At 67.9% G+C, this 84,293-nt stretch carries 77 protein-coding genes, 1 pseudogene and 1 riboswitch (1 of these 79 cut by a window edge); of the genes and pseudogenes, 43 read left to right on the forward strand and 35 right to left on the reverse strand.

What is annotated here, in order from left to right; all coding sequences use genetic code 11:
- Positions 1 to 7, forward strand: partial view of an NAD(P)/FAD-dependent oxidoreductase gene (locus QKY98_RS20290; protein WP_284671471.1) — the 3' portion only. The gene continues 1,151 nt to the left of window position 1, outside the view; 7 of the gene's 1,158 nt are visible here — the last part of the coding sequence; the start codon falls outside the window, past its left edge; its stop codon occupies positions 5 to 7.
- Positions 4 to 1,155 (forward strand): acetylornithine deacetylase, encoded by a 1,152-nt coding sequence (gene argE / locus QKY98_RS20295; RefSeq protein ID WP_284671472.1) that lies wholly within the window; start codon positions 4 to 6, stop codon positions 1,153 to 1,155. Before QKY98_RS20290 ends, argE (QKY98_RS20295) begins: the two co-directional genes overlap by 4 nt.
- Before the next feature lie 15 nt (positions 1,156 to 1,170).
- On the opposite strand, the gene QKY98_RS20300 is transcribed toward argE (QKY98_RS20295), so the two are convergent.
- Entirely contained in the window at positions 1,171 to 2,097 is a 927-nt protein-coding gene (locus tag QKY98_RS20300; protein WP_144945076.1) for a 2-hydroxyacid dehydrogenase, read from the reverse strand.
- A gap of 231 nt (positions 2,098 to 2,328) precedes the next feature.
- On the opposite strand from QKY98_RS20300, the gene QKY98_RS20305 reads away from it, so the two are divergent.
- Positions 2,329 to 3,042, forward strand: coding sequence for a cupin domain-containing protein (locus QKY98_RS20305; protein ID WP_284671473.1), 714 nt, complete (start codon positions 2,329 to 2,331; stop codon positions 3,040 to 3,042).
- A gap of 52 nt (positions 3,043 to 3,094) precedes the next feature.
- On the opposite strand, the gene QKY98_RS20310 is transcribed toward QKY98_RS20305, so the two are convergent.
- The 5 genes from QKY98_RS20310 to QKY98_RS20330 all read right to left on the reverse strand — a co-directional run bounded on the left by QKY98_RS20310 (position 3,095) and on the right by QKY98_RS20330 (position 8,452).
- On the reverse strand, positions 3,095 to 3,586 hold the full coding sequence (locus QKY98_RS20310) for an Lrp/AsnC family transcriptional regulator (RefSeq protein ID WP_007161776.1): 492 nt from the start codon (positions 3,584 to 3,586) through the stop codon (positions 3,095 to 3,097).
- Between the two features lie 29 nt (positions 3,587 to 3,615).
- Positions 3,616 to 4,305, reverse strand: coding sequence for an HAD family hydrolase (locus QKY98_RS20315; RefSeq protein WP_027599290.1), 690 nt, complete (start codon positions 4,303 to 4,305; stop codon positions 3,616 to 3,618).
- 198 nt (positions 4,306 to 4,503) lie between these two features.
- Positions 4,504 to 5,793 (reverse strand): 4-aminobutyrate--2-oxoglutarate transaminase, encoded by a 1,290-nt coding sequence (gabT, locus tag QKY98_RS20320; protein WP_284671474.1) that lies wholly within the window; start codon positions 5,791 to 5,793, stop codon positions 4,504 to 4,506.
- 143 nt (positions 5,794 to 5,936) lie between these two features.
- Positions 5,937 to 7,400 (reverse strand): NAD-dependent succinate-semialdehyde dehydrogenase, encoded by a 1,464-nt coding sequence (locus tag QKY98_RS20325; protein WP_108581774.1) that lies wholly within the window; start codon positions 7,398 to 7,400, stop codon positions 5,937 to 5,939.
- Positions 7,401 to 7,543: 143 nt separating this feature from the next.
- Positions 7,544 to 8,452: a LysR family transcriptional regulator gene (locus QKY98_RS20330; RefSeq protein ID WP_115945735.1), complete on the reverse strand. Its 909-nt coding sequence runs from the start codon at positions 8,450 to 8,452 to the stop codon at positions 7,544 to 7,546.
- Positions 8,453 to 8,547: 95 nt separating this feature from the next.
- On the opposite strand from QKY98_RS20330, the gene QKY98_RS20335 reads away from it, so the two are divergent.
- The 3 genes from QKY98_RS20335 to QKY98_RS20345 are packed head-to-tail and all read left to right on the forward strand — an operon-like array spanning position 8,548 to position 11,550.
- Positions 8,548 to 9,684 carry a DSD1 family PLP-dependent enzyme gene (locus QKY98_RS20335; RefSeq protein ID WP_284671475.1) on the forward strand — a complete coding sequence of 379 codons (1,137 nt, stop codon included), beginning with the start codon at positions 8,548 to 8,550 and terminating at the stop codon, positions 9,682 to 9,684.
- Positions 9,674 to 10,063, forward strand: coding sequence for a RidA family protein (locus QKY98_RS20340; RefSeq protein ID WP_077172856.1), 390 nt, complete (start codon positions 9,674 to 9,676; stop codon positions 10,061 to 10,063). Before QKY98_RS20335 ends, QKY98_RS20340 begins: the two co-directional genes overlap by 11 nt.
- A 29-nt stretch (positions 10,064 to 10,092) precedes the next feature.
- Positions 10,093 to 11,550: an aldehyde dehydrogenase family protein gene (locus QKY98_RS20345; protein WP_502945095.1), complete on the forward strand. Its 1,458-nt coding sequence runs from the start codon at positions 10,093 to 10,095 to the stop codon at positions 11,548 to 11,550.
- A 5-nt stretch (positions 11,551 to 11,555) separates the two neighbouring features.
- On the opposite strand, the gene QKY98_RS20350 is transcribed toward QKY98_RS20345, so the two are convergent.
- From QKY98_RS20350 to QKY98_RS20400, 11 genes are all read right to left on the reverse strand, one after another.
- On the reverse strand, positions 11,556 to 12,446 hold the full coding sequence (locus tag QKY98_RS20350; protein ID WP_284671477.1) for a LysR family transcriptional regulator: 891 nt from the start codon (positions 12,444 to 12,446) through the stop codon (positions 11,556 to 11,558).
- A gap of 61 nt (positions 12,447 to 12,507) precedes the next feature.
- The gene (locus QKY98_RS20355) at positions 12,508 to 14,559 is read right to left on the reverse strand and encodes a 2Fe-2S iron-sulfur cluster-binding protein (protein ID WP_284671478.1); all 2,052 of its coding nucleotides are present in this window, start codon (positions 14,557 to 14,559) and stop codon (positions 12,508 to 12,510) included.
- Positions 14,560 to 14,604: 45 nt separating this feature from the next.
- A complete protein-coding gene (locus QKY98_RS20360; protein WP_284671479.1) occupies positions 14,605 to 15,216 on the reverse strand; it encodes a glutathione S-transferase family protein in 612 nt (203 codons plus the stop codon).
- A 316-nt stretch (positions 15,217 to 15,532) separates the two neighbouring features.
- On the reverse strand, positions 15,533 to 16,684 hold the full coding sequence (gene argE / locus QKY98_RS20365; RefSeq protein ID WP_284671480.1) for an acetylornithine deacetylase: 1,152 nt from the start codon (positions 16,682 to 16,684) through the stop codon (positions 15,533 to 15,535).
- A complete protein-coding gene (locus tag QKY98_RS20370) occupies positions 16,681 to 17,358 on the reverse strand; it encodes a DUF1028 domain-containing protein (protein WP_044341835.1) in 678 nt (225 codons plus the stop codon). Before QKY98_RS20370 ends, argE (QKY98_RS20365) begins: the two co-directional genes overlap by 4 nt.
- A gap of 9 nt (positions 17,359 to 17,367) precedes the next feature.
- Positions 17,368 to 17,784, reverse strand: a complete 417-nt coding sequence (locus QKY98_RS20375) for a RidA family protein (RefSeq protein ID WP_027599302.1) — start codon at positions 17,782 to 17,784, stop codon at positions 17,368 to 17,370.
- A gap of 30 nt (positions 17,785 to 17,814) precedes the next feature.
- Positions 17,815 to 19,107, reverse strand: a complete 1,293-nt coding sequence (locus QKY98_RS20380) for a flavin-containing monooxygenase (protein ID WP_284671481.1) — start codon at positions 19,105 to 19,107, stop codon at positions 17,815 to 17,817.
- 80 nt (positions 19,108 to 19,187) lie between these two features.
- Positions 19,188 to 19,919, reverse strand: a complete 732-nt coding sequence (locus tag QKY98_RS20385) for a class II aldolase and adducin N-terminal domain-containing protein (RefSeq protein WP_108581767.1) — start codon at positions 19,917 to 19,919, stop codon at positions 19,188 to 19,190.
- Positions 19,920 to 19,938: 19 nt separating this feature from the next.
- Positions 19,939 to 20,778 (reverse strand): ABC transporter substrate-binding protein, encoded by an 840-nt coding sequence (locus QKY98_RS20390; RefSeq protein WP_284671482.1) that lies wholly within the window; start codon positions 20,776 to 20,778, stop codon positions 19,939 to 19,941.
- Positions 20,779 to 20,806: 28 nt separating this feature from the next.
- Positions 20,807 to 21,679, reverse strand: coding sequence for a phytanoyl-CoA dioxygenase family protein (locus QKY98_RS20395; RefSeq protein WP_044341839.1), 873 nt, complete (start codon positions 21,677 to 21,679; stop codon positions 20,807 to 20,809).
- Between the two features lie 29 nt (positions 21,680 to 21,708).
- Positions 21,709 to 23,229: an amino acid ABC transporter permease/ATP-binding protein gene (locus tag QKY98_RS20400; protein WP_027602347.1), complete on the reverse strand. Its 1,521-nt coding sequence runs from the start codon at positions 23,227 to 23,229 to the stop codon at positions 21,709 to 21,711.
- Between the two features lie 394 nt (positions 23,230 to 23,623).
- Here QKY98_RS20400 and QKY98_RS20405 point away from each other — a divergent pair, with 394 nt between their 5' ends.
- From QKY98_RS20405 to QKY98_RS20485, 17 genes are all read left to right on the forward strand, one after another.
- A complete protein-coding gene (locus QKY98_RS20405; protein ID WP_074583661.1) occupies positions 23,624 to 24,553 on the forward strand; it encodes a LysR family transcriptional regulator in 930 nt (309 codons plus the stop codon).
- 130 nt (positions 24,554 to 24,683) lie between these two features.
- Positions 24,684 to 25,196: a sigma-70 family RNA polymerase sigma factor gene (locus QKY98_RS20410; protein ID WP_027599308.1), complete on the forward strand. Its 513-nt coding sequence runs from the start codon at positions 24,684 to 24,686 to the stop codon at positions 25,194 to 25,196.
- A complete protein-coding gene (locus QKY98_RS20415; protein ID WP_074583663.1) occupies positions 25,190 to 26,134 on the forward strand; it encodes a FecR domain-containing protein in 945 nt (314 codons plus the stop codon). The genes QKY98_RS20410 and QKY98_RS20415 overlap by 7 nt, the downstream gene beginning before the upstream one ends.
- A gap of 71 nt (positions 26,135 to 26,205) precedes the next feature.
- Positions 26,206 to 28,602, forward strand: a complete 2,397-nt coding sequence (locus QKY98_RS20420; protein WP_284671483.1) for a TonB-dependent receptor — start codon at positions 26,206 to 26,208, stop codon at positions 28,600 to 28,602.
- Between the two features lie 328 nt (positions 28,603 to 28,930).
- Positions 28,931 to 30,304: a diaminobutyrate--2-oxoglutarate transaminase gene (locus QKY98_RS20425; RefSeq protein WP_284671484.1), complete on the forward strand. Its 1,374-nt coding sequence runs from the start codon at positions 28,931 to 28,933 to the stop codon at positions 30,302 to 30,304.
- A 70-nt stretch (positions 30,305 to 30,374) separates the two neighbouring features.
- Positions 30,375 to 32,147 (forward strand): IucA/IucC family protein, encoded by a 1,773-nt coding sequence (locus tag QKY98_RS20430; protein ID WP_284671485.1) that lies wholly within the window; start codon positions 30,375 to 30,377, stop codon positions 32,145 to 32,147.
- Positions 32,140 to 33,348 carry a type III PLP-dependent enzyme gene (locus tag QKY98_RS20435; RefSeq protein ID WP_284671486.1) on the forward strand — a complete coding sequence of 403 codons (1,209 nt, stop codon included), beginning with the start codon at positions 32,140 to 32,142 and terminating at the stop codon, positions 33,346 to 33,348. The genes QKY98_RS20430 and QKY98_RS20435 overlap by 8 nt, the downstream gene beginning before the upstream one ends.
- Entirely contained in the window at positions 33,345 to 34,751 is a 1,407-nt protein-coding gene (locus QKY98_RS20440; RefSeq protein WP_284671487.1) for a DHA2 family efflux MFS transporter permease subunit, read from the forward strand. Before QKY98_RS20435 ends, QKY98_RS20440 begins: the two co-directional genes overlap by 4 nt.
- Positions 34,748 to 36,589, forward strand: a complete 1,842-nt coding sequence (locus tag QKY98_RS20445) for an IucA/IucC family protein (RefSeq protein WP_284671488.1) — start codon at positions 34,748 to 34,750, stop codon at positions 36,587 to 36,589. Before QKY98_RS20440 ends, QKY98_RS20445 begins: the two co-directional genes overlap by 4 nt.
- Positions 36,583 to 37,359 carry an HpcH/HpaI aldolase family protein gene (locus QKY98_RS20450; protein WP_284671489.1) on the forward strand — a complete coding sequence of 259 codons (777 nt, stop codon included), beginning with the start codon at positions 36,583 to 36,585 and terminating at the stop codon, positions 37,357 to 37,359. Before QKY98_RS20445 ends, QKY98_RS20450 begins: the two co-directional genes overlap by 7 nt.
- Positions 37,356 to 39,206 carry an IucA/IucC family protein gene (locus QKY98_RS20455; protein WP_284671490.1) on the forward strand — a complete coding sequence of 617 codons (1,851 nt, stop codon included), beginning with the start codon at positions 37,356 to 37,358 and terminating at the stop codon, positions 39,204 to 39,206. Before QKY98_RS20450 ends, QKY98_RS20455 begins: the two co-directional genes overlap by 4 nt.
- Positions 39,196 to 40,113 (forward strand): ABC transporter substrate-binding protein, encoded by a 918-nt coding sequence (locus tag QKY98_RS20460; protein WP_284671491.1) that lies wholly within the window; start codon positions 39,196 to 39,198, stop codon positions 40,111 to 40,113. The genes QKY98_RS20455 and QKY98_RS20460 overlap by 11 nt, the downstream gene beginning before the upstream one ends.
- The gene (locus tag QKY98_RS20465; RefSeq protein ID WP_284671492.1) at positions 40,110 to 41,111 is read left to right on the forward strand and encodes a FecCD family ABC transporter permease; all 1,002 of its coding nucleotides are present in this window, start codon (positions 40,110 to 40,112) and stop codon (positions 41,109 to 41,111) included. Before QKY98_RS20460 ends, QKY98_RS20465 begins: the two co-directional genes overlap by 4 nt.
- Positions 41,101 to 42,132 carry a FecCD family ABC transporter permease gene (locus QKY98_RS20470; protein ID WP_027599320.1) on the forward strand — a complete coding sequence of 344 codons (1,032 nt, stop codon included), beginning with the start codon at positions 41,101 to 41,103 and terminating at the stop codon, positions 42,130 to 42,132. Before QKY98_RS20465 ends, QKY98_RS20470 begins: the two co-directional genes overlap by 11 nt.
- A gap of 10 nt (positions 42,133 to 42,142) precedes the next feature.
- Positions 42,143 to 42,940: an ABC transporter ATP-binding protein gene (locus tag QKY98_RS20475; protein WP_074583674.1), complete on the forward strand. Its 798-nt coding sequence runs from the start codon at positions 42,143 to 42,145 to the stop codon at positions 42,938 to 42,940.
- Complete coding sequence (locus QKY98_RS20480) at positions 42,931 to 43,716, forward strand: IucA/IucC family C-terminal-domain containing protein (protein WP_074583675.1); 786 nt, start codon at positions 42,931 to 42,933, stop codon at positions 43,714 to 43,716. Before QKY98_RS20475 ends, QKY98_RS20480 begins: the two co-directional genes overlap by 10 nt.
- Positions 43,701 to 44,312 (forward strand): RraA family protein, encoded by a 612-nt coding sequence (locus QKY98_RS20485; RefSeq protein ID WP_074583676.1) that lies wholly within the window; start codon positions 43,701 to 43,703, stop codon positions 44,310 to 44,312. The genes QKY98_RS20480 and QKY98_RS20485 overlap by 16 nt, the downstream gene beginning before the upstream one ends.
- A gap of 5 nt (positions 44,313 to 44,317) precedes the next feature.
- On the opposite strand, the gene QKY98_RS20490 is transcribed toward QKY98_RS20485, so the two are convergent.
- Positions 44,318 to 45,214 carry a LysR family transcriptional regulator gene (locus QKY98_RS20490; RefSeq protein ID WP_027599324.1) on the reverse strand — a complete coding sequence of 299 codons (897 nt, stop codon included), beginning with the start codon at positions 45,212 to 45,214 and terminating at the stop codon, positions 44,318 to 44,320.
- An 85-nt stretch (positions 45,215 to 45,299) separates the two neighbouring features.
- Between QKY98_RS20490 and QKY98_RS20495 the strand changes: the two genes are divergently transcribed.
- Genes QKY98_RS20495 through QKY98_RS20510 form a run of 4 tightly spaced genes read left to right on the forward strand, consistent with a single transcriptional unit; the run spans position 45,300 to position 49,638 of the window.
- Positions 45,300 to 46,076: an SDR family NAD(P)-dependent oxidoreductase gene (locus QKY98_RS20495; RefSeq protein WP_115945709.1), complete on the forward strand. Its 777-nt coding sequence runs from the start codon at positions 45,300 to 45,302 to the stop codon at positions 46,074 to 46,076.
- 1 nt (position 46,077) lies between these two features.
- Entirely contained in the window at positions 46,078 to 46,833 is a 756-nt protein-coding gene (locus tag QKY98_RS20500) for an SDR family NAD(P)-dependent oxidoreductase (RefSeq protein WP_284671493.1), read from the forward strand.
- 40 nt (positions 46,834 to 46,873) lie between these two features.
- Positions 46,874 to 48,274: an aspartate aminotransferase family protein gene (locus tag QKY98_RS20505; RefSeq protein ID WP_284671494.1), complete on the forward strand. Its 1,401-nt coding sequence runs from the start codon at positions 46,874 to 46,876 to the stop codon at positions 48,272 to 48,274.
- Positions 48,271 to 49,638 (forward strand): glutamine synthetase family protein, encoded by a 1,368-nt coding sequence (locus QKY98_RS20510; protein WP_284671495.1) that lies wholly within the window; start codon positions 48,271 to 48,273, stop codon positions 49,636 to 49,638. Before QKY98_RS20505 ends, QKY98_RS20510 begins: the two co-directional genes overlap by 4 nt.
- 6 nt (positions 49,639 to 49,644) lie before the next feature.
- Here QKY98_RS20510 and QKY98_RS20515 read toward each other — a convergent pair whose 3' ends face one another.
- The 11 genes from QKY98_RS20515 to QKY98_RS20565 all read right to left on the reverse strand — a co-directional run bounded on the left by QKY98_RS20515 (position 49,645) and on the right by QKY98_RS20565 (position 63,280).
- A complete protein-coding gene (locus QKY98_RS20515; protein WP_284671496.1) occupies positions 49,645 to 50,352 on the reverse strand; it encodes an RES family NAD+ phosphorylase in 708 nt (235 codons plus the stop codon).
- Positions 50,346 to 50,753, reverse strand: a complete 408-nt coding sequence (locus QKY98_RS20520) for an antitoxin Xre-like helix-turn-helix domain-containing protein (RefSeq protein ID WP_077172832.1) — start codon at positions 50,751 to 50,753, stop codon at positions 50,346 to 50,348. Before QKY98_RS20520 ends, QKY98_RS20515 begins: the two co-directional genes overlap by 7 nt.
- A 76-nt stretch (positions 50,754 to 50,829) precedes the next feature.
- The gene (locus tag QKY98_RS20525; RefSeq protein WP_284671497.1) at positions 50,830 to 52,170 is read right to left on the reverse strand and encodes a tetratricopeptide repeat protein; all 1,341 of its coding nucleotides are present in this window, start codon (positions 52,168 to 52,170) and stop codon (positions 50,830 to 50,832) included.
- 239 nt (positions 52,171 to 52,409) lie between these two features.
- Positions 52,410 to 54,212, reverse strand: coding sequence for an allophanate hydrolase (gene atzF / locus QKY98_RS20530; RefSeq protein ID WP_284671498.1), 1,803 nt, complete (start codon positions 54,210 to 54,212; stop codon positions 52,410 to 52,412).
- Positions 54,213 to 54,223: 11 nt separating this feature from the next.
- The gene (gene uca / locus QKY98_RS20535; protein ID WP_284671499.1) at positions 54,224 to 57,829 is read right to left on the reverse strand and encodes an urea carboxylase; all 3,606 of its coding nucleotides are present in this window, start codon (positions 57,827 to 57,829) and stop codon (positions 54,224 to 54,226) included.
- A gap of 191 nt (positions 57,830 to 58,020) precedes the next feature.
- Positions 58,021 to 58,656, reverse strand: a complete 636-nt coding sequence (locus QKY98_RS20540; protein ID WP_027599332.1) for an urea amidolyase associated protein UAAP2 — start codon at positions 58,654 to 58,656, stop codon at positions 58,021 to 58,023.
- Between the two features lie 9 nt (positions 58,657 to 58,665).
- On the reverse strand, positions 58,666 to 59,376 hold the full coding sequence (locus QKY98_RS20545) for an urea amidolyase associated protein UAAP1 (RefSeq protein ID WP_115945699.1): 711 nt from the start codon (positions 59,374 to 59,376) through the stop codon (positions 58,666 to 58,668).
- A gap of 11 nt (positions 59,377 to 59,387) precedes the next feature.
- A complete protein-coding gene (locus tag QKY98_RS20550; protein WP_027602321.1) occupies positions 59,388 to 60,146 on the reverse strand; it encodes an ABC transporter ATP-binding protein in 759 nt (252 codons plus the stop codon).
- The gene (locus QKY98_RS20555; RefSeq protein ID WP_027599335.1) at positions 60,146 to 60,958 is read right to left on the reverse strand and encodes an ABC transporter permease; all 813 of its coding nucleotides are present in this window, start codon (positions 60,956 to 60,958) and stop codon (positions 60,146 to 60,148) included. The genes QKY98_RS20550 and QKY98_RS20555 overlap by 1 nt, the downstream gene beginning before the upstream one ends.
- A 23-nt stretch (positions 60,959 to 60,981) precedes the next feature.
- Positions 60,982 to 62,046, reverse strand: a complete 1,065-nt coding sequence (locus tag QKY98_RS20560) for a putative urea ABC transporter substrate-binding protein (protein WP_042134133.1) — start codon at positions 62,044 to 62,046, stop codon at positions 60,982 to 60,984.
- A gap of 51 nt (positions 62,047 to 62,097) precedes the next feature.
- A riboswitch (guanidine-I (ykkC/yxkD leader) is annotated at positions 62,098 to 62,197 on the reverse strand.
- Positions 62,198 to 62,374: 177 nt separating this feature from the next.
- Positions 62,375 to 63,280 carry a LysR family transcriptional regulator gene (locus QKY98_RS20565; protein ID WP_044341864.1) on the reverse strand — a complete coding sequence of 302 codons (906 nt, stop codon included), beginning with the start codon at positions 63,278 to 63,280 and terminating at the stop codon, positions 62,375 to 62,377.
- Positions 63,281 to 63,451: 171 nt separating this feature from the next.
- Between QKY98_RS20565 and QKY98_RS20570 the strand changes: the two genes are divergently transcribed.
- The 7 genes from QKY98_RS20570 to QKY98_RS20600 are packed head-to-tail and all read left to right on the forward strand — an operon-like array spanning position 63,452 to position 71,381.
- The gene (locus tag QKY98_RS20570) at positions 63,452 to 64,972 is read left to right on the forward strand and encodes an ABC transporter substrate-binding protein (protein WP_027602319.1); all 1,521 of its coding nucleotides are present in this window, start codon (positions 63,452 to 63,454) and stop codon (positions 64,970 to 64,972) included.
- Between the two features lie 48 nt (positions 64,973 to 65,020).
- On the forward strand, positions 65,021 to 65,938 hold the full coding sequence (locus QKY98_RS20575; protein ID WP_007161747.1) for an ABC transporter permease: 918 nt from the start codon (positions 65,021 to 65,023) through the stop codon (positions 65,936 to 65,938).
- An 8-nt stretch (positions 65,939 to 65,946) separates the two neighbouring features.
- Positions 65,947 to 66,849 carry an ABC transporter permease gene (locus QKY98_RS20580; RefSeq protein ID WP_284671500.1) on the forward strand — a complete coding sequence of 301 codons (903 nt, stop codon included), beginning with the start codon at positions 65,947 to 65,949 and terminating at the stop codon, positions 66,847 to 66,849.
- A gap of 14 nt (positions 66,850 to 66,863) precedes the next feature.
- A complete protein-coding gene (locus QKY98_RS20585) occupies positions 66,864 to 67,859 on the forward strand; it encodes an ABC transporter ATP-binding protein (protein ID WP_284671501.1) in 996 nt (331 codons plus the stop codon).
- Positions 67,856 to 68,818 carry an ABC transporter ATP-binding protein gene (locus tag QKY98_RS20590; protein WP_027602317.1) on the forward strand — a complete coding sequence of 321 codons (963 nt, stop codon included), beginning with the start codon at positions 67,856 to 67,858 and terminating at the stop codon, positions 68,816 to 68,818. Before QKY98_RS20585 ends, QKY98_RS20590 begins: the two co-directional genes overlap by 4 nt.
- A 14-nt stretch (positions 68,819 to 68,832) precedes the next feature.
- A complete protein-coding gene (locus QKY98_RS20595) occupies positions 68,833 to 70,227 on the forward strand; it encodes a M20 family metallopeptidase (protein ID WP_284671502.1) in 1,395 nt (464 codons plus the stop codon).
- Entirely contained in the window at positions 70,227 to 71,381 is a 1,155-nt protein-coding gene (locus QKY98_RS20600; RefSeq protein ID WP_284671503.1) for a M20 family metallopeptidase, read from the forward strand. The genes QKY98_RS20595 and QKY98_RS20600 overlap by 1 nt, the downstream gene beginning before the upstream one ends.
- 40 nt (positions 71,382 to 71,421) lie before the next feature.
- Here the strand turns inward: QKY98_RS20600 and QKY98_RS20605 are convergent.
- Both QKY98_RS20605 and QKY98_RS20610 read right to left on the reverse strand, forming a co-directional pair.
- Positions 71,422 to 71,589 (reverse strand): annotated as a pseudogene (locus tag QKY98_RS20605) (MFS transporter); the annotation flags it as partial.
- A gap of 92 nt (positions 71,590 to 71,681) precedes the next feature.
- A complete protein-coding gene (locus tag QKY98_RS20610) occupies positions 71,682 to 72,734 on the reverse strand; it encodes a Gfo/Idh/MocA family protein (RefSeq protein ID WP_197851616.1) in 1,053 nt (350 codons plus the stop codon).
- 110 nt (positions 72,735 to 72,844) lie between these two features.
- Between QKY98_RS20610 and QKY98_RS20615 the strand changes: the two genes are divergently transcribed.
- Positions 72,845 to 73,849, forward strand: coding sequence for a LysR family transcriptional regulator (locus QKY98_RS20615; RefSeq protein WP_284671509.1), 1,005 nt, complete (start codon positions 72,845 to 72,847; stop codon positions 73,847 to 73,849).
- A gap of 47 nt (positions 73,850 to 73,896) precedes the next feature.
- On the opposite strand, the gene QKY98_RS20620 is transcribed toward QKY98_RS20615, so the two are convergent.
- Entirely contained in the window at positions 73,897 to 74,367 is a 471-nt protein-coding gene (locus tag QKY98_RS20620; protein ID WP_007161739.1) for an Lrp/AsnC family transcriptional regulator, read from the reverse strand.
- Positions 74,368 to 74,526: 159 nt separating this feature from the next.
- Between QKY98_RS20620 and QKY98_RS20625 the strand changes: the two genes are divergently transcribed.
- Entirely contained in the window at positions 74,527 to 75,540 is a 1,014-nt protein-coding gene (locus tag QKY98_RS20625) for a 1-aminocyclopropane-1-carboxylate deaminase (RefSeq protein ID WP_074583695.1), read from the forward strand.
- Between the two features lie 34 nt (positions 75,541 to 75,574).
- Positions 75,575 to 75,973, forward strand: a complete 399-nt coding sequence (locus QKY98_RS20630; protein WP_284671504.1) for a hypothetical protein — start codon at positions 75,575 to 75,577, stop codon at positions 75,971 to 75,973.
- A 9-nt stretch (positions 75,974 to 75,982) separates the two neighbouring features.
- Here QKY98_RS20630 and QKY98_RS20635 read toward each other — a convergent pair whose 3' ends face one another.
- From QKY98_RS20635 to QKY98_RS20645, 3 genes are all read right to left on the reverse strand, one after another.
- A complete protein-coding gene (locus QKY98_RS20635) occupies positions 75,983 to 77,269 on the reverse strand; it encodes a HipA domain-containing protein (protein WP_278388150.1) in 1,287 nt (428 codons plus the stop codon).
- The gene (locus tag QKY98_RS20640; RefSeq protein ID WP_007161735.1) at positions 77,266 to 77,517 is read right to left on the reverse strand and encodes a helix-turn-helix domain-containing protein; all 252 of its coding nucleotides are present in this window, start codon (positions 77,515 to 77,517) and stop codon (positions 77,266 to 77,268) included. The genes QKY98_RS20635 and QKY98_RS20640 overlap by 4 nt, the downstream gene beginning before the upstream one ends.
- Positions 77,518 to 77,654: 137 nt before the next feature.
- Positions 77,655 to 78,572 (reverse strand): LysR family transcriptional regulator, encoded by a 918-nt coding sequence (locus QKY98_RS20645; RefSeq protein WP_027602295.1) that lies wholly within the window; start codon positions 78,570 to 78,572, stop codon positions 77,655 to 77,657.
- A 118-nt stretch (positions 78,573 to 78,690) separates the two neighbouring features.
- On the opposite strand from QKY98_RS20645, the gene QKY98_RS20650 reads away from it, so the two are divergent.
- The 6 genes from QKY98_RS20650 to QKY98_RS20675 form a co-directional block, all read left to right on the forward strand.
- Positions 78,691 to 79,455 (forward strand): 5-oxoprolinase subunit PxpA, encoded by a 765-nt coding sequence (locus QKY98_RS20650; RefSeq protein WP_027599348.1) that lies wholly within the window; start codon positions 78,691 to 78,693, stop codon positions 79,453 to 79,455.
- Positions 79,456 to 79,548: 93 nt separating this feature from the next.
- Positions 79,549 to 79,800: an acetyl-CoA carboxylase gene (locus QKY98_RS20655; RefSeq protein WP_027599349.1), complete on the forward strand. Its 252-nt coding sequence runs from the start codon at positions 79,549 to 79,551 to the stop codon at positions 79,798 to 79,800.
- Complete coding sequence (locus QKY98_RS20660; protein WP_284671505.1) at positions 79,797 to 81,170, forward strand: acetyl-CoA carboxylase biotin carboxylase subunit; 1,374 nt, start codon at positions 79,797 to 79,799, stop codon at positions 81,168 to 81,170. Before QKY98_RS20655 ends, QKY98_RS20660 begins: the two co-directional genes overlap by 4 nt.
- Positions 81,167 to 82,039 carry a 5-oxoprolinase subunit B family protein gene (locus QKY98_RS20665; RefSeq protein WP_027602292.1) on the forward strand — a complete coding sequence of 291 codons (873 nt, stop codon included), beginning with the start codon at positions 81,167 to 81,169 and terminating at the stop codon, positions 82,037 to 82,039. Before QKY98_RS20660 ends, QKY98_RS20665 begins: the two co-directional genes overlap by 4 nt.
- Positions 82,036 to 83,010: a 5-oxoprolinase subunit C family protein gene (locus QKY98_RS20670; RefSeq protein ID WP_284671506.1), complete on the forward strand. Its 975-nt coding sequence runs from the start codon at positions 82,036 to 82,038 to the stop codon at positions 83,008 to 83,010. The genes QKY98_RS20665 and QKY98_RS20670 overlap by 4 nt, the downstream gene beginning before the upstream one ends.
- 348 nt (positions 83,011 to 83,358) lie before the next feature.
- The coding region (locus QKY98_RS20675) for an ISNCY family transposase (RefSeq protein WP_284671507.1) at positions 83,359 to 84,293 on the forward strand (935 nt) is incomplete at its 3' end.

Genomic DNA, 84,293 nt, shown 5'->3' on the forward strand with positions numbered 1-84,293 from the left:
CGGATGAACAGCCAGGACCTGCTGCGCACCCTGATCGGCTTTCCCACCGTTTCCGCCGACTCCAACCTGGCGCTGATCCGACATGTGCAGGGTCTGCTGGAGGCCGCCGGCATCGCCTGCCGCCTGGTGCTCGACGAGAGCGGGCGCAAGGCCAATCTCTTCGCCAGCGTCGGCCCGAGCGACGTGCCCGGCGTGCTGCTCTCCGGGCATACCGACGTGGTGCCCGTGGCCGGCCAGGCCTGGACCCTGCCACCGTTCGAGGGGACCCTGAAGGACGGCCGGATCTATGGGCGCGGTGCCTGCGACATGAAGGGCTTCGTCGCCTGCGCCGTGGTGGCCCTGCTGGCCGCCGCCCGGGGTGAGCCCCTGAAGCGACCGCTGCAACTGGCCCTGTCCCACGACGAAGAGATCGGCTGCGTCGGGGTGCGCCGCCTGCTGGATGTGCTGGAACTGGCGCCGGTGCGCCCCTTCCTCTGCATCGTCGGCGAACCCACGGACCTGCAGGTCGCCCTCGGCCACAAGGGCAAGGCCGCGCTGCGCGCCCACTGCCATGGCCAGGAGGGCCATTCCTCCCTGGCGCCGCTGCACGTCAACGCCATCCACCTGGCCAGCGACCTGGTCGGCGCCCTGCGCGCCAGCCAGCGGCGCCTGGCGGAAGAGGGCGCCCACGACGCGGCCTACGACATTCCCTACACCACCCTGCATGTCGGGCGGATCGATGGCGGCAAGGCGCTGAACATCGTGCCCAACCTCTGCACCCTGGACTTCGAGATCCGTCACCTGCCGGCGGACGATCCCGCCATCCTGGTCGCCGCGCTGCAGGAAACGGCGGACAGCCTGGTCCGGGAGGCACGGCAAACCTCGGACAAGGCCGCCATCGAGATCGAGACGGTCAACGCCTATCCGGGCCTGGATACCCATCCCAGCGTCGAAGCCGTGCGCTTCCTGCAGACCCTGGTCGAACCGGGCACCACCCAGCTCAAGGTGGCTTTCGGCACCGAGGGTGGCCTTTTCGCCAGCCGGCTGGACACCCCGGTGGTGGTCTGCGGCCCCGGCAGCATCAAGCAGGCGCACAAGCCGGACGAGTATGTCGAACTGAGCCAGCTCGCCGCCTGTGACGCCTTGCTTGGGCGGTTGCGGGTGGCCCTGGGTTGAGGCCACCCGGTCTCTTCAGTAGCCCCGCTGGCGATCCACCAGACCCTGCATGGGCTCACCGCGCTGATGGCGCCGGATATTGTCCAGCAACACGGTGAACGCCGTTTCCGGCACCGTCATGGCGCCCACGTGGGGCGTCAGCCAGATCCGCGGATGCTGCCAGAAGGGATGGTCGGCTGCCGGCGGTTCCGGCTCCACCACATCCAGCACCGCCTGGCTCAGCTGACCGCTGTCCAGCGCCGCCACCAGATCGGCTTCCACCAGCTGGGCGCCACGGCCGAGGTTGATCAGGCTGGCGCCGCGGGGCAGGGCGGCGAACAGGCGGGCGTCGAGGATGCCGCGGGTCTCCCCGGTCAGCGGCAGCAGGCAGATGAGGATCTCGCAATCGGCCAGGAACGCCGGCAGCTGCTCGGCGCCGGCATGGCAGCGCACCCCCGGCAGCTCATGGGGCGAGCGCGACCAGCCCGAGAGCTGGAAGCCGAAGGTGGCGAGCCGCTCCAGCACCGCCTGGCCGATCTGGCCCAGACCTAGCACGCCGACGCGTCTGTTGTTCGCCGTCACCAGGGCATGTTCCTGCCAGCGTCCCGCGGCCTGCTGGTCGAGATAGAGGGGCAACTGGCGATGCAGCGCCAGCACCATGAGGGTGGCGTACTCCACCATGCCGGCGACGATGCCGGGATCCAGCATCCGCACCACGGGCAGCGCTGGCGGCAACAGGTTCAGGTCGAACTGGTCGACGCCGGCCGAGGTGGCGAACAGCACCTCCAGGTTGGGAAAGCGGTTGGCCAGGTCTTCCGGCGGTTGCCAGCAGGCCAGGTAGCGGACTTCTTCGGGATTGCCCACGTCCGGCCACTGGCGGAAGGCGATATCGGGCGCGCGTTCCTGGAACAGGCGTCGCCAGGCCTGACCACGTTCGGGATCGGCCTTGTAGAGCAGCGTCATGGGGAGGTCTCCGGCAAAGCTCAAGGATGGCGCAAGCGGGCGGTAGTTTGTCCCGAATTCCCTGCTGCCGCCGCCATGATCGGTGGTGCGGTGGAAACTGCGCCGCATCTGGTAAAAACGGCAGCTTCTGTGCCGGCCCAGGGCGCAAACGCCATAACCCCGGTGCCTTGCGAGTCGATACTGGCCGGGTCCGCGGCGCCCCTGCCGCGCCGCTCGACGTGAGGATCCGCCATGCCCTTGCTGCACTATTGTCTGCCGCCCGGTGACCGCCAGCTGCCCCGGGCGCTCCAGCCGCTGCACGATGATCCCCTGGCCGCCGGCCGCGAATTGCACCTGCACGATGGCCGCCTGGGCTATGTGATGGGCAGCGCCGTCGCCCATTCCGCCGATTGCCGGCTGGACGACTACCCCTGGGTGGAAGTCAGCCTCATCGAGGCCGGGGAGTTGCAACTGGAATGGGAGGGGAATGCCCTGCACCTCAAGGCCGGCGATGCCTTCATCCTGCCGCGTGGCCTGAGCTGCCGCTGGCGTCACAGCGGCGAATTGCGGCGTCTGTTCATGGCCTTTCCCGGCCGGGCCAGCGAAGGCCCGATGCCCCAGGCACCCGTGCTGCTGGATCCCTCGGCGCCGCGCGAACCCTCACCGCCGCCGGCGGCCAGCGTACTGCTCAGTCCCGAGCCCACGGCCACCGGCTGCGACCTGTTCGAAAGCGGTGGCGGGGCCCTGCGGGTCGGGATGTGGGAGTGCACGGCCTATACGCGCAAGGCGGTGAGCAATCCCCACTGCGAGCTGATGCTGCTCTATGCCGGCGCCGTGACCCTCGCGGTCGAGGGCGAAGCGCCCTGCACGGTCAACGCGGGCGAGGCGGTGCTGGTACCGGCGGAAACGGCCATGGCCTGGGACAGCCGGGAGCGGGTGCGCAAGCTGTATTGCATCCTGCGCTGAGAAGAGGGCGCTCCGGCAGCGGGATGCTGGCGGAGCGCCGCGGCGAGGGAGGTCAGCCGGCCTTGATCAGGCTGCGCAGCGGCAGGGCGTTCTTGACCACCGGCGACTTGATGACGATGTAGCTGAAGTACTTCTCGATGCCGACGTTGCGGTCGAGGATGGATTCCATCAGCTCCTGGTAGTGGCCGATGCTGCTGCACATGAAGCGCAGCAGGTAGTCGTAGCCGCCGCTGATGAGGTGGCATTCGAGGATCTCGTCGACCCCGCGGATGAAGGACTCGAACTTCACGAAATCGGCGCGCTTGTGGTCGGAAAGGGTGACCTCGGTGAAGACCGTCACCGAGTTGGCGATCTTGGCGAGGTTGACGTGGGCTTCGTAGCCGCTGATGTAGCCGGCCGCCTCCAGGCGCTTGACGCGCTGCAGGCAGGGGCTGGGGGAGAGGCCCACGGCTTCGGCGAGACTGACATTGGTCATCCGGCCATCCTTCTGCAGTTGCACCAGGATGTTGATGTCGATGCGGTCCAGTTTTGTTGCGGCGTCCATCGTCGTTCCTCGCAGTCGTGAACGTCAGGCTAGGCACGCAGGGCGGTCTGATGCGCATGCACCAGATCGGCGAGACTCGCGTACTCGCACCGCGTGCCATCCAGGGCCTGCCGTGAAAGGTTCCAGGGCCGCGAGCGATCGCGGCGCAAGGTACACAGCGGAAAATCCACCAGGGGGTTCCAGGGGTCGTCCGGTTCGCTGCCTCTTACCGGCAGCAGATCCCCACGCGCCAGGCCAAGCTCCTCCAGGGTGTTGTCCAGCGCCAGGCGCAGATCACCGCCGCGGTTGGGGATCACGGCGGCGAACACCTCGGGCAGCCGCGCCGTGACCGCTGCGGCGTCGCCGTCATCGGGCGAGGCCAGCAACACCAATCGATAGAACTTGCTCAGGTACTGCAGCGCGCCCGGCGCATCCTCGAACACCGGCCAGCACGACGTGGCGTTTCCAAAGGCCACGCTGGCATCCAGGTCGGCTTCCTGCTGCAACTCTTGCGCCAGACGCTGGTGGATACGCAGGTGCAGGCTGGTCTGGCTGGCGTTGGGCGTGGCCTGGCGCAACTCGCGGGCGAGGCGGTGATAGCTGCCGAGGAGCCAGTCGGGATGGGTGCTGAGGCCCGCCTGCGCCACAAGGGGGCGCAGGGCTTCGAGGATGCCCCCTTCGCGGTCGACGAGGGTGCCGTAGCAGGAAAAGCCTATGGCCTGGTAACGCGTGATTCTCATGGTCGGTTTCCCCTTGGCGCCGCTCTGCCGATGCCAGGCGGCGTTACGTTCAACCTCAGAAGCCGCCCACGATCTGCTGCGCGTCGGTCGAACTGCGTTGAAAACGCCTTCAAAATGCTCATTTACCGCCTGTAAACTGCGCTTTCTCAGGCGTTTTCGCCTTGTTTGGCTCGAGCTCGCGAGATCGTGAGCAGCTTCTCAGGCACCGGCCTGGGCGAGGGCTTGGCCGAACATGTGCAAGGCCTCGGCCAGTTGTGCCTCGGTGGTCACCAGCGGTGCCAGGAAGCGGATGACGTTGCGTTCGACACCGCACTTGATCACCAGCAGGCCCGCCTGGCGGGCGCCGTCGATGACCTGCTGGGCGAGGGCAGCGTCCGGGCTGTGGCCATCGGCGCCGACCATCTCCACCGCCAGCATGAAGCCGCGGCCGCGCACCTCGCCGATGCGTGGATGCCGCTGCTGCAGCGCGAGCAGACCGCTGCGCAGCTGCTCGCCGAGGGCGACGCCACGGGCGACCAGGTCCTCATCCTCGAACACGTCCAGCACCGCCAGGGCCGCGGCGCAGGCCAGGGCGTTGCCGCCATAGGTGCCGCCGAGACCGCCGGGCAGGGGCGCGTCCATGATGGCGGCGCGCCCGACCACTCCGGAGAGCGGCAGGCCCCCGGCCAGGCTCTTGGCCACCGTCACCAGATCGGGCTGGACGCCGGTCTGCTGGAAGGCGAACAGGCTGCCGGTGCGACCGAAGCCGGTCTGGATCTCGTCGGCGATGAGCACGATGCCGTGCTGGTCGCAGAGGGCACGCAGCGCCTGGAGGAATTCCACCGGCGCCGGGCGGAAGCCGCCATCGCCCTGCACCGGTTCGATCAGAATCGCGGCCACCTGGTCGGGCGCAACCTGGGTGGCGAAGACCTCGCGCAAGCCGGCCAGGGCCTGCTGGCTACCCACTCCGCGGAAGGCATCGGGGTAGGGCGCGTGGTAGATGTCACCGGGGAAGGGGCCGAAGTTCTGCTTGTAGGGCTGGGCGAAGCCGGTGAGGGTTACGCCGAGCAGGGTGCGACCGTGGAAGCCGCCGCGAAAGGCGATCACCCCGGGCCTTTTGGTGTGGGCGCGGGCGATCTTGATGGCATTTTCCACGGCTTCGGCGCCGGAGGTCAGCAGCAGCGTCTTGTAGGCTTCGCCGTTGCCGATGAGGGTGTTGAGACGATTGGCCAGCTCCAGGTAGGGCTCGTAGGCCATTACCTGGAAGCTGGCGTGGGAGATCTCCCCGACCTGACGGCGCACGGCCTCCACCACCCGTGGGTGGTTGTGACCGACATTGAGCACGCCGATGCCGCCGACGAAGTCGAGGTAGCGGCGACCGTCCACGTCCCAGACTTCGCTGCCCTGGGCGCGGGCCACCACGACGGGATGGGCGGTGATGATGCCGCGGGGAACGCCTTGTTCGCGAAGGCCCAGCAGGCGGTCGGTGGCTTTGGCAGCGGAATTCATGCAGCGATACTCCAGGCAGGGGCGAGAGTTCCAGCCTACGCAGGCCGCAGGGTCGGTAACGCTGAAGTTGCCGGCCCCGGCATCGTGATCGGCTGTTTTGCTTGGGAGTGGCGGCATTTTCGGTTGCCTGCCGCCGGTGGCTTTCAGTCGAGGCCGCCGAGGTGCCAGGCCTTCACTTCCAGGTACTCGTCCAGCCCCAGGTGCGAGCCTTCGCGGCCCAGGCCGGATTGCTTCACTCCCCCGAAGGGCGCGACCTCCATCGACAGGGTGCCGGTGTTGAGCGCCACCATGCCGAATTCCAGCTGCTCGCCGACACGCCAGGCGCGGCGCAGGTCCTGGGTGTAGTAGTAGGCGCCCAGGCCATAGGGCGTGGCATTGGCCAGCGCCAGCGCCTCGGCTTCGTCGCGGAAGCGGAACAGCGGCGCCACCGGGCCGAAGGTCTCCTCGCGGGCCAGCAGCATGTCCGCCGTGGCGCCGGTGAGCACCGTGGGGGCGACGAACTGGTCGCGACCGCTGGGCAAGCCGCCGAACAGGGCCTTGGCGCCCAGGGTCAGGGCGTCGTCGACATGACGCGCGACCTTGTCCACCGCCAGGCGATTGATCAGCGGACCGAGGGTCACGCCGGCCTCCAGGCCGTTGCCCACCTTGAACTTGGCCACTTCGGCAGCGAGCCGCTCGGCGAAACGGTCGTGGATGCCGTCCTGCACCAGGATGCGGTTGGCGCAGACGCAGGTCTGGCCGGCGTTGCGGAATTTGCTCTGCAGTACCCCGGCGATGGCGAGGTCCAGGTCGGCGTCATCGAAGACGATGAAGGGCGCATTGCCGCCCAGTTCCATGCTGGTGCGCTTCACCGTGGCCGCACACTGCGCCAGCAGCAGCTGGCCGATGCGCGTGGAGCCGGTAAAGGACAGCTTGCGCACCGCCGGATTGCCGGTCAGTTCACCGCCGATGCCGGCGGGCATCCCGGTGACCACGTTGAATACGCCGGGCGGAAAGCCGGCGCGATCGGCCAGCTCGGCTAGCGCCAGGGCCGACAGCGGGGTGAGATCCGAGGGCTTGATCACCACCGGGCAGCCGGCGGCGAGCGCCGGGGCGGCCTTGCGGGTGATCATGGCGTTGGGGAAATTCCACGGGGTGATGGCGGCAGCGACCCCCACCGGTTGCCGCAGCACCAGCACCCGGCGATCCCGGGCCGGTGCGGGCAGGATATCGCCAAAGCTGCGTCGGGCTTCCTCGGCGAACCATTTGACGAAGCTGGCGCCATAGGCGATCTCGCCACGGGCCTCGGCCAGTGGCTTGCCCTGTTCCAGGGTCATCAGCAGGGCAAGGTCGTCCTGGTGCTCCAGCATCAGCGCGTGCCAGCGCTCCAGCAGGGCCGCGCGCTCGGCGGCCGGACGCTCGCGCCAGGCCGGCCAGGCGGCCTCCGCCGCGGCGATGGCGCGGGCGGTTTCCACCGCCTCCAGGGCGGCCACCTCGGCGAGGGTCTCGCCGGTGGCGGGGTTGTCCACGGCAAAGGTGGCGCCGTTGTCGGCGGCGATCCAGTGGCCGTCGACATAGGCGGAAGCTTTGAACAGGCGGGGATCCCGCAGATCGAGGTGCAGCGGCATGGTGGCGCTCCCAGTGGCAGGTCAGGCCCTGAGTCTAGGGAGGGGTGGCGGTGGCGAATGCCGAAATCGACCGCTGTGAACCGGTGCCGAACGCGTTCGCGGCGACGTTGCCGCACTTTGTGCGGTGGCTTCCTGGCCGGCCGCTAGTGAGGGTCCGCGCCCGCGTCCAGCCCCTTCACCGCCAGGTCGAGGAAGTTGGCCAGCGCCTGGAGGCGGGCACTGCGCTGTTTGCGGGCGGGGACCAGGAGGGTGATGGGCGCGCTGTCGAAGCGCCACGCCGGCAGCAGCCGGACCAGGGCGCCGCGCGCGATGGCATCGGCGACGTCCCACTGGGAACGCAGCACGATGCCCAGACCCTGTTCGGCCCAGCGTCGGGCCACGCTGCCATCGTTGGTGAGCAGCGCCGGTTCGATGCGCAGCGTCTGGCGCTCCTGGTCGTTGCGCAGTTGCCAGAGGGTCACGTCCTCGTCGTTCTCGCGGATGCAGATGCAGCGGTGCTGCAGCAGCGCCCTGGGCCCCTGCGGCAGGCCGTGCTGCTCCAGGTAGGTCGGACTGGCGCACAGCCAGCGTTCGTTGTGGGCCAGGGTCTTGGCGATCCAGGAGCTGTCGTCGATGGCGCCGATATGAATGACCGCATCGCTGTCGTGCCGGTCGGGCCAGGGGGTCTCGCGCAGGTCCAGTTGCAGGCGCAGCTGCGGATGCAACACGGCGAAGCGCGCCAGCAGCGGGGCGATGCGCTGGCGGCCGTAGCCGAAGGGCGCGGCGAGGCGCAGGGTGCCCACCAGCTGCCGATCCTGGCGGGCGAAGGTGTCGGGCAAGGCCTCCAGGCGTTCGAGCAGTTCGCTGCATTGCTGGGCGAAGCGCTCGCCGTCGGGGGTCAGGCTCAGCCGCCGGGCATCGCGATTGGCCAGGGCCACCCCCAGCCGTGCCTCCAGTTTGCGCAGGCGGGTGGAGAGCGCGGGCGGCGAGACGTTGAGGGCGCGCGCCGCCGCGCTGAGGGAATCACAGCGGGCCAGGAGTACCACCAGGCGCAGGTCTTCGATGGCGATCATTAATCTGGACTAAAGGAATGCATCAGCAGGATTGAATCACAGGTTAACGAAGGGCGGCTACAGTTCGCCCATCGCCCACCGGTCGAGTCCTTGCCATGACCCTCTCCCTGCTCACCCTCGATACCCCTGCCGCGCTCATCGACGAAGCCCGGATGATGCGCAACATCCACCTCATGCAGGCGCGCATGAACGCCCTCGGCGTCCGCCTGCGGCCCCATGTGAAGACCAGCAAGAGCGAGGCGGTCATCCGCCGGCAACTGGCGGCGGGCGCCCAGGGCGTGACCGTCTCCACCCTCCAGGAGGCCGAGGCCTGTTTCGCCCTGGGCATCACCGACGTGCTCTACGCCGTGACCATTGCCCCGGCGCGGCTGGAACAGGTCAGCACGCTGCGGCGGCAGGGTTGTCGGCTAGGCATCCTGACCGACAGCCTGGCCGGGGCCCAGGCCATCGTCGCGGCCGGCCAGCGCTACGACGAAGCCTTCGAGGTCTGGCTGGAGATCGACTGCGATGGACATCGCGCGGGCCTGCAACCGGACGATCCCCGGCTGGTGCAGATCGTTGAGCTGCTGAGCGCGGGTGGCATGCGCCTGGCGGGGGTGCTCACCCATGCCGGCTCCAGCTACGAGCTGGACGACCCCCAGGCGCTGCAGGCCCTGGCCGAGCAGGAGCGCGCCTGTTGCGTGGCGGCGGCCGAGCGGCTGCGTGCCCAGGGCCTGGCCTGTCCGCAGGTCAGTATCGGCTCGACGCCCACGGCGCTGTCGGCCCTGGATCTGACCGGGGTTACCGAAGTCCGCGCCGGGGTCTACGTCTTCCAGGACCTGGTGATGCATAACGTCGGCATCTGCCAGGCCGAGGATCTGGCGCTGAGCGTCCTGACCACGGTGATTGGCCATCAGGTGGAGAAAGGCTGGGTGCTGGTGGACGCCGGCTGGATGGCCCTCAGTCGCGACCGGGGCACCCAGCGGCAGCGGCGTGACTTCGGCTATGGCCAGGTCTGCACCCTGGACGGCCGCTGGCTCGAAGGGGCCCTGCTGACCGGTGCCAACCAGGAGCATGGCATCGTCAGCTTCGCCGGGGGCTGCCCAGATGATCTGGAGCAGCGCTTCCCGGTGGGCAGCCGCCTGCGCATCCTGCCCAACCATGCCTGCGCCACCGGCGGCCAGTTCGAGCGCTATCACGCCGTGGACGCCAGCGGCGCGGTCACCCCCTGGAGTCGCCTGCATGGCCGCTGATACGCGCTTCATCCAGACCGCGGCCGCGGCGCTACCGGGCGGCCACTATTCCCAGGCGGTGGCCTACCAGGGGCTGCTCCATGTATCCGGGCAACTGCCGGTACGACCCGACGGCAGCCATGCGGTCGCGGCGAGTTTCGCTGAGCAGGCCCAGATCGCCCTGGACAACCTCTGCGCCATCCTGGCCGCGGCCGGGCGGGGGCCGCAGGATCTGCTCAAGGTGACCGTCTATGTCGTCGGCATCGAGCACTGGCCTACCTTCGACCGCCTCTATGCCGGATTCCTGGGCGAACACCGGCCGGCGCGGGCGGTGGTGCCGGTGCCGCAGTTGCACCATGGTTATCTCGTCGAGATCGAGGCGCTGGCGCGCGCCGACTGATCGCCCGTCGCCATCTGGGAGCTCCCCTCATGCTGCTGGACCCTTCGTTGCAAACGTTGATCGATCCCCAAGTGACCCGCTGCTGTTATCTCGCCGGCCGCTGGGTGCCGGTGCCTGGCGCCGCCCGGGCCACGGTGACGGATCCCGCGACCGAACGCGCGCTCGCCGAGGTGGCCCTTGGCGGCGCCGCGGAAGTCGACCAGGCGGTGCAGGCCGCCCGCGGCGCCTTCGACGCCTGGTCCGGGCAGACGCCGGCCGCTCGCGCCCAACGGCTGGAGCGCCTGCAGACCCTGCTGGCACAGCGTGCCGACACCTTCACCCAGGTGATTTCACGGGAGATGGGTGCGCCCCTCGCCGCGGCCCGGGCCCTGCAGGTGCCCCTGGCCCTGGAACACCTGCGCGTGGCACGCGAGGTGGTGAGCGACTACGCCTTCGAGCGCGCCGACGGTGCCTTGCGTCTCAGGCGTGAGCCCATCGGCGTCTGCGCGCTCATCACGCCCTGGAACTGGCCGCTCTACCAGATCACCGCCAAGGTCGCGCCGGCGCTGGCCGCCGGCTGCACGGTGGTGCTCAAGCCCAGTGAACTGGCCCCGCTGAGCGCCCTGCTGTTCGCCCAGGCGGTTCATGACGCGGGGATCCCGGCGGGGGTGTTCAACCTGGTCAACGGCGACGGGCCAACGGTCGGCGCGGCGCTGGCCGAGCATCCCGATGTCGACATGATTTCCATCACCGGCTCCAATCGCGCCGGGGTCCAGGTGGCCCAGGCCGCCGCCCTTACGGTCAAGCGCGTGACCCAGGAACTGGGCGGCAAGTCGCCCAACCTGCTGCTGCCCGATGCCGATCTGCCGGAGGCGGTGGCCAAGGGCGTGCTGGCGGCCTTCCGCAACAGCGGCCAATCCTGCAGCGCGCCGACGCGGATGCTGGTGCCTCAGGCCCAGTTGACCGAGGTGGAGCGCCTGGCGGCAGCCACCGTGGCGGGCCTCGTGGTCGGTGACCCCCAGGCGCCCGCGACGACCCTCGGCCCGCTGGCCAATGGCGCCCAGTTCGCCCGGGTGCAGGCGCTGATCGAGAGCGGTCTGGCAGAGGGCGCCAGGCTGGTCTGCGGCGGACCGGGTCGCCCGGATGGCTGCACCACCGGCTTCTATGCGCGCCCCACGGTGTTTTCGGCGGTTACCTCGGGGATGCGCATCGCCCAGGAGGAAATCTTCGGGCCGGTGCTCTGCCTGCTGCCCTACAGCTCGCTCGACCAGGCCATCGCCATCGCCAACGACAGCCGCTATGGCCTCAGCGCCCACGTCCAGGGTCGGGACCCTGACCAGGTCGCCGCGGTAGCGGCCCGTCTGCGCGCCGGGCAGGTCCATCTCAACTATCCGGCCTGGAACCCCTGGGCACCCTTCGGCGGCTACAAGCGTTCCGGCAACGGGCGCGAATATGGCGTCCACGGCCTGGAGGAGTACCTGGAGACCAAAGCGATCCTCGGCCACTGAGGGTGTCAGGCGAACAGCGGATTGTCCCTGAGCGCCGCCACCGCCAGGTCGATGAAGGCCCTTACCTTGGCCGGTGCCTGGCGGCCTTCGGGGTAAATGAGGTGGATCGGCAGCGGCGCTTCCTCGTGCTCGGCGAGGACAATCTGCAGCGCGCCTTCGGCCAGGGCCGGCGCGATCTGGTAGTGCAGGACCCGGGTGAGGCCGCGACCGGCCCTGGCCGCGCTGATGGCGGCCTCGTTGGTGTTGCAGTGCAGCAGCGGATCGACGCTCACCCGTTGCCCACCGGCAAAGCGCCATTCCGGTGATGACCAGGCGCTGTGGGACACCAGGATGCGGTGCTCACGCAGCGCGGCAGGGGTAGCGGGGATGCCCTGGGCCTGCAGATAGTCGGGGGCGGCGCAGACCACCCGGCGCACGCGCCCGACCTGGATGGCGGTGAAGCCCGAATCGGGCAGGTGACCGATGCGCAGGGCGACGTCCATCCCTTCCTCGACGATGTTCACCGGCCGGTCGACGAAGAAGGTGCGGGCGCGCATCTGCGGATAGCGTTCGAGATAGTCCAGCAGCAGCGGCAGCACGTGCAGCTGCCCGAACAGCAGCGGGGCGGTGATGGTCAGGGTGCCGACCGGCTTGGCGTAGTGGCCGGCCGCGGCCAGCTCCGCCTCGGCGATGTCGGCGAGGATGCGCCGGCAATCCTGCAGGTAGCGGGCGCCGGCTTCGGTGGGCCTGACCGAACGGGTGGTGCGCACCAGCAGGCGCGCGCCGACCAGCTCCTCCAGCGCCGCCACCAGGCGGGTCACCGCCGGTGCGCTCAGGTGCAGCTCCCGGGCGGTACGGGCGAAACTCTCGGATTCCGCCACCTTCACGAACACGCGCATCGCCTGCCAACGATCCATCTGCCTCGCCGTCCTGTCTTGTCGACCAGGCTCCATGGTAGTCAACTTTAGGCGGCACGGATCACAGATCGAGCTCCAGGCGGTCGGTGCCAGCCGCCGGCACCGCGCAGCACAGCAACGCCTCGCCGTCGGCGACCCGCGCCACCGGCTCCCGCGCATAGGTGACGGCGCCGCCGAGCAGCCGTGTCCGGCAGCTGCCGCAATGGCCTTCGCGGCAGCTGAAGGCGGGGTCGAGGCCTCGGGCTTCGGCCAGCTCCAGCAGCGAGCCTGCCGCGGGTGTCCAGCGCGCTTCCTTGAGCGAGGCGGTGAAGACCACCGGCACACTGTCCGTGGCCGCGGCTGGACGCACAGGAGCCGCCGCTTCCAGGGGCTGACTGCGGCGCAGCGCCGCCGGACCGAAGGCTTCGGCATGGATACGCGTGTCCTCGATGCCGTAACCACGCAGGCCGTCGTACAGTGCCTGGGTGAAGGCCGCAGGGCCGCAGAGGTAGAAGGTGTGATCGCCGAAGGGCAGGAAGCGGCCCAGCACGCCCAGGTCGATCCGTCCGGCCACCTCGTAGTCGGTATCCGCCACGGCCCCGCGGGTATCGCTCAGCGCCCGCACCAGGCGCAGCGAGCCTCCGGCGGTGGCCACCAATTCGGCCAGTTCCGCATCGAAGGCGCGCTCGGCCTTCGACCGGGCGCCGTAGAAGAGGGTGATCGGGCGCTGGCGCTGGGTCCGGCGTCCTTCGTGGACCAGGTGCCTGAGCATCGCCAGCAGCGGGGTGATGCCGATGCCGGCCGCCAGCAGAACCAGGGACTGGTCGGCGGCGGTCAGGGTGAAGTCCCCCGCCGGCGGACGCGTGTCGAGCAGATCGCCCTCGCGCAGCTGATCGTGCAGCCAGGTGGACACCAGCCCCTCGCGCTTGACGCTGATGCGGTAGTGCCCGTCGGCCGGCGCGCTGGAGAGGCTATAGCTACGCAGCGCCGGGGCCTGGCCGGCGACCGGAGTGAGGCGTACCGGCAGGAACTGGCCGGCCTGGGCGGGCGGCAAGGCGGTGCCGTCTGCCGCGGCGAGATGGAAGGAGCGGATGGTGGCGCTCTCCTCGACGATGCGGATGACGCGCAAGGGTCGCCAGCGGTTGCCGAGTTCACGGCTCAGCAGGCGCTCGCGCGCCTGCGCCCAGCTGCCGGTCAGCTGGTTGCTGTTCGACTCGCCCCCGGCCCGCGCCCGCCAGCGCAGGGTCAGGGTGCCGCGGCGACGGACGATACGTTGCGGGCGAAAGGTCCAGAGGCGTTCGGCGCCCTCGAAGGCGGCGATCTCCGGCGAGTCGAACAGCACCTCGGCGGTGCCGCTCAACTGCAGCAGGTCGCCGCGCTCGTCGTCGACGAACAGCAGTCCGGCCTGACCGTTGACAGCGATGTTGCCCAGGGTGTTGAAGAACAGGTTGCCATTGAAGTCGGGAATGGTCAGCACGCCCTCGGCATCCACCCGGACGAAGCCCGGCTTGCCGCCACGGTGGGAGACGTCCACCCGGCGCCGGCCCTCCTGCTCGGCATAGGAGGCGACGAAGAAGGTATCGGTCCCTTCGATCAGCTGGCGTGCCGCCTCATCCAGCGTCTCGAGGGGTTCGACGGCCGGAGCGGGCGTCTGATCCGGTGGTTGGTTGGGTTGCAGGTCGCGCAGCTGGATGTAGCGCGGGCAGTTGCCGAAGCTCTGGTCCACGGTCACCCGCAGGCCCCGGGGCGTCAGCTCGACCTCGCCGTTGACGCGGTTACGGCGCCGGGTGTGCAGCTCGATACCCAGCAGTCCCACGGCGGCGCCATCCGCCAGGCCGGTGCCGGCCGGATCACCTGCCGCTAGGCTGGCCGAGATATCCAGCCGCGTTGGCGTCGGTGCGCTGACGAAGCCCGGCGCGCCTTCCAGGATCGTCGCCCAGGCCGCGCCGGTCGCGTCCACGCTACCCAGCACCAGGAAGGGCAGTTGCTGGTAGAAGGCGCGATGCTGGTCGGGCATGAAGCTGCGGATCACCCGCGGGCCGACCTCGGCCATCCGCTGGCGGACGCCGACGCGCTCCTGCAGGGCGGTTTCGCCGGGGTGCCAGGTGGGCAGGGCGTTCAGGGGCGTGCTCATCGAGGTGGCTCCTCGCGATGGGGGAAGGCGGATGATCCAGCTGCTTCAGGCGCGCAGACCGGCAGCCGTCTGCGGGAAGGGCACGAAGCCCGGCAGGGCTTCCAGCCGCTGCAGAAAGGCCCGCACAGCGGTATAGGGCGCCAGGTCCACGTTGCCTTCCGGCGCTCCGGCCAGGTAGCTGTAGAGGGCGACGTCGGCGATGGTCGGGTGATCGGCGGCCAGCCAGTCGCGGTTCGCTAGATGAGCCTCCATCCGCTCCAGAAGGACGTGGGCGCGGGCGATGACTTCCTCGGGATTCAGACGGGCACCGAACACCGTGATCAACCGCGCCGCTGCCGGGCCATAGGCCAGTTCGCCCGCGGCCACCGACAGCCAGCGCTGGACGGCGGCGGTCCCGGCCGGGTCTTCCGGCAGCCAGTCGGTGCGGCCCAGTTTCTTCGCCAGGTAGACGAGGATGGCGTTGGAGTCGGCGACGATCACGCCATCGTCCTCCAGCACCGGCACCTGGCCGAAGGGGTTGAGGGCGAGGAACGCCGGGGTGCGGTGCTCGCCGGCCGCGAGATCGACCTCGACCAGTTCGGGCGCGAGGCCCAGCAACGAGGCGAACAGCACGGCGCGATGGGCATGACCGGATAACGGCAGGTGGTAGAGCTTCATGATCCAACTCCTGGCAGGCATCGGGCCGAGGGTGGTCCCGATTCGTGCTACCAGCTTGGGATCAGATGGCTTTCGTGGGAATCGGCCTTCTCGTCAGTTCAGCATTCCGCAAAATGGAATGATCAGGTTAGGTTCTGTACGAAAAGTCGCCGAGCGAAGGTCAGGCGAGGCCTAGGCGGCCCCACGAAAAAGGCTGAGGAAGCGGACCGGGCTCGCGCTCGAGTTCACGACCGGTAAATGAGCATTGCGACCGGGCTGGCGATCCAGGCCTTTTTCAACGAAGCATTACCGAGCGCAGGCACATTTCGTACAGGACCTAGCGGCAGGCGAAGGCCAGCACCCGCCCCAACATGGCATCGCAGCCGTCCAGTTGCGCCTGGGTGACGAATTCGTCGGGCTTGTGCCCCTGGGCCATGCTGCCGGGGCCGCAGACCACGGTGGGCATACCGGCCGCGGCGAACAGACCGCCTTCGGTGCCGAAGGCCACCGTGCCGAAGTCGCGGGAGCCACAGAATTGCGCGACCCATTCGGCCGCCTCGCTTTCGACGGCGGTATCCAGGCCGGGATAGCTGGACAGCTCGGTAAAGCGGATGGCGCTCTGACCGCTGATGGCGCGCATGGCCGGTAGCAGGATCGCTTCGGCATGGGCCTGGAGCTGGTGGATCACCTGATAGGGATCCTGGGCGGGCAGGGCGCGGATCTCGAAATCGAAGGTGCAGTCCTCTGGCACAATGTTCAGGGCCTGGCCGCCGGTGATCAGGCCGGTCTGCACCGTGGAGAAGGGCGGGTCGAAGCGTGGATCCTGGTCTTGCGGGGCCTTGAGCGCCTCCCCAAGCCGGCCCAGTTCGACGACCAGGCGCGCGGCGTATTCGACAGCGTTGACGCCCTCGGGCGCATAGGCCGAATGACAGGCCGCGCCGTGCACCTGGCAGCGCATGGCCACCTTGCCCTTGTGGCCGAGCACGGGCTTGAGCTCGGTGGGTTCGCCGATCAGGCACAGCAGCGGCTTGACCGGGCGCTGGGCCAACTGGTCGAGCAGGCTACGCACGCCCAGGCAGCCGACTTCCTCGTCATAGGACAGCGCCAGGTGCAGCGGGCGGCGCATGGCCGCGCGGCTGGCCGCGGGCACCAGCGCCAGCAGGCAGGCCAGAAAGCCCTTCATGTCGGCAGTGCCGCGGCCATAGAGCCTGCCTTCTTCTTCACTGAGTTCGAAGGCGGGGCGGGTCCAGGCCTGGCCGTCCACCGGCACCACGTCGGTATGCCCCGAGAGCACGATGCCCGGCACGTCGGCCGGTCCCAGGGTGGCGAACAGATTGGCCTTGGTGCCCTCGGCGTTATGGATCAGCTCATAGGGTACGCCGAAACCATCCAGGTAGCCGGCGACGAAGTCGATCAGTGCCAGGTTGGATTCGCGACTGGTGGTGTCGAAGGCCACCAGCTGCGCCAGCAACTTCTGGCTGGCGCTCATCGGTCGTCTCCCGGCACGCCGTAGCCGGGGGCGAGATCCGGACGCACCGCGCGGTCGAGATAGTCCTGCAACTGGGGTTCATAGGCGCGCCACAGGGCCGCCAGCTCGCCAATGGGGTCGGTCTCGGCCCAGTCGACGCGCAGATTGACGATGGGCCAGCTGGGCTCGCCCACCACCAGCAGCGCCGCCGAGTGCACCGGACCGGCCTCGCCACCGGCGGCCATCGCCGCCTGCATGGCCAGCAGCAGGCGCTCGGCGAGGGTGCCCTGGGTGGCTTCGAAGCTCGCCACCAGCGCCTCCACCACCGCGGGGCTGGCCAGCATGTTGCCGGCGCCCACGCAGTTCAGGCCGCTCAAGGCCTGGTGCACGCCCAGGGTATGGGCCCCGCTGTGATGGGCACTGCGGCCCTGGGCGTCGATGACCGTCACCTGGCGATATTCGGCGTAGCCATCGCCGGCCAGGCTCTCGGCCAGGGCCGCGGCGGGTGTCAGACCTTGCGCCAGGCGCTCCAGGGTGCGCGGCCCCAGGGCGGGCAGGGTGATGTTCTGCGAGCTGACCGCGCCGACACCGGGCTGCAGCCAGGGGCAGCGGGCGCCCACGGCGATGCTCGACGAACTGATGGCGATGCCGAATTGACCGGTGGCGGCGCAGCGGGCGGTAAGGGAAAAGGTCATGGCGGCGCCTCAGTCGGGGATCACGGCGATGACGTCGATCTCCATCAGCCACTGGGGCTGCCCCAGGGCGGATACCACCAGACCAGTGGAGATGGGGAAGACGCCCTTGAGCCACTTGCCGACCTCCTGGTACACCGGCTCGCGATAGCGCGGATCGGTCAGGTAGGTGGTGGTCTTGACGATATGGCTGAGGTCGCTGCCGGCTTCTTCCAGCAGTTGCTTGACGTTCTTCATCGCCTGCTCGGCCTGGGCGCGGGGATCGCCCAGGCCGACCAGCTTGCCGTCGAAGTCGGTACCCACCTGACCGCGCACATAGACGGTGTTGCCGGCACGCACGGCCTGGCAGAGGTCGTTGTCCAGGCTCTGGTTGGGGTAGGTGTCCTTGGTATTGAACATGCGGATGCGGGTATGGGTCGGGGTGGCCATGCGGGGTGTCTCCGGATCTCGATAAGGGCGTCAGGCGCTACGCGACTGCTGGGTGTGGACGGTCGTCTCGACGCTCGGGCGGTAGTCCTGGTAGCGGCGCTGGATGGCGATCTGGTCGGCCACATGGCGGGCGTCGTGCCAGCAGCCCCAGATGAAGGCCGAGCCGCGGCGGCTGAGCCAGGGCAGACCGACGAAGTAGATGCCCGGCTCGGCACCGACCCCGCGTTGATGTTTGGGCTTGCCGTTGTCGCCAAAGGTATCCACCTGCAGCCAGCTGAAATCGGTGGCGTAGCCGGTGGCCCAGATCACCGAGCTGACGCCCGCGGCCTGGAGGTCCAGTTCCCTGAGCGGTTCGCGGATGCAGGCGGCGTCCGCCACCCGTTCGCGGGCTGAGGGCTCTTCGGGCAGGTCCAGGCCATGGCGGGCGGCATAGGCGTCCGCGGCGTCGAGCAGGGACAGGTAGTTGGCGTCGCCGGCGTCGAGGTTCTGCTTGAGGTCCGGGCGGAAGCGCACGACACCGTCGGTGAAGGTGTCGGTGAGGCCCACCAGGGTCATGCCGGCCTGGGCCAGGCGGCGGAAGTCCACGGTATGGCCGCCGCGGGCGCCACTCACGGCGATGGTCACGTGTTCGCGACCCGGCTGCATGGTCTCGGTATCCCACAGGCCGAGCACGCCCAGCCACCAGCAGAAGTCACGACCGCGATAGGCCCGCGGCGGCCGGTCGTGGGGGCCGACGGAGAGATAGACGCGCTTGCCGGCGCGCAGCAATTCCTCGGCGATCTGTACCCCGGAGGAGCCGGCGCCCACCACCAGCACTGCGCCGTCGGGCAGTTGCTGGGGATTGAAGTAATGGGCGGAGTGGATCTGGTAGAGCCGCTCGTCCGTTGGTGCGATGGCTGGGATCACCGGCTTCTGGAAGGGGCCGGTGGCCACCACCACCCGCTGGGCATTCAGGCTGCCCGCCGAGGTTTCCACCAGAAAGCCCGCCTGCCCGGCCTGGCGAGTCACCCGGGTGACAGCGACGCCGGTGCGGATGGGCGCGCCGATCTGCCGGGCATAGGTCTCGAAGTAGGCGGCGATCTCGTCCTTGCCGGGAAAGCCATCCGGCGGCGTCTGGAATTCCAGCCCGGGGAAGCGGTCATGCCAGGCCGGACCGTTGGCCACCAGGGAATCCCAGCGACCGGTGCGCCAGGCTTCGGCGATGCGGTTCTTTTCCAGCACCAGGTGCTCGATGCCGAGGCGCCCCAGATGCTCGCTCATGGCGACGCCGGCTTGGCCAGCGCCTATCACCAGGGTGTCGATCGTGGTCGGTAATGTGGACATGAGGGTACCCTTCGGCCGCTCCGCAGGGCGCGGCCGTCATCTAAGCAGTAGGAAGGCGGAGCTCAGAGGCTCCGCGGCGATCAATCCAGCACGGAGGAGTCCTGCTGGATCATCAGTTCTTTCATCTCGGCGAAGTGCTGCTCGGAGAAGTCGGTAATGCCTTCCCAGGCGCGGGCGGTCTTTTCGGCGACCTCGGCGGACAGCACCTTGAGCGGCTGGCCGGTGGACCAGGCGGTGACCAGGATCTGGCAGGCCCGCTCCAGGGTCCAGATGTCGTCGAAGGCCTGGCCGATGGTGGGGGCGATCACCATGACGCCGTGATTGCCCATCAGCAGCCGCTGCTTGCCATCCAGCAACCCGGCCAGGCGCGCGCCCTCGGCCTCGGTGTCGGCCATGCCGCCGTAGAGTTCGTCCACCGCGATACGGTTGAAGTAGCGCGCGGTGTTCTGGTCGATGGGCGGCACCTCGGGCCTGGCCAGGCAGGCCACCGCCGTGGTGTAGACCGGGTGCAGGTGCAGCACCACCCGGGCCTCCGGCAGCAGGCGATGGATCTGCCCGTGGATCGACCAGGCCGTCCGATCCACGTCCGGCCGCTCGGCGCCCTGCGGATCCTCCGCATCGAGCAGCAGCAGGTCACTGGCGCGGATGCGCGAGAAGTGCTTCCACTTCGGATTGATCAGGAAGCGCTTGCCGTCGGCGGAGACGGCGGCGCTGAAGTGGTTGGCGACGGCTTCGTGCATGCCGAGGTGGGCGATGACGCGAAAGGTCGCCGCCAGATCGATGCGCAGCCGTTCCTCGTGAGAAAGTGCCATGGTCGTGACTCCGTAAGGCTCAGGGCTTGGGCATCAGGGCGGCGATGTCCGCCTCGGTGGGCGCCTGGAAGTTGTATTTCTTCAGCAGCGCGGCGTACTCCGGGGTGGCGCTGTATTGCTTGAGCGCATCCACCAGGGCGGTCTTGACCGCGTCGTTGCCCTTTTTCACGCCAAAGCCGTTGAGCACCGGATAGATCAGGGTGTCCGAGGAGATCACCACGCGATTGCCGAGCTTTTCCACCAGGCCACGGGCCACGGCGGCGTCGGTGATCTGCGCCTCCACGGCCTTGGACAGCAGTGCCTGGGTGGTCTGGGGATCGGTGCCGTATTCGCTCACGGCGATGGGCTTGAGGCCGTTCTTCACGCAGTACTCGTCGGACAGCTTGTGCAGCTGCTGCAGCCAGGAGGTGGCGCCCATGGAGCCGATCTTGTGGCCGCAGAAGTCTTCCGGCTTCTTGGGCTGATAGCTGCTGCTCTTGAGCGCGATGATCGACTCGCCGCTCTTCAGGTAGGGGATCATGTCGATCACCTTGAGGCGGTCCGCGGTGATGTACATCGAGGAGTTGGTGATGTCGAAGCGGCCACCCTGCAGCCCGGTGATGAGGTTGGGGAAGCGGGTGTCGATCGTCTCCACGGAGCGGCCCATGAACTTCGCCAGGCCGTCGACGAATTCGATGTCGAAGCCGGCCGGCTTGTTGTCCTGCACGTATTCGTAGGGGAAGAAGGTCAGGTCGGAACCGGCGACCAACTTGCCCGGCTGCAGGAAGTCAGCCGAGGCCAGGCTGGAGACCAGCGCCAGGCCGGCGCCCAGTACGGCGGTGGAGAGGATGCGAAGCGAGGCGCTGCTGAATCTTTGCATGGCGAAACTCCTTGAGCGGTAGGAAAGATCAAACGGCAGCCTGGTCGAGCCCGGCCTGCTGGACGAAGAAGGACGCGCCGCGCGGTTTCTGCGGCAGCCGCACGCTGTTGGCCACGCTGCGCACCAGTCCGCTTTCCTGGCCGGCCACCAGCACCCCGGCGTGCTCGCTGGGCAGCGGATTCTCGCCAAAGGGCAGGGCGTCCTCGGCGGCGTAGACGCTGATGAACAGGGTGCGCGGCAGTTCGGTCTGGTTGGGGCTGGAGGCGTGCAGCAGGCGGGTGTGCATGAAGCACACCGAGCCGGCCGGGCCAAAGCAGGCCACGGGCTCGCCGCAATGCTCGGCCACCACGTTGTCGTCGACCGCGCCGGTGAAACGACCGTCCTGCCAGTGCGACCAGAGCGGACCCCGGTGGCTGCCGGGGATGACGGTGAGGGGACCGTTCTCCGGGGTCACCTCGCTCACCATCAGCAGCGCGGTGACCACGTCATCATTGCTGTGGGGCGTGAACAGGAAATCCTGGTGCCACTTCACCTGGGTGGCGGTGTGCGGCAGCTTCGAATTGATCTTGCTGTGGTGGAATCTCGTGCCGCTGCCGCCGATCAACTGGGCGGCCACCTGGGCCATCCGCGAGGACAGTGCGACCTCGCAATAGGCCGCGGAGATTTCGGTGGGCGAGCTGACCCGGCGCAGGGAAGGGTGGTCGGGCCGGTGGTCCAGCTCGACGTCGAAGCGGGCGCGGCCATCCTGGGTTTCGCCCCAGGCTTCGGCGTGGCTGCGGCTCTCTGCCACCCAGCCGTCGAAATCGGCCTGCAGGGTGGCGATCTCGTCGGCGGTCAGCAGGTTCTCGACCACCAGGTAGCCGTCTCGGTGGAAGCTGTCTATTTGCGCTTGCTCGATCATCTCTGTTCTCCAGAAGCCAAGGGTGGGGGTCAAGCCAGGGACACGTCCTTGAGGAAGGCCTCGACGCGCGGATGCTGGCCGTTACGCAGTACCGCGGGCGCGTCGTCGCAGACCACGCGGCCCTTTTCCATGAACACGATGCGGTCCGAGACCTTGAAGGCGAAGTTCATCTCGTGGGTGACGATCACCATGGTGATGCCCTCCTGGGCCAGGGCCTCGATCACCTGCAGCACCTCGTTGACCTTTTCCGGATCCAGCGCCGAGGTGGGCTCGTCGAACAGCATGATCTGCGGTCGCATCATCAGCGCCCGGGCGATGGCCACGCGCTGCTGCTGGCCGCCGGACAGCTGGTGCGGATACTTCCAGGCGTGGTCGAGCATCCCGACCTTGTGCAGCAGGGCATAGGCCTGCTGCTTGAGCGCCGCGGGAGTATCCAGGCGGTGATAGCGCGGCGCGAGCAGCAGGTTGTCCAGCACCGTGAGGTGGGGAAAGAGGTTGAAGCTCTGGAACACCATGCCGATGTCCAGGCGATGCTCGCTGTGCTCGACGAAGCGGGGCTTCTGGGCGCCGTCCTTGCGCAGGTGGATGAAGGGCTGGCCGTTGATGCGGATCTCGCCGTTGTCCAGTTGCTCCAGGCCGTTGAGCAGGCGGATCAGGGTGGTCTTGCCCGAGCCCGATGGGCCGATCACCGAGACCACCTCGCCGGGCTGGATGCGCAGGTTGACCGAACCCAGCACCTCGACGTCGTTGTAGGCCTTGTGCAGCCGCGCCGCCTGCAGCGCCGGGGTGCCGGCATCCCACTGCGGCCTGGTGCTGGCGGTCGAGGCCTGGTTGGCCAGGGCCAGCACCTGGGCATCGGGGGTCCGCACCACCTTGCGCTGGGTGACGTCGAGAAAGCGCTCCAGGCGTTTGAGCAGGAAGTCGAACAGGGTGACGATCAGCACGTAGTAGAAGGCCACCGCCACCATGGTCTCCATGACCAGGAAGTTCTGCGAATAGAGCCGCTGGCCGACCATCAGGATCTCGGTGAGGGAGATCACCGAGACCAGCGAGCTGAGCTTGACGATGGAGATGTATTCGTTGGCCAGCGACGGCAGGGCCACGCGCAGGGCCTGGGGGATGACGATGCGCCACTGGGTGCCGAGAAAGCGCAGGCCCAGCGCCCGGGCCGCCTCGCCCTGGCCCTTGGGAATCGACAGCAGGCCGCCGCGGTGGATCTCGGCGACATAGGCCGTTTCGCTGATGACCAGGCCGATCAGGCCGGCCCAGAAGGGATCCGCGAGCACCACCGAGGTCGCCGGCAGCGCCTGGGGCAGGTTGTAGATGAAGATCAGCAGCACCAGCAGCGGCACGCTGCGAAAGAACCAGATGTAACCGCGAGCAGGCAGGCTGAGCGCCGGATACCGTGACTGTTTCGCCAGGGCGATGAAGAAGCCCAGGGCGATGCTGATGATCCAGGTGAGGGTGCTGAGTTTGATGACCGTCCAGGTTGCCAGCCAGAATTGAGTGTCGCCAATGAGGCTGAACATGTAGTTCCAGTCGAAAGTCATGGTGAGCCAACCCGTCGCCATTTCAAAGAAAGTGCGAACCTTCCTGAAGCGTTCGCACTGTTGCCAGAAACAGAATTGGCGTCCGCCAGACTCATCGTCAATTAACAAATTACAGGTCGTTGCATAGCCTTTTCCTAAGTAGTGTAAGGCGGCATCTTGTTCTGCGCGCTATACGCCCCAAGGCAGGGCAAGATGCAATCATAAGCACTCGAAGTGCAGTCTTTTGGTGCGTTTTAACCCGTGCGGCAGGGACTTTCGTCGGCACGCCACCGCGCGTGCAGTACCGCTAAGCACAGGCCGCGCGGTGACATTCAGGCGGATGGCATGGCTTTCGCTTCAGCAGATTGCGCTATGCAGATATGCGTTCTGCAAAGTTTTATCCTATGGATGAGCCATGACGCGTTTTACCCTGAGGCAACTTCGCTATTTCGTGGCGGTGGTCGAGGAAGACAGCATCGTCGAGGCCGCGCGACAACTGCATATATCCCAGCCGTCGATCTCCGTCGCCATCAAGAACCTCGAGGAAAGTTTCGAGCAGAAGTTGTTTATTCGCCATCACGCCCAGGGCGTTTCGCTCACCGCCAGTGGCCGTCGGCTGTATGAAAAGGCCAAGGAACTGTTGCGGCTGTCCCAGGAACTGGAACAGAACGCCAAGGCGGAAAACGAGCTGGTTTCGGGCACCGTGGCCATCGGCTGCTTCGAATCCGCGGCCCCGCTCTATCTGCCCAAGCTGGTCGCCGGTTTCAAGCGGCTCTATCCCGAGATCACCATCCAGCTGCACGATGGCGAGCAGCACGAATTGATGCACGGGGTGCACCGCGGACGCTTCGACCTGGTGTTTCTCTACGACCTGGAGCTGGGTGATTCCATCACCAAGGAAAAGCTCAATGCACCGCACAAGCCCTATGCGCTGTTGCCCATCGCCCATCCCCTGGCCGGCAAGAAGGCGGTGACCCTCAAGGAGCTGAGTCGCGAGCCCATGATCCTGCTGGACGTGGTGCCCAGCCGTAACTACTTCATCGACATCTTCAGGGAGAAGGGCTACCACCCCAACGTGGCCTACAGCTCGCCCTCCATCGAGATGGTGCGCTGCATGGTGGGGCAGGGCCTGGGCTTTTCCGTGCTGGTCACCCGGCCCACCACCGACCTGACCTACGACGGCAAGCGCCTGGCCCAGGTCAACATCCACGACGACATGCCGGCCTCCACCTTCATCATGGCCTACCTGCGCAACAACGAACCGACCAAGGCGACGCGGCTGTTCATGGACTATTGCCGGAGCGTCGATCTCTCGCCTGCGCCCGCGGAAAGCCTGGTGGGCTGAGGCCCATGCTGGCCATTGCCCAGCTTTCGGGCGAAAGCGCAGGGAATAGACGGCTCCGGACTGGTCCTGGATGATCCATGTAAAGTAGAATCAATATCATCTAAGCATCGACGAGCAGGTAGCACCCGTCATGAGTGATATGGCTCTCGCGTCCACGCGCCACCTTCATCGGCTCTATCTCGACCACAGCGGGTGGCTGCAGGCCTGGTTGCGCCGGCGGCTGGGCAGCGAATGGGATGCGGCCGATCTCAGCCAGGAAGCCTTTCTGCGGCTGTTGCGCAATCCCGAAGTGCTCGGTGAACTGCAGGAGCCGCGGGCCTATCTGGTGACCATTGGCAAACGCCTGCTGATCAATTTCCAGCGGCGCAAAAGCCTCGAGCAGGCCTACCTCGATGCCCTGATGGCATTGCCCGAAGCCTGCGTGCCGTCGCCCGAGCAGCGTTGGCTGCTGCTGGAAACCCTGCAGGCGCTGGACGAGTTGCTCGATGGCCTGCCCGCCGCGGTGCGGCGGGCCTTCCTGCTCAGCCAGCTCGAGGACCTCACCTACCGCGAGATCGCCGAACGCCTGCACGTCTCCGAGCGCACCATCAAGAGATACATGGCGCAGGCCTACGAGCATTGCCTGCTGGCGGAGTTGTGCTGAGCGGTCAGGACCGGCGGCGGCGGGCGATCCGCGAGGCCGCGGAATGGCTGGCGCTGCTGGAGTCCGGCGCAGCCGGCGAGCGCGAGCGGCAGCAGCTGCAGGCGTGGCGCCAGGCCCATCCCGAGCACGAGCGCGCCTGGCAGGCGGCCCTGCAGCTGCAACAGCGCTTCGCCGCGGTGCCGTCGCGGCTGGCCATGGCCAGTCTGCAGCCGGCCGAGCGCACTCGGCGTACCGCCCTGCGCCAGTTGCTGGGCCTGGCGGTGGTGGTACCGACCGGCTGGTGGCTGAGCCGGGAATTGCCGCTGGACGCCTGGACCGCCGATCTCAGCACCGCCACGGGCGAACGCCGCAGCCTGACCCTGGCGGATGGCAGCCTGCTGCAACTCAATACCGCGACCGCCGTGGACCTGGATCAGACCCGGCGGCGCCTGACCCTGGTGCGCGGCGAGCTCTCGCTGCGCGTACCCGGTACCCAGGCGCTGACGCTGGATACCCGCTTCGGCACCCTGACGGTGGAACAGGCCGAGGTCTGCGTGCAGCAGGACGATGAAGGCTGCGACGTGCGCGTGGTCAGCGGCAGCGTCGAGGTGCGGCCGCTGATGGGCCTCGGGCTGGCGTTGGGCAAGGGCCAGCAGTTGCGCCTGAGTACCCTGGGCATCGGCGCCATCGAGCCGTTTTCGCCGACCCTGCTGAGCTGGCGCCAGGGCGTGCTGATCGCCCAGGACCAGCCCCTGGGCGAATTCCTGCAGCAATTCAGTCGCTATCGTCCTGGCCTGCTGCGCTGGGATCCCGCGGTGGCCAATCTCAGGGTCACCGGCAGCTTTCAGCTGGCCGATACCGACCGGGTACTGACGCTGCTGGCCGCGACGCTACCGGTGGAACTGCAGTGGCGTACCCGCTTCTGGGTGACCCTGATACCCCGTTCGGTCGCCGTCTGAAAAAAGTCTGTCCCCTTTTTCGTACCTGTCGGTCATTAACGGCATAGGACAACCAAAAGGAGGGGGATTCGATGGTGACGTTGGTATTGCGTCCGTTGCTGCGCACGGGCTTGCTGGTGGCGTTGAGCGGTACTCCCTGGTGGGCCGCTTCGGCCCTGGCCCAGGAGGCGGCCCGCCGGCATTACGAGATTCCCGCGGGCAGTCTCGCCCAGGCACTGACGCGCTTCGCCGCCGAGTCCGGCGTCAACCTGGCGGTGGATCCGGGACTGGTGGGCAAGCGCACCAGCGCTGGCCTCAATGGCGACTTTGGCGTGGAGGAGGGCTTCAGCCGGCTGCTGGCCGGCTCAGGGCTGCGGCTGCAGCCGCTGGGTGAGCGTGACTTCACCCTGGCGCCGGCCCCCCAGGACAGCGGCGTCCAGGAGCTGGCCAGTACCTCCATCGTCGCCTCCAGCCTGCAGGCGGACGACGCCCCCTACGCCGGTGGCCAGGTCGCGCGGCAAGGCTCCCAGGGGTTGCTGGGCAATCGCGACTTCATGGACACGCCCTTCAGCCAGACGTCCTACACCGCCCAGACCGTGCAGAATCTCCAGGCCCGCACCCTGACCGACCTGATCGCCAGCGACCCCTCGGTGCGCTCCACCAATCCGTCGGGTGGTCGCTTCGAGCAATTCACCATCCGCGGTTTCAGCCTGTTCAACAGCGATGTGGCCTACAACGGTCTCTATGGCGTGCTGCCGACCTATTCCATCGACATGGAGATGGCCGAGCGGGTCGATATCCTCAAGGGGCCGAGCCAGCTGCTCAACGGCATCTCGCCCCGCGGCAGCGTCGGCGGGGGTATCAACGTGGTGCCCAAGCGCGCCACCGACCAGCCCATCACCGAAATCACCGGCAGCTATGCATCCGACAGCCAGGTGGGCGGGGCCGTGGACATCGGGCGTCGCTTCGGCGAGGACAATCGCTTCGGCCTGCGCTTCAACGGTGTCAAGCAAGCGGGCGACACCACCTGGGATCACCAGCACGTCGATCGCCAGATGGGCGTGCTCGGCCTGGACTATCGCGTGGAGCGCCTGCGCCTGGGTCTCGATCTGGGCCACACCGAACGCGACACCGACGCGCCCCAGGAGCGGGTGCTGGTGGGGGCCAACGCCCGGGTACCCGATGCCGACGACGTGCGCCACAACTATGCCCAGCGCTGGACCCGCGCCCAGACCAAGGACACCTTCGGCGCCCTGCGTGGCGAATTCGATGTCGACGACTCGCTGATGGTCTATGGCGCCGTGGGCGCGCGCCGCAGCGATCACGATTTTCTCCGCCACAACGTTTCCATTACCAACAACGCCGGCGATTTCAGCGTCCAGCCGCGCGACTTCACCCGCGACGAGAACGTGCGCACCGCCAACCTGGGCGCGCGCAAATGGCTGCAGACCGGACCAATCAGCCACGAACTCAACGTCAGCGCCGACTACTTCTACATGGACTTCGAGAACGGCGGCGGGCGCTACGCCAGTGGGACGAGCAACCTGTACAACCCCAGTAACCTGCCCGCGCCGAGCGTCCAGACCCGCTCCGACGGCAAGGACTACACCGAGAATCGCTTCAGTGGCGTGGCCCTGGCCGACACCCTGGGCTTCTTCGACGATCGCCTGCTGGTCACCCTCGGCGCCCGCTGGCAGCGGGTCAAGGTGGACGACTGGTCCGACGGCGTGAAGCAACCCACCGCCTACGACGAGGAAAAGGTCTCGCCCTCGGCGGGCGTGCTGTTCAAGGCCACCGAGCGGCTGTCGCTCTATGCCAACTACATGGAAGGCCTCAGCCAGGGCAAGATCGCGCCGTCCACCGCGCTGAACGAGGACGAGATCTTCCCGCCCTTCATCAGCCGCCAGGCGGAAGTGGGGGCCAAGTACGACTTCGGCGCGGTGGCCGTGACCGCCAGCGCCTTCCGCATCAAGCAGCCGGCCTACGAGACCAATGCCACCAGCCGCGTCTTCGGTCCCAACGGCAAGCGCGTCAACGACGGGGTGGAGCTGAGCGTGTTCGGCGAGCCGCTGGCCGGCTTCCGCGTGCTCGGCGGCCTGATGTACATCGACAGCGAACTCAAGGACACCGTCGGCGGCTCCTTCGATGGCAACCGCGCCCCGGCCACGCCCAGGCTCAATGCCAACCTCGGCGCCGAACTGGACATCCCGGCGGTGCCGGGCCTGACCCTGACCGGACGGGGGATCTACACCAGCTCCCAGTACCTGGACCAGGCCAACAGCAAGGAAATCGACGCCTGGCATCGCTTCGACGTGGGGGCGCGCTACGCCTTCAAGGTCGACGCCACCCGCGTGACCTTGCGTGCCTCGGTGGAAAACGTGATGAACGAGCGCTACTGGGCCTCCGCCGGCGCCTCGGACGACAGCGAACCGGGCCTGACCATCTCCACGCCGCGGACCCTGGTCTTTTCCACCACCCTGGCGTTCTGAGCAGGCGTTATCCGTCCTTGCGCAAGGCGTGTCGCCGCCCGGCGCAGGGGCGACTTTCGCGCATCGCCAACGGGGGCAGAACGGTGGCCCCTCAGGCGTCATTCATCGGCAGGAGTGAGCGGCCTACAGAGCGGGAACAGCTGCCTATCAGGCGTTTTGGCACGTGATTTCAAGGGCGGACCCGCCGGGCGTTCGGGCCCTTTATCGCCCGCATTTTGGTGAAAGTGGCGCGACTTCAAAGACTCGATCTTTTTCGGGAATCGCGGTTGAAGGATGAGAATGAAACTGATTATCGTTTACGAAGATAAACGTCCAGAGGTCTGACGCCATGCTTCAACCATCCCTCAATCGTGATACCGCAACAGCCGACAACGCCTTCTTTCTCGCTCGCCAGGCACGCTTCGAATCCAGGGTCCGCAGCTACCCGCGCAAGCTGCCGCTGGCCATCGCCAAGGCCGCCGGGGTCTGGGTGACCGATGTCGAAGGCAAGACCTACCTGGATTGCCTGGCCGGAGCCGGCACCCTGGCCCTGGGGCACAACCATCCGGCCGTCATCGAGGCCATCAGCGACTTTCTCGGCAGCGGCCTGCCCATGCACAGCCTGGATCTCACCACGCCGCTCAAGGACGCCTTCAGCGAGCGCCTGCTGGGCCTGCTGCCGGGCCGCGCGGAAGACTACTGCCTGCAATTCTGCGGTCCGTCCGGTGCCGATGCGGTGGAGGCGGCGCTGAAGCTGGCCAAGAAGGTCACCGGACGCAGCAATGTGGTCGCCTTTTCCGGGGGCTACCACGGCATGACCCACGGTGCCCTGGCGGTGACCGGCAATCTCTCGCCCAAGCAGGGGGTGGCCGGGCTGATGCCCGGGGTGCAATTTTTGCCCTATCCCCACGAGTACCGCTGCCCGCTGGGGCTGGGCGGCGAGCTGGGCGCCGCGGCCTTGGCGCGCTATCTGGAAAGATTCTTCGGCGACGTGGAAAGCGGCGTCTGCCGGCCGGCAGCGGTGATCGTCGAGGCGGTGCAGGGGGAGGGCGGCGTCAATCCGGCACCGGTGGCCTGGCTGCGGACCCTGCGCCAGGTCACCCGGGAGCACGGCATCCTGCTCATCGTCGACGAGGTCCAGACCGGTTTCGGCCGCACCGGCGCGCTGTTCGCCTGCCAGCATGCCGGCATCGAGCCGGACGTCCTGGTGCTGTCCAAGGCCGTGGGCGGTGGCCTGCCGCTGGCCCTGCTGGCGATTCGCCGTGAATTCGACGCCTGGGAGCCCGGTGGCCATACCGGCACCTTCCGCGGCAACCAGCTGGCCATGGCCACGGGGCTCGCCACCCTGGAGGTCATCGAGCGCGACGGCCTGGTCAGCCATGCGGCCCAGCTCGGGGGCTGGCTCAGGCGCCATCTGGAGCGGCTGCGCGAGCGCTTCCCCGCCATCGGCAATGTCCGCGGGCTGGGGCTGATGCTGGGCCTGGAAATCGTCGAGGCGGGTGGCGCGGCGGATGCGCTCGGCAGCCTGCCGGCCGATCCCGCCCTGGCGGCGGCCATCCAGCGCCACTGTTTCGCCCAGGGGCTGCTGCTCGAACGCGGCGGCCGGGACGGTAACGTGGTGCGGCTGCTGCCGCCGCTGATCCTCCAGGAAAGCCATTGCCTGGTGCTGCTCGAACGCCTGGAGGCGGCCCTCGTGGCGGCCCTGGCCGAGCCCCGTGGCTGAGCACAAGGCACCACCCGAGTGCCGTGACACCGGATCGCCCGCAGGGACGCGCAACCTCTTGGACACTGCCATGACTTCTCTAGAATCCACGCTGCTTTCCCGCATCGTCAGCGAGCTGGCGTCTTCCCACGCCCTGATGAATTGCCTCATCAAGGAATTCGCCCTGCCGGAACGATGCCTGTCTTATGCCTGGCCGGAAGACCGGCGCGGTATCGCTCCGGCCAACTATCTCGGCTGGTTGCAAGACGGCGGCGTGCCCCTGCTGATCGCCTTTCCCGGCGATCGCCAGTTCTTCCTCGTCGTCGATCGGCAGGATGAACTCGGCAGCCAGCGTTATCTCTCCGATATCTATGTCCGGCGCGGGGACCAGGCCTGGCATTGCCCGGACTTCGCCGCCTTCATCGATTTTCTGCTGGAGGCCTGCGAAGAACTCGCCGGCGCCCACAATGGCGAATTGCTGCAGCAGGTCCTGCAGAGCCAGCACCTGACCGCGGCCATCGTCGATCACGTGCAGGTCTCGCGCCATCCCGCGCCGCTCAGCGACTACCTGGCCAGCGAGCAGGGCCTGTGGTTCGGCCATCCCAATCACCCGGCACCCAAGGCACGCCGCTGGCCGGAGCCCCTGCCGGCCGAGGCCTATGCCCCGGAGTTGCACACCAGCACCCCCATGCACGTGCTGGAAGTGCCCCGCGCCGGGTTGCAGGTGGCCGGCAACGGCCTGAGCGACGCCCAGGTGCTGCAGGGTTTCGTGGACCAGGCGCAGGCCGCCCCGGAGCGGGCGCGCATCGTGCTGCACCCGGTCCAGGCGCAGCTGTTCCTCGGCGATCCCCGGGTCCGGGCGCTGGTCAGCCAGGGGGTGATCCGCGACCTCGGCGCCAGCGGCGCCCTGGCCAGTCCCACCGCCTCCATGCGCACCTGGTACCGCCCAGGCCATGCCTTCTTCATAAAGGGCTCGCTCAACGTGCGCATCACCAACTGCGTGCGCAAGAACGCCTGGTACGAACTGCAGAGCACCCTGATCGTCGATCGGCTCATGCAGCGCCTGCAAGGGCGGGTGGCGGGGCTGGACATGGTGCGCGAGCCGGGTGCCCTGAGCTGGGCTCCGCCGGCCGCCAGTGCCGAGGACGAGCGCTGGTTCCGCGAGCAGACCGGCGCCATCCTGCGCGAGAATTTCTGCCTGGAGCATGGCGCCGACTGCTGCCTGCTGGCCGGCACCTTGTTCGCCCGCGACACCCGCCTGCAGCCGTTGCTGCAGGACTTCCTCAGCCGCTGCGGTGGCCAGCCGGTCAGCGACGAAACCCGGCTGGCCTGGTTCCAGGACTACCAGCGACTGCTGCTGGGGCCGGTGCTGCGGTTGTTCTTCGAGCACGGCGTGGTGCTGGAGCCGCACCTGCAGAATTGCGTGCTGGTGCATGACAACGGCCGGCCCGTCCGGCTGCTGCTGCGCGACTTCGAAGGCATCAAGCTGACCGATACCCTCGGCGCCGAGGCGCTGGACGCCCACGTCCAGCCCCGGGTGCGCCAGTCGTTGCTCTACAGTCGCGACCAGGGCTGGCGGCGCATCGCCTATTGCCTGTTCGTCAACAACCTCGCCGAGGCGGTGCTGGCGCTGAGCTGGGAGCGTCCGCACCTGGCGCCGCGCCTGTGGCGGCAGGTGGAAGCCGAGCTGATCGCCATCCGCCGGGACCTGCAACGCGCCGCGCCCGAGCTGGATGCGCTGATCGCCGGCCAGCCGATTCCCTGCAAGACCAATCTCAAGGTGCGCCTCGCCGCCCAGGCCGATCGCCACGCCGGCTACGTGCAGTTGCCTTGCCCCTGGGGCGCGGAGGTGCGTCATGCCTGAGCTACCTGCCGCGGTCCGCGCCGCCCTGGTGGAGGCCCAGGCGCAGTCCGGCGATCCCCTGGCGGCCTTCGTCTACGACCTCGACGCCCTGCGACGGCACGTCGCCGCGCTGATGGCCGAATTACCCCCGGGCGTGGAGCTGTACTACGCCATCAAGGCCAACAGCGAGGCGCCGATCCTGGCGGCCCTGGCGCCGCTGGTGCATGGCTTCGAGATCTCCTCCGGTGGCGAGATCGATCGCCTCGCCGCCTGCCCGCAGCGCAAGCCGTTCATCTTCTCCGGTCCGGGCAAGCTGGATTCCGATCTGCGCACCGCCCTGAGCGCGGGCGTCGAAGCCATCCACCTGGAGAGCCTCGGCGAGATCCAGCGCCTGCAACGCCTGGCGCTTTCCCTGGGACGGCTGCAGCCGGTGTACATCCGCATCAATCCGCAATTGCCGGCCGGGCTGACCAGCACCCTGGCCATGGCCGGCACGGCGACGCCCTTCGGCTTCGACGAAGCCGATCTGCACGCCGCGGTGGCGGAGGTAGAGGCGGCCAGCCACCTGCAGCTGCAGGGCTTCCATGTGCATGCCCTGTCGCACCAGCACTCGGTGGAGCGCCATCTGCAACTGCTGGACTTCTATCTGCAGCGCTGGCCGCACTGGCGCGGCCTGGCCCGGCGCCCGGAAAGCGTGGTGCGGCTCAACGTCGGTGGTGGCATTGGGGTGGACTATCGCGAAGGCCGGCGATTCGACTGGGCGCGGCTATGCGCGCACCTGCGCGCCCGCCTAGCCGAACAGGCGCAGCCGCCGCTGATCCGCTTCGAACCGGGACGTTTCCTCGCGGCCTTCTGCGGCTACTACGCCATGGAGGTGCTGGATACCAAGACCAGCCACGGCCAGCACTTCCTGGTCTGTCGCGGCGGGACCCACCAGTTCCGCCTGCCGGTGGCCCAGGGGCACGATCATCCGGTGCTGCACCTGCCCCGCGAGGGGCGGGCGACCGCGACTGGAGGCAAGGCCTGGACAGTGGTGGGGCAGCTCTGTACCCCCAAGGACATCCTCAGCCGCGGCCAGCCGCTGGGTGAGGTACGGGTCGGCGACCTGCTGGTGCTGCCCCTGGCCGGCGCCTATGGCTACAACATCTCCCACGCGGATTTCCTCTGCCATCCGCGCCCGCGGCACCTGTTCCTCGCCGGCAACGGGAGTGTCTCGGCGTGAGCGTTGGGATCCCGCGGGTCTGGGTGGCGGTGAACGTGCTGCTGGGCACGGTCACCGTCAGCCTGGCCAATACCGCGCTCAATCCGGCGCTGCCGGCCTTCATCGCCGCCTTCGACCTGGGGCCGCTGCTGGCCAGCTGGATCGTCGCCGGCTTCATGGTGGCCATGGGTATCACCATGCCGCTGACCGGCTTTCTCGCCGGGCGCATCGGTCGGCGGCGACTCTATCGCCTCGGGCTGCTGGCCTTCATCGCCGGCTCGGCGCTGGGCGCCCTGGCCGATTCCATCGCCGGCGTGCTGCTGGCGCGCATGGTCCAGGGGGTGGCCAGCGGCCTGATGATTCCCCTGGCACTGGGCATCATCTTTTCCGTCTATCCCAAGGAGGAGCGTGGCCGGGTGACCGGCTGGTGGGGTGGGGCGGTGATGCTGGCGCCGGCGGTGGGGCCGCTGTGCGGCAGCCTGCTGCTGGAGGTGTTCGACTGGCGCGCCCTGTTCCTGCTCAACGTCCCGGTGGGCCTGCTGGCCCTGGCCATGGGGCAGGTGGTGCTGCCCGCGGATGGCCCCCGCGAACGCAAGCCCTTCGACCTGGCCGGCTACCTGCTGATCGCCAGTGGCCTGGGGCTGCTGCTGGTAACCCTCGGCCGGCTGCGCGAGCTGGCGGCGCTGGCCGACCCCCTCAATCTGCTCGCGCTGGCCGCCGGCGTCCTGTGCCTGCTGGTCTTCGTCCGGTTGCAACTGCAGCGCAGCCAGCCGCTGCTGCCGCTGCGCCTGTTCGCCCTGCGCGGCTACCGGGCCAGCGTCATCATCGCCGTGGTCCAGGCGGTGGGCATGTTCGAATGCCTGGTGCTGCTGCCACTGCTGGTCCAGCTGGTGCTGGGCCACAGCGCCCTCTGGACCGGCTTGGCGCTGCTCTGCACCGCCCTGGCGGCGGCGCTGTTCGGCCAGGTCGGCGGTCGCCTGCTCGACCGCCGCGGACCCCGCGGGGTGATCGCCACCGGCCTGGCGCTCAGCGGCCTGGCCACCCTGGCCCTCGGTGTGGTCGGCAGCCATGCCGGGCTGGCCTGGATCTGCGCGCTCATGGTCCTGCGCGGCGTCGGCCTGGGGCTGTCCTACATGCCGGCCACCACCGCCGGCCTCAACAGCCTGCCGGATGCCCAGGTCACCCAGGGCGCGGCCATGAACAACATCGCCCGGCGCCTGGTGTCCTCGGTGGCCGTGGTGGCCGCCTCCCTGTGGCTGGAACTGCGCCTGGGCGGCGCGGCCGGCTGGGGCCCGCGCCAGGCCGCCACCGGCGTCGCCATCCAGGACGCCTTCATCGCCACCGGCCTGTTCATCCTGCTGGCACTGCCCTGGGCCTGGCGCTTTCCCGCCGCTCAACCCCTTTCCGTTCGGAGGTACTCATGACCGCTCAGCTTTCACTTGCCGCGCAGCCCTGGCCGTCGCCCGCCGATGCCGCCCTCTATCGCCAGGTCGAGCAGCGCGTGGTGGCGCAGCTGCTGCAGACGCTGATCTACGAAGAGGTGCTCAAGGCCGAGGTCCAGCCGCTGGCCGAGGGGCTGGCAGCGTATCGCCTGGCCGGTACCGCCGCCGATGGCACACCCGTGCAGTACCTGGGCTATGCGCCCGCCGCTGCCAGCTTCGGCCTGATCCGCCTGGATCCGCAGCGCCTGGTGCGCCAGGACGCCCAGGGGAGCCGCGCGCCGACGCTGCACGAGACCCTGGCCGAATTGCTCGGCGAGCAGAGCGATTCGCCGCTGTGGCCGCGCTTCGTCCAGGAGCTGGAGCAGACGCTGCTCAAGGACCTGCAGTCCCGCCGCCAGGACTACCGTCCCGCGCGCCCGGCCCACGAGCTGGACGTGGACGCCCTGGAGCGCCACTTCATGGACGCCCATGGCTATCATCCCTGCTACAAGTCGCGCATCGGCTTTTCCCTGGCGGAGAATCGCCGCTACGGACCGGAATTCGGCGAGTCGATCCAGCTGGTCTGGCTGGCCCTGGCACGCGAGCGGGCCTCGGTGGGGCACTCCCGCCGCCTGGACTTCCCGGCCTTCATCGCCGCGGAGTTCGGGGTGGAGCGCTGGACGGCCCTGGCCGCCGAGTGGCGCGAACAGGGGCGGGCGTTGGACGACTACCAGCTGATCCCGGTGCATCCCTGGCAGTGGGAGCAGCACCTGGCCGCGCTGTTCCAGCCCGAACTGGTGAGCGGCGAGCTGCTTTACCTGGGCAGCTCCCGCGACCAGTACGCGGCCCAGCAGTCCATCCGCACCCTGGCCAATCGCAGCGCGCCCGAGCGGCCCTACGTCAAGCTGGCGATGTGCCTGACCAATACCTCCAGCACCCGCATCCTGGCGCGCCACACGGTGCTCAACGGCCCGCTCATCACCGACTGGCTGCAGCGGCTGATCGCAACCGATGCCACGGCCCGCGACCTGGACTTCGTGGTGCTCGGCGAGGTCGCCGGCGTCGCCTATGACAGTCGCGCGCTGCCGGTCAGCCGCGCGGGGCAGGTCTACGGCACCCTTGGCGCCGTCTGGCGCGAGAGCATCCATGCCTATCTGCGCGCGGATGAACAGGCGGTACCCTTCAACGGCCTGACCCAGGTGGAGAATCGCTACGGCCAGGGCGCGCCATGGCCCTTCGTCACCGCCTGGATCGAGCGCCACGGCCTCGACGCCTGGCTGCAGCAGTTGCTCAAGGTCACGGTGACGCCCCTCATGCACATGCTCCACGCCGAAGGCATCGGCATGGAGTCCCACGGCCAGAACATCGTGCTGATCCACCGCGACGGCTGGCCGCTGCGCATCGCCCTCAAGGATTTCCACGACGGCGTGCGCTACGCCGAGCGCCACCTGGCGCGCCCGGAATTGCGCCCGACCCTGGAGCCCTTGCCGGCGAGCCATGCGCGGATCAACCGCAACTCCTTCATCCTCACCGAGGACGTGGCGGCGGTCCGCGACTTCACCTGCGATGCCTTCTTCTTCATCGCCCTGGGCGAGCTGGCGGTGTTCCTGCGTCAGCACTTCGCCCTGGCCGAGGCCGCCTTCTGGCAGGCGACCGCCACGGTCATCCTCGACTACCAGCGCGCCCATCCCCAGCACCGGGAGCGCTACGAGCTGTTCGACGTCTTCGCCCCCACCTTCGAGGTGGAGGAGCTGACCAAGCGGCGCCTGCTGGGCGATGGCGAGCGGCGCTTCAAGGCGGTGGCCAACCCCCTGCATCCCTATCGGTCCGCCGCATGCTGAGGCGCAATCGACTCAAGGCCGCCCTGGCGGCCGGCACGCCCAGCCACGGCCTGTTCGCCTCGCTGCCCACGCCCGCCAGCATCGAGCTGATCGCCGAAGCCGGCTACGACTTCGTGATCATCGACATGGAGCACGTGCTGATCAATCCGGAAACCCTGGAGAACATGATCCGCACCGCTGAGAGCTACGACCTCACGCCGCTGGTGCGGGTGCCGGACGCCGAGCCCAAGCGGCTGCTGCGCCTGCTCGATGCCGGGGCCCAGGGGATCGTGCTGCCCTGCGTGGAGGACCCGGCGGTGCTGGCCGCCGCGGTGCGCGCCTGCAAATACCACCCGGAGGGCGAGCGCAGCCTCAATGCCGGTCGCCCGGGCTCCTTCGGCAAGACCAGCCTGGCCGACTACGTGAACCGCGCCAATGCGCAGATCCTGGTGGTCGCCATGATCGAAAGTGCCACCGGCGTCGCCCGGGCGGCGGAAATCGCCGCGGTGCCGGGGGTGGACCTGCTGCTCGAAGGGGCGGCGGACCTGTCGCAATCCCTCGGCCGCCCCTGGCACCTCGCCGATCCCGAGGTGCAGGAAGCCCTGCGCCAGACCTGGGCCGCCGCCCAGCGCCAGGGCACCCCCTACTGCGCCATCCCCCGGCAGCCGGAGGACCTTGACCTCTGGCGCGCCCGGGGCGTCACCACCTTCGTGCTCGGCGACGAGCGCGGCATCGCCTTTCGGGCCCTGCAGGCCCGCCTGACCGCCCATTCCTGCGGAGAATCCCCATGAACGCCCAGACCCTCGCCACCGACCTGATCCTGCAGGACCTGTTCGACTGCCTGCTGGCCGAAGACGTCTTCGCCCCCATGGCCGTGACCCTGACGGCCGCGACCGCGGAACATCCCGCCACCCTGCAGCCGGCCGCCCCGGAGGAGCGCCTCTGGGAGTGCTGCTGCGATTCCCGCGAGCAGCGTTTCATCGCCGCGCGGGTGCGCCCGGGCATTACCCAGGCCTGGGTGAAGGTGCCCGGTACGCCGATCTTGGCGCGCCAGGGCGACGCCTGGAGCACCCTCACGCCGGATGCCTTCGTCTCCCTGGTGTTCGCCGAGGCGGCCGCCGATCCCGAGCAGGCGCGGGGCATCGCGCTGTTGCGCGAGACCCTGGCCACCAGTCTGCGGCAGACCCGGCTGTCCCTGGAACAATCCCTGGTCCCCGGTCCGTTGCTGGAGGGCGACGGTAAGGCCGCCTTCCTGCAACTGGAACGCTGGGCGGCCCTGCGGGATCGACCCTATCACCCCCTGGCCAAGGCCAAGCTGGGGCTGAGCGACGCCGACTACCAGGCCTACCAGGCCGAATTCGGCCAACCCGTGCGCCTGGCCTGGGTCGCGGTGCGCCGCGATCAGCTGCTGTGCGGAGAGAGTGTGGCGGCCGATTCCCAGGGACCGGCGGCCGACTTGCTGACCCCGGCGGCGCTGGCCGAGTTGCAGGCCGAATTGCAGCGGCGCGGCCTGGCGGCGAGTCATGTGGCGCTGCCGGTACACCCCTGGCAACTCGCCAGGGGATTGCCGGGTCGGCTGGACGAGGCCTTCGCCAGTGGCGTCTGCCAGCAGCTGGACTTTGCCGGCGCTCGCTGCCACGCGACCTCATCGCTGAGATCCATGCTGATGGAGGAGGGCGCGGGCGTGGCCCAGCTGAAGTTGCCCATGGCGGTGCATTCCCTGGGCGCCTCGCGCTACCTGCCGGCGGTGAAGATGATCAACGGCTCGCGCAGCGAGGCGCTGCTGCGCCAGGCGCGGGCCCTGGACCCGGTGCTCGCCGAGAGCCTGCACCTGTGCGACGAGTCTCGCTGGTGGGCCTTCATGCCGCCGGCGGCGACCCTGTTCGACGAGGCGCCGCGGCATCTCTCGGCCATGGTGCGCGGCTATCCCGCGGCGCTGCTGGCCGATCCGGACTGCCGCCTGCTGCCCATGGCCGCGCTCGGTACGCCGCTGCCGGGCAGTCGTCGGCATTTCTTCGACGACTGGCTGGCGGCCCGGGCGCTGGCGCCGACCCCGGCCAATGTCCTGCTGTTGCTGGGTGAGCTGTGCCACAGCTTCATCGACCTCAACCTGCGGCTGTTCCGCCTCGGCCTGCTCGGCGAGGTGCACGGGCAGAACGCCGTGCTGGTCTGGCGCGCCGGACGTATCCAGGGTCTGCTGCTACGCGACCACGACTCCCTGCGCCTGTACGTGCCCTGGCTGGAGCGCCAGGGGCTGGCCGATCCGCAGTACCGGATCAAGCCCGGTCATGCCCAGACGCTCTATCACGAGCACCCGCGCGACCTGCTGTTCTGGTTCCAGACCCTGGGCATCCAGGTCAACCTCAGGGCCATCTTCGAGACCGTTGCGAGCTGCTACGCTGTCCCGCTGACCGCCGCCTGGACGCTGCTGCGCGAGGTGCTGGAGGAGCGCATCGCAGCCCTGGACTTCGACGCCGAGGCCCGGGCACTGCTCCGTGAGACGCTGTTCGAGGCACCGGACTGGCCACAGAAGTGGCTGCTGCGCCCGATGATCGAGCGGGCCGGTGGGCCTGGCAGCATGCCGTTCGGCAAGGGCAGGGTGGTCAATCCCTTTCATCAGGTGAGCCATGCCCCCTAGTGTTTCCTCTGTAATAACCCGCCGCCGCCTGCTCGGGCTCGGCGGCGTGCTCGCCACCGGCCTGGCGCTGCAGCCGGGCGTGGCCCGCGCGCAGCCAACCCGGGTGGCCACGCTGTTCCAGGGCGCCACCGACAGCGCCGTGGCCCTGGGGCTCAGGCCTTGCGGGGTTGTGGAGTCCTGGAGCGAGAAGCCCGTCTATCGCTACCTGCGCCCGGCGCTGGCAGGGGTGCCCTCGCTGGGCCTGGAAACCCAGCCGAGTCTGGAGGACCTGGCGCTGCTGGCGCCGGACCTGATCGTCGCCTCGCGCTTTCGCCATGGCCGGATCGCACCCTTGCTGCAGCAGTTGTGCCCGGTGGTGATGCTGGAGGAGGTCTTCGAATTCAAGCAGACCCTGCTGGCCCTGGGCACCGCCGCGGGGCGTGAAGCGGACGCCACGGACCTGCTGCAGGCCTGGCAGGCGCGCATCGCTCGTCTGCGCGAGGCGCTGCAACGCCACTACGGCGCCCAGTGGCCGCCGACAGTGGCGGTGCTGGACGTGCGCGCCGATCACCTGCGCAGCTATCTGCCCGACAGCTTCGCCGGGCGGGTACTCAGCGAGCTGGGCTTCGCCTGGCCGGCGGCCAGCCAGGGCAGCACCGCGCCCTCGATCAAGCTGACTTCCCGGGAAAGCCTGCCGGTGGTGGAGGCCGACGTCTTCTTCATCTTCCTGCGCGCCGACCAGGCCGCGGTGCAGCGCAACTACGAGCGTCTGGTGGAGCATCCGCTTTGGCAGCGCCTGAGCGCACCCCGGCGCGGTCAGGTCTGGCGGGTCGATGGGGTAGCCTGGAGCCTGGGCGGCGGCTTGCTCGCGGCGAATCGGCTGCTGGACGACATCGAGCGCGTCCTGGTCGAACAGGGGGCCGCATGAGCGCACCCCTCAGACTGCTGCTGCTCGCCCTGGCCCTGGCGCTGATCGCCGTGCTGAGTCTCTCGGTCGGCGCGCGCTGGATCGCGCCCGGTACCGTGGTGGCGGCCCTGATGCAGGACCCCTCGCTTGCGTTGGACGCCACCCTGGTCAATACCACTCGGCTGACGCGCCTGCTGGTCGCCCTGGTGGTGGGCGCCAATCTGGCGGTGGCCGGCGCCCTGATGCAGGCCATGACGCGCAATCCCCTGGCTTCGCCGGGGCTGTTCGGCATCAACGCCGGCGCCACCTTCGCCCTGGTGCTGGGCATCACCATGCTGGGGTTGTCCAGCACGGAAGGCTGGGTGCTCTGCGCGCTGCTGGGCGCGGCGGTGGCCGGCACCCTTGTCTGGACCCTGGGCAACCGGGGCCAGGCGCGCCTGACACCGCTGCGCATCGTGCTGGCCGGCGCCGCCCTGGCGGCCCTGTTCACCGCCTTCAGCCAGGCGCTGTTGGTGATCAACCAGGAGGGGCTGGACAGCGTGCTGTTCTGGCTGGCCGGTTCGGTGGGGGAGCGCAACCTGGCCACGGCTGCGCCCCTGCTGGTGTTCAGCCTGCTGGCCCTGGCCGCCGCCGGGGTCCTGGCCGGGCAGCTCGATGTGCTGGTCGCCGGTGACGACCTGGCCCGTGGCCTGGGCCAGCCCATCGGCCTGATCCGGCTGCTGGCCGGGGTGCTGGTGATCTGCCTGGCCGGCAGCGCCGTGGCCCTGGCCGGCAACATCGGCTTCATCGGCCTGATGGTGCCGCACCTGGTGCGCGGACTGTTGGCCCGCGCGCGACACGAGCATCGCTGGCTGGTCCCCGGCTGCGCCCTGGGCGGGGCCCTGCTGCTGGTGCTGGCCGACAGCCTGGCGCGGGTGGTGATCCTGCCCCAGGAGGTGCCCGTGGGCATCATGACCGCGCTGTTCGGCGGGCCCTTCTTCATCCATCTGGCGCGCCGGGGAGGCCGTCATGGCCGCTGAGATCGTCTGGCGGCTCGGCCGTTTCTCCCGCCGCCTGGCCCCGGCCACCCTGGGGCGGCTGGCCGTCGCCGCGCTGGTGGCCCTGGCGGCCTTGCTGCTGTGCCTCTGCCTGGGCAAGGTCTGGTTGACGCCCACCCAGGTGTTCGCCGCGCTGGTCGAACGGCAGGGCGGTGGCCTGGGTTTCATCGTCACCCAGCTGCGCCTGCCGCGGGCGTTGCTGGCGGCCCTGGTCGGCAGCGCCCTGGCGGTGTCCGGCCTGCTGCTGCAGGGCCAGGTGCGCAATCCCCTGGCCTCGCCGGACCTGCTGGGCATCACCAGTGGCGCCAGCGCCGGGGCGGTCTTCTATCTGGCGGTCCTGGCCGGCAGCCTCGGACCGCATGGCCTGCCGTTGGCCGCGATGCTCGGCGCGGGCCTGGCGGCGCTGCTGGTCTATGGCCTGGCCTGGAATCATGGCGCCTCGCCGCTACGCCTGGTGCTGGTGGGGGTAGGGGTGTCGGCCATGCTCGCCGCGGCCACCACCTTCCTGCTGGTGTTCAGTCCGCTGACCACCACGCTGTCCGCCTACGTCTGGCTGACCGGCAGCGTCTATGGCGCCAGCTGGCCGGAGGTGCGCGCCCTGGGGCTGTGGTGGCTGGTCCTGTTGCTGCCGCTGGCGGCCCTGGCGCGCCACGCCGTGCTGGCGCAACTCGACGACGACCTGGCCCGCGGCCTCGGGGTGCGCCTGCAGCGGCAGCGCGCGGCTTTGCTGGCGCTGGCCGTGGCCCTGGCCGGGGTGGCCATCGCCTGGGGGGGCGCCATCGCCTTCGTCGGGCTCATCGCGCCCCATATCGCCCGCCGCCTGCTGCCCGCGGGTTTCGCCGCTCAGGCGCTGATGGCGGCCCTGGCGGGGGCGTTGCTGGTGATGCTCGCCGACCTCCTGGGTCGTACCCTGTTCCTGCCCCTGGATCTGCCGGCCGGCATCTTCGTCGCCGCCCTGGGGGCGCCCTTTTTCCTCTACCTGCTGATCCGGCAGCGTCCCTGAAGGAGTCTTCATGGCAACCCTGGCCAGCCGCGGCCTGACCCTCGGCTACGGCACCCAGACCATCATCGAGGCCCTCGACCTCGAACTACCGCCGGGTCGCGTCTCGGTCCTCATCGGCAGCAACGGCTCCGGCAAGAGCACCCTGCTCAAGGCCTGCGCCCGGCTGCTGGAACCGCGCCAGGGCCAGGTGCTGCTCGACGGCCAGGACATCCACCGGCAGTCCACCGCCGCCCTGGCCCGGCAACTGGCGGTCCTGCCGCAGACCCCGGTGGCGCCCGAGGGCATCAGCGTGCGGCAACTGGTGAGCCTGGGCCGCTATCCCTACCAGAACTGGATGCGCCAATGGTCGGCGGACGATGCCGCGGCGGTGGACAAGGCGCTGCGCCTCACCGACCTGCTGGCGTTGGCGGAGCGACCGGTGGACGATCTCTCCGGTGGTCAGCGCCAGCGCGCCTGGATCGCCCTGACCCTGGCCCAGGACACCCATTGCCTGCTGCTGGACGAGCCCACCACCTACCTGGACCTGGCGCACCAGATCGAGGTGCTGGACCTGCTGCGCCAGCTGAACCGGGAGGAGGGCAAGACCATCGTCATGGTGCTGCACGATCTCAATCTCGCCTGCCGCTACGCCGATCACCTGGTCGCCGTCCATCAGCGTCGTGCCTTCGCCCAGGGCGCACCCGCAGAGGTATTGACGGAAGCCCTGGTACGCGAGGTGTTCGCCCTGGAATGCCGGATCATCGCCGATCCCTATTTCGGCACGCCGCTGTGCATTCCCTTCGGTCGCGAGGTACCGCCATGTGCCTGAGGCCGGCCCTCGACAGCGCCCAGCGGGACGAGCTACGCACCACCTTCGGTCTGCGCGAAGCCAGTGAGCGCGACGGGCAGCACAGCCAGCCGGTGGCCGCCTGGCTGGACGCCGCACGCTGCGCCGAGTTGCTCGACGACCTGGCGGAGCGGATGGCAGCGCCTACCCGGCGGGTCGCGGCGTCGCTGTTGACCAAACGGTTGGGCTTTCTCACCACCGGGGTGGCCTTCCAGGCCCTGTCGGCCTATGACCGGCGTCTGGACCTGACGCCAGGCAATGTCTGGATCGAGGATGGCCACGTCCAGGGGCGCTGGCGATCGGCCCTGCCGTTGAGCGATACCCGGCCGCTGCCCGCCGTAGAGGATCACACCACGGCCCGAGCACTGCTGGCCCGCACCCTGTTCGGCGAGCTGCTGCGGCCGCTCTGGGAGACCCTGGCGCGGGTTGGCCGCGTCTCGCCCCGCATCCTCTGGGAGAACGTCGCGGTGCGGCTCTATTCGCTGTACGACCGGCGCCTCGCCGAACTGGAGGATCCGGCCATTCGCGCCCGCTGCGCCGAGGATTTCGCCTGGCTGCTGGCGGCCACGCCGGCGGAGCTGGGGCTGGAGACCAATCCGCTGGCGCAGTTCCGCCGGCCTGCGACGGCCAATACCCTTGGGCGCCCCGTTCGCTTCCGGCGCACCTGCTGCTTCTACTACCAGGCCACGGCGCCTGCCGAATACTGCAGCAACTGCCCGCTGATCCGCCCCCGGGAGGCCGCATGCCCGGCCCCCTGAGCGAGCTGCCGGCCGAACTGATCGCCGGGTACGCCGAGGTAGCTGCCTCGACCCTGGGCCATCTCGGGCGCACGGGCTATCTGCCCGAACTCAAGCCGGTGGTGGCCAATACGCGTCTGCTGGGCCGGGTGGTGACGGCGCGCATTCCCTTACCCCATGGCGCCCTGTTGCGCGAGGCTCTGATCGCCAGTCGCCCGGGCGACGTCCTGGTGATCGAGGCCGTGGGCGATCCCCACTGCGCCTGCTGGGGCGAATTGCGCACCCTGGCCGCCTTGATCAAGGGCCTGGCCGGCGTGGTGGTGAATGGCGCCATCACCGACGTCCAGGCGCTTCGTCAACTCGGCCTGCCGGTCTTCCACCGCCGTATCAGCGCCGTCACCACCCAGGGTGGCGAGGCGCTGGGCGAATTGAATGTCGAACTCCAGCTCGGCGAGACCCGCGTTTGCCCCGGTGACCTGGCCCTCGGAGACGACGATGGCCTGTTCGTCCTGTCGCCCGCGCGGGCCGCAGCCTTGCTGCCCGGTGCGCTGGCCAAGGAGGCCGCGGACCAGGCACGGCGCGCGCAGCTGCTACAGCGGCTGACCGAAGGGCGCTGAAGCCGCTATTCCGGCTTGGTGCCGATCTGCTCGCGCAACAACTCTAGGTAGCGGCGCGCGCCCAAGCCCAGGGGGCGATTCTTGATCCAGATGACGTCGATCCAGCGGCGGATCTGGCTGGCCATGTTGTCGAATTGCACCTGCTCGAGCAGGCCGGCGGCGATCAGCGGCCGCACCAGCGGGTGGGGCAGATAGGCCCAGCCCAGCCCGGCCTGCACCAGGTCCAGCGTCGCCAGGTAGCTGTCGGTCAGCCAGACCCGTTGCGACAGCACGATCTGCGGGTCCGAGGCATTACGGTCGCCCCCGGCCACCACGATCTGGCGGGTATCGGCCATCAGCGTTTCGCCCAGTGGCCGATCCTGGCGGGAGGCGGGATAGCCGGGCGCGGCCACCGCCGTGAGCAACTGGCTCCCAGCCTCGGCGAAACCTTCCAGCGCGTTGATGCCCGGGCGCTCGAAGATCAGCGCCATGTCCACGCTGCCCTCGTGCAGCAGGCGGATCGCCTCGGCGCGGGCGGCCGAGCGGATCTCGATTTCCAAGGCCGGAAATTCCTCGGCCAGGGTCATCAGCGGGCGGCTCCAGGCGCCGGTCTGCAACTCCGGCGCCATCACCAGCACGAAGCGCCGTTCCAGCCCCGCATGCAATTGCAGGGCATGGGCGTCGAGCAGCGTGAGCTGGCTGGCCACCTGCCGCGCCTGGGGTTCGAGGGCGCGCGCGGCGGGGGTCGGCAAGGCCTTGCGGGTGGCGCGATCGAACAGCACCAAGTCCAGCTCGGCCTCCAGTTGGGAGATCGCCATGTTCACTGCGGAGGGCACCCGCCCCAGCACACGAGCCGCGGCGGAAAAGGAGCCCTCGTCGATCACGGCGAGAAAGACCCGGAGCGCTTCGCTGGTAAAGGCCATGGTTGTCAATTTCGTTGATAACGATCGTCTTTTTGTATCAGCCAGACCGGCTTAGAGTCCAGCAGACCACAACGGAGACAGCCACATGAGCGAGTCAATGGCGGGCCAGGTGGCCCTGATCAGCGGTGCCGGCAGCGAAGCCGGTATCGGCATGGCGATCGCCCGGCGCCTAGGCGCGGCGGGGGCGCGGTTGATCGTCACCGCCAGCAGCGCCCGGATCGCGGAGCGGGTGGCGGAGTTGCGCGCCGCCGGCTTCACCGCCGAAGGCCGGGCGCTGGATCTCACCGAGGAGACGGCCGTTGGCGAGTTCTGCCAGTGGGCCGAGGCGCGCTGGGGCCGTATCGACATCCTGGTCAACAATGCCGGCATGGCCATGCAGGGCAATCCCGAGCCCCTGGTCGAGGTGGCGCGGATGACCCTGGCCGACTGGAATCTGACCCTGGCGCGCAACCTGACCACGGCCTTCTTGCTGACCCGCGCCGTGTTGCCCGGCATGCAGGCGCGCGGCTATGGCCGCATCGTCCATGTCAGTTCCGCCACCGGCACCCGGGCGGGCATTCCGCAGGCCGCGGCCTACAGCGCGGCCAAGGCGGCCATGGTCGGCATGAACATGAGTCTGGCGCTGGAGGTGGCCGGGCAGGGCATCACGGTCAACGCCGTGGCGCCCGGCTGGATCGAGACCGCCTCCAGCCTGCCGGAAGAATTGCAGGCCGCGACCCGGGTGCCCGTGGGCCGCGCCGGTCGTCCCGCCGAGGTCGCCGCAGCGGTGGCCTTCCTGGCTTCGCCCGAGGCCAGCTACATCACCGGGGAATACCTAGTGGTGGACGGTGGCAACAGCCGCATCGAAAACAAGGGGGCCTGACATGCAGCCAGTCGTGCTGATCAGCGGGGTTTTGGGGGGCATCGGCCAGGCGGTGCGTGCGCACTTTCTGCAGGCCGGCTGGCGGGTCTTCGGTACCGATCTCGATGGCGCGGCCCTGGCGGCGCTCGAGGCCGAAGGTGGCCTTGCCGGCCAGCACGCCGCCGACCTGCGCCAGGCCAGCGCCAGCCGGGAGGTGGTCGCCAGCGCCCTCAACCGCCTTGGTCGGCTCGACGCCTTGGTCAATTGCGCCGGTGTCTGGCGCGAAGGCCCAGCCGAGACCTTCAGCGAGGAAGACTTCGACCTGGTGCTGGACGTCAATCTGAAGGCCAGCTTCTTTCTCTGCGCCGCGGCCATTCCCGCGCTGCGGGACACCCGGGGCGCCATCGTCAACCTGAGCAGCGATGCCGGTTGCCAGGGCAATCGCAATGCCGCCGTCTACTGCGCCAGCAAGGGGGCGGTGACCCTGATGACCAAGGCCCTGGCCCTGGATCTGGCGCCCAGCGGGGTGCGCTGCAACAGCATCTCCCCCGGCGATGTGGCGACGCCCATGCTGAGCTTTCAGGCCGAGCGCTATGGCGACGGCAATCCCGCCGCCTACCTGCAGGACCTGTTGGCCAAGTATCCGCAAGGTGAAGCGGCGCGCTTCATCCAGCCCGAGGAGGTCGCCGAGCTGGCCTTTTTCCTGTGCCAACCCGCCGCCCGCTCCATCACCGGCGCGGACCTGGCCATCGATTGCGGCGTCTCGGCCGGGCACTGAGCCCGAGCCGATTCGCCCTCCACCCCAAGAGGAGTCCGAAATGACCACCAGTGGTATCAGCGAAGCCGCCGTGCAGAGCTTCGTCGCGGCCGAACGCGAGCGCTTCCTGGCGCGCAATCCCAAGTCCCTGGCCCTGGCCGAGCGCGCCCGGCACTCGCTGTTCGGCGGTGTGCCCATGCACTGGATGAACGACTGGTCGATGCCCAGTGCGCTGTTCGTCAGCCATGCCCAGGGCTCGCGCTTCCATGACGTCGATGGCCACGAATACATCGACTTCTGCCTGGGCGACACCGGCAGCATGTTCGGCCATTCACCGGCGCCCATCGCCCGGGCCCTGGCCGAGCAGGGCGCCCGCGGACTCACCACCATGCTGCCCGGCGAGGATGCCGTGGTCGCCGGGGAACTGCTCGCCGAGCGCTTCGGCCTGCCATTTTGGCAGGTAGCGACCACCGCCACCGATGCCAACCGCTATGTCATCCGCTGGGCGCGCGCCATCACCAATCGCAAGATGCTGCTGGTGTTCGACGGCTGCTATCACGGCACCGTCGACGATGTCATGGTGCGCCATCAGGAGGGGCGTACCGTGCACCGCGGCGGCCTGATCGGCCAGGCCCACAACCTGGCCGAGACCAGCCGGGCGGTGCCCTTCAATGACCTCGCGGCGCTGGAGGCGGCACTGGCGAAAGGCGACGTCGCCGCGCTGATCTGCGAGCCGGCCATGACCAACATCGGCATGGTGCTGCCCGCCCCGGGGTTCATGGAGCAGGTCCGCGCCCTGACCCGGCAGTACGGCACCCTGCTGATCATCGACGAGACCCATACCCTGTCCACCGGTCCCGGCGGCTGCACCCGTGCCTGGAATCTCCAGCCGGACTTCATCACCTTCGGCAAGCCCATCGCCGGGGGCGTGCCCTGTTCGGCCTATGGCTGCAGCCACGAGATGGCCCAGGCCATGCGCCTGGCGCAGCAGCATGCCAGCGAGACCAGCCACGGCCATGGGCACAGCGGCATGGGCACCACGCTGTCGGCCAATGCCCTGGCCATGCGCTGCCTGCGCGTCAGCTTGGAAGGGGTCATGACCCCGGCCGCCTATGCACGGATGCTGCCGCTGGCGGCGCGACTGGCCGCCGGCCTGCGCGAGGTGATCGCCCGCCATGGCCTGGCCTGGTCGGTGACGGAGCTGGGCGCCCGCTGCGAATTCCAATTCTGCGCCACGCCGCCCACCACCGGCGCCGAGGCGGAAGCCGCCTTCCACGACAGCCTGCAGCAGGCGCTGCACCTCTACCTGATCAACCGGGGCATCCTCATCACCCCCTTCCACAACATGACCCTGTGCTGCCCGGATCTCGAAGCGGCGGACGTCGACCGCCTGCTGGCCACCCTCGACCAGGCTCTTGGCGAGCTCCTGGCGTTGCCCAGCGCCCGGGAGTGTCAGCCATGAACTTCGCCGACGCCCAGGAAGCCCGTGACTTCCTCGCCGCCCACCCCGAGGTGCGCAGCATCGAACTCATGCTGATCGACGCCAATGGCGTGCCGCGCGGCAAGCTGCTGCACCGTGACGAATTGCTGGCCATCTACGAGGAGGGCCGGCCGCTGCCCAGCTCCATCCTGGCGCTGACCCTGCAGGGGGAGGACGTCGAGGCCACCGGCCTGGTCTGGGAGGTCGCCGATGTCGACTGCTGGACCTATCCGCTGCCCGGCAGCCTGACCCTGCAACCCTGGCGCAGCACCCCGACCGGCCAGGTGCAGGTGAGCATGCACCCGACCCAGGGCCTGCCGGCCACCCCCGCCGATCCCCGGCATGCCCTGGTACGGGTGATCGAGCGGCTGCAGGCCGACGGCTTCCAGCCGGTGATGGCGGTGGAGCTGGAGTTCTATCTGCTCGACCGCACCCGCGACGCCCAGGGCCGGCCGCAACCGGCGCTGCAGATGAATGGCGTACGACCCGGCTCGCCGCAGGTCTATGGGGTCTACGAACTGGAGCAGCTGCAGCCCTTTCTCGACGACCTCTACGCCGCCTGCGAGGTACAGGGCCTGCCGGTGCGCACGGCCATCTCCGAATACGCCCCCGGCCAGCTAGAACTGACCCTGCTGCACCGCGTCGATGCCATTCAGGCCATCGACGAGGGCATTCGCTACAAGCGCCTGGTCAAGGGGGTCGCCAACCGTCATGGCCTGCAGGCCTGCTTCATGGCCAAGCCGTTCGGCGACCAGGCCGGCAGTGGCCTGCACCTGCACGTCAGCCTGGCGGATGCCGCGGGCAACAACCTCTATGCCAGCGAGGATCCGCAGGGCACGCCACTGCTGCGCCACTCCATCGGTGGCATGCAGCACCGGATGCTGGATGCCCTGGCGATCTTCTGTCCCAACGCCAACTCCTACCGCCGCTTCCAGGCCAACAGCTATGCGCCGCTGGCCAAGAGCTGGGGGGTCAACAACCGCAGCGTGTCCCTGCGCGTACCCGGCGGTCCGGCCAGCAGTCGCCACATCGAGCACCGCATCTGTGGCGCCGATGCCAATCCCTATCTGGCGGCCGCGGCCATCCTCGCCGCCATCCATGAAGGCATCCGTGACGAACGCGATCCGGGGCCGGCCACTGTCGGCAATGGCTACGAGCAGGCCACCGACTTCCTGCCCACCGACTGGCTGACCGCGCTACAGGCGCTGGAGCGCTCCAGCTGGATCCGGGAGGCACTGGGGGAGCGCTTCATCGAGGTGTACCTCGCCATCAAGCGCTCGGAGTACCGGCAATTCATGGCCGAGGTGGGCGAGCAGGACTGGCGCTGGTATCTGACCCACGCGTGAGGGCGGTCAGCCAGCCTCGCCCGGCACGGCGGTGATGCGGTTGATGGCGATGATGCCGCCGTTCCAGATCATCTCGACCGGCGCCGCCTGGATGACAGCGGTGACCAGCCGGGGAGTCAGTAGCGCCCAGCAATGACCCGCGGCACGGCGTACCGAGCGATAGCGCAGCCCCGGGCAGCCAGTGCGTTTGGCGGCGGCGCCCAGGCTGCGCGCCGCACCATAGTCGTCGGGCTCATAGATGGGATCGGCGGCGTCCAGCACCAGGGCGTCGCGCAGTCCCTGGTCGGAAAAGCTCACCGTCAGATTGTGGAAGACGAAGCGCTCGTACTTCAGCGTCGGCACCTTCGACCAATAGGCTTCCTGGTGATGGCGAACCTCGGCCAGCGCCGTATCGGCGTGATCGGCAAGATAAAGAACGCCGAAGCTGCCATCGCTGAAGCGTGAACCTGCAGGGTTGACGTGGGTGAAGGGGGCCGTTGCATAGGAACAGCCAGGAATGCCGAAGGGAATCTGGTCACGCGGGATCAGCTCCAGACGTCCCAGCTCGTTCTGCAGACGCGGGTTGGTCAGCGCCTGGAGTTGGTAGAGCGTTTCGAAATCTTCGGTATCGGCTACGTCATCGAATAGAGCGATGGGTGGAAACTTGGAGTTGACCAGCCGGCGTCCCTGCAGAGGCGCGCCCTTGAGCAGCGGCAGATCCTCCAGCTTTACCACCCTGCACCTCGCAGCACGTCGATACGCCGGAAGGTTTCGTACAGGGCGATCATATCGCCCTGGGCCATGATCTCCAGGGGCGACCGGCCATTGAAGAAGTCGTTGTGGTTGCCCATGGCGACGAAGCCATAGACGTTTTCCGGATTGTCGAAGACCACGCGCAAGGCGGAATGAATGTTCAGAACCAGGCTGATACGTTGCAATTGATCGGTATCCAGGCTGACCGACCACGCCGGATCCTTCTGCAGTGCGCGCGCATAGGTGCTGCGTGAGATACGCAGGATGCGGCAGCTTTGTTCGCTGGAGGCCTGCCACCTGTCGAGGATGTTGAGCGCTGTCCTGAGGCCAACGGTACCTTGGCTCTTCGAAAAGTCAGCTGTCGCGATGGCCGCCTGTAGCATGGCAATGCTCCTCAATCTGCAGATTTAAATACATCAATATTGTGTCTGCAGATAAAGTCCGTCGGTCTCGTCTTCTCTAGCGGTCGCGCTTGCGACTCTCCAATGCCGTCCGCCATTGCTCATCCCGCCGCGAGGACCGTCGATGCAGACGCTCGTCCAGCAGGGCGAGCGCCTTGGCGTGCTCCCCGGCGCGCATGAGCGCAACCAGCAGGGTGTCTTCGATGACCTCGCGCTGGGCGCCACTGCCGCCGATGCGGGCGACGTCCCCGCGCAGCGGTTCCAGCAGCCGGGCGCAACCTGGGTAGTCCTCCTCGGCAAAAGCCAGCAGGGCGCGGCAAAGCAGAGGGACTACCGGTCCGGCGGCCAGGCCGCCGTCGCGCAGGCGGCTTTCCAGTCCAGCGATACGGGCTTCCACCGCCAGACGATCCCTGATCGCTGCGGCGATCAGCGCCATATGGACGTCGGCGAAGGCCAGTCCCGGTTGCTGGAACAGCCCCTCCGCACTGGCGGCGGTGGCCTGCCAGAGCTCGGCGGGCACCTCATGGCCATAGAGTCCCAGGCGCCAGAGAAAGGAGGCGTTGTCGCTGACCCGATTGAGCGGGCCGGCGGTGGACGCCGCTGGCGCCACGAAGCGCTGATAGAGGTCCAGCGCGCCCTGGCTGTCACCCTGTTCCAGGGCCACCAGAGCGCCGTGCCAGGCGATATGTCCATGCAGGGTGCCATGGCGCGGATACTCGGGCAGCCAGCCGGCGATCAGGGCCTGCGCGGCCTGACTGTCGCCGGATTCGTGCAGGACATGGGTCAGGGCATGGGCCGCATTGACGTTGTGACGGCGCAGCTCGAGCGCCCGCTCGGTGAGCACTCGACCGCGGACCACATCGCCGTTCTCGCCATGGGACCAGCCGCGGTAGGTCAGGAACCACCAGTCGTCCGCGGCGAAATGGCGGGCATGGCGTTCGCAGAGGTCGACCCGCGCCTGGTCATGATCGGCCCGCCCGGAAAACGCCAGCAAGCCAAAGGCCCCCAGAGGCAGGCCAAGGATCAGGATGTCGCGTGGCCAGCGCTCGGCATGTTCCAGCGCGCCCTGCAGCGCCCGCGCGCCTTCCCCGCCGATCAGTCGCCGCAAGACCTCGACATGGCTGCGCTCGCGCTCCGTGCCAAGCCGCTCGACCAGCCGCTGCGCCCGCGCGATGGTCTCCCGGGCCGCGCCGGCCTGGTTGTCGATCAGCTGCAGCCGCGCCCGTGCTGCCAGCGCCAGGGCGAAATCAGGATCGGCCGCGATCGCCTCGTCGAGCGCCTCGGCTGCCCCGGGCCAGAGCGACAGCAGCAGGTCGACACCGGCCTGGTAGCGCTCGGCGGCGTGGGCGGAAGGGGTGGACAGGGGATGGTCGTAGCGGTCGGTGCAGGAGAGAGGCATGAGGGTGTTTCGATCTTCAAGCGAGGAGGCGCCACTGCCCAGCAACGGTCAGCGGCTTCGAACACCCTAGATAGCAGGCGGCCACGGGTACGGCTAGCGCCCGCGGCTCATGGCGGCTTGAGAGAAGCTCATGAACGGCAGACGGGTGCGTCCGTCCACCGCTTGCACAGCGGCGGCTAGTAGCGGCGCGCTGCGCGTCCTGGGATACGGTGGCTTCGCCGCCTGGCCCGTCGCCCGACCTAAACGGCGCTGCGACTTGCCAACCACGCCCGCCACCCACCATGGTCGGTAATGTCCTCGGCGCCGGCCAGGCCGTAGGGCTCGCAGATGAAGCCGGTTTCCCAGCTGCCATCGGCCAATTCCACCTTGCCCAGGCCGAGCGGGGCGGGGATGCCGGTGAGAAAGCTGCCCAGTTCGCTGCTGGGCAGCTCCCAGACTTCCACCTCGATGGCGGCGCCGTCTTCGGCGACCCGAACCATGCCCGGACGGAGCGGCGGGCCGCCGGCCAGGGCGTGGAGGCGATAGTGCGGCGCGCTCCGGGTCAGGGCGAGGCGTCGGCCGCCACGGGCGAGCAACTGGCCGTTGAGCGGCAGTCCCTGCAGGTGGGCACCGCAGACCACCAGGCGGGCGCGGTCATGGCGGGCAGGGCGTGCCGGCAGGCTGGCGTCTTGGAGGGCGCCGCCAACCAGGGGCAGGCCCTGGGCGTCCTGCAGGGCCGCGGCCAGGCTCAGCAGGTACTGGTCGGTGAAGACCCGGCCGAACAGCGTCACGCCCCAGGGCAGTCCATTGGTCATGACACCGGCTGGCACGGCCACGGCGGCGTAGTCCAGCAGGTTCATGAAGTTGGTGTAGTAGCCCAGGTCGGCGTTGCGGGCGACCGGCTCGGCGGCCAGTTCGGCCAGGGTCACCGGCCGCGGATAGGTGGGGGTGAGCACGCAATCCAGCTCGGCCAGCAGGGCATCGCACTGGGCTTTCAATGCCTGCAGGCGATAGCCGGCGCGAAAAGCGTCCACTGCCGTGGTGCCGGGCGCCTTTTCCAGCACGGCGCGGATCACCGGCAGCACCGCGTCCGGTTCGGCCTCGATCAGGTCGCCGGCCACGCTGTAGCGCTCGGCCACCCAGGGACCCTCATAGAGCAGGCGCGCGGCTTCCAGGAAGGGCGCAAGATCCAGCGGCACGGCTTCGCCACCCAGGGCTTCCAATTGCGCCTTGGCGGCCGCGAACAGCGCCGGGCTTTCCGGGCAGCCGAGGAATTCCAGCTGGGTCGGGACGCCGAAGCGAAAGGGCCGCGGTCGGCCGAAGGCACTGGCGTCGTTCCACTGCGCATTGGCGCGGCTGTAGGGGTCGCGCGGATCGAGGCGGGCGGTGAGCGCCAGCAGGGTGCTGGCTTCGGCGGCGGTGGCGGTAAAGAAGGTCACGCAATCCAGGGTCTGGCAGGCGGGCACCACGCCGGCGGTGGACAGCAATCCCTTGCTGCCCTTGAGGCCCACCAGGTTGTTCAGCCCCGCGGGTACGCGCCCCGACCCGGCGGTGTCGGTGCCCAGGGCGAAGCTGGCGACGCCCAGGGCCACGGCCAGGGCCGAGCCGGCACTGGAGCCGCCGGAAGGATAGGCCGGGTGGACGCTGTTGCGGCAGGCGCCATAGGGCGAACGGGTGCCGTTGAGGCCGGTGGCGAACTGGTCGAGATTGCACTTGCCGAGGGGCACGGCGCCCAGGGCGACCAGCTGCTCCACCAGGGTCGCCGAGCGCTCGGGCACATAGGCATAGGCCGGGCAGGCCGCCGTGGTGGGGATGCCGGCGAGGTCGATGTTGTCCTTGATGGCGAAGGGGATGCCATAGAGCGGCAGCTCGGCGGGATCGCGGTCGTCCAGGGCGGCGAGATAGGGCTCCAGCTCGGCCGGGGTCAGCAGGTGTATGAACAGCCGGTACTCGGGATTGAGCTGGGCGGCTCTTTCCAGCAGTTCAGCGATGAGGACTCGTGGTGTCTGGGTACCGGCGGCATAGGCGGCGCTCAGAGTGTCGAGGCGCAGATCGAATGTCATGGTGGCTTCCTTCACGTCTTGTCGATGACCAGCAGGCGCTGGCCGGCGCGGATCGGCGAGCCGGGCTGGACCTGCAGGTCGTGGATCCGGCCGCTGCAGGGGGCGAGCAGCGGGATTTCCATCTTCATGGACTCCAGGATCAGCAGCGGCTGGCCGGCTTCCACCTGATCGCCCGGCTGCACCTGGGCCTGCCAGAGATTGCCGGCCACCGGGCTTTCCAGGGCCAACTGGTGGCTGGCGAGGGGGGCGTCTTCGGTGGCTTCGACGGCGGCTTCCTGGCTGTCGAAATGCGCCTGGCCGGAGTCGATCCAGCGTTGCCGCTCCGCGGCGAAGGCGCTCTGCTGGCGCCCGCGAAAGGTGGCGATGCCCTCGGCTTCGCGGGCCAGAAAGGCCTGGTAGTCGGCCAGGGACAGTTCGCTCTCTTCGATGCGCAGAGGTACCCGACCCAGGGGGAAGTCGGCGCGGATGCGCAGCAATTCCTCCGCCGAGACTTCATGAAAGCGGATCTGATCGAAGAAGCGCAGCAGATAGGGTTGGCCGTGGAAGGCCTCGACTTCGCGATAGCGATTCCACATCTGCAGGGTGCGCCCGACGAACTGGTAGCCGCCGGGGCCTTCCATGCCATAGACGCACAGATAGGCGCCGCCAATGCCCACCGAATTTTCCGCGGTCCAGGTGCGCGCCGGGTTGTACTTGGTGGTGACCAGCCGATGGCGCGGATCCAGGGGGGTGGCCACCGGTGCACCCAGATAGACATCGCCCAGGCCCATCACCAGGTAGCTGGCGTCGAAGACGATGCGCTTGACCGCCTCCAGCGACTCCAGGTCATTCACCCGGCGGATGAACTCCAGGTTGCTCGGGCACCAGGGGGCGTCCTTGCGTACCGTTGTGGTGTATTTCTCGATGGCCAGGCGGCAGGCCGGATCGTCCCAGGACAGCGGCAGATGGACGATGCGCGAGGGTACCCGCAGGTCCTGGGCATCGCCCAGCGCCTGCCAGCAGCGACTGACCGCCGCCAGCAACTCGGCCAGGGGCAGGGCCTCGGGCTGGTAGTGCACCTGCAGCGAGCGGATGCCGGGGGTGAGCTCGCACAGCCCGGGCAGCGCCAGGGCGGCCAGCGCCTGCATCAGGCCGTGGCCGCGAAAGCGCAGGGCGAGGTCCAGCTCCGGTGGGCCGATCTCCAGCAGCAGATGGGTATCCCCGGAAAGCCGCGCCACCAGGCGCTCGGCGCCCTGGCCCAGGTCCAGGTCCAGGACCACGGGATCGCCACGCTCGGGCGAGATGGCGATCTCCGCCTGCGGCTGCAAGCCGCTTTCCTCGGCCAGACGTGCCAGCTGCAGACGCCGCGCGGTGGCCAGGTCCACCGGCAGGAAGCGCACACGGTCACCGGCCTTGAGCTGGCCCAGTTGCCAGAGATCGGCCTCGATCACCGTGACCGGGCAGACGAAGCCGCCCAGGCTGGGGCCGTCCGGGCCAAGGATGACCGGCATGTCGCCGGTGAAGTCCACGGCGCCGACCGCATAGGGATTGTCGTGGATGTTGGAGGGGTGCAGACCGGCTTCGCCGCCGTCTTCGCGGGTCCATTCCGGCTTGGGCCCGATCAGGCGCACACCGGTACGACTGGAATTGAAGTGCACCTCCCAGTCGGTGGCGAGAAAGAGTTCCAGATAGGCCGGGCTGAAATAGTCCGGCGCGCCATGGGGGCCATAGATGACGCGCAGGGTGCGGGTCTCGGCGAGCTGGGTGGTCAGGGCGGCGGGTAGCCGGGCCTCCGTGTGCGCGTCGGTCAGCGGGTGCAGGTGCAGCACGTCACCGGCGCGCAGGGCGCGGCCACCGTGGCCGCCGAACTGGCCAAGGGTGAAGGTGCTGCGGCTGCCCAGGTATTCGGGCAGGTCCAGACCGCCTTTCAGGCAGAGATAGCTGCGGGCGCCGGCGCCGGTGATGGCGCCCAGTTGCAGAATGGCACCCGCGGGTACGCGAAAGACGCTGTCCATGGCCTGGGGCTGGTCATCCAGCAGGATCGGCAGCGCCGCGCCGGTGACCGCCACCACGGCCTCGGTGTTGAATCTGAGGGTCGGGCCGGCCAGGGTGATTTCCAGGGCGGCCGCGCGGCCGTCGTTACCGAGCAGGCGATTTCCCAGGCGCAGGGCGCGGTCGTCCATGGGGCCGGAAGGGGGAATGCCCACCGACCAGTAGCCGAGGCGCCCGGGGGCGTCCTGCACCGTGGTCTGGGTGCCGGCGCTGAGCACCTCCAGGGTGGTGGCCTGGTAGGTCAGGCCTTCCAGGCAGCGGGTCCAGGGCTGGCCGCTGGCGAAGGGCGGGGCGGCGAGGATCTGCCGCAGGTAGTCGCCGTTGGTTTCCACGCCATAGAGCCGGCTTGCGGCCAGGGCCTGGTCGAGACGCTGCCGAGCCGAGTCCCGGTCCGGGGCCCAGGCGATGACCTTGGCCACCAGCGGATCGAAATAGGGCGGGATCTCGCAGCCGGCCTCGACCCAGGTGTCCAGGCGCAGCGCCCGGCCATCCGCCGGTGGAAAGTCGACCTGGGTCAGCAGGCCCGGGCTGGGCTGGAAGTCGCGACCCGGGTCTTCGGCATAGAGTCGCGCCTGGATGGCATGGCCCTGGGGCCGCAGCCCCGCGGCGAGGGTTGCCAGCGGCGGCAGGTCGCCGGCGGCCAGTTCGATCATCCAGCGCACCAGGTCCACGCCCCAGACCTGCTCGGTGACGCCGTGCTCGACCTGCAGCCGGGTGTTCACCTCGAGGAAGTAGAAACGGTCGGCGGCGCTGTCGTAGACGAACTCCACGGTACCGGCGCTGCGATAGCGCACCGCGCGCGCCAGCTCCAGCGCGGCGGCGCAGAGCGCCTCGGCCATGCCGGCCGGCAGGTTGGGCGCCGGGGTTTCCTCCAGCACCTTCTGGTTGCGGCGCTGTACCGAGCAATCGCGCACGCCCAGCGCCAGGACCTCGCCCTGACCATCGCCGAACACCTGCACCTCCAGGTGCCGCGCCCGCTCGATGTATTTCTCCAGGAAGACGCCGGCGTCGCTGAAGTTGTTCTGGCCCAGCCGGCGCACGGCGTCGAAGGCCTCGGCGAGTTCAGTGTCCGTGCGGCACACGCGCATGCCGATGCCGCCACCGCCGGCAGTGCTCTTGAGCATCACCGGATAACCGATCGCACGCGCGGCCGCCAGGGCCGCCTCCAGGGTCTCCAGCAGCTCGGTGCCCTCCAGCAGCGGTACGCCCTGGCCGCGCGCCAGGGCTCGCGCCGTGTGCTTGAGTCCAAAGGTGCGCAGTTGCTCGGGGGTGGGACCGACGAAGGCGATGCCGGCGGCTTCGCAGGCTTCGGCGAAGGCGGCGTTCTCGGAGAGGAAGCCATAGCCGGGGTGGATGGCCTGGGCACCGCTCTGGCGCGCGACCTCGAGCAGCTTGGCGGTGTCCAGGTAGGTGGCCGCGGCGGCGCCTTCGCCCAGGCTGAAGGCCTGGTCGGCCTCGCTGACATGGCGGCTGGCGCGATCGGCTTCGCTGTAGACGGCGACCGCGGCGACGCCCAGGTCGCGCAGGGTGCGCTGGATGCGGCAGCTGATGGCGCCACGGTTGGCGATGAGCAGGGTGGTGAACATTCGAGGCGTCCTCGAAGGCGGCGGGCCGTCCCGCCAGATAAAAGCTCTCGGGGTCGTCCCCAAGAGGCCGCGCGAGGGCGGTGGGTCAGTCGGCGTCTAGCGCTTGCCGCGGTAGCCGTAGCGTCCGGCGCGGACTTCACACAGCCGATAGAGGTGCGGCCGCAGCCACTGCCAGAGCTGGCGTACGCGGGTCAGTCCCATAGCAGCACCTCGGCCGGGGTGGGATTCCAGCCGTTGCAGGGATTGTTCAACTGCGGGCAGTTGGAGATCAGCAGGATGACGTCGGTCTCGGCGCGCAATTCCACGTACTTGCCGGCGCCGGAGATGCCATCGGCGAAGGTCAGGCCGCCATCCGCGGTCACCGGCACGTTCATGAAGAAGTTGATGTTGGCGCCGATGTCGCGCTTGCCCAGGCGCCCGTCATGGCCACCGGCGCAGAGGAAGTTGTCGCGGCAGCTGTGCATCTGCCGGCGGTCGAGGGCGTAGCGCACCGTGTTGCTCTCCTGGGAACAGGCGCCGCCCAGGGTGTCGTGGCGGCCACAGGTGTCGGCGACGATGGTCAGCAGCGGATTGCCCAGGTTGGAATAGAGCACGCTGCCGGTCGACAGATAGACCCGGCCCTGGCGTCTCAGGGTGCGCTGGGGATCGTAGCGTTCCTGAGGATTGGCGGCGGCGTAGAAGAGGGTGTCCACCGCCTGGTTGCCTTCCAGGTCATGGATGCGCAGGGTCTGGCCGGCCTTGACCTCCTTGAGATAGGGCGCTCCGGCCGGCAGGACGGCGCGGTAGCTGGCATCTTCCGGGCGTTTGGTGCTGGCGATCAGATTCATGGCGGGGCCTCAGAGGAAGTAGCGGGCGGTGTTCTGGAAGGCGCGCTCGTTTTCCGGGCGCGAGGTGCGGCAGCGATCGGCCGCCTCAGGCGCGGCGCGCAACTGGGCGAGATCGACCGGGCGTGGTGCATAGACCGGATCCGGGTCCAGCGGATGCTGCAGGGCGGTCAGCACCACCAGGGTGTTCATGGGCGCATACAGCTCGACCAGATCGCCGGCGCGGGAGTTGCCGGGCACGAAGGCAAAGGCGCCCTCGGCATCCACGTCCACCCGGCTGAACAGATTCAGGGTCATCAGCAGGTCTTCCAGCCCCAGGCCCCACTTGGCCAGCTCCACCAGCAGGTTGTCGGTGCCGTTACGGTGGAAGCCGTTGCGCAATTCTTGGTAACGCCCCGCGCCGTATTTTTCGGCCACCTCGGCGGCATTGGCCACGCCGCCGAAGCTGTCGTGCCAGCCGCAGGTGTCGCGCACCACGGCCGCCAGCACCCGTCCCATGTCGGAATAGAGGCAGTGTCCGGCGGTGAGACGGGCGGTGTGCTGGCCCTTGAGGGTATCCGGCAGATTCAGCCGCTCGCTGCGGTCATCGGCATTGAACAGCAGCAGGCTGACATTGGCGCCGCCTTCCACGTCGGTCAGGCGCAGGGTCTGGCCGCGGCGCAGGATGAAGGAGGCGGTACCGCCGCCGGGGACGCGTTCCTGGTAGAGCAGTTCTTCAGTCATGGGCAACCTCGTCAGATAAGGGCCGGCCGCGTCCCGGCCGCATGTACGGGCGGGGTCTTGGCGGTCAGGGGCAGGTCGTAGGTGATGCGGGCGCCATAGGCGCCGGGGGCTTGCGGGTCCTGGCGGACCTTGTCGAACACCAGCACCCGGGTGGCCAGGCTGAAGCCCTCGTGCAGGTCATGGGTGACCATGAACACCGTGAGCGGGCGCTCGTGCCAGAGCTCCAGCAGCAGGGCGTGCATGTCCTTGCGGATGCCGGGGTCGAGGGCGCCGAAGGGCTCGTCCAGGAGCAGGATGCGCGGCCGGACGATCAGCGCCTGGGCGATGGCGAGGCGCTGCTGCATGCCGCCGGACAGCTGCCCCGGGTACTTGCCCAGGGCCTGGCCCAGGCCGACGCGCTCGAGCAGGGCGGCGGCCTGTTCCCGGGCCTGGCGCTTGGCCGTACCCAGCAGCCGGCCGAGCAGCGGGGACCTGGGCAATTCCAGGCCCAGGGCGACGTTGTCCAGCACGCTCAGGTGGGGAAAGACCGAATAGCGCTGAAAGACCACGCCCCGCTCGGGATCCGGTTCCGCCGACAGCGGCTGACCATCGATGCGGATCTCGCCCCGGCTGGGGCGCTCCTGACCGAGTAGCAGACGCAGGAAGGTGGACTTGCCGCAGCCGGAGGCACCGACCAGGGCGCAGAATTCGCCTTCACGCACCTGCAGGTTGAGGCCTTCGAGCACCACCTGCTCGCCGTAGCGTTGCCAGAGATTGCGGACCTCGATCATCAGCGACCCTCCCCGTACCAGGGAAAGGCGCGTCGCGTCAGCAGGCGCAGACCGGCGTCCAGCAGCCAGGCCAGCAGGGTGATCCAGGCCACATAGGGCAGGATCACGTCCATGGCCAGGTAGCGCCGCACCAGAAAGATGCGATAGCCCAGGCCGTCGGTGGCGGCGATAGCCTCGGCCGCGATGAGAAACAGCCAGGCGGCGCCCAGCTGCAGCCGCAGGGCGATGAGCAGGCGCGGCAGCAGTTGCGGCAGTACCAGGCGCAGGATCACCGTCCAGCTGTTGGCGCCCAGGGTCTGGGCCTTGATCAGCAGCTCGCGGGGCAACTCCCGGGCGCGCTGGTCGAGCTCACGGATCAGCACCGGGGTGACGCCCACCACGATCAGCATCACCTTGGCCAATTCGCCCAGGCCGAAGACGATGAAGAGAATCGGCAGGATCGCCAGGGGCGGGATCATCGAGAGCACCGTCACCAGTGGCGACAGCGGCGCGCCGACCAGGGGCAGGCTGCCCGCGGCGATGCCCACCACCAGGGCGATCAGCGCGGCGATCCCCAGGCCCAGTCCCAGGCGTTGCAGGCTGGCCAGGGTGTCCTGCCAGAACGGATAACCCCCGGTGCGCACGTCGGCGGTAAAGGCCAGGCGCTGCACCGCATCGGCCATCTGCGCCACGCTGGGCAGCAGCTTGTCGTTGGGGTTCTCCGCCAGCCGGGTGGCCGAGCCCACCAGATAGAGCAGGGCGAGCAGGGCGAAGGGCAGCAGGACCAGCAGGAGCCGGCCACCCCGATCGGGATGCCGATTGATGAAGCGCATGGGCGTCGTCCTCGCGGCGGGGCTCAGAGCTTGCCGTCGGCGGCCAGCTGTACGAAGGTCGGATCGAAGCGCAGCTTGAGATTGCCCGCGTCCCCGCTGGTCTTGCCGCCCGGATAGGCGATGCCGATGGCCTCGGCGCTGGGCGCGCCCTGGCCCAGCAGGCCGTGTTCGAAGGAGAAGTGGGCGATGCGCTGCATGGTGGTGGGCAGCGCGGGGTCCTTGACGAAGGCCAGGGCCTCGGCGGGCGTGGCGAACAGCCGGGTCTTGTCCAGCTGCGCCTGGAAGCCGGCGAGATCGGTGCCCGAGGCCTTGGCCATGGCTTCCAGGGCCGCCTTGCCCTTGGCATCGTGGGCCTGCATCAGTGCCATCATCTCGAACCAGGCACCGGTCAGCGCCTTGCCCAGGGCGGGGTTATCCTTGAGCGTGGCGGTGTTCACCACCAGCATGTCGAGGATCTCGCCGGGAATCTTGCTGGAATCGAACACCTCGGTGGTGTCGGGCTGGGCCTTGACCTCGGCCAGCAGCGGATTCCAGGTCACCACGTTGCGCACGTCAGGCGTCTGGAAGGCGGCCACCATGTCGGCATCCGAGGTGTTGACGGTGGTCAGGTCCCTTTCGCTCAGCCCCACGCTCTGCAGCGCCCGCGCCAGCAGGTAGTGGGAGACGGAGAATTGCACCAGGTTGACCTGCTGGCCCTTGAGGTCGGCCAGGGTCTTGCCCTTGCCCTTCATCACCACGCCGTCGTTGCCGTTGGAGTAGTCGCTGACGATCAGCGCCGTGCTGTCCACGCCGCCCGCGGCCGGAATGGTCAGGGCGTCCATGTTGGTCATGGCGCAACCATCGAACTGGCCGGTGGTGTATTGGTTGATGGATTCGACGTAGTCGTTGAGCTGCACGACCTCGACGTGGATGCCGTATTTCTTGGCCCACTTGTCGATGATGCCCTGGGCCTGGGCTTCGCCCCAGGGCATCCAGCCGGCATAGATCGTCCAGCACACCTTGAAGTCGTCGCGCGGCGCCGCCTGAGCGGTGGCACCAAGCAGCAGGGAACAACCGAGAACGAGCGAGGCGAGCAGGGGATGGCGCATGGGACCTCCAATAGGATGGACGACGGGACAGGAGCACGCGACTGGCGCTGTGTCTCCCGGGCTTTTGTCCCGCCGTGTAACCCCATCAGAGGTCGACGACTCTCGGACCAGACACCCGCACGAGCGAGTCGGAACCCTAGTCATCCATTGCAGATTGTGGTGCATCAAACCGGCTGACCGGTGCTCCTGCACGCTATGGTCTTTGCCAGATGCGTGCCAGTTGCCTCCAGGCCCCGTGCCATGCTGGTTCTTTGCCATGACGGCGCTGCGCTACCGGCCGCGCCGCCCCGTTGCAGTGCATCGTAGTGGCTTGATGCACTGCTTTGACTCAGCGTCCCAGCGCCGCGATCAGCGCGTGGCGGAAGGCATTGACCGCCGGTGGCAATTCGCGACCCGCCATGCTCTGCAACTCGATCCGCCGCGCCGCCAGGCCCTCGTCCAGCAACGGCAGGGCCACCAACTGGCCCTCGCGCAGCCGGCTGCGCAGGCTCAACTCGCTGAACAGGCCGACCCCGGCGCCCAGCGCGGCGAAGCGATAGAGCGCCTGCATGTTGTTGCTCACCAGCACCGGCTCGAAGGACAGGCCCTGGACGCCACAGCAGATGTCGAATAGCTGGCGGATCGTCGTGTCCGGCGTCGGCAGCGCCAGGGGATAGGGCTGCAGATCGACCAGGGCCAGATCGGTGCGGCTGGCGAGCGGGTGGTCGGGAACGACGATCGCCTTGATGGCGCCACTCAGGGTGGCCTCGACGCGGATATCCGGCTCGGGCCTCAGGCTGAAGGTCAGCCCCAGGTCGGCATCGCCTTCCTGGACGCGGCGGGTCACCACGGCGGGGGCGCAGACCTCCAGAGAAAAGTGGATGCCGGCGTAGCCCTGGCGAAAGGCGGCGATCACCTCGGGCAGGAAGTCCAGCGAAAAGCCTTCGGTGGTGGCCAGGCGCACCTGACCGCGGCGCAGGTCGGCCAGGCCGCGCAGTTCGGCCGCGACCTGTTCGCTGGCCAGCTGCGCCTTGCGCGCATGCACCGCCAGACGCTCGCCGGCGGCGCTTGGCACCACCCCGCGAGCACGGCGTTCGAGCAGCGGCGTCTCCAGTTCGCGTTCCAGCTTGGCGATCTGGCGACTCACGGCACTGGCCGCGACATTGAGCCGTTGGGAGGCTTCGCTGATGGAGCCGCAACGCACCACCTCGAGGAAATAGCGCAGGGCGGTGGACTGGATTCCGTAGGGCTGCATGGAGCCTCCTTTGCCGAAAAGGCATGGCTTGCATCTAAATATTCTGCTTGTGGCATGGGATGGCAAGACCTAGAGTCGGGTCAAGAGACCAATAACAGGCTTCAGCAAGAACTCCTTCCCCGCGCTTCGCGGACCTGCCTTTGACCAACCACCGCCCCGGAGACAGACGGCATGGGACTCAAAGGTTTCGCTTGTGGCATCGCGTTTTCTCTCTTCCTGGCCCAGGGCCAGGCCTTCGCCGGCAAGGCCAACGACACCCTGGTCTACGCCTCCGACACCGAACCCGAAAACGTCAGCCCCTATCACAACGATGCCCGTGAAGGCGTCATCCTCGCCCACCTGGCCTGGGACACCCTGATCTACCGCGACCCCCAGACCGGCGAATACAAGCCGATGCTGGCCACCCACTGGCAGCAGGTCGATCCGCTGACCCTCGACTTCGATCTGCGCCAGGGCGTGACCTTCCACAACGGCGATCCCTTCACCGCCGATGACGTGGTCTTCACCTTCAACTATGTGGCCTCGCCCGAGGGCAAGGTGGTCACCCAGCAGAACGTCAACTGGATCAAGAGCGCCGAGAAGCTGGGCGAATACAAGGTCCGCCTGCACCTCAAGCAGCCGTTTCCAGCCGCGCTGGAATACCTGGCCAATCCCTTGCCCATCTATCCCGGCAAGTATTTCCAGAAAGTAGGCCTGGCGGGCTTCGCTCAGAAGCCGGTGGGAACCGGGCCCTATCGCATCGTCGCGGTCACCAGCGGCCAGGGCGTCACGCTGGAACGCAATCCCGACTACTTCAAGGACAGCCCCCAGGGGCAGCCACGCATCGGCCATATCCAGTTCCGCGTCATTCCCGACGCCGAAACCCGACTCGCCGAACTCATGACCGGCGGCATCGACTGGGCCTGGCGCGTGGCGCCGGACCAGGCCGAGCAACTCAAGGCCGCGCCCAATCTCACCGTGGAGAGCGGGGCCAGCATGAGGATCGGCTTCCTCAGCATGGATGCCCAGGGCGCCTCCAGCCCGGATTCGCCCTTTGCCAAGGCCGAGGTGCGCCAGGCGGTCAACTACGCGATCAACCGCAAAGCCATCGCCAGTCAGCTCATGGGGGGCGGCAGCCAGCCGCTGCAGGTGGCCTGCTATCCGGAGCAATTCGGTTGCGACGCCAAGGCGGTGCCGGGGTACCCCTACGACCCGGCCAAGGCCAAGGCGCTGCTCAAGGCCGCCGGCTACCCCAACGGTTTCAGCACCGAGATCTTCGCCTACCGCGACCGCGACGTGGTCGAGGCGCTGATCGGCGACCTGCGCGCGGTGGGCATCGACGCCAAGCTGCGCTATCTGAAATACGCCGCGCTGCGTGACCAGCAGCGCGCCGGCAAGGTGCCCATGGCCTTTCTCGCCTGGGGCTCCTTCTCCATCGCCGATGCCTCGGCGGCCACCGGCGTCTATTTCAAGGGCAATGCCGACGACGTGGCCAAGGATCCCCAGGTGATCGACTGGCTCAAGGTGGCCGACACCGCCATGGACCCGGCCGTGCGCAAAGAGAACTACCGCAAGGCGCTGCAGCGGATCGCCGAGCAGGCCTACTGGGCGCCGGTGTTCAACTATTCCATCAACTATGCCTTCACCTCGGACCTGGCCTTCCAGCCCTATCCGGACGAGTTGCCGCGATTCGCCCTGGCCCACTGGAACTGATCCGTCCCGGCGCCCCGCACGGGGGCGTCTCTCGCCGAGGAGCCGAGCATGTCCGCATACCTCCTGCGCCGCCTGGGTATCGCCCTGGCCGTGGCCTTTACCGTTTCCCTCATCAGCTTCTTCCTGCTGCACCTGTCCGGCGATCTGGCCACCGCCATCGCCGGCCCCGAGGCCACCGCCGAACAGATCGAGGTGGTGCGTCATCAGCATGGACTCGATAAACCCCTGGCGACGCAGTACGTCGAGTGGGTCGGGCAGTTGCTGCGGCTGGACCTGGGGCAGTCGTTTTTCTTCCAGGAGTCGGTGCGGGATCTCATCGCCAGCCGCCTGCCCATCACCCTGACCCTGGGCGCCATCGCGTTGCTGGTGGCACTGCTCATCGCCATCCCGCTCGGGGTGCTGGCCGCGGTCAAGCGCGACACCTGGATCGACCGCCTGGCGCTGACTCTGGCGACCTTTGGCCAGGCGATGCCCAGCTTCTGGTTCGCCCTGGTGCTGATCGTCGTCTTCGCCGTGACCCTCAAGTGGCTGCCGGTGTCCGGCAATACCAGCTGGCAGCACTTCATCCTGCCGGCGATCGCCCTGGGCTACTACGCCACCCCCTCGCTGATGCGCCTGACCCGCGCCGGGATGCTCGACGTGCTGGGCGCCGACTACATCCGCACCGCCCGGGCCAAGGGCCTGAGTCCGGCACGGGTGCTGTTCAAGCACGCCCTGCGCAATGCGCTGATCCCGGTGGTGGCCCTGGCCGCCGTGGAGTTCGGCTTCATGCTGGGCGGCTCGGTGGTGATCGAGGCGGTGTTCTCCCTGCAGGGCATTGGCCAGCTGGCCTGGGACGCCATCGCCCGCAACGACTTCCCGGTGGTGCAGGCCATCGTTCTCTTGATCGCGTTGATCTACATCGTGCTGACGCTGCTGGCCGATCTGCTCAACGCCTTGCTCGACCCGCGCATTCGCGTGCGCTAGGAGGCCCCATGACCGTCGCCAATCCCTTCGTGCTCGACGACTATCTGCCCCCACGGCCGACCCTGGGTCGCCAGCTGCGCCGCTGGTTCGGCCACCGCGGCTTCGCCCTCGGCGCCGTACTGCTCGTCATCATCGTGTTCGCCGCCCTGGCCGCACCCTGGCTGGCGCCCCACGATCCCTATGCCCAGGACGTGATGCAGCGGATGAAACCACCGGTATGGATGGCCAAGGGCACCTGGGCCCATCCGCTGGGCACCGACAAGCTCGGCCGCGACTACCTGTCCCGCCTGCTCTATGGCGCACGCATCTCGCTGTTCATCGGCCTGGCCGCGGCGCTCATTTCCGGCGCCATCGGTACCCTACTTGGGGTGCTCGCCGGCTATTACGGTGGCAAGGTCGATGCCCTGGTGAGCTACCTGGTGACCACTCGCCTGGCCCTGCCGGTGGTGATGGTGGCCCTGGCCGCCGCCTCCCTGGTGGGCGGCTCGCTGAAGGTCGTGGTGATCCTGCTCGGCTGCCTGCTGTGGGATCGCTTCGCCGTGGTGGTGCGCGCCGCGGTGCAGCAGATCCGCGACGCCGAATACGTCGCCGCCGCCCAGGCCCTGGGCTGTTCATACTGGCGGGTAATCGTCGGCGAGATCCTGCCCAACCTGCTGGGGGCGCTGATCGTGGTGATCACCCTGGAGATGGCCCACGCCATCCTGCTGGAGGCGACCCTGTCCTTTCTCGGCGTGGGCGTGCAGCCGCCGTTGCCGTCCTGGGGGCTGATGATCGCCGAAGGCAAGCCCTACATGTTCTTTTCGCCCTGGGTGATCGCCATCCCCGGGATCGCCCTGATGCTGCTGGTGCTGGCCATCAACCTGGTCGGCGACGGCATCCGGGATCTGGCCGCGCCCAGCGGGCGCAACTAAGCGGAGGACTGACCATGGCACTGCTCGACGTTAAAGACCTGCGCATCGACATTCCTCTGGGGGACGACACCCTGCACGCCGTGCGCGGCCTGGACCTGCAGGTGGAGCGGGGCGAGATGCTCTGCCTGGTGGGCGAATCCGGCTGCGGCAAGTCGCTCACCTCCCTGGCGCTGATGGACCTCCTGCCGCGCCAGGCCCGGCGCCAGGCGGCGCGCCTGACGCTGGGCGAGCACGACCTGCTGACCCTGGGTGAAAGGGGCATGCGCGACCTGCGCGGCAATCGCCTGGCGATGATCTTCCAGGAGCCCATGACCGCCCTCAATCCGGCCTACAGCATCGGCGACCAGCTCACCGAGGTGCTGCGGCGCCACCGTAGGCTGGACCGCAAGGCCGCCTGGGCCCGCGCCGAGGCCATGCTGGAAAAGGTCGGCATCAGCAACGCCGGCGAGCGCCTGCGCCAGTATCCACACCAGCTCAGCGGCGGATTGCGCCAGCGGGTGGTCATCGCCATGGCGCTGCTCTGCGAGCCGGACCTCATTATCGCCGACGAACCCACCACCGCGCTGGACGTCACCATCCAGGCGCAGATCCTGCACCTGCTGCGCGACCTGCAGCGGGAATTCGGCACGGCCATCGTCTTCATCACCCACGACCTAGGGCTGGTGGCGCGCATCGCCGACCGGGTGGCGGTGATGTATGCCGGCCAGATCGTCGAGCAGGCGCCGGCCGCCGAACTCTTCGCCACGCCGCGACACCCCTATACCCGTGGCCTGCTGGCGAGCATCCCGGTACCGGGTCGGACCCGTCCCGGGCAGCCGCTGGACGCCATTCCCGGCCTGGTACCCAGTCTGGTCGGCGAGCAGCACGGCTGCGCCTTTCGCAACAGATGCCCGCAGGCGGTGGCGGCCTGCGCCGACAGCGTGCCCTTGCTGGAGGAGGGCGCGCACCTGGCGCGTTGTCATTTCGCCCTGCCCAGCGAACCCCTGCGCCGGGTCGGAGGTGTGCGATGAGCCGCGAGATCGCCCTGGAGCTGTGCGACATCCGCCGCGAATTCACCCTGGGTCGCGGCCTGTTCCGTCCGCCTGCCACCCTCAAGGCGGTGGATGGCATCTCGCTGCGGCTCTATCGCGGCGAGACCCTGGGGCTAGTGGGGGAATCGGGGTGCGGCAAGAGCACCCTGGCCAAGCTGCTGCTGGGGCTGCTGGCGCCCACCAGCGGCGACATCCTGGTGGGTGGCGAGCACCTGCGTGGGGTGGACCGCAAGCGCATGGCCCGGCACATCCAGCCGATCTTCCAGGATCCTTATTCGTCGCTCAATCCGCGCAAGACGGTGCGCCAGATCGTGGCGCTGCCGCTCCAGGTGCATGGCCTGGGCACGCCCGCCGAGCAGCAACGCCGGGTCGCGGAGATGCTCGACGTGGTGGGCTTGCCGCGCCGCGCGGCCGACAGCCACCCCGGTCAGCTCAGTGGCGGCCAGCGCCAGCGGGTGGCCATCGCCCGCGCCCTGGTGATGCGCCCGGACGTGCTGATCTGCGACGAACCCACCTCGGCGCTGGACGTCTCGGTGCAGGCGCAGATCCTCAATCTGCTGCTGGAACTCAAGCGAGAATTCGGCCTGACCTATCTGCTCATCAGCCACAACCTGGCGGTGGTGGAACACCTGGCCGACCGGGTGGCGGTGATGTACCTCGGCAAGATCGTCGAGGAGCGGGAGCGGGCGGCGCTGTTCGCCCAGCCGGCGCATCCCTATACCCGGGCGCTGCTGGACGCGGTGCTGACCCCTGATCCAGCGCTGGGGCTCCCGGCGCTGGGCCTGGGCGGCAGCTTTCCCAATCCCATCTCGCCGCCCAGCGGCTGCGCCTTCCATCCCCGCTGCCCGCGCTGCTTCGGCCCCTGCGCCGAGCGCTATCCGGAACGCGAAACCATCCCTGGCGGCAGCAAGCGCTGCCACCTGCCCGAACCCGCCTGACCCCGGAGTCCGCCATGACCAGCCGTACCCATGCCCTTGAGCTTGCCGCCGCGCACTTCGACAGCGGCGCCTTCCGTGCCCGGCTCGCCACCGCCGTGGCCCATCCCACCGAAAGCCAGGAACCCGAGCGCCAGGCGGAGCTGGGCCGCTACCTGGATGACTTCATCGCCCCCTACGTGGCCAGTCTCGGCTTCACCAGTCGCCGGCTGGACAACCCGGTCGCCGGCAAGGGGCCCTTGCTGATCGCCGAGCGGATCGAGGACCCGACGCTGCCGACCCTGCTCAGCTATGGCCACGGCGACGTGGTGCGCGGCGATGCCAGCCGCTGGCGCGAAGGCATCGCGCCCTGGACGCTGGTGGAGCAGGGCGAGCGCTGGTACGGCCGCGGTACCGCCGACAACAAGGGCCAACACCTGCTCAACCTGGCGGCGCTGGAGCAGGTGATCGCCGCGCGCGGCGGACGCCTGGGCTACAACGTCAAGTTGCTGCTGGAAATGGGTGAGGAGATCGGCTCGGTCGGCCTGCGCACCTTTTGCCAGGAGCAGCGCCAGGCCCTGGCCGCCGACCTGTTCATCGCCTCCGACGGTCCGCGGGTCTCGGCATCCCGGCCCACGCTGTTCCTGGGTGCCCGGGGCACCTTCAACTTCGACCTGCACCTGGACCTGCGCGAAGGCGGCCATCACTCCGGCAACTGGGGCGGGCTGCTGGCCAACCCCGGCATCATCCTCGCCCATGCCCTGGCCAGCCTGGTGGATGCCCAGGGCCAGATCCAGGTCGCGGGGCTCAAGCCCACCGAGCTGCCCGCACCGGTGCGCCGTGCCCTGGCCGACATCGAGGTGGGCGGCGCGCCGGGCGATCCGGCCATCGATCCCCACTGGGGCGAGCCCGGGCTGACCCCGGCCGAACGCGTCTACGGCTGGAACACCTTCGAACTGCTGGCCTTCACCACCGGCAATCCCGAGGCACCGGTCAATGCCATTCCTGGCACTGCCCGTGCCCACTGCCAGATCCGCTTCGTCGCCGGCTGCGACTGTACGACCTTCATTCCGCTGATCGAGGCGCACCTGGCCGAGCGGGGTTTCGCCGCCGTGCGGGTCACCCGGGCCAAGGACGAGATCCTCCACGCCTCGCGGCTGGACCCGGAGAATCCCTGGGTGGACTGGGCCCTGACGTCCCTGACCCACACCCTGGGCGAAAAGCCCGCCTTGCTGCCCAATTTCGGCGGTGGCTTGCCCAATGACATCTTTGCCGACATCCTCGAACTGCCCACCCTGTGGGTACCCCATTCCTATCCCGCCTGCTCCCAGCATGCGCCCAACGAGCATCTCCTGGCCCCGGTCGTGCGGCAGGGGCTGCAACTCATGGCCGGGCTGTTCTGGGACCTGGGCGATCGCTGGAGCCGCAGCTGATGTCCCTTGCCAAGACTACCGCCCTGGAGTGGCTCGCCACCCAGCGCGAGCCGATGACCCGCCTGCTGCAACGCCTGGTCGATACCGATTCCAACAGCTACGACAAGGCTGGCGTGGATGCAGTCGGCGCCGTGCTCACCGCTGCCCTGGCCGAGGATGGCATCGAGGTCGTCCGGACGCCGGTGACCGACTTCGGTGACGTCCTCGTCGCACAGGTGGGGCCTGCCACGGGCGCCGCGGTGCTGCTGCTGGGCCATCGCGACACCGTCTTTCCGCCGGGCACCGTGGCCAGCCGCGGCTTCACCCAGGATGCCCGCCAGGCCTACGGCCCCGGTGTCGCGGACATGAAGGGTGGCCTGGTGGCGAGTTGCTTCGCCTTGCGCGCGCTCAAGCGTGCCGGCGAGCTGCCATTCCCGGTACGGGTGCTCTACACCGGTGACGAGGAGATCGGCTCCGGCACGGCGCGTCCTCATCTGGAAGCCGCGGCGCGCGCGGCCCGGGCGGTACTGAACTGCGAGCCCGGACGGGTCAGCGGCAACGTGGTCAAGGCGCGCAAGGGGGGCGCCAGCCTCACCATTAAGGTCAGCGGGCGGGCGGCTCATTCCGGGGTCAACCACGCCGAAGGCGCCAGCGCTATCCAGGCCCTGGCGCTCAAGGTGATCAAGTTGCATGCCCTGACCGACTACGGGCGCGGCATCACCACCAACGTCGGCCTCATCGAGGGCGGCACCTCCAGCAATACCGTCGCGCCCGGTGCCACCGCGCGCCTGGACGTGCGCTTCGTCGCCCTGGCCGACTGGCCCGAACTGCAGGCGCGCATCGAGGCCATCGTCGCCGAAGAAGAGCTGCCGGGAACCCGGGCCAGCGTCACCATCACCGGCCTGTTCCTGCCCATGGAAGAGCACCTGAGCCGTGACTTGCTGGCGCTCTACCAGCGCGAGGCGCAGGCACTTGGCTTCAGCGTGGAGGGGGAGTTCACCGGTGGTTGCGCCGATTCCGGCTTTACCGCAAGCCTGGGTGTGCCCACCCTCTGTGGCCTGGGCCCGGTCGGTGGCAAGGTGCATACCGATGCCGAATTCCTGGTGCTCGACACCCTGGTTCCGCGCACCCAGGCGCTGGTCGCCACCATCCTCGCCCTGGCCGTAAAGGTCTGATGACGAGCCGCTTCAGTTCTTGGCAATGTTTAGGGCTGCTCGGATCAGGCGAAGGGAAAAAGAGCTGGGGAAAGATCAATGCTGCTGCTTGGGCATAAATGAAAAGGTCGTAGCATTCCAAAGCGGAGCCAATCCAACCACTCGCGGTGGCCTTCCTGGCCTGCTTGGTAGGGTGCTGTTCTGTCTCGGTTGCCGTGGTTAACTGAATGCTCCAGTTATTGTTTTTATAGATCTGGCAGGGCGGCGAAAACAGCCGTGGTACCCGTAAGGCAGCGCATGACTAGACGCTATGCCAAAGACTCAGATAGGGCCGATTTCCATGATCGAGCCGCTCTTCGCGGCTGCTGAGATAGCCTCGGTGATGATGAGATTCCGCAGGCCGTCGCGCACAGAAACCAGTGGCGATTCCGTGCCTCGTATGACGTTGCAGAAGTGCTCAAGCTGGATCTCAAGCGGGTCGTGGCGCTCAACACCAGCAACGCCTGTTTGGAAGGGCTTCCACCAGGATCGGTCTTCGACCCTTTCGTAGTATTTGAGACGCATAGTGGGCACTGACAACGAGCCGTTTTTCCCACTGATGACGTAGCAGTCCTCATCTTCGTAGGATGGATAGCTCGCGTTTTCCTGCGATGTTTGTTCCCAGCTGCGGGCGCATCCAGAGCTGTCGGAAAGCAGGAAGGAACCGAGCGCTCCACTCTCAAAGCGCAGGCCGATACACACGGTATCTTCGACGGGAAACCCGCGCGCTGCGCTGGACTGCATCGCCTGAACGGCAACAATCTCGCCGCACAGCGAACGCAAGTTGCCTATTTCATGGATCATGTTGATCAGAATGGGGCCGCCGCCTTCCTGGCGCCGCCAGATGGCAGCGTCGAAGTAGTCATCTGGTTTGTAGAATAAAGCGCTGCCTTGGACAGCAACGATGTCTCCCAGGATGTCGTCGCGTATGACCTCTCGCGCCTTGGCAAGGATGGGGCTATGCGCCCGATGATGACCTACGAGCAGCCTGGCACCCGTTGCGTCGGCGACCGCGAGTAACCGCTTACCTTCCGCAACGCTATGCGCCACCGGCTTCTCGATCAGCGCGGCAACACCCGCTTCAATGCATTGCAGGGTCTGTTCGACGTGTAGAGCGTTAGGTGTGGCAAGAATTACGCCGTCAGGCTTGTCTTCTGCGAAGCAGGCAGAAAGATCTGCATAGTGCGTGACGCCTAGTGAATCCAGGTATTGGGCATCGATTTCAAGCGGATCGACAACCGCTGCCAGTTCACAAGAAGGACTCGCCTTGATGAGTTCGATATGGCGGCGCCCGATGAGGCCGGCACCGGCTACCGCAATTCTGATTTTAGACATGCTTTGATCTTCGTGAGCATTATTGTTGTAAATCGCGACGCAATTGGGGGCGCGATTCGATCTGCTAGGATCAAGGCTACTATCAACCCCAGATGCTATAATTGTCCTTCATGGAAAATCAGAATTCTCCACTAGTGAACAATGATCCCTTCCTGAGGGATCTGCTCCTGTTCTCCGTGATCGCCAAACGCGGCAGTTTTAGCGCCGCAGGTACAGAGCTTGGGATCTCTCCCGCTCACGTCAGCAAACGTGTTCTGGCGCTGGAGGAGACGCTGAGCTGCAAGCTTTTCAACCGGACAACCAGGCGGGTTTCGATCACCAAGGATGGCGAGACGATGCTTGTCTGGGCACAAACGATCATGGACAACGTCAATGGAATGCTTGAAACGTCGCTGGGTGACCGCGTCGAACCCAGAGGCACGCTGCGTATCAGCACGAGCCAACGGATGGGGCGCTTTCACATCGCACCTGTTCTGGCGCTGCTCAGGAAACGCTACCCCAAGTTGGAGGTTTGGCTTGAGCTGGTTGACCGTCGAACTGACTTGGTTGCAGAGCAATTCGACATCGACATCCGAGTGGGTGAAGTCAACGAGCAGAACCTGATTGTTCACAAGATTGCAGATAGCAAACGGATTCTCTGTGCCGCTCCGAGCTATCTGGAAGAACGAGGCTGCCCAACCGCGCTAAGCGACCTTCAACGCCACGACTGTCTATTGTTCCGTGGCAGGGATCAGAGTTTCGGTGTATGGCGGCTGGAGGGGCCAAATGGCCTTGAGTCGGTAAAGGTGACAGGGCCAATGGCATCCAATCACAGTGATGTCGTTCGGGAGTGGGCCCATGAAGGATTCGGCATCATCATGGCATCGACCTGGGACGTGGCGCCGAGCATCAGAAATGGCACGCTTGTCCGTGTCCTACGTGAACATTACCAGCCAGCTGACGTATCCGCCGTCACCACGATTCGGGCTTCCGGGTCGATGAAGATCAGGGTCTGCCTGGAGTTCTTGAGTGATCACCTGAGTTCCGGCCCGTACGCACTCTTGGCTGAGACCACGGCCAACGGGTTGTCAGGGCCCGACGCTGATACCAACAGCACGCAGGCAACTGTGTACTGAACGGGCGCCGCTCGGTACCCGTCCCTCCCTAGGCGCCACCCGCCGAATCAGATGGGCAACAACCCATCGGTCTTGATCTCGTTCAGCACGAAAAAGGTGCGCACCTGGCGCACGCCGGGTAGGGCGATCAGCCGCTCGCTGTGCAGGCGATTGAAAGCCGCGATGTCCTTGACCCTGAGCTTGATGAAGTAGTCCACGTCGCCGGCCACCAGGTAGCACTCCAGCACCGGGGGCAGGGCGCGTGCGGCCGCCTCGAAGGCCTGGAAGGATTCGGGGGTCGACCTGTCCAGCACCACGCCCACCAGCACCGCGGTCTCCCGTTGCACCGCCTTGGGGTCCACATGGGCCCTGACACCGGTGATGACCCCGCTCTCGAACAGCTTGCGCGTGTGGTTCCAGCAGGCGCTCGGGCTCAGGGAAACCTGGCGCGCCAGCTCGGCATTGCTGAGCCGTCCGTCCTGTTGCAGAGCGCGCAGGATCTTGCGTTCGACCGAGGTGAGTTCCGCAGCTTCGCTCATCGAAAGATTCTCCTTGAAAAGTGGTTTCTGGAAGAACGTCTATAGGAGGAAATCGAGGTAGCCAAAAGGAAAGCAGATTTCGTACCGCTCATTCGAAAGCACCTTTTTCAGCGTTTTCCCTAGCATTGAAGGCGTTCTCTCACCACTGGAGTCGCTGCTATGTCCCTGGATCTCGAAAAACGTTTTCCCCGCGTCAAGCTCGGTTATTTCCCGTCGCCCCTGCACAAGCTGGAGCGCATGTCGAAGGACCTCGGTATCGAACTCTGGGCCAAGCGTGACGACGTCTCCTCCGGTCTCGCCTATGGCGGCAACAAGGTGCGCAAGCTGGAATGGCTGGCCGCCGATGCCCTGGCGCAGGGCTGCGATACCCTGGTGTCCATCGGCAACATCCAGTCGAACCACACGCGCCAGGTCGCCGCCGTCGCCGCGGTGCTGGGCATGAAGTGCCGGCTGGTCCAGGAGGAATGGACCAAGTGGGAAGACCCGGTCTACGACAAGGTCGGCAACATCCTGCTGTCGCGGCTGATGGGCGCCCAGACGCTGTTGGAAGGCGAGGGCTATTCCACCGCGGTGAAAGCCACCTGGGAGCGCGCCCTGGACGAGGTGCGGCGTGAGGGCGGCAAGCCCTACGCCATTCCCGCCGGCGCCTCGGACCATCCCCTGGGGGGCCTCGGCTATGCCCATTTCGCCGACGAGCTGGCGGCGCAGGAACGCGACCAGGGCCTCTTCTTCGATACCGTGGTCACGGCCACCTGCACCGGTTCGACCCAGGGCGGCATGGTGGTGGGCTTTCGCGCCCAGGAGCGCGAGCGTCGCCTGATCGGTATCGACACGGCGGCGGACGCCGCAATGACCCGCGCCGCGGTGACCAAAATCGCGCGCAACACCGCCGAGATGATTGGCCTGGACAAGGAGATCCGCGACGAGGACGTCATCATCGAGCCGCGTTTCTGCGGCCCCGACTACGGCTTGCCGGATGGCCCCACCGTCGAGGCCATCCGCTACACCGCGCAGATGGAGGGGATGCTCACCGACCCGGTCTACGAGGGCAAATCCATGGCCGGGCTGATCGCCATGGCGCGCAGTGGCGAGATCGCCAAGGGCAGCCGGGTGCTCTATGTTCACCTCGGGGGCGCACCGGCGCTCAACGCCTATCACAACGCCTTCGCCTGAGCCCAGGCTTCGACCGGTCACGAGGAGGTCCAGCATGACGAGCCAACCCTGGACAGCGGTAGACGACCTCCGACCGGCCGTGGCGCTGGTCATCCTGCATGGCGATCTCGACCCCGCGGTGACGGCTGAATTGCGCAGCGGCTTGCCCGGTTGCAGCGACCTCCCGGTGCTGCAGCTGGAGGACGCCGTCGGGTTGCACGAGGAGTGGCTGGCGCAGGGGCCACGCAGCCGGATCGTGGGGTTGTTGTCCCGGCTGGGCGGTGACTGCCTGCTGTTGGCGGTCGAGCCGGAAGGCGTTAACGAGCTGGAATGGCTGGGATCAGTCGCCGGGCAACGCCTGCAACGGTTCACCAGCGGCACCCCCACGCGCGAGCTGGTCGCCCGCCTACAGCAGCTCAGACGCGAGCGCCTGCTGGCGGTGTTGCCGCTTTAAGGGTGGCCGTCAGGCCAGCCGCTCGACCTGTTCGGCGATCAGCGCCCTGATCGCCCGCAGGCAGCGCAGCTCGCCGGCGAAGACTGCCCGCAACTCCGGTCGCGTGGCGGCCAGAACCTGATTCTCCCGCTCGGTCTGTTCCAGCAACTGCTGAGCCTGGGAGGGCAGGCGCTGGCGCAGGCGTTGCAACTGGGCGGCGGCCGGCGAGCGCTTGATACCCAGCACCTCGGCGGCATCCAGCAATCGCTCGCGGTCGACGGCCGCCAGCCGGTTTTCACCGAGGATCGGCCAGGCGAGGGTGGTTGCGTCCGGCCAGCGCTGCTGGTCGAAGGCGCGACTTTCGTATACGGCCGTACAGAGCAGGTCATAGCAGGGCGCCAGGGCGAGTCCCCGCGGTGAGACCAGAAAGCCCAGATTCTTCAGATGGGCATCGGTATTGCCCACCAGCACGTTGAACGCCAGCCAATTGAACAGCCGCGTCCGGGTCACGGCGGGCGCTTCGCATAGCCGTGCCAGCTCGGCCAACCGCTCCACGCTGCCTGCCTGGTACTTGAAATGACGATCCAGCCCCAGCACCTGGCAGGCGTCGATGCCATGGCGTCGCTGCCAGCCGCCCGGGGTGCGGACGCGGTCGAAGCGCTCGATCAGATAGACCGGCTCGGGCACGTAGCGGCGCTCGACGGCAGGAACGATCAGCCCGGCCATACCCGCCAGGCGCATGGTGAACCACTCGTTGATTACCGAATGGGCGAAGGCTTCGTGGGGATGGTCCGGCTTGAGGATATGGGTCGAGGGCAGGGCGCCCACGGGTTCCTGCAGCCCCTGCTCATCAAGGATCACCGCCAGCTTGTGCTGGGCGCCGGCCAGCGACATGCGCTTGTGCGCCTCGTGGGTCAGTGGCAGCTGCGGCATGGCCTTGATCCGTCGGGAGAGGTCGGCGTCGCTCAGGGGGCGGCGATCCCCCGGTGGCAGGCGCTGGCCTTCGGCGAGCAGGGTAAGGGAGCCGGCGGACTCGGCGCCGTACCAGCTGAGCAGGGCGAAGGCATCGGCGGCCTCCAGACGCGCATCCTGGGCGAGCAGTTGCCGCTGGCCTTCCTCGGGTAGCAGGTTGTCGAAGTACCACTGCACCGGTCGCTGCGAACTGCCATCGATCAGCGGCTCTGGCTGCAAGGGCAATTGCGGACAGAGTCCGAAGGCCTGCCAACCGGATTCGTACTGGAATGACCAGATACCGTTCTCGTCAGCCAGCCGACCCACCAGCTGGTCGTCGATCCAGGCCAGGAGTTCACGCCTCATGGTGTCCGGGTATCCGGCTGGGCTTCCACCTCGGGGGGCAGATCCACGATCAGGCGCACGCCCAGGCCTTCCAGTACCTGAAACAGCTTGCCCCACTGAACGGTTTCGCCGCCGCGCTCGACCTTGCCGAGAAAGTTTTCACTGACGCCGAGGCTACCGGCGGCGTCGTCCTGGCGCAGGGCCTGGGCCTTGCGCGCCTGGCGGACGAGGGCGCCGAGGTCGGCGGCATTCTTGAGTAGCACCTGCATGATTGATCCTCACGAGCGTGAGGATCAGGCTAACGCCAAAGGGATAGCCGGTGCAATCCTCAAGATCGTGAGGATTTTAGCTATCCAGGCTGTTATGCAGATCGATTCCTTACGTTCGTGAGGATTTATCCCTGCAGTCACCGTCGCGCGCCCAGCTGCTGGGGCGCCAGGAAGGCGCTGTGGAAGTAGCTGCGAAAGGCCTGCATGGCCGGCGTCAGCGGATGCTCCCTATGCCAGGCCAGCCCCACGCTCATGGGCGTAATGGGCTCCACCAGGGTGCGGGTCTCCAGCCGTTTGCCCTCCAGCGACCAGGGCCGATAGACCAGATCGGAAAGAATGGCGACACCGCTGCCGTTGGCCACCATGCTGCGCACGGCCTCCACCGAGCTGGTACGCAACCGCACCTGGGGCTCATGACCGGCCTGGCGCCAATAGCGCATGGCGCTCTGTTCGGCCTCGTCGACGGTGAGCAGGACATAGGGCTCGCGGGCGACATCGGCCAGGCTGACGTTGGGTCGATCGCGCAAGGGATGGCCACTGGGCAGCCAGAGCCGGCGTTCGGAATTGAAGAGCGTCTCGGAGACGATGTCCTCGTGGGTCAGGTTGGCGGTCAGCACCACCGCCATGTCGATGCGCCTGTCCAGCAGCGCCTCTTCGATGGCCTGGCGCTCCTGCTCGTGTACCGCCACCGTCACCTCGGGATAGAGCTGTGCCAGGCGTTGCAGGTGGTGGGGGAGGAAGTAGCCGATCACCGTATAGCTGGCGGCAATGCGCAACTCGCCGCTGGCGCGGTGATCGGGCAGGGCGCTGCTGAGGGCGTCGTCGACGCCGCGCAGAATACCGTAGGCATGGTTGAGGAAATGCCGACCGGCATCGGTCAGCGCCATCCCTTGCGCCGAACGGACGAACAGACTGGTGCTCAGCAGGCCCTCCAGTTCCTGGATGGCGCTGGTCACCGCCGACTGGGAAATGTTCAGGTGGATGGCCGCCTGGGAGATCTGCCCCAGTTCTGCCGTCGCGGTGAAATAACGGAGTTGGCGCAGGGTGAGGGCCATGGCGACTGTCCTGAGGTATCGATTTTTCCGAACACTGGGCTTTGGATAATAAATCTTCCCAAGGGGGCAGGGCAGTCCTAAGGTCGAGGACAACGCACCGCTGCCAGGGGATACCGCAATGATCGAGGTAGATTTCAATTCCGACATGGGCGAGGGCTTTGGCGCCTGGACGCTGGGTGACGGCGTGGACGACCAGCTGCTCGACCTGGTCAGCTCGGCCAATATCGCCACCGGCTTCCATGCCGGCGATCCAGGCCTCATGCAGCGCACCGTGCAGCAGGCCAAGGCCCGCAACGTGGCCATCGGCGCCCATCCGGGCTATCGCGACCTGGTGGGGTTCGGCCGTCGGCCCCTGCAGATGCCCGCCGACGAACTGGTGGCCGATATCGTCTATCAGCTCGGCGCCCTGCGTGAATTCGCCCGGCTGCACGGCCTGCGGCTGCAGCATCTCAAGCCCCATGGTGCGCTGTTCATGCACCTGGCCCGGGACGAGGCGGCGGCCCGGCTGCTGGTGGAGACGCTGCAACGCCTCGAACCCGGGCTGCTGCTCTATTGCCTGCCCGATTCGGCCACCTGGCGCATCGGTCGCGAGCTGGGCCAGCCCCTGGTGCGTGAGTTCTATGCCGACCGGGACTATGACGCCAGCGGCTCCATCGTCCTGGTCCGGCGCATGGGCGCGCTGGATCCTCAGGCGGTGGCCGACCGGGTGCTCAAAGCCTGCCAGCAGGGACGGGTCGCCACGGTGGAGGGGGGCGAGGTCGAGGTGGCCTTCGAATCCATCTGCCTGCACAGCGACACCCCCGGGGCGCTGGGCCTGGCCCAGGCCATCCGCCAGCGCCTGGAGGCCGCCGGCATCGCCATCCGCGCCCCGGGCGCCGGCTAGTTTTCCATGCGGACACCGGCGCCAAGATGCCGGGTCCTCCTGCCCTTAGCTACGCCTGCCTTTCCGACAACATTGCCCAGAAGAGGAATCGTCATGGCCGAACATTCGGTGCTCTCGCCCCTGCCCGGAACGTTCTATCGCAAACCCACGCCCGATGCGGCGCCCTATGTGGATGTCGGGGAAACCGTCACCGCCGGCACCGTGATCGGCCTGGTCGAGGTGATGAAGCAATTCTCCGAGGTTCACGCCGAGGTCGCCGGGACCCTGACGGCCTTTGCCGTCGAGGACGGGGATCCGGTCGAGCCGGGTCAGTTGCTGGCTACCCTGAACGGGGCCGCCTCGTGAATACGACAGGGGGCGGCATCCGCCGTCTGCTGGTGGCCAATCGCGGCGAGATCGCCGTCCGTATCCTGCGTGCCGCCAAGGCGCTGGACATCGAGACGGTACTGGCCTGCAGCGAGGCTGACCGGGATTCGCTGGCGGCGCGCCAGGCCGATGCCGTGGTGGTGATCGGCCCGGCGCGGGCGGATCGCAGCTACCTCAATACAGAGGCTCTGCTCACGGCCTTGCGAGACAGCGGCGCCGATGCGGTGCATCCCGGCTATGGCTTCCTGGCCGAGAACGCCGCCTTTGCCGATGCGGTGGAGGAGGCCGGTGCCATCTTTGTCGGCCCTTCGGGTGACATCATCCGCCGCATGGGCGACAAGGCCGAGGCGCGGCGCACCGCGCTGGCGGCTGGCGTGCCGGTGGTACCGGGCTCTGCCGGCGAACCGGCCGATATAGAGGCCGCCATAGCGGCAGCCGCGACGGTGGGATATCCGCTGCTGATCAAGGCATCGGCCGGAGGAGGAGGCCGGGGCATCCGCCTGGCGCGCGACGCCGCCGAGCTGGCGCGGGAGTTTCCCATCGCCCAGCGTGAAGCCCAGACCGCCTTTGGCAGCGGCGCCCTCTATCTGGAGCGCTTCATCGAGCGCGCTCGGCATATAGAGGTGCAGATCCTTGGCGATGGCCAGCGCGCCGTGCATCTGTTCGAGCGCGAATGCTCGCTGCAGCGGCGCCGGCAGAAGCTCCTGGAAGAGGCGCCATCGCCGGTCCTGAGCGCCGCCCAGCGCGAGACCCTTTGCGCCAGCGCGGTACGCCTGGCCGAAAGCCTCGGCTATCGTGGCGCCGGCACCCTGGAATACCTGTTCGACGAAGCCCGTGGCGAGTTCTTCTTCATCGAGATGAACACCCGCATCCAGGTGGAGCATCCGGTCTCCGAGATGGTCACCGGCATCGATCTGGTCCAGGCCATGTTGCGCATCGCCGGAGGTGAACCCCTGGGGCTGCGCCAGGAAGACATCCATTTGCAGGGCGCCGCCATCGAGCTGAGACTCAACGCCGAAGATCCGGCGCGCAATTTCTTTCCCAGCCCCGGGACCGTCGAGCAGCTCGCCTGGCCGCAGGGTCCGGGCATCCGCGTCGACAGTCATCTCTATGCAGGCTACCGAGTGCCGCCTTATTACGACTCGCTGCTGGCCAAGCTCATCGCCCATGGCGCCGATCGCGGCGAGGCCCTGGCCCGTGCTCGCCAGGCGCTGGACCAGTTGCGTCTGACCGGCATGGCTACTACCGCCAGTCTGCATCGCCGCCTGCTGGACGAACCTTGGGTGATCGAAGCCCGCTTCGACACCGGTACCCTGGAACACTGGTTGGCCGAGGAGATTCCCGCATGACGACCGCGATCCGCTATAGCTTCGGCGGCGACGAGCACCTGTTCGTCGAATTGTCCGAAAGCATGTCCCTGGAGGCGTTTTTCCGTGGCCTGGCCATGACCCGCGCGGTGCAGGCGCTGCAACTGCCCGGCATCCACGACATCTGCCTGGCCAATGCCTCCTTCCAGATCCGCTTCGATCCCGATGTCCTGCCGCCCGACCGGCTGCTGGCCGCCGTCCAGGGCGTGGAAGACCAGGCGGTGGCCGAGCGCCAACTGGCCACGCGTCTGATCGAGATCCCGGTGCTCTACAACGATCCCTGGACCCACGAGACGCTGATGCGCTTTCGCGATCGCCACCAGGATCCGACCGCTACCGATCTGGAATACGCCGCGCGCATCAACGGCCTGGCCGATGTCGAGGCCTTCATCGAGGCCCACAGCGGCGCGCCCTGGTTCGTCTCCATGGTGGGCTTCGTCGCCGGATTGCCGTTCATGTTCCAGATGGTCGAGGCCGAGCGGCAGCTGCAGGTCCCCAAGTACCTGCGACCCCGCACCGACACGCCCAAGCAGACCCTCGGCCACGGCGGCTGCTTCGGCTGCATCTACTCGGTACGAGGCGCCGGCGGCTACCAGATGTTCGGCGTGACGCCGGCGCCCATCTACGAACCGGCCCAGCGCCTCGATTACCTGCAGGACCACATGGTGTTCTTCCGGCCCGGCGACATCGTCCGTTTCCGCGCCATCGACCGCGCCGAATACGACCGGATGCTGGCCGAGGTAGAGGAGGGTAGCTTCACCCTGAATATCCGTCCGGTGGACTTTTCCCTGGACGCCTTTCTCGACGATCCCCGTGGCTATCCGCGCACCCTGATGGAGGAGCCGGCATGATCAAGGTACTCAAACCCGGCCTGGCCACCTCGATCCAGGATCTTGGTCGCGAAGGCTACTACCACCTGGGCATCCCGCCGTCCGGGGCCATGGACAGCTATGCCTTGCGCGCGGCCAATCTGCTGGTGGGCAACGCACCCGGCGCCGCCGCCCTGGAATGCACCTTGCTCGGCCCGGAGCTGCACTTTACCGAAGACGCCCTGGTTGCCCTGAGCGGCGCGCGCATGACGCCACGCCTGGACGGCGCCGAAATGCCACTGGACGAAGCCTTCAGCGTGCGCGCCGGCCAGGTGCTCAAGTTCGATTACCTCAAGGCCGGCGCCCGTGGCTATCTGGCCGTGGCGGGCGGTTTCGCCGTGCCCGAGGTGCTGGGCAGTCGCTCGACGTACACCCTGGGCGGCCTCGGTGGCTTCCAGGGCCGAAGGCTCGCCGCGGGTGACGAACTGACTGTCGGAACCCCGGCGACAGGCGCCAAGCCTAGCGTCCGGTTGCCAGTCGACCTGGTGCCGGCTTGCGGTGGCGAGGTGACCCTGCGGGTCGTGCCGGGGCTCTATCATCACCGGCTGACCGCAGACGCCGCCGAGGCCTTTTTCGCCGATACCTGGACAGTGGGCTCCGAAGCCGATCGCATCGGCTACAGATTCAAGGGCGGCCGGCCGTTGCAATTCACGCCGCGCGAACAACCCTTTGGCGCCGGCTCGGATCCGTCCAATATCGTCGACAGCTGTTATCCCATCGGCTCGATCCAGGTACCGGCGGGCCTCGAACCCATCGTCCTGCACCGAGACGCCGTGTCGGGTGGCGGCTACGCCATGATCGGCACGGTCATCAGCAGCGACCTGGATTTGATCGGTCAGCTGCAGCCCAACCAGAAGGCGCGATTCGTGGCGGTAACCCTGGAAGACGCGCTGGCCGCACGGCGTGTGTACAAGGAGCGCCTGCAGCGACTGGAGCAGCTGTTGGCGAGCTAGGGACTCGATGGCAGCCGGTGATCAGTCGAGAGATCCTGAAGGCGTCGTTCGCAACGGACGCGTTTTCAGGATCGTCATGCAAGGAGATCCTGATCGTCGATTAACAGGGCCAGGGTAGGGAAGCCGGAGTCGAAGCAGGTGGCCGAATCAGGGATAAGGTTAAAGACTGGAGGGGATGGCAAAGGGCAGTTGTCAGTCTAGGCCGATATACAATTTAACATAATATACATTATGCGAAGTTATGGTGTTACAGCCAATTAGTAATGTCGCGATCCAGCCAAATAGAAATGTCCCGATCACGTGTGGCGGCTAGCCTAACGGCTTCCCAGCCGATGTGGAGCGATCAGGATGTCAGCCTACGAGCGGATCACGATGAGCCTACGCGAAGTCGATCGCCTCAAGGTCATCCAGGCGGTGACCGAGGGTTTCCTCACACCCACACGCGCTGCCCAGCGCCTGCAGCTGAGTACCCGGCAGGTTCACCGCCTGGTGCAGCGTTACCGGGACGCCGGCGTTTCAGGCCTGACCTCACGTAAGCGTGGCCAGCCCAGCAATCATCAGCTGCGGCCTGGCCTCGAACAGCGTGCCGCCGCTCTGATCCGGCAGCACTACCAGGATTTCGGTCCCACTCTTGCAGCCGAGAAGTTGGCCGAGTGTCACGGCCTGCGTCTGGCCAAGGAAACGGTCAGGCGCATCATGATGGATACCGGCTTCTGGACACCGCGTCGGCAGCGACCGCCCAAGGTGTACCAGCCACGCAATCGCCGAGCCTGCCTGGGCGAGCTAATCCAGATCGATGGCAGCGATCATCGATGGTTCGAGGACCGAGCGCCGGCATGCACCCTACTGGTCTACGTCGACGACGCCACCAGTCGTCTGATGCACTTGGCATTCACCCGTAGCGAGTCGACCTTCAGCTACTTCCAGGCTACCCGGGCCTACCTGGAGGACCACGGTAAGCCCTTGGCGCTCTATAGTGACAAGGCCAGTGTGTTTCGAGTCAACAGCAAAGATGCTCAGGGTGGCGATGGCCACACGCAGTTCGCCAGGGCCATGTTCGAGCTGAACATCGATACCTTCTGCGCCAACTCCAGCCAGGCCAAGGGCCGCGTCGAGCGCGCCCATCTCACCTTGCAGGATCGCCTGGTCAAGGAACTGCGACTACGAAACATCAGCACCGTCGAAGCCGCCAACGCTTATCTGCCGCTCTTCATGGCCGATTACAATCGTCGCTTCGGCAAACCAGCCCGCTCGGACTTCGATGCCCACCGCCCAGTACGTGA

Origin of the sequence: Pseudomonas sp. HR1 (assembly GCF_030175875.1) — a bacterium.
Taxonomy (GTDB): domain Bacteria; phylum Pseudomonadota; class Gammaproteobacteria; order Pseudomonadales; family Pseudomonadaceae; genus Chryseomonas; species Chryseomonas oryzihabitans.

Coding starts and splice junctions, on each gene's coding strand:
- argE (WP_284671472.1), top strand. CDS start 4: ATGAACAGCCAGGACCTGCTGCGCACCCTGATCGGCTTTCCCACCGTT.
- QKY98_RS20300 (WP_144945076.1), bottom strand. CDS start 2,097: ATGACGCTGCTCTACAAGGCCGATCCCGAACGTGGTCAGGCCTGGCGA.
- QKY98_RS20305 (WP_284671473.1), top strand. CDS start 2,329: ATGCCCTTGCTGCACTATTGTCTGCCGCCCGGTGACCGCCAGCTGCCC.
- QKY98_RS20310 (WP_007161776.1), bottom strand. CDS start 3,586: ATGGACGCCGCAACAAAACTGGACCGCATCGACATCAACATCCTGGTG.
- QKY98_RS20315 (WP_027599290.1), bottom strand. CDS start 4,305: ATGAGAATCACGCGTTACCAGGCCATAGGCTTTTCCTGCTACGGCACC.
- gabT (WP_284671474.1), bottom strand. CDS start 5,793: ATGAATTCCGCTGCCAAAGCCACCGACCGCCTGCTGGGCCTTCGCGAA.
- QKY98_RS20325 (WP_108581774.1), bottom strand. CDS start 7,400: ATGCCGCTGCACCTCGATCTGCGGGATCCCCGCCTGTTCAAAGCTTCC.
- QKY98_RS20330 (WP_115945735.1), bottom strand. CDS start 8,452: ATGATCGCCATCGAAGACCTGCGCCTGGTGGTACTCCTGGCCCGCTGT.
- QKY98_RS20335 (WP_284671475.1), top strand. CDS start 8,548: ATGACCCTCTCCCTGCTCACCCTCGATACCCCTGCCGCGCTCATCGAC.
- QKY98_RS20340 (WP_077172856.1), top strand. CDS start 9,674: ATGGCCGCTGATACGCGCTTCATCCAGACCGCGGCCGCGGCGCTACCG.
- QKY98_RS20345 (WP_502945095.1), top strand. CDS start 10,093: ATGCTGCTGGACCCTTCGTTGCAAACGTTGATCGATCCCCAAGTGACC.
- QKY98_RS20350 (WP_284671477.1), bottom strand. CDS start 12,446: ATGGATCGTTGGCAGGCGATGCGCGTGTTCGTGAAGGTGGCGGAATCC.
- QKY98_RS20355 (WP_284671478.1), bottom strand. CDS start 14,559: ATGAGCACGCCCCTGAACGCCCTGCCCACCTGGCACCCCGGCGAAACC.
- QKY98_RS20360 (WP_284671479.1), bottom strand. CDS start 15,216: ATGAAGCTCTACCACCTGCCGTTATCCGGTCATGCCCATCGCGCCGTG.
- argE (WP_284671480.1), bottom strand. CDS start 16,684: ATGAGCGCCAGCCAGAAGTTGCTGGCGCAGCTGGTGGCCTTCGACACC.
- QKY98_RS20370 (WP_044341835.1), bottom strand. CDS start 17,358: ATGACCTTTTCCCTTACCGCCCGCTGCGCCGCCACCGGTCAATTCGGC.
- QKY98_RS20375 (WP_027599302.1), bottom strand. CDS start 17,784: ATGGCCACCCCGACCCATACCCGCATCCGCATGTTCAATACCAAGGAC.
- QKY98_RS20380 (WP_284671481.1), bottom strand. CDS start 19,107: ATGTCCACATTACCGACCACGATCGACACCCTGGTGATAGGCGCTGGC.
- QKY98_RS20385 (WP_108581767.1), bottom strand. CDS start 19,919: ATGGCACTTTCTCACGAGGAACGGCTGCGCATCGATCTGGCGGCGACC.
- QKY98_RS20390 (WP_284671482.1), bottom strand. CDS start 20,778: ATGCAAAGATTCAGCAGCGCCTCGCTTCGCATCCTCTCCACCGCCGTA.
- QKY98_RS20395 (WP_044341839.1), bottom strand. CDS start 21,679: ATGATCGAGCAAGCGCAAATAGACAGCTTCCACCGAGACGGCTACCTG.
- QKY98_RS20400 (WP_027602347.1), bottom strand. CDS start 23,229: ATGACTTTCGACTGGAACTACATGTTCAGCCTCATTGGCGACACTCAA.
- QKY98_RS20405 (WP_074583661.1), top strand. CDS start 23,624: ATGACGCGTTTTACCCTGAGGCAACTTCGCTATTTCGTGGCGGTGGTC.
- QKY98_RS20410 (WP_027599308.1), top strand. CDS start 24,684: ATGAGTGATATGGCTCTCGCGTCCACGCGCCACCTTCATCGGCTCTAT.
- QKY98_RS20420 (WP_284671483.1), top strand. CDS start 26,206: ATGGTGACGTTGGTATTGCGTCCGTTGCTGCGCACGGGCTTGCTGGTG.
- QKY98_RS20425 (WP_284671484.1), top strand. CDS start 28,931: ATGCTTCAACCATCCCTCAATCGTGATACCGCAACAGCCGACAACGCC.
- QKY98_RS20430 (WP_284671485.1), top strand. CDS start 30,375: ATGACTTCTCTAGAATCCACGCTGCTTTCCCGCATCGTCAGCGAGCTG.
- QKY98_RS20435 (WP_284671486.1), top strand. CDS start 32,140: ATGCCTGAGCTACCTGCCGCGGTCCGCGCCGCCCTGGTGGAGGCCCAG.
- QKY98_RS20445 (WP_284671488.1), top strand. CDS start 34,748: ATGACCGCTCAGCTTTCACTTGCCGCGCAGCCCTGGCCGTCGCCCGCC.
- QKY98_RS20450 (WP_284671489.1), top strand. CDS start 36,583: ATGCTGAGGCGCAATCGACTCAAGGCCGCCCTGGCGGCCGGCACGCCC.
- QKY98_RS20455 (WP_284671490.1), top strand. CDS start 37,356: ATGAACGCCCAGACCCTCGCCACCGACCTGATCCTGCAGGACCTGTTC.
- QKY98_RS20460 (WP_284671491.1), top strand. CDS start 39,196: ATGCCCCCTAGTGTTTCCTCTGTAATAACCCGCCGCCGCCTGCTCGGG.
- QKY98_RS20465 (WP_284671492.1), top strand. CDS start 40,110: ATGAGCGCACCCCTCAGACTGCTGCTGCTCGCCCTGGCCCTGGCGCTG.
- QKY98_RS20470 (WP_027599320.1), top strand. CDS start 41,101: ATGGCCGCTGAGATCGTCTGGCGGCTCGGCCGTTTCTCCCGCCGCCTG.
- QKY98_RS20475 (WP_074583674.1), top strand. CDS start 42,143: ATGGCAACCCTGGCCAGCCGCGGCCTGACCCTCGGCTACGGCACCCAG.
- QKY98_RS20480 (WP_074583675.1), top strand. CDS start 42,931: ATGTGCCTGAGGCCGGCCCTCGACAGCGCCCAGCGGGACGAGCTACGC.
- QKY98_RS20485 (WP_074583676.1), top strand. CDS start 43,701: ATGCCCGGCCCCCTGAGCGAGCTGCCGGCCGAACTGATCGCCGGGTAC.
- QKY98_RS20490 (WP_027599324.1), bottom strand. CDS start 45,214: ATGGCCTTTACCAGCGAAGCGCTCCGGGTCTTTCTCGCCGTGATCGAC.
- QKY98_RS20495 (WP_115945709.1), top strand. CDS start 45,300: ATGAGCGAGTCAATGGCGGGCCAGGTGGCCCTGATCAGCGGTGCCGGC.
- QKY98_RS20500 (WP_284671493.1), top strand. CDS start 46,078: ATGCAGCCAGTCGTGCTGATCAGCGGGGTTTTGGGGGGCATCGGCCAG.
- QKY98_RS20505 (WP_284671494.1), top strand. CDS start 46,874: ATGACCACCAGTGGTATCAGCGAAGCCGCCGTGCAGAGCTTCGTCGCG.
- QKY98_RS20510 (WP_284671495.1), top strand. CDS start 48,271: ATGAACTTCGCCGACGCCCAGGAAGCCCGTGACTTCCTCGCCGCCCAC.
- QKY98_RS20520 (WP_077172832.1), bottom strand. CDS start 50,753: ATGCTACAGGCGGCCATCGCGACAGCTGACTTTTCGAAGAGCCAAGGT.
- QKY98_RS20525 (WP_284671497.1), bottom strand. CDS start 52,170: ATGCCTCTCTCCTGCACCGACCGCTACGACCATCCCCTGTCCACCCCT.
- atzF (WP_284671498.1), bottom strand. CDS start 54,212: ATGACATTCGATCTGCGCCTCGACACTCTGAGCGCCGCCTATGCCGCC.
- uca (WP_284671499.1), bottom strand. CDS start 57,829: ATGTTCACCACCCTGCTCATCGCCAACCGTGGCGCCATCAGCTGCCGC.
- QKY98_RS20540 (WP_027599332.1), bottom strand. CDS start 58,656: ATGAATCTGATCGCCAGCACCAAACGCCCGGAAGATGCCAGCTACCGC.
- QKY98_RS20545 (WP_115945699.1), bottom strand. CDS start 59,376: ATGACTGAAGAACTGCTCTACCAGGAACGCGTCCCCGGCGGCGGTACC.
- QKY98_RS20550 (WP_027602321.1), bottom strand. CDS start 60,146: ATGATCGAGGTCCGCAATCTCTGGCAACGCTACGGCGAGCAGGTGGTG.
- QKY98_RS20555 (WP_027599335.1), bottom strand. CDS start 60,958: ATGCGCTTCATCAATCGGCATCCCGATCGGGGTGGCCGGCTCCTGCTG.
- QKY98_RS20560 (WP_042134133.1), bottom strand. CDS start 62,046: ATGCGCCATCCCCTGCTCGCCTCGCTCGTTCTCGGTTGTTCCCTGCTG.
- QKY98_RS20565 (WP_044341864.1), bottom strand. CDS start 63,280: ATGCAGCCCTACGGAATCCAGTCCACCGCCCTGCGCTATTTCCTCGAG.
- QKY98_RS20570 (WP_027602319.1), top strand. CDS start 63,452: ATGGGACTCAAAGGTTTCGCTTGTGGCATCGCGTTTTCTCTCTTCCTG.
- QKY98_RS20575 (WP_007161747.1), top strand. CDS start 65,021: ATGTCCGCATACCTCCTGCGCCGCCTGGGTATCGCCCTGGCCGTGGCC.
- QKY98_RS20580 (WP_284671500.1), top strand. CDS start 65,947: ATGACCGTCGCCAATCCCTTCGTGCTCGACGACTATCTGCCCCCACGG.
- QKY98_RS20585 (WP_284671501.1), top strand. CDS start 66,864: ATGGCACTGCTCGACGTTAAAGACCTGCGCATCGACATTCCTCTGGGG.
- QKY98_RS20590 (WP_027602317.1), top strand. CDS start 67,856: ATGAGCCGCGAGATCGCCCTGGAGCTGTGCGACATCCGCCGCGAATTC.
- QKY98_RS20595 (WP_284671502.1), top strand. CDS start 68,833: ATGACCAGCCGTACCCATGCCCTTGAGCTTGCCGCCGCGCACTTCGAC.
- QKY98_RS20600 (WP_284671503.1), top strand. CDS start 70,227: ATGTCCCTTGCCAAGACTACCGCCCTGGAGTGGCTCGCCACCCAGCGC.
- QKY98_RS20610 (WP_197851616.1), bottom strand. CDS start 72,734: ATGTCTAAAATCAGAATTGCGGTAGCCGGTGCCGGCCTCATCGGGCGC.
- QKY98_RS20615 (WP_284671509.1), top strand. CDS start 72,845: ATGGAAAATCAGAATTCTCCACTAGTGAACAATGATCCCTTCCTGAGG.
- QKY98_RS20620 (WP_007161739.1), bottom strand. CDS start 74,367: ATGAGCGAAGCTGCGGAACTCACCTCGGTCGAACGCAAGATCCTGCGC.
- QKY98_RS20625 (WP_074583695.1), top strand. CDS start 74,527: ATGTCCCTGGATCTCGAAAAACGTTTTCCCCGCGTCAAGCTCGGTTAT.
- QKY98_RS20630 (WP_284671504.1), top strand. CDS start 75,575: ATGACGAGCCAACCCTGGACAGCGGTAGACGACCTCCGACCGGCCGTG.
- QKY98_RS20635 (WP_278388150.1), bottom strand. CDS start 77,269: ATGAGGCGTGAACTCCTGGCCTGGATCGACGACCAGCTGGTGGGTCGG.
- QKY98_RS20640 (WP_007161735.1), bottom strand. CDS start 77,517: ATGCAGGTGCTACTCAAGAATGCCGCCGACCTCGGCGCCCTCGTCCGC.
- QKY98_RS20645 (WP_027602295.1), bottom strand. CDS start 78,572: ATGGCCCTCACCCTGCGCCAACTCCGTTATTTCACCGCGACGGCAGAA.
- QKY98_RS20650 (WP_027599348.1), top strand. CDS start 78,691: ATGATCGAGGTAGATTTCAATTCCGACATGGGCGAGGGCTTTGGCGCC.
- QKY98_RS20655 (WP_027599349.1), top strand. CDS start 79,549: ATGGCCGAACATTCGGTGCTCTCGCCCCTGCCCGGAACGTTCTATCGC.
- QKY98_RS20665 (WP_027602292.1), top strand. CDS start 81,167: ATGACGACCGCGATCCGCTATAGCTTCGGCGGCGACGAGCACCTGTTC.
- QKY98_RS20670 (WP_284671506.1), top strand. CDS start 82,036: ATGATCAAGGTACTCAAACCCGGCCTGGCCACCTCGATCCAGGATCTT.